General features: G+C 62.9%; 119 protein-coding genes and 1 tRNA gene (2 of these 120 only partly in view). 80 read left to right on the top strand and 40 right to left on the bottom strand.

Annotated features, from left to right (window positions below):
- The 6 genes from uvrB to J2X35_RS17635 form a co-directional block, all read left to right on the top strand.
- Positions 1-1,743, top strand: partial view of an excinuclease ABC subunit UvrB gene (uvrB, locus tag J2X35_RS17660; RefSeq protein ID WP_310188543.1) — the 3' portion only. 1,308 nt of this gene lie to the left of the window's left edge; only the last 1,743 of its 3,051 coding nucleotides appear in the window; the start codon falls outside the window, past its left edge; the stop codon is at positions 1,741-1,743.
- A 26-nt stretch (positions 1,744-1,769) separates the two neighbouring features.
- Positions 1,770-2,369 (top strand): YdeI/OmpD-associated family protein, encoded by a 600-nt coding sequence (locus J2X35_RS17655; RefSeq protein ID WP_310188541.1) that lies wholly within the window; start codon positions 1,770-1,772, stop codon positions 2,367-2,369.
- 90 nt (positions 2,370-2,459) lie between these two features.
- Positions 2,460-2,663 carry a hypothetical protein gene (locus tag J2X35_RS17650; RefSeq protein WP_056110908.1) on the top strand — a complete coding sequence of 68 codons (204 nt, stop codon included), beginning with the start codon at positions 2,460-2,462 and terminating at the stop codon, positions 2,661-2,663.
- Between the two features lie 145 nt (positions 2,664-2,808).
- Positions 2,809-3,234 carry a glyoxalase/bleomycin resistance/extradiol dioxygenase family protein gene (locus J2X35_RS17645; protein WP_310188538.1) on the top strand — a complete coding sequence of 142 codons (426 nt, stop codon included), beginning with the start codon at positions 2,809-2,811 and terminating at the stop codon, positions 3,232-3,234.
- A 10-nt stretch (positions 3,235-3,244) separates the two neighbouring features.
- Positions 3,245-3,598: a DUF1428 domain-containing protein gene (locus tag J2X35_RS17640; RefSeq protein ID WP_056110910.1), complete on the top strand. Its 354-nt coding sequence runs from the start codon at positions 3,245-3,247 to the stop codon at positions 3,596-3,598.
- Positions 3,599-3,688: 90 nt separating this feature from the next.
- Complete coding sequence (locus tag J2X35_RS17635; protein ID WP_310188534.1) at positions 3,689-4,303, top strand: NAD(P)H-dependent oxidoreductase; 615 nt, start codon at positions 3,689-3,691, stop codon at positions 4,301-4,303.
- 29 nt (positions 4,304-4,332) lie between these two features.
- Here the strand turns inward: J2X35_RS17635 and J2X35_RS17630 are convergent, their stop codons facing one another.
- Positions 4,333-4,731, bottom strand: coding sequence for a Kazal-type serine protease inhibitor (locus tag J2X35_RS17630; RefSeq protein ID WP_310188531.1), 399 nt, complete (start codon positions 4,729-4,731; stop codon positions 4,333-4,335).
- Between the two features lie 446 nt (positions 4,732-5,177).
- Between J2X35_RS17630 and J2X35_RS17625 the strand changes: the two genes are divergently transcribed.
- The 3 genes from J2X35_RS17625 (at position 5,178) to J2X35_RS17615 (ending at position 6,512) form a co-directional block, all read left to right on the top strand.
- Complete coding sequence (locus tag J2X35_RS17625) at positions 5,178-5,390, top strand: cold-shock protein (protein ID WP_056110913.1); 213 nt, start codon at positions 5,178-5,180, stop codon at positions 5,388-5,390.
- A 255-nt stretch (positions 5,391-5,645) separates the two neighbouring features.
- Positions 5,646-5,858 (top strand): cold-shock protein, encoded by a 213-nt coding sequence (locus J2X35_RS17620; RefSeq protein WP_056110915.1) that lies wholly within the window; start codon positions 5,646-5,648, stop codon positions 5,856-5,858.
- A gap of 219 nt (positions 5,859-6,077) precedes the next feature.
- On the top strand, positions 6,078-6,512 hold the full coding sequence (locus J2X35_RS17615; protein WP_310188526.1) for a BA14K family protein: 435 nt from the start codon (positions 6,078-6,080) through the stop codon (positions 6,510-6,512).
- Between the two features lie 64 nt (positions 6,513-6,576).
- Here the strand turns inward: J2X35_RS17615 and J2X35_RS17610 are convergent, their stop codons facing one another.
- From J2X35_RS17610 to J2X35_RS17600, 3 genes are all read right to left on the bottom strand, one after another.
- Complete coding sequence (locus J2X35_RS17610) at positions 6,577-7,218, bottom strand: MBL fold metallo-hydrolase (RefSeq protein ID WP_310188524.1); 642 nt, start codon at positions 7,216-7,218, stop codon at positions 6,577-6,579.
- A 104-nt stretch (positions 7,219-7,322) separates the two neighbouring features.
- Entirely contained in the window at positions 7,323-7,640 is a 318-nt protein-coding gene (locus J2X35_RS17605) for a hypothetical protein (protein ID WP_056110921.1), read from the bottom strand.
- 144 nt (positions 7,641-7,784) lie between these two features.
- Positions 7,785-8,675, bottom strand: coding sequence for a branched-chain amino acid aminotransferase (locus tag J2X35_RS17600; protein ID WP_405023234.1), 891 nt, complete (start codon positions 8,673-8,675; stop codon positions 7,785-7,787).
- 225 nt (positions 8,676-8,900) lie between these two features.
- Between J2X35_RS17600 and J2X35_RS17595 the strand changes: the two genes are divergently transcribed.
- The 4 genes from J2X35_RS17595 to J2X35_RS17580 all read left to right on the top strand — a co-directional run bounded on the left by J2X35_RS17595 (position 8,901) and on the right by J2X35_RS17580 (position 12,780).
- A complete protein-coding gene (locus J2X35_RS17595; protein WP_056110923.1) occupies positions 8,901-9,413 on the top strand; it encodes a MarR family winged helix-turn-helix transcriptional regulator in 513 nt (170 codons plus the stop codon).
- A gap of 22 nt (positions 9,414-9,435) precedes the next feature.
- On the top strand, positions 9,436-10,155 hold the full coding sequence (locus J2X35_RS17590; RefSeq protein WP_310188522.1) for a response regulator transcription factor: 720 nt from the start codon (positions 9,436-9,438) through the stop codon (positions 10,153-10,155).
- A gap of 47 nt (positions 10,156-10,202) precedes the next feature.
- Positions 10,203-11,615, top strand: a complete 1,413-nt coding sequence (locus tag J2X35_RS17585; protein WP_082542421.1) for an ATP-binding protein — start codon at positions 10,203-10,205, stop codon at positions 11,613-11,615.
- Positions 11,616-11,721: 106 nt separating this feature from the next.
- Positions 11,722-12,780 carry a glycosyltransferase family 1 protein gene (locus J2X35_RS17580; RefSeq protein ID WP_310188519.1) on the top strand — a complete coding sequence of 353 codons (1,059 nt, stop codon included), beginning with the start codon at positions 11,722-11,724 and terminating at the stop codon, positions 12,778-12,780.
- A 25-nt stretch (positions 12,781-12,805) separates the two neighbouring features.
- On the opposite strand, the gene J2X35_RS17575 is transcribed toward J2X35_RS17580, so the two are convergent.
- The 3 genes from J2X35_RS17575 to J2X35_RS17565 form a co-directional block, all read right to left on the bottom strand.
- Complete coding sequence (locus J2X35_RS17575; protein WP_310188516.1) at positions 12,806-13,165, bottom strand: tRNA-binding protein; 360 nt, start codon at positions 13,163-13,165, stop codon at positions 12,806-12,808.
- Between the two features lie 166 nt (positions 13,166-13,331).
- Complete coding sequence (locus J2X35_RS17570; RefSeq protein WP_056115816.1) at positions 13,332-13,832, bottom strand: YbjN domain-containing protein; 501 nt, start codon at positions 13,830-13,832, stop codon at positions 13,332-13,334.
- 319 nt (positions 13,833-14,151) lie between these two features.
- Complete coding sequence (locus J2X35_RS17565) at positions 14,152-14,463, bottom strand: accessory factor UbiK family protein (RefSeq protein WP_310188512.1); 312 nt, start codon at positions 14,461-14,463, stop codon at positions 14,152-14,154.
- A 123-nt stretch (positions 14,464-14,586) separates the two neighbouring features.
- On the opposite strand from J2X35_RS17565, the gene lgt reads away from it, so the two are divergent.
- The 6 genes from lgt to J2X35_RS17535 all read left to right on the top strand — a co-directional run bounded on the left by lgt (position 14,587) and on the right by J2X35_RS17535 (position 20,325).
- On the top strand, positions 14,587-15,456 hold the full coding sequence (lgt, locus tag J2X35_RS17560) for a prolipoprotein diacylglyceryl transferase (RefSeq protein WP_310188510.1): 870 nt from the start codon (positions 14,587-14,589) through the stop codon (positions 15,454-15,456).
- Positions 15,453-16,556 (top strand): class I SAM-dependent methyltransferase, encoded by a 1,104-nt coding sequence (locus J2X35_RS17555; RefSeq protein WP_310188508.1) that lies wholly within the window; start codon positions 15,453-15,455, stop codon positions 16,554-16,556. The genes lgt and J2X35_RS17555 overlap by 4 nt, the downstream gene beginning before the upstream one ends.
- A gap of 96 nt (positions 16,557-16,652) precedes the next feature.
- Positions 16,653-17,441: a peptidoglycan editing factor PgeF gene (gene pgeF / locus J2X35_RS17550; protein ID WP_310188506.1), complete on the top strand. Its 789-nt coding sequence runs from the start codon at positions 16,653-16,655 to the stop codon at positions 17,439-17,441.
- A gap of 2 nt (positions 17,442-17,443) precedes the next feature.
- Positions 17,444-18,595 carry a Xaa-Pro peptidase family protein gene (locus tag J2X35_RS17545; RefSeq protein WP_310188503.1) on the top strand — a complete coding sequence of 384 codons (1,152 nt, stop codon included), beginning with the start codon at positions 17,444-17,446 and terminating at the stop codon, positions 18,593-18,595.
- 52 nt (positions 18,596-18,647) lie between these two features.
- Positions 18,648-19,271, top strand: a complete 624-nt coding sequence (locus tag J2X35_RS17540) for a hypothetical protein (RefSeq protein WP_310188501.1) — start codon at positions 18,648-18,650, stop codon at positions 19,269-19,271.
- Positions 19,272-19,389: 118 nt separating this feature from the next.
- Entirely contained in the window at positions 19,390-20,325 is a 936-nt protein-coding gene (locus J2X35_RS17535) for a ribose-phosphate pyrophosphokinase (protein ID WP_056110945.1), read from the top strand.
- Between the two features lie 80 nt (positions 20,326-20,405).
- Here J2X35_RS17535 and J2X35_RS17530 read toward each other — a convergent pair whose 3' ends face one another.
- Complete coding sequence (locus J2X35_RS17530; protein WP_310188498.1) at positions 20,406-20,687, bottom strand: antibiotic biosynthesis monooxygenase family protein; 282 nt, start codon at positions 20,685-20,687, stop codon at positions 20,406-20,408.
- Positions 20,688-20,760: 73 nt separating this feature from the next.
- Positions 20,761-21,138, bottom strand: a complete 378-nt coding sequence (locus tag J2X35_RS17525) for a nuclear transport factor 2 family protein (protein WP_310188495.1) — start codon at positions 21,136-21,138, stop codon at positions 20,761-20,763.
- Between the two features lie 74 nt (positions 21,139-21,212).
- Between J2X35_RS17525 and J2X35_RS17520 the strand changes: the two genes are divergently transcribed.
- Positions 21,213-21,788 carry a TetR/AcrR family transcriptional regulator gene (locus J2X35_RS17520; RefSeq protein WP_310188492.1) on the top strand — a complete coding sequence of 192 codons (576 nt, stop codon included), beginning with the start codon at positions 21,213-21,215 and terminating at the stop codon, positions 21,786-21,788.
- Between the two features lie 28 nt (positions 21,789-21,816).
- Here J2X35_RS17520 and J2X35_RS17515 read toward each other — a convergent pair whose 3' ends face one another.
- Complete coding sequence (locus J2X35_RS17515; RefSeq protein ID WP_310188490.1) at positions 21,817-22,653, bottom strand: helix-turn-helix transcriptional regulator; 837 nt, start codon at positions 22,651-22,653, stop codon at positions 21,817-21,819.
- Positions 22,654-22,756: 103 nt separating this feature from the next.
- Here J2X35_RS17515 and J2X35_RS17510 point away from each other — a divergent pair, with 103 nt between their 5' ends.
- The 7 genes from J2X35_RS17510 (at position 22,757) to J2X35_RS17480 (ending at position 28,914) form a co-directional block, all read left to right on the top strand.
- Positions 22,757-23,968 (top strand): MFS transporter, encoded by a 1,212-nt coding sequence (locus J2X35_RS17510; protein WP_310188488.1) that lies wholly within the window; start codon positions 22,757-22,759, stop codon positions 23,966-23,968.
- A gap of 172 nt (positions 23,969-24,140) precedes the next feature.
- Positions 24,141-24,800 carry a 50S ribosomal protein L25/general stress protein Ctc gene (locus J2X35_RS17505; RefSeq protein ID WP_056110954.1) on the top strand — a complete coding sequence of 220 codons (660 nt, stop codon included), beginning with the start codon at positions 24,141-24,143 and terminating at the stop codon, positions 24,798-24,800.
- A 26-nt stretch (positions 24,801-24,826) separates the two neighbouring features.
- Positions 24,827-25,552, top strand: a complete 726-nt coding sequence (gene pth / locus J2X35_RS17500) for an aminoacyl-tRNA hydrolase (RefSeq protein ID WP_310188484.1) — start codon at positions 24,827-24,829, stop codon at positions 25,550-25,552.
- An 86-nt stretch (positions 25,553-25,638) separates the two neighbouring features.
- Positions 25,639-26,742 (top strand): redox-regulated ATPase YchF, encoded by a 1,104-nt coding sequence (ychF, locus tag J2X35_RS17495; RefSeq protein ID WP_056110957.1) that lies wholly within the window; start codon positions 25,639-25,641, stop codon positions 26,740-26,742.
- 202 nt (positions 26,743-26,944) lie between these two features.
- Complete coding sequence (gene corA / locus J2X35_RS17490) at positions 26,945-27,916, top strand: magnesium/cobalt transporter CorA (RefSeq protein ID WP_056110958.1); 972 nt, start codon at positions 26,945-26,947, stop codon at positions 27,914-27,916.
- 84 nt (positions 27,917-28,000) lie between these two features.
- Positions 28,001-28,456 (top strand): MaoC family dehydratase, encoded by a 456-nt coding sequence (locus J2X35_RS17485; RefSeq protein ID WP_056110959.1) that lies wholly within the window; start codon positions 28,001-28,003, stop codon positions 28,454-28,456.
- On the top strand, positions 28,453-28,914 hold the full coding sequence (locus tag J2X35_RS17480) for a MaoC family dehydratase (protein ID WP_056110960.1): 462 nt from the start codon (positions 28,453-28,455) through the stop codon (positions 28,912-28,914). Before J2X35_RS17485 ends, J2X35_RS17480 begins: the two co-directional genes overlap by 4 nt.
- A gap of 160 nt (positions 28,915-29,074) precedes the next feature.
- Here J2X35_RS17480 and J2X35_RS17475 read toward each other — a convergent pair whose 3' ends face one another.
- Positions 29,075-29,620 (bottom strand): adenine phosphoribosyltransferase, encoded by a 546-nt coding sequence (locus J2X35_RS17475; RefSeq protein ID WP_310188481.1) that lies wholly within the window; start codon positions 29,618-29,620, stop codon positions 29,075-29,077.
- A 163-nt stretch (positions 29,621-29,783) separates the two neighbouring features.
- Here J2X35_RS17475 and J2X35_RS17470 point away from each other — a divergent pair, with 163 nt between their 5' ends.
- Genes J2X35_RS17470 through J2X35_RS17460 form a run of 3 tightly spaced genes read left to right on the top strand, consistent with a single transcriptional unit; the run spans position 29,784 to position 31,365 of the window.
- The gene (locus tag J2X35_RS17470) at positions 29,784-30,533 is read left to right on the top strand and encodes a YafY family protein (RefSeq protein ID WP_310188478.1); all 750 of its coding nucleotides are present in this window, start codon (positions 29,784-29,786) and stop codon (positions 30,531-30,533) included.
- Between the two features lie 29 nt (positions 30,534-30,562).
- The gene (locus J2X35_RS17465) at positions 30,563-30,934 is read left to right on the top strand and encodes a VOC family protein (RefSeq protein ID WP_056110964.1); all 372 of its coding nucleotides are present in this window, start codon (positions 30,563-30,565) and stop codon (positions 30,932-30,934) included.
- Entirely contained in the window at positions 30,931-31,365 is a 435-nt protein-coding gene (locus J2X35_RS17460; RefSeq protein ID WP_056110965.1) for an EVE domain-containing protein, read from the top strand. The genes J2X35_RS17465 and J2X35_RS17460 overlap by 4 nt, the downstream gene beginning before the upstream one ends.
- Before the next feature lie 48 nt (positions 31,366-31,413).
- Here the strand turns inward: J2X35_RS17460 and J2X35_RS17455 are convergent, their stop codons facing one another.
- The 3 genes from J2X35_RS17455 to petA are packed head-to-tail and all read right to left on the bottom strand — an operon-like array spanning position 31,414 to position 34,183.
- Positions 31,414-32,274, bottom strand: a complete 861-nt coding sequence (locus tag J2X35_RS17455) for a cytochrome c1 (protein ID WP_056110967.1) — start codon at positions 32,272-32,274, stop codon at positions 31,414-31,416.
- 27 nt (positions 32,275-32,301) lie between these two features.
- The gene (locus J2X35_RS17450) at positions 32,302-33,603 is read right to left on the bottom strand and encodes a cytochrome b N-terminal domain-containing protein (RefSeq protein ID WP_056110969.1); all 1,302 of its coding nucleotides are present in this window, start codon (positions 33,601-33,603) and stop codon (positions 32,302-32,304) included.
- A 16-nt stretch (positions 33,604-33,619) separates the two neighbouring features.
- Entirely contained in the window at positions 33,620-34,183 is a 564-nt protein-coding gene (petA, locus tag J2X35_RS17445; RefSeq protein ID WP_056110970.1) for a ubiquinol-cytochrome c reductase iron-sulfur subunit, read from the bottom strand.
- A gap of 258 nt (positions 34,184-34,441) precedes the next feature.
- Here petA and J2X35_RS17440 point away from each other — a divergent pair, with 258 nt between their 5' ends.
- Complete coding sequence (locus J2X35_RS17440) at positions 34,442-34,798, top strand: cupin domain-containing protein (protein ID WP_056115824.1); 357 nt, start codon at positions 34,442-34,444, stop codon at positions 34,796-34,798.
- Here the strand turns inward: J2X35_RS17440 and J2X35_RS17435 are convergent, their stop codons facing one another.
- Genes J2X35_RS17435 through J2X35_RS17425 form a run of 3 tightly spaced genes read right to left on the bottom strand, consistent with a single transcriptional unit; the run spans position 34,799 to position 38,916 of the window.
- Positions 34,799-35,143 carry a DUF6665 family protein gene (locus tag J2X35_RS17435; protein WP_310188473.1) on the bottom strand — a complete coding sequence of 115 codons (345 nt, stop codon included), beginning with the start codon at positions 35,141-35,143 and terminating at the stop codon, positions 34,799-34,801.
- A gap of 6 nt (positions 35,144-35,149) precedes the next feature.
- Positions 35,150-37,033 carry an ABC transporter ATP-binding protein gene (locus J2X35_RS17430; RefSeq protein ID WP_310188472.1) on the bottom strand — a complete coding sequence of 628 codons (1,884 nt, stop codon included), beginning with the start codon at positions 37,031-37,033 and terminating at the stop codon, positions 35,150-35,152.
- A complete protein-coding gene (locus J2X35_RS17425) occupies positions 37,030-38,916 on the bottom strand; it encodes an ABC transporter ATP-binding protein (RefSeq protein WP_310188471.1) in 1,887 nt (628 codons plus the stop codon). Before J2X35_RS17425 ends, J2X35_RS17430 begins: the two co-directional genes overlap by 4 nt.
- 386 nt (positions 38,917-39,302) lie before the next feature.
- Here J2X35_RS17425 and J2X35_RS17420 point away from each other — a divergent pair, with 386 nt between their 5' ends.
- Positions 39,303-39,761 carry a tRNA (cytidine(34)-2'-O)-methyltransferase gene (locus J2X35_RS17420; RefSeq protein ID WP_310188470.1) on the top strand — a complete coding sequence of 153 codons (459 nt, stop codon included), beginning with the start codon at positions 39,303-39,305 and terminating at the stop codon, positions 39,759-39,761.
- Positions 39,762-39,917: 156 nt separating this feature from the next.
- The gene (soxR, locus tag J2X35_RS17415) at positions 39,918-40,361 is read left to right on the top strand and encodes a redox-sensitive transcriptional activator SoxR (RefSeq protein WP_056110981.1); all 444 of its coding nucleotides are present in this window, start codon (positions 39,918-39,920) and stop codon (positions 40,359-40,361) included.
- On the opposite strand, the gene J2X35_RS17410 is transcribed toward soxR, so the two are convergent.
- On the bottom strand, positions 40,358-40,615 hold the full coding sequence (locus J2X35_RS17410; RefSeq protein WP_056110982.1) for a hypothetical protein: 258 nt from the start codon (positions 40,613-40,615) through the stop codon (positions 40,358-40,360). The genes soxR and J2X35_RS17410 overlap by 4 nt on opposite strands.
- Positions 40,616-40,714: 99 nt before the next feature.
- On the opposite strand from J2X35_RS17410, the gene hemF reads away from it, so the two are divergent.
- The 3 genes from hemF to J2X35_RS17395 all read left to right on the top strand — a co-directional run bounded on the left by hemF (position 40,715) and on the right by J2X35_RS17395 (position 42,543).
- A complete protein-coding gene (hemF, locus tag J2X35_RS17405; protein WP_310188467.1) occupies positions 40,715-41,629 on the top strand; it encodes an oxygen-dependent coproporphyrinogen oxidase in 915 nt (304 codons plus the stop codon).
- Positions 41,630-41,870: 241 nt separating this feature from the next.
- On the top strand, positions 41,871-42,131 hold the full coding sequence (locus J2X35_RS17400; RefSeq protein WP_056110986.1) for a DUF1344 domain-containing protein: 261 nt from the start codon (positions 41,871-41,873) through the stop codon (positions 42,129-42,131).
- Positions 42,132-42,357: 226 nt separating this feature from the next.
- Positions 42,358-42,543, top strand: coding sequence for a DUF1059 domain-containing protein (locus tag J2X35_RS17395; protein ID WP_056110988.1), 186 nt, complete (start codon positions 42,358-42,360; stop codon positions 42,541-42,543).
- On the opposite strand, the gene J2X35_RS17390 is transcribed toward J2X35_RS17395, so the two are convergent.
- From J2X35_RS17390 to J2X35_RS17380, 3 genes are read right to left on the bottom strand one after another with little or no spacing between them, the layout of a single operon-like run.
- Positions 42,540-43,796, bottom strand: a complete 1,257-nt coding sequence (locus J2X35_RS17390; protein ID WP_310188464.1) for a CCA tRNA nucleotidyltransferase — start codon at positions 43,794-43,796, stop codon at positions 42,540-42,542. The genes J2X35_RS17395 and J2X35_RS17390 overlap by 4 nt on opposite strands.
- Complete coding sequence (locus J2X35_RS17385; protein ID WP_310188461.1) at positions 43,793-44,431, bottom strand: CoA pyrophosphatase; 639 nt, start codon at positions 44,429-44,431, stop codon at positions 43,793-43,795. The genes J2X35_RS17390 and J2X35_RS17385 overlap by 4 nt, the downstream gene beginning before the upstream one ends.
- The gene (locus tag J2X35_RS17380; RefSeq protein WP_310188736.1) at positions 44,431-45,060 is read right to left on the bottom strand and encodes a DUF1285 domain-containing protein; all 630 of its coding nucleotides are present in this window, start codon (positions 45,058-45,060) and stop codon (positions 44,431-44,433) included. Before J2X35_RS17380 ends, J2X35_RS17385 begins: the two co-directional genes overlap by 1 nt.
- A 133-nt stretch (positions 45,061-45,193) precedes the next feature.
- Between J2X35_RS17380 and J2X35_RS17375 the strand changes: the two genes are divergently transcribed.
- The 4 genes from J2X35_RS17375 to J2X35_RS17360 are packed head-to-tail and all read left to right on the top strand — an operon-like array spanning position 45,194 to position 52,017.
- A complete protein-coding gene (locus tag J2X35_RS17375) occupies positions 45,194-46,198 on the top strand; it encodes a MoxR family ATPase (RefSeq protein WP_310188457.1) in 1,005 nt (334 codons plus the stop codon).
- Positions 46,198-47,115: a DUF58 domain-containing protein gene (locus tag J2X35_RS17370; protein WP_310188454.1), complete on the top strand. Its 918-nt coding sequence runs from the start codon at positions 46,198-46,200 to the stop codon at positions 47,113-47,115. Before J2X35_RS17375 ends, J2X35_RS17370 begins: the two co-directional genes overlap by 1 nt.
- Entirely contained in the window at positions 47,112-49,931 is a 2,820-nt protein-coding gene (locus J2X35_RS17365; RefSeq protein WP_310188452.1) for a DUF4159 domain-containing protein, read from the top strand. Before J2X35_RS17370 ends, J2X35_RS17365 begins: the two co-directional genes overlap by 4 nt.
- A 1-nt stretch (position 49,932) precedes the next feature.
- Positions 49,933-52,017 carry a hypothetical protein gene (locus J2X35_RS17360; RefSeq protein ID WP_310188448.1) on the top strand — a complete coding sequence of 695 codons (2,085 nt, stop codon included), beginning with the start codon at positions 49,933-49,935 and terminating at the stop codon, positions 52,015-52,017.
- A 3-nt stretch (positions 52,018-52,020) separates the two neighbouring features.
- Here the strand turns inward: J2X35_RS17360 and clpS are convergent, their stop codons facing one another.
- The 5 genes from clpS to J2X35_RS17335 all read right to left on the bottom strand — a co-directional run bounded on the left by clpS (position 52,021) and on the right by J2X35_RS17335 (position 56,184).
- Positions 52,021-52,356: an ATP-dependent Clp protease adapter ClpS gene (gene clpS / locus J2X35_RS17355; protein WP_310188446.1), complete on the bottom strand. Its 336-nt coding sequence runs from the start codon at positions 52,354-52,356 to the stop codon at positions 52,021-52,023.
- Positions 52,357-52,415: 59 nt separating this feature from the next.
- Positions 52,416-53,084: an alpha/beta family hydrolase gene (locus tag J2X35_RS17350; RefSeq protein WP_310188445.1), complete on the bottom strand. Its 669-nt coding sequence runs from the start codon at positions 53,082-53,084 to the stop codon at positions 52,416-52,418.
- A gap of 32 nt (positions 53,085-53,116) precedes the next feature.
- A complete protein-coding gene (gene choV, locus J2X35_RS17345) occupies positions 53,117-54,301 on the bottom strand; it encodes a choline ABC transporter ATP-binding protein (protein WP_056111003.1) in 1,185 nt (394 codons plus the stop codon).
- Complete coding sequence (choW, locus tag J2X35_RS17340; RefSeq protein WP_310188442.1) at positions 54,298-55,152, bottom strand: choline ABC transporter permease subunit; 855 nt, start codon at positions 55,150-55,152, stop codon at positions 54,298-54,300. Before choW ends, choV begins: the two co-directional genes overlap by 4 nt.
- 96 nt (positions 55,153-55,248) lie before the next feature.
- Positions 55,249-56,184, bottom strand: coding sequence for a choline ABC transporter substrate-binding protein (locus J2X35_RS17335; RefSeq protein ID WP_056111006.1), 936 nt, complete (start codon positions 56,182-56,184; stop codon positions 55,249-55,251).
- 255 nt (positions 56,185-56,439) lie between these two features.
- Between J2X35_RS17335 and J2X35_RS17330 the strand changes: the two genes are divergently transcribed.
- From J2X35_RS17330 to J2X35_RS17270, 13 genes are all read left to right on the top strand, one after another.
- A complete protein-coding gene (locus J2X35_RS17330; protein WP_056111119.1) occupies positions 56,440-57,864 on the top strand; it encodes a cation:proton antiporter in 1,425 nt (474 codons plus the stop codon).
- Between the two features lie 149 nt (positions 57,865-58,013).
- Entirely contained in the window at positions 58,014-58,286 is a 273-nt protein-coding gene (gene rpsU, locus J2X35_RS17325; RefSeq protein ID WP_310188439.1) for a 30S ribosomal protein S21, read from the top strand.
- 279 nt (positions 58,287-58,565) lie between these two features.
- The gene (locus J2X35_RS17320) at positions 58,566-59,657 is read left to right on the top strand and encodes a hypothetical protein (RefSeq protein WP_056111123.1); all 1,092 of its coding nucleotides are present in this window, start codon (positions 58,566-58,568) and stop codon (positions 59,655-59,657) included.
- 41 nt (positions 59,658-59,698) lie between these two features.
- Positions 59,699-60,847 carry a hypothetical protein gene (locus J2X35_RS17315; protein WP_310188437.1) on the top strand — a complete coding sequence of 383 codons (1,149 nt, stop codon included), beginning with the start codon at positions 59,699-59,701 and terminating at the stop codon, positions 60,845-60,847.
- Between the two features lie 18 nt (positions 60,848-60,865).
- On the top strand, positions 60,866-62,773 hold the full coding sequence (locus J2X35_RS17310; protein WP_310188435.1) for an ATP-binding protein: 1,908 nt from the start codon (positions 60,866-60,868) through the stop codon (positions 62,771-62,773).
- Positions 62,774-62,832: 59 nt separating this feature from the next.
- Complete coding sequence (locus J2X35_RS17305) at positions 62,833-63,243, top strand: DUF559 domain-containing protein (protein ID WP_310188733.1); 411 nt, start codon at positions 62,833-62,835, stop codon at positions 63,241-63,243.
- A gap of 64 nt (positions 63,244-63,307) precedes the next feature.
- Entirely contained in the window at positions 63,308-64,615 is a 1,308-nt protein-coding gene (locus tag J2X35_RS17300) for a DUF6638 family protein (protein ID WP_310188731.1), read from the top strand.
- A 19-nt stretch (positions 64,616-64,634) separates the two neighbouring features.
- Positions 64,635-65,756: a DUF2333 family protein gene (locus tag J2X35_RS17295; protein ID WP_056111131.1), complete on the top strand. Its 1,122-nt coding sequence runs from the start codon at positions 64,635-64,637 to the stop codon at positions 65,754-65,756.
- 127 nt (positions 65,757-65,883) lie between these two features.
- A complete protein-coding gene (locus J2X35_RS17290; RefSeq protein ID WP_056115840.1) occupies positions 65,884-67,563 on the top strand; it encodes a formate--tetrahydrofolate ligase in 1,680 nt (559 codons plus the stop codon).
- 170 nt (positions 67,564-67,733) lie between these two features.
- On the top strand, positions 67,734-68,195 hold the full coding sequence (locus tag J2X35_RS17285) for a DUF4126 domain-containing protein (RefSeq protein ID WP_310188431.1): 462 nt from the start codon (positions 67,734-67,736) through the stop codon (positions 68,193-68,195).
- Complete coding sequence (locus tag J2X35_RS17280; RefSeq protein WP_310188428.1) at positions 68,192-69,568, top strand: FAD-containing oxidoreductase; 1,377 nt, start codon at positions 68,192-68,194, stop codon at positions 69,566-69,568. The genes J2X35_RS17285 and J2X35_RS17280 overlap by 4 nt, the downstream gene beginning before the upstream one ends.
- A 242-nt stretch (positions 69,569-69,810) precedes the next feature.
- Positions 69,811-72,000, top strand: coding sequence for an anthranilate synthase (locus J2X35_RS17275; protein WP_310188426.1), 2,190 nt, complete (start codon positions 69,811-69,813; stop codon positions 71,998-72,000).
- Between the two features lie 31 nt (positions 72,001-72,031).
- Entirely contained in the window at positions 72,032-72,943 is a 912-nt protein-coding gene (locus J2X35_RS17270) for a cation diffusion facilitator family transporter (protein WP_310188728.1), read from the top strand.
- Between the two features lie 25 nt (positions 72,944-72,968).
- Here J2X35_RS17270 and J2X35_RS17265 read toward each other — a convergent pair whose 3' ends face one another.
- Entirely contained in the window at positions 72,969-74,033 is a 1,065-nt protein-coding gene (locus tag J2X35_RS17265) for a hypothetical protein (protein WP_310188425.1), read from the bottom strand.
- 97 nt (positions 74,034-74,130) lie between these two features.
- Here J2X35_RS17265 and J2X35_RS17260 point away from each other — a divergent pair, with 97 nt between their 5' ends.
- The 6 genes from J2X35_RS17260 (at position 74,131) to J2X35_RS17235 (ending at position 79,807) form a co-directional block, all read left to right on the top strand.
- Entirely contained in the window at positions 74,131-74,565 is a 435-nt protein-coding gene (locus tag J2X35_RS17260) for a DsrE family protein (RefSeq protein WP_310188423.1), read from the top strand.
- A 79-nt stretch (positions 74,566-74,644) separates the two neighbouring features.
- Complete coding sequence (locus J2X35_RS17255) at positions 74,645-74,944, top strand: putative quinol monooxygenase (protein ID WP_310188422.1); 300 nt, start codon at positions 74,645-74,647, stop codon at positions 74,942-74,944.
- A 94-nt stretch (positions 74,945-75,038) separates the two neighbouring features.
- On the top strand, positions 75,039-76,127 hold the full coding sequence (locus tag J2X35_RS17250; RefSeq protein WP_310188420.1) for an AbrB family transcriptional regulator: 1,089 nt from the start codon (positions 75,039-75,041) through the stop codon (positions 76,125-76,127).
- A 339-nt stretch (positions 76,128-76,466) separates the two neighbouring features.
- Positions 76,467-78,185 (top strand): 2-isopropylmalate synthase, encoded by a 1,719-nt coding sequence (gene leuA / locus J2X35_RS17245; RefSeq protein ID WP_310188418.1) that lies wholly within the window; start codon positions 76,467-76,469, stop codon positions 78,183-78,185.
- 113 nt (positions 78,186-78,298) lie between these two features.
- A complete protein-coding gene (locus tag J2X35_RS17240) occupies positions 78,299-79,123 on the top strand; it encodes an alpha/beta fold hydrolase (protein WP_310188416.1) in 825 nt (274 codons plus the stop codon).
- A gap of 66 nt (positions 79,124-79,189) precedes the next feature.
- Positions 79,190-79,807 carry a hypothetical protein gene (locus J2X35_RS17235; protein WP_310188414.1) on the top strand — a complete coding sequence of 206 codons (618 nt, stop codon included), beginning with the start codon at positions 79,190-79,192 and terminating at the stop codon, positions 79,805-79,807.
- On the opposite strand, the gene J2X35_RS17230 is transcribed toward J2X35_RS17235, so the two are convergent.
- The gene (locus J2X35_RS17230; protein WP_056111148.1) at positions 79,797-80,726 is read right to left on the bottom strand and encodes a metallophosphoesterase; all 930 of its coding nucleotides are present in this window, start codon (positions 80,724-80,726) and stop codon (positions 79,797-79,799) included. The two genes, J2X35_RS17235 and J2X35_RS17230, sit on opposite strands and share 11 nt — an antisense overlap.
- A gap of 53 nt (positions 80,727-80,779) precedes the next feature.
- Here J2X35_RS17230 and J2X35_RS17225 point away from each other — a divergent pair, with 53 nt between their 5' ends.
- Complete coding sequence (locus J2X35_RS17225; protein ID WP_310188412.1) at positions 80,780-81,280, top strand: NUDIX domain-containing protein; 501 nt, start codon at positions 80,780-80,782, stop codon at positions 81,278-81,280.
- Here J2X35_RS17225 and J2X35_RS17220 read toward each other — a convergent pair whose 3' ends face one another.
- Entirely contained in the window at positions 81,281-82,270 is a 990-nt protein-coding gene (locus J2X35_RS17220; protein ID WP_310188410.1) for a glutathione S-transferase family protein, read from the bottom strand.
- Between the two features lie 262 nt (positions 82,271-82,532).
- Here J2X35_RS17220 and J2X35_RS17215 point away from each other — a divergent pair, with 262 nt between their 5' ends.
- From J2X35_RS17215 to J2X35_RS17195, 5 genes are all read left to right on the top strand, one after another.
- Positions 82,533-83,072, top strand: coding sequence for an N-acetyltransferase (locus J2X35_RS17215; RefSeq protein WP_310188407.1), 540 nt, complete (start codon positions 82,533-82,535; stop codon positions 83,070-83,072).
- A 133-nt stretch (positions 83,073-83,205) separates the two neighbouring features.
- On the top strand, positions 83,206-83,967 hold the full coding sequence (locus tag J2X35_RS17210) for a 3-hydroxyacyl-CoA dehydrogenase (protein WP_310188404.1): 762 nt from the start codon (positions 83,206-83,208) through the stop codon (positions 83,965-83,967).
- Positions 83,968-83,989: 22 nt separating this feature from the next.
- Positions 83,990-84,757: a HugZ family protein gene (locus tag J2X35_RS17205; protein ID WP_310188401.1), complete on the top strand. Its 768-nt coding sequence runs from the start codon at positions 83,990-83,992 to the stop codon at positions 84,755-84,757.
- Between the two features lie 107 nt (positions 84,758-84,864).
- Positions 84,865-85,281: a metalloregulator ArsR/SmtB family transcription factor gene (locus J2X35_RS17200; protein ID WP_310188399.1), complete on the top strand. Its 417-nt coding sequence runs from the start codon at positions 84,865-84,867 to the stop codon at positions 85,279-85,281.
- Between the two features lie 46 nt (positions 85,282-85,327).
- The gene (locus J2X35_RS17195; RefSeq protein ID WP_310188397.1) at positions 85,328-86,131 is read left to right on the top strand and encodes an RNA methyltransferase; all 804 of its coding nucleotides are present in this window, start codon (positions 85,328-85,330) and stop codon (positions 86,129-86,131) included.
- Between the two features lie 7 nt (positions 86,132-86,138).
- Here the strand turns inward: J2X35_RS17195 and J2X35_RS17190 are convergent, their stop codons facing one another.
- A complete protein-coding gene (locus tag J2X35_RS17190) occupies positions 86,139-87,299 on the bottom strand; it encodes a hypothetical protein (RefSeq protein ID WP_310188394.1) in 1,161 nt (386 codons plus the stop codon).
- 114 nt (positions 87,300-87,413) lie between these two features.
- A complete protein-coding gene (locus J2X35_RS17185; RefSeq protein WP_056111163.1) occupies positions 87,414-87,995 on the bottom strand; it encodes a DUF1134 domain-containing protein in 582 nt (193 codons plus the stop codon).
- 138 nt (positions 87,996-88,133) lie between these two features.
- On the opposite strand from J2X35_RS17185, the gene J2X35_RS17180 reads away from it, so the two are divergent.
- The 3 genes from J2X35_RS17180 to J2X35_RS17170 all read left to right on the top strand — a co-directional run bounded on the left by J2X35_RS17180 (position 88,134) and on the right by J2X35_RS17170 (position 89,538).
- Positions 88,134-88,328, top strand: a complete 195-nt coding sequence (locus J2X35_RS17180) for a hypothetical protein (protein ID WP_156459826.1) — start codon at positions 88,134-88,136, stop codon at positions 88,326-88,328.
- Positions 88,321-88,950 (top strand): histidine phosphotransferase ChpT, encoded by a 630-nt coding sequence (chpT, locus tag J2X35_RS17175; RefSeq protein ID WP_056111165.1) that lies wholly within the window; start codon positions 88,321-88,323, stop codon positions 88,948-88,950. The genes J2X35_RS17180 and chpT overlap by 8 nt, the downstream gene beginning before the upstream one ends.
- Positions 88,951-89,169: 219 nt before the next feature.
- The gene (locus tag J2X35_RS17170) at positions 89,170-89,538 is read left to right on the top strand and encodes a response regulator (RefSeq protein ID WP_056111168.1); all 369 of its coding nucleotides are present in this window, start codon (positions 89,170-89,172) and stop codon (positions 89,536-89,538) included.
- A gap of 76 nt (positions 89,539-89,614) precedes the next feature.
- Here J2X35_RS17170 and ctrA read toward each other — a convergent pair whose 3' ends face one another.
- The gene (gene ctrA, locus J2X35_RS17165; RefSeq protein WP_056111170.1) at positions 89,615-90,310 is read right to left on the bottom strand and encodes a response regulator transcription factor CtrA; all 696 of its coding nucleotides are present in this window, start codon (positions 90,308-90,310) and stop codon (positions 89,615-89,617) included.
- 449 nt (positions 90,311-90,759) lie between these two features.
- Here ctrA and J2X35_RS17160 point away from each other — a divergent pair, with 449 nt between their 5' ends.
- The gene (locus tag J2X35_RS17160) at positions 90,760-91,137 is read left to right on the top strand and encodes a flagellar export protein FliJ (RefSeq protein ID WP_310188724.1); all 378 of its coding nucleotides are present in this window, start codon (positions 90,760-90,762) and stop codon (positions 91,135-91,137) included.
- 299 nt (positions 91,138-91,436) lie between these two features.
- Here the strand turns inward: J2X35_RS17160 and J2X35_RS17155 are convergent, their stop codons facing one another.
- Positions 91,437-91,712: a DUF1153 domain-containing protein gene (locus J2X35_RS17155; protein ID WP_006203587.1), complete on the bottom strand. Its 276-nt coding sequence runs from the start codon at positions 91,710-91,712 to the stop codon at positions 91,437-91,439.
- A gap of 266 nt (positions 91,713-91,978) precedes the next feature.
- On the opposite strand from J2X35_RS17155, the gene mnmA reads away from it, so the two are divergent.
- The gene (gene mnmA / locus J2X35_RS17150) at positions 91,979-93,169 is read left to right on the top strand and encodes a tRNA 2-thiouridine(34) synthase MnmA (protein ID WP_310188035.1); all 1,191 of its coding nucleotides are present in this window, start codon (positions 91,979-91,981) and stop codon (positions 93,167-93,169) included.
- 16 nt (positions 93,170-93,185) lie between these two features.
- Here the strand turns inward: mnmA and J2X35_RS17145 are convergent, their stop codons facing one another.
- Entirely contained in the window at positions 93,186-94,157 is a 972-nt protein-coding gene (locus J2X35_RS17145) for a Gfo/Idh/MocA family protein (protein ID WP_056111178.1), read from the bottom strand.
- A 267-nt stretch (positions 94,158-94,424) separates the two neighbouring features.
- On the opposite strand from J2X35_RS17145, the gene J2X35_RS17140 reads away from it, so the two are divergent.
- The 8 genes from J2X35_RS17140 (at position 94,425) to J2X35_RS17110 (ending at position 102,666) form a co-directional block, all read left to right on the top strand.
- Positions 94,425-94,501, top strand: a tRNA-Met gene (locus tag J2X35_RS17140).
- 117 nt (positions 94,502-94,618) lie between these two features.
- Positions 94,619-94,822, top strand: a complete 204-nt coding sequence (locus J2X35_RS17135) for a hypothetical protein (protein ID WP_310188030.1) — start codon at positions 94,619-94,621, stop codon at positions 94,820-94,822.
- An 11-nt stretch (positions 94,823-94,833) separates the two neighbouring features.
- Complete coding sequence (kdpF, locus tag J2X35_RS19875; protein WP_056111180.1) at positions 94,834-94,920, top strand: K(+)-transporting ATPase subunit F; 87 nt, start codon at positions 94,834-94,836, stop codon at positions 94,918-94,920.
- A gap of 20 nt (positions 94,921-94,940) precedes the next feature.
- A complete protein-coding gene (gene kdpA / locus J2X35_RS17130; RefSeq protein WP_310188028.1) occupies positions 94,941-96,650 on the top strand; it encodes a potassium-transporting ATPase subunit KdpA in 1,710 nt (569 codons plus the stop codon).
- A 9-nt stretch (positions 96,651-96,659) separates the two neighbouring features.
- A complete protein-coding gene (kdpB, locus tag J2X35_RS17125) occupies positions 96,660-98,708 on the top strand; it encodes a potassium-transporting ATPase subunit KdpB (RefSeq protein ID WP_310188026.1) in 2,049 nt (682 codons plus the stop codon).
- Positions 98,705-99,280, top strand: a complete 576-nt coding sequence (gene kdpC, locus J2X35_RS17120) for a potassium-transporting ATPase subunit KdpC (protein WP_310188024.1) — start codon at positions 98,705-98,707, stop codon at positions 99,278-99,280. Before kdpB ends, kdpC begins: the two co-directional genes overlap by 4 nt.
- A gap of 6 nt (positions 99,281-99,286) precedes the next feature.
- A complete protein-coding gene (locus J2X35_RS17115; protein ID WP_310188023.1) occupies positions 99,287-101,983 on the top strand; it encodes a sensor histidine kinase KdpD in 2,697 nt (898 codons plus the stop codon).
- Complete coding sequence (locus tag J2X35_RS17110; protein ID WP_310188021.1) at positions 101,980-102,666, top strand: response regulator; 687 nt, start codon at positions 101,980-101,982, stop codon at positions 102,664-102,666. The genes J2X35_RS17115 and J2X35_RS17110 overlap by 4 nt, the downstream gene beginning before the upstream one ends.
- 101 nt (positions 102,667-102,767) lie before the next feature.
- On the opposite strand, the gene J2X35_RS17105 is transcribed toward J2X35_RS17110, so the two are convergent.
- The 6 genes from J2X35_RS17105 to J2X35_RS17080 form a co-directional block, all read right to left on the bottom strand.
- Complete coding sequence (locus J2X35_RS17105) at positions 102,768-104,276, bottom strand: aldehyde dehydrogenase family protein (protein WP_310188019.1); 1,509 nt, start codon at positions 104,274-104,276, stop codon at positions 102,768-102,770.
- Between the two features lie 498 nt (positions 104,277-104,774).
- Positions 104,775-105,158: a hypothetical protein gene (locus J2X35_RS17100; RefSeq protein ID WP_310188017.1), complete on the bottom strand. Its 384-nt coding sequence runs from the start codon at positions 105,156-105,158 to the stop codon at positions 104,775-104,777.
- Positions 105,159-105,329: 171 nt separating this feature from the next.
- The gene (locus J2X35_RS17095) at positions 105,330-106,601 is read right to left on the bottom strand and encodes an RNA polymerase sigma factor (protein ID WP_056111202.1); all 1,272 of its coding nucleotides are present in this window, start codon (positions 106,599-106,601) and stop codon (positions 105,330-105,332) included.
- Positions 106,602-106,613: 12 nt separating this feature from the next.
- Entirely contained in the window at positions 106,614-107,000 is a 387-nt protein-coding gene (locus tag J2X35_RS17090) for a YciI family protein (RefSeq protein ID WP_310188015.1), read from the bottom strand.
- A 108-nt stretch (positions 107,001-107,108) separates the two neighbouring features.
- Positions 107,109-108,197 (bottom strand): DNA topoisomerase IB, encoded by a 1,089-nt coding sequence (locus tag J2X35_RS17085; RefSeq protein WP_310188012.1) that lies wholly within the window; start codon positions 108,195-108,197, stop codon positions 107,109-107,111.
- A 70-nt stretch (positions 108,198-108,267) separates the two neighbouring features.
- Positions 108,268-109,464, bottom strand: coding sequence for an acyl-CoA dehydrogenase (locus tag J2X35_RS17080; protein ID WP_310188010.1), 1,197 nt, complete (start codon positions 109,462-109,464; stop codon positions 108,268-108,270).
- 460 nt (positions 109,465-109,924) lie between these two features.
- Between J2X35_RS17080 and J2X35_RS17075 the strand changes: the two genes are divergently transcribed.
- Positions 109,925-110,659: a LuxR C-terminal-related transcriptional regulator gene (locus J2X35_RS17075; protein WP_310188008.1), complete on the top strand. Its 735-nt coding sequence runs from the start codon at positions 109,925-109,927 to the stop codon at positions 110,657-110,659.
- Positions 110,656-111,074: the 5' portion of a helix-turn-helix transcriptional regulator gene (locus J2X35_RS17070; RefSeq protein ID WP_310188006.1), read on the top strand. Its footprint extends 352 nt past the window's final position; only the first 419 of its 771 coding nucleotides appear in the window; its start codon is at positions 110,656-110,658; its stop codon lies off the right edge, out of view. Before J2X35_RS17075 ends, J2X35_RS17070 begins: the two co-directional genes overlap by 4 nt.

Here is a 111,074-nt window from a genome sequence, read left to right as displayed (position 1 = left end):
CAAGCCATGAAGTCCATCAAGTCGGAACTGCAGCATCGCCTGCAAGAGCTTGAAAAGGCTGGCCGCTTGCTGGAAGCCCAGCGGCTTGAACAGCGCACGCGCTTCGATCTGGAAATGCTGGAGGCAACCGGCTCCTGCGCCGGCATCGAGAACTATTCCCGCTACCTCACCGGCCGTGCGCCCGGCGAGCCGCCACCCACGCTGTTCGAATACGTGCCCGACAATGCCTTGGTCTTCGTCGACGAAAGCCATGTCACCATCCCGCAGATCGGCGGCATGTATCGCGGCGACTTCCGCCGCAAGGCAACGCTGGCGGAATACGGCTTTCGGTTGCCTTCCTGCATGGACAACCGGCCGCTGCGTTTCGAGGAATGGGACGCGATGCGACCGCTCTCCGTTGCTGTTTCGGCAACGCCGGGCGGTTGGGAGATGGAGCAGTCCGGCGGTGTTTTCGCCGAACAGGTCATCCGCCCCACCGGCCTGATCGACCCGCCCGTCGAGGTCCGCCCGGCCAAGAACCAGGTCGACGACGTCGTCGGCGAAATCCGCGAAACGACCGCCAAGGGCTATCGCACGCTCTGCACCGTGCTGACCAAACGGATGGCCGAGGACCTCACCGAATACCTGCACGAGCAAGGCATCCGCGTCCGCTACATGCACTCCGACATCGACACCCTGGAGCGTATCGAAATCCTGCGCGACCTGCGCCTCGGCGCTTTCGACGTGCTGGTCGGCATCAACCTGCTGCGCGAAGGCCTCGACATTCCCGAATGCGGCTTCGTCGCCATCCTCGATGCCGACAAGGAAGGATTCCTCCGCTCCGAGACCTCGCTGATCCAGACCATCGGCCGCGCCGCGCGTAACGTCGATGGCAAGGTTATCCTCTACGCCGACCAGATCACCGGTTCGATGGAGCGCGCCATGGCGGAGACCAACCGCCGCCGCGAGAAGCAGCTTGAATACAACCAGGCCAACGGCATCACGCCGGAAAGCGTCAAGTCGCGCATCTCGGACATTCTGGATTCGGTCTACGAGAAAGACCACGTCCGCGCCGACATCTCGCAATTCACCGACGGCGCCGGCGCCATGATGGGCAACAATCTCAAGGCGCACCTCGACGCACTGGAAAAGCAGATGCGTGATTCCGCCGCCAATCTCGACTTCGAGAAAGCGGCCCGCGTGCGCGACGAGATCAAGCGGCTGCGCGAGATGGAGTTGGCGATTTCCGACGATCCGCTGGCGAAATATGCCGACATGGAAAGTCCGGCTTCGGGCCGCGAGAAGGGCAAGCACAACAAGGGTGTGGCGAAACACCGGACGGCCGAGGAACAGGAGCGGTTCCGCAAGCTCGACGCCGCCCGCGCCGAGGAGGATGCCGCAAAAGCCGCGCGGCCGAACCTGTTCGCCAAGCCGGCTCTCGACGATATGGGCCGCTCCGGCGATTTCGCCACACCGGCAAAGGCAGTGGATCGGTCGCTGTTCAGGAAGCAGTCTGCGCAGGAGGCGCATGGATCGGACTTCGGCCTCCCCGGCGAGAACGAGAAAACGCTGTTTCGCAAGAACTCGCTCGACGAGATGACGGTGCGCCGCACCGAGAAGCCGGTCGAAGGCGCCAAGCCGGCAAAGCCGGACGAGGTGAAGCCGATCTTGCGCGAGCGTGCCGGCATTGGCTCTTATGAAGACCCTGCCGATCAGGCCCGCCAGAAACGCCGACCGGGCAAGACTGGCCGGCCGGGAAAATAATCCGTCCGCCTTGAAAGCCTTCGCCCATGGCCCCAGTCAAAGTCGACCCCGCGAAAGTCCATGAATTCGCCGACGCCTCTGCGTTCTATGCCTGGCTCGGCCGGCATCATGACAGCGAGGACGAGGTCTGGATCAAAGTCCACAAGGTGAATTCGGGGCTCAAATCCATCACCCCGGCCGAAGCGATCGAGGTGGTGCTGTGCTGGGGCTGGATCGATGCCATCCGCAAGGGCCATGACGACAAGAGCTTTCTGCAGCGCTACACCCCGCGCGGCAGGAAAAGCACCTGGAGCCAGATCAACGTCGACAATGTCGCCCGACTGATCGAGGAAGGCCGCATGACCGAACACGGCTTGCGGCAGGTCGAGGCCGCCAAGGCGGATGGCCGCTGGGACCGCGCCTACAAGAGCGGCAAGGAAATGAAGATCCCGGACGATTTGCAGGCCGCGATCGACGCCGAGCCGGCAGCAAAGGCGATGCTGGCAAGGCTGAGCGCGCAGAACCGCTTCGCGCTGGCGTTCCGCACGCACAACATGAAAACCGAGGCGGGCCGCGGCAAGAAGATCGCGACGTTTGTCGACATGCTGAAGCGCGGTGAGACGATCTATCCGCAAGGCAGGAAATAGCGGCTCTCGATCGCAGCCCCGCGCACGCAGATAATTTTCTTTCCTCTGTCGGCTCCGCTTTGCTTCGCCCGTCCTTGGGGTGTCGGCGCAATGATGCTGCCGCCACTCAAGGGAGAATGCACCATGTCGATCCTGTCATCCATCGGTCGCATCGCGACCCGATACTCGGCCACGCGCGCCCGCTACCGCACCGAACGCATCCTGCGTTCGCTGCCAATCGAGTTGCGCAAGGATATCGGCTGGCTCGAAGCCACCGATGAGACCAGCAACCGCCGCCCCGAAATCTTCTGCTGAACCGGCACACCGCAGCAATGACCCGCGACCGGATCCAGAAGCGTCCGGTGAAAGGCGGAAAATTTTTCCGAGGGCTTGTCGGCAAGGCCATGCCTCGAACGTCCTTGGCACGTAACCTGTCAGTTTAAATTGAGGAGGACTTGCGATGACCGAACAGACCAATGCCCAGCCGGCCCCGAAAGTGCTTGGCGGACTGACGCCCTATCTGGAAGTGGAAGGCGCGGCCAAGGCAGCCGAATTCTACCGGAAGGCATTCGATGCCGAACAGGTCTTCGCCTATCCGCCTGACGAGCAGGGGCGGACCATGCACATTCATCTGTACATCAACGGCTCGACGCTGATGATCGGCGATCCGTTTCCTGAACATGGCCATCCGCACCAGCCGGCTGCCGGCTACACGCTTCAGCTTCATCTGAAAGACAGCGAGATCGAAGACTGGTTCCAGCGCGCCATGGATGCCGGTTGCGAAGTTACGACGCCGCTTCAGGTGATGTTCTGGGGCGATCGATGGGGCGCGGTGAAGGATCCCTTCGGCGTGCATTGGGCAATGAATGCGCCGGTAGCGAAATAGGGAGGTCCAGATGCCTTACGTGGATGGTTTTGTCCTCGCCGTGCCGAAGGACAGGATTGACGAGTACAAGGCGATGGCTCGCACCGGCGGCGACGTCTGGATGTCGCATGGCGCTCTCTCCTATGTCGAATGCATTGGGGACGACGTGCCTTATGGCGAGTTGACCTCGTTTCCCCGCGCGGTTCAGGCCAAGGACGACGAGGTCGTCATATTTTCCTGGATCACCTACAAATCGCGGCAGGATCGCGACGAAATCATGAAGAAGGTCATGGAGGACCCGCGGCTTTCGATGGACATGGCATCCATGCCCTTCGACGGCAAGCGCATGATTTTCGGTGGTTTCGAAAGCTTCTTGGAGCTTTGACCGATTTGGCTGCCGCGCATCGGCGCGGCGGCCTGCAACCTCCGCATCGCTGCGCCGTTGCTCCTGCACAGCCAAGACAGGAGCCAGCTCGTGCCACTCAAAGCGTTTGCCCTCAATTGCACCCTGAAATCGTCCGACGACGAGGAGAAATCCTCGACGGACCGGCTGCTTGCCGACGTGCTGGCCGCGTTGAAGCCGCACGGCGTCGAAGGCGAGATCGTGCGCGCGCTCGACCACGACATCAAACCCGGCGTGCTGTCCGACGTCGGTGACGGCGACCAATGGCCGGACCTTCGCCAGAAGATCGTGGCGGCGGACATCTTCATCCTCGGCCTGCCGATCTGGATGGGCCAGCCTTCGAGCGTTGCCAAACGGGTGCTGGAGCGCATGGACGCCTTCCTGGCCGAAACGGACGACAAGGGGCGTATGCCGGCAGCCGGCAAGGTGGCGCTGGTCGCGATCGTCGGCAATGAGGATGGCGCACATCACTGCCATGCCGAATGCTTCCAGGCCCTGAACGATGTCGGCTTCACCATCCCGGCCAATGGCGGCCTCTATTGGGTCGGGGAAGCAATGGGCGACGTCAACTATGTCGACCTGCCGGGCACCCCGAAAGCCGTGGCGTCGATGATCAAGATGGCGGCGTCGAACGCAGCGCATCTCGCGAAGTTGCTCAAACAAAACTATCCCGGCGTCAGCGAATAGGCCCCGGCGCCAACCGGGGCCTGGATCGATCAGCAGGGCTCGTTGTCGACAATACGCCAGTTCGCGGCGCGTGCCTCGCAGGCGTTCGGGAATGTGCGCGCCGAACCGCGCCGTGTCGCGCAGACCGGTGCATATTCACGCGTACAGAACGCTGGCCCGCCACCGCCGCCGCCGCCATCCCTGCATTGGCCGGGGCTGACGACACGGTAACCGGCCCTGTCCGCCAGGCATGGATTGGCGAAGGTCTGGCGATCACCGCCCCGGCGCGCGCAAACCGGTTGATATTCCCGTGTGCAGAATTGCGAATCTGGCCTCGGTGGGCGCGGACGCGGACCGTCATCCACGACGACCGTACAGGCGGCAAGCAGCATCGACAAAAACAGTGCTGCCACGCCATGCCGCGACAATAGAATGCCGAACAGTTTCATGAGTCCCTCTCCAAACTGCCCCTTCCCCCGGCGTTCCCTCCACGCCTTGGCTCGATCCTCCCCATTCCGCCTGCAAATGCAACAGCCGCACCTGCCCATTCAGGATCGCTGTACCTATGCTTGCGGCTCTGTGGCCGATGACCTTTCTGCTGTGCGGGCGTACCCGACCCGCGACGTGGGTGCGCGCGTGAATCGCGACCCGCGCCGTTCTCTTGCAACAATCACATTTTCGTGCGATATATTTTCCAGTTCGGGCATTTGTGACCCGGAGACTGGAACGTTTTGCACGACCCTTTCCCCGATAGTCTGAATCTCTGACGCCCCGTTCTTCGGCGGGGGGTTTAGTCATGCTTCGAGGCATGATCGCCGAAGGAAACCACCGGACCTTTTCGCCGGAGCCAGCCGGCGGCCAGGGCCAAAGACTGAACGGGTGAAGGAGTTCCCCAATGCCCCAGACCGGCACCGTCAAATTCTTCAATGCAACCAAAGGCTTCGGCTTCATCACGCCTGATGGCGGCGCGAAGGACGTTTTCGTCCACATTTCCGCCATCGAGGCTTCCGGCATGCGCACCCTCGTCGATGGCCAGAAGGTCAGCTTCGACGTCGAGCCGGACCGCATGGGCAAGGGCCCGAAGGCGGTCAATCTGAGCGCTGCCTGAAAAGGCTGAGGCTACCGACAAAGTTTGAAGGGCGCGGCGAATTTCGCCGCGCCCTTCCTTTTGTGCAGATGCAGGGCTGACGAAACGGCCGTGCAGCGCGGACGGCAGGCATTGGAGCCGTTTGGCGCTCGATGAAAACGCTCCGAGACCCGCGAAAAGTTTCGCTTGCCGATAGCGCTAAAATAAAGGACAAATTTCCCCTTCGGGCATTTGCCGGCCCGACAAATACGACCGATGGGATCAGAGGAGCTTCCCATGCCGCAGACCGGCACTGTCAAATTCTTCAATCATGCCAAAGGTTTCGGCTTCATCACGCCTGACGATGGGGCCAAGGATGTTTTCGTCCATATCTCCGCCGTGCAGGCCTCGGGCCTTACCGGCCTTGAGGATGGACAGAAGGTGTCTTTCGACACCGAACCAGACAAGCGCGGCAAGGGCCCCAAGGCGGTCAATCTCTCGGTCGGCTGAGCAAAGCATCGTCCCGGTTCTCGCCGGTCAGTCGATCTTTGGCGTTCAACCGGCCGAACACCCCGAAGGGGTGAAGGATAATGTCGGTCTGTTAAATGCTTTGAACGAAGCGGCAATTTTGTTCAGCCACCGTTCAGCCACGGTCGCCTAATAGTTCTCGTCATCAACCCGAAACCGCCTCCTCTTCGCAAGGGGCGCGTCGGGACGAAGGAGATTGTGATGAACCGATACTTGAAGACTGCCATTCTTTCCGTCGCCGTCGGAGCGACGGTCCTGGCACCGCTTTCCGCCGCCAACGCTCGCGACTGGCGCCGGCATAGCCATTCGCATCGCGGCGGCGGTGATGCCCTCGCCGCCGGCGTCGTCGGCCTTGCGGCCGGCGCGTTGATCGGCAGCGCCCTGAGCCGGCCGTCGCCCGACTATTACGAGCCGCGCGCCAATTATTACGAACCCCGCGCCGACTACTACGAACCGCGTTATGTGGTGCGCCGCGCTCCCGCGCGTCAATATTACCCGACGTCCTACGCCGGCACGCTCGAGCCCTGGAGCCCCGAATGGTATGACTACTGCTCGGACCGCTACCGCAGCTTCAACGCGCGCAGCGGCACCTTCACCGGTTATGACGGCGCCCAGCATTTCTGCGTCGCCAACTGACCGATCCGCTCCCGAAGCAGGATTTCAGCTCGCAAAGCGTCGCCCCCAGGCGGCGCTTTGCCGTTTAGAGCAGGAACGGGTTGGTGCGGCGCTCTTCACCGAAACGGCCGCCCGGTCCATGTCCGCAGAGGAAACCGATGTCGTCTCCAAGCGGCAGCAGCTTTTCCTTGATGGAATGAATCAGGTCGGCGTGATTGCCGCCCTCAAAGTCCGTGCGTCCGATCGAACCCCGAAACAGCACGTCTCCGACATGGGCGAACTTGGCCGCACGGTTGTAAAACACGACATGGCCGGGTGAATGGCCCGGGCAGTGCAGAACTTCGAAAACATGGTCGCCGAAAGAGACTGTGTCGCCTTCGACAAGGAAACGGTCCGGTACGCAGTTGAGTATGGGGCCCTGCACGCCATAGCGCTTGGCGTCGTCCTCGAGCGTATCCAGCAGGAACGTATCGGCCTTGTGTGGTCCGATAATATCGACTCCAAGCAACCGCTTCAGTTCCATCGCCCCCCCGGCATGGTCGATATGTCCATGCGTGATCCAGATCGCCTCCACCTTGATGCCGTTTTCTTCCAGCACCGGCAGAATCCTGTCCAGATCCCCGCCCGGATCGACCACGACCCCGGTCTTCTCGTCCTGATCGAACAGGATCGTACAGTTCTGCTGGAAGAGCGTGACCGGAACGATACCGGCATTGAGCTGACCCATAAAAACCTCTCGTTTGCGTCTTTCGTCATTTAGAGCGGTTCAGGGTTGGATGGAAACGAAATGGGCGGCCGAAGCCGCCCATTTCAATCCGGAAACCTGTAGGATTATTTCTTCATCGCGTTCATGATCGCGCCGACGATGCCGGTCAGGATCGCGCCGCCGCCAACGCCACCGACGATATTGTTCAGGTTCAGTGCACTGCCAATGCCGTCCGTTGCCGCGGCAACCGCGGCCGGATCGACACCGCCGCCGCCAAGCAGGCTGCCGAGGATTGCAGCGCCGCCCACACCGCCGATCGCACCGCTGAGAATCTTGGGAAGCTGGCCCATGGCCGCCTGTTTGATCGCGGCGCCCACGGCCTGACCACCAATGACACCCGTGATGATCTGCACGATGATCGGAAGAAGCGTATTCATGTCCATTTCAGTAGTCCCTCCATAGCCACCAGCCGGCTCGGCCGGTGCGCACATGAGACGCCGAATTCGACGAAAGTCAAATACAGAAGTGGACAAGAAAAGCAGGCGGCCGAAAGGCCGCCAAAAACCCCGAAAAATGGCGGATTTGTGCTATTCCGCAGCTACCGCATGCTTGGGTTGCACGATGGCGTAGTAATCGTTCATCAAAGTCTTGGCGATTTCACCCACGACGAATCGATGCGGACCGATCTCCGACACAGGGGTGACCTCGGCGGCGGTTCCCGACAGGAAGCACTGCTCGAAACCTTCCAGTTCTTCCGGCATGATGGCGCGCTCGTGGACTTCTATCCCCCGATCGCGGGCCAATCCCATGATGGTCCGGCGGGTGATGCCGTCAAGGAAGCAATCCGCCGTCGGCGTATGCAGTTGCCCATCCTTGACGAAGAAGATGTTCGCTCCGGTTGCTTCTGCGACCTGGCCGCGCCAATCCAGCATCAAGGCGTCCGCGTAGCCTTTCGCTTCCGCCGCATGTTTGGAGATGGTGCAGATCGTATAGAGGCCGCAGGCCTTCGACCTGGAGGGCGCGGTGAGAGGATCCGGACGGCGATACTCCGCCATGCAGAGCCTTATGCCTTTCAGCTTCTGCGCCGGGTCGAAATAGCTGGACCATTCCCAGGCGGCGACGGCGCAGTTGATGCGCGTCTCCTGCGCCGCGACGCCCAGTTGTTCGCTGCCGCGCCAGGCGATCGGCCTCACATAGGCGTTCTGCAGTCCCTGCTTGCGCACTAGTTCGCTGCAGGCGTCGTTCAGTTCAGTGACCGAATACGGAATCTCAAAGCCGAGGATGCGGGCTGACTCATGCAGGCGTTCCGAATGCTCATTCAGCTTGAAAATTTCCCCGCCATAGGCCCTTTCGCCCTCGAACACCGCGCTGGCGTAGTGAAGCCCGTGCGTGAGAACGTGGATTTTGGCGTCGGCCCATTTGACGAACTCACCGTTCATCCAGATGAAGCCTTCACGCTGGTCGAAGCCTGTTGCCATGATAACCCTCCCGCGGGCGCCGCCCGCATTTTCCCGGTTTCGATTCAGTCGCCTGCGCGGCTGGCCAAGCACAAGGACAGGCGGCGAAACGGAACCTCACGATGTTCTGAAAAAGCAACGCTGGCTTGCCTTTTCGTTCGCAATCGGCCCTAAAGCTTGACGAAAATTACCAGTGCCCGAAAAATATGTCAATAATGCTGACATATTTTGTGCCGCAGGAAACCCATGAGCGACCAAACAGACGCAGTTGCCACCCCGATCAGGACAGCGGTAGCCGACGACGACGGAATCGATTTCACCCTCATAGAGCTGTTTTTCTTCGCCTATCGCGACTTCACGTCCGACCCCGACGAAATCCTCACGGATTATGGCTTTGGCCGCGCCCATCACCGGGTGCTTCACTTCGTCAACCGCCGGCCTGGGCTGACGGTAGCCGAGCTCCTGGATGTGCTGAAGATAACCAAGCAGTCCCTGGCGCGCGTCCTGAAGGAGTTGATCGACACCGGACATGTCGTCCAGTTGCAAGGTCCCAAGGACCGCCGCCAGCGTGAACTCTACCCTACCGCCAAGGGCAGGGCGCTGGCCCTGGTGCTGGCAAAGCCACAGTCGCGCCGCATCCATGCTGCATTGAAGGAGGCGAGTGCCGGACAGAGGGACTCGATCGAGCGCTTCCTCAAAGCTATGGTCAATCCAGAACTAAGAGCCCAGATCGACATTGTGCCGAAGAATGCAGGTTGAAATGCAGGATCAGGACGAAACGATGGAAAGCAGTGACAGGATCGAGCATCCGTCAATGCCTGACGACGACGCGCCGCATCTGCTCGTGGTCGATGACGATACCCGTATCCGCAATCTTCTGAAGCAGTATCTCAGCGAGAACGGCTTCCGCGTCACCGTTGCCGGCAATGCGGAGGACGCGCGCCGCAAGCTCGTCGGGCTCGACTTCGACCTGCTGGTGCTGGACGTCATGATGCCGGGCGAAAGCGGCGTCGACCTGACCAAGTCGCTGCGGACGGAAAAGAACGTCCCCATCCTGATGCTGACGGCGCTTTCCGAGACGGACAATCGCATCACCGGACTGGAGGCCGGGGCCGACGACTATCTGCCGAAGCCTTTCGATCCGCGTGAGCTGATCCTGCGCATAAACAGCATCCTGCGCCGCGGCGGACCGGCGGCGACGCCGAAGGTCGAGCAGCTTGTTTTCGGGCCCTACACGTTCCAGATCGCCAAGCGCGAGCTCAAGCGTGGCGGAGAGGCCCTGAAGCTGACCGACCGGGAGCAGGAAATCCTGGCGATATTCGCCGCCCGGGCCGGGGAAACCATACCCCGCCATGAGCTGGTCGGCGACGATTCCGAGGTCGGCGAGCGGACCATCGACGTCCAGATCAACCGCTTGCGCCGCAAGATCGAGCGCGACCCGTCCAACCCGGTCTGGCTGCAGACCGTGCGCGGTATTGGGTATCGCCTCAGCGTGGAATAGAATAGACCCACCGCCTTCCCGGCGGATGTTCCGCCAACGGTAGGACAATGGCGACAAGCGAATTGCAGGGCCCGCAGCCGACCGACCTCGGCGCACGCATCATGCGTGCGGTGAAGGGCCTGCCGCGCAACTGGAGCCGCTTCTGGCGGCTCGTTTCGCTCTATATGCCGAAGCGGCTTTACGCGCGCTCGCTCATCATCGTCATCGCGCCGATGATCCTGCTGCAATCGGTCATCGCCTTCGTCTTCATGGAAAAGCACTGGCAGACAGTGACGCAACGCCTGTCGCAGGCCGTCACGCGCGATATCGCCGCCGTCATCGACCTGGTCGAAACCTATCCGCACGATGCCGACTACGCCAACATCATCCGCATCGCCCAGGACCGCATGCAGATGAAGGTCGATCTGTTGCCGCCGGATCCCCTGCCCGCGCCAGGTCCAAAGCCGTTTTTCTCCATCCTCGACCAGACCATGTCGGCCGAGATAACCCGGCAGATCAACCGGCCTTTCTGGATCGACACCGTCGGCAATTCCAACATCGTCGAGGTTCGTATCCAGCTGGAGAACAAGGTGCTGCGCGTCTTCGTCCGGCGCAGCCAGGCCTACGCCTCCAACACGCACATCTTCCTGATCTGGATGGTCGGTACGTCGCTTGTCCTGCTGTTCATCGCCATTCCCTTCCTGCGCAACCAGATAAGGCCGATCCTGGCGCTCACCGAGGCCGCGGAAAGCTTCGGCAAGGGCCGGCCGATGCCGCAGAACTTCCGCCCGCGCGGCGCCGAGGAGGTTCGCAGGGCCGGCTTTGCCTTCATCCAGATGCGCGAACGCATCGAGCGGCAGATCGAGCAGCGCACGGCCATGCTGACCGGCGTCAGCCACGATCTGCGCACCATCCTGACGCGCTTCAAGCTGCAACTGGCGCTGAGCGGCAGCAAAGCGGATGCCAAGGCGCTCAACCAGGATATCGACGACATGCAGTCGATGCTGCAGGGTTATCTGGATTTCGCGCGCGGCGAAGCGTCGGAAGACACTGGCGAGTTCGATCTCGGCGTTTATTTCCAGAAACTCGGCGAGGAGGCCAAGCTCCACGGCCGCAAGCTGTCGACCTCCGTCAAGGGCGATCGCAAGGTCCATGTGCGCCCGCATGCCTTTTCCCGGCTTCTCGGCAACGTCGCCGGCAACGCCTTCCGTTATGCCGAAAAGATCGACATTCACGCCGATCACAGCGGCGGCACGCTCACCGTCACCGTCGATGACAATGGCCCCGGCATTCCCGCGAACAGGCGCGACGAAGTCTTCAAACCCTTCGTGCGGCTGGACGAGGCGCGCAATCTCGACGCCAGCGGAACCGGCCTCGGTCTTTCCATTGCCCGCGACATCGCGCGCAGCCATGGCGGTGACATAACCCTTGAGGACAGCCCTCTGGGCGGCCTGCGCGCGCTGATCAAGGTCCCGGCCTGATCCGTCACGCCGGTTTCATCCGCCCGTCATGAAAGCATGATGAACAGCGCACATGCAGCGCTGAATCTCCACGATTCGCGTGCCGATCCGGCAGGAGACGGTTGTCATGCGCATACTGATGGTCACCGATGCCTGGAAGCCGCAGGTAAACGGCGTGGTTCACACGCTGGAGCGCCTGTCGGAGACGCTCCAGGGGCTCGGCATCGAAACCGAGTTCCTGACCCCGAACATCTTCCACACCTTGCCCTTGCCGACCTATCCCGACATCCGGCTGGCATTGACGACGCCCGGCAACGTCGCGCGCCTCATCGAAAGGGCCGCTGCCGATCATATCCATATCGTCACCGAAGGCCCCCTCGGCCTGATGGCGCGCCGCTATTGCCGCAAGGTAGGCCGGCCGTTCACGACCAGCTACCACACCCGCTTCCCGGAATATCTGAGCGCCCGCCTGCCGGTCCCGGAAGCCTGGGCCTATGGATGGTTGCGCAACTTCCACAATTCCGGGCAGGGCACGCTGGTCGCCACGCAATCGCTGGCCGACGATCTCGCCGAGAAAGGCTTCAACAAGCTGAGGCCATGGACGCGCGGCGTCGATATCGAGCATTTCAAACCGGAAAAGCGCCGCGATCTGGGTTTCCCCGGACCGATCTTCCTTTGTGTCGGCCGTGTCGCCGTCGAGAAGAACCTGCCGGCTTTTCTTGACCTGGATCTGCCAGGCAGCAAGGTCATCGTCGGCGACGGACCCGAATTCGCCAGGCTGAAGGCAAAATATCCCGGCGCCCATTTCCTCGGCCATCAGCCGAGCGCCCGATTGGCGGAGATTTATGCGTCCGCCGACGTCTTCGTGTTCCCGAGCCGGACCGACACCTTCGGCAATGTCATCATCGAGGCACTCGCCAGCGGCACGCCGGTCGCGGCCTATCCGGTGACCGGCCCCATCGATATCGTCGGCGACGGGGTTGGAGGGGTTGTGTCGGACGACCTTCGGGCGGCCGCGCTTGCAGCGCTGGACGTTGACCGCGGCGAAGCGCGCGAGCGCGCCCTGCGCTATTCGTGGAAAACCTGCGCCGAAATGTTCATGACGACGGTTCACGAGGCCCTGGCAACCGGAGCGGAAGCGCACCTCCGGAACACAGACCGCCCGTTGGTGCAATCGGCAGGTTAGAACCCGTCAAAGATCACGAAATCGGTTAGAACAGCCGCCCGCCGTTCGGCACCTTGAGATCGATGGCGCCGAGCACGACCGCCCCCTCGTCGTCCGGAAAGCCGAGCGTAAGCACCTCGGACATGACCGGCCCGATCTGTCGCGGCGGAAAGTTCACCACCGCGAAAACCTGACGGCCGATGAGTTCCTCCGGCTTGTAGTGTTTGGTGATCTGCGCCGAGGATTTCTTGACGCCTATGATCGGGCCGAAATCGATCTTCAGCTTGATTGCCGGCTTGCGTGCCTCGGGAAACGGCTCCGCTTCGACGATGGTGCCGGCGCGGATGTCGACCTTGTCGAAATCCGCGAAACTGATCTCGGCCTTGCGCTGGCTGTCCGAACTCATGCGGATCACCTCTTTGGAACACTGCAAGCCTGCCATGAAGCGAGTCAGGCCGGAGCGAAAATGGAATTGGCCGAGCACCGGAGCGGAGCGTACATGAAGTACGTTAACACCGGAGCGCAGGGAAATGCCATTTGCAGCCCGGCATCACCCGTCTCAGCTCAGGCTTTCAGGCGTTGCCGTGCGTCTCGAACAAGACACCGGCCAGCGCGTCCTTGGCCGACGTCCCGGACCAGACGACGAACTGGAACGCCTGAAAATAGCATTCGCAGGCCTCGAGCGCCGATGACAACAGCACCTCGACCTGTTGGCTTGAAGGCTCGACGCCTCCGGCCAGCAACAAGGACTGCCGGAACATGATCGCGCCTTCCTGTTCCCACAGGTCGAAATGACCGAACAGCATCTGTTCGTTGATAAGCGACAGAAGCCGCATCACTTCGAGAGCACGCGCTTCGGGCACCTTGATGTCGAAGGCGCAGGCCAGATGCAGGGCCTCGAAGTCCTCCATCCAGGAGAAGGAGACCTGATATTCGGTCCAGGTACCGGCCACCGAAATCGAAATCTCGTCGTCGCCGGCGCGTTCGAACGACCAGTCGTTGTTGTGCGCCACCTGCTCGATGACGTCCACCGGATGGATCTCGCGGGAAAATTCGAGTTCGAGAAGTTCCATGAAATGCTTTCTGTCGTTCGAGTGGAGCGCCGCCACGCTCCGTGGAAGGCACACGACGAACAAAATTCCTGAACTCGGACGGCATGGACTGACTGCTCGACGCATCAACCCCAGATCGATCCCACCGCCCGGTGCATGATCCGCGCTTCGAATCATGCAGCAAATTCAGTCTATTGATCGGGAGTCGCGTGACCAGCCCAATTTTTCGCATGGTGCAATTCACGTGTGGAAACCGCTGCGGCGGAGATTCACGCAACAGGTCTAAGCGATTCAGCCGAAAGCGCTTTTCAGGATCGGGCTTTGTGGAAAAGTTTAAGGATTATTTTTTGGCGCGTGGTTTCGGCGAGTCCGTGGCGCTGGTCTTTTCGGCCGTTCCAGCCTGTCCTGCGAGCCGCGCTTCCAAGGCTTCGATGCGGGCCGCCAGTTTGGCGTTTTCCTCGCGCGCCTTCGTCGCCATGTCGCGCACCGCCTCGAACTCTTCGCGCTGCACGACATCCATTGAGCCAAGGATGCGTTCTGCCTGTGCCCTGACGGCGGTTTCGACTTCCCGCCTCACACCTTGCGCGGCGCCTGCCGCGTCGGTAACCAGCTTGGCGAATTCATCGAGAATGCGGTTCGGTCCGGTCGACATGGCAAATCCTCGCTTGATGGAAATGACCTAGTAGCCAGCGGGCCGGATTGCAAGTTCCGCGTGCCTTGACCGCGCCAAAAGCCTGCCGCATGGTCCGCGCCGAACGCCCGCCCGGAGACCATCTTGAGCGAATATCTGCTTCTGCCGCTTGCCGCGCTACCCTTTCCGCAGATCGATCCGGTCATCGTCCAGATCGGGCCGCTGGCGATCCATTGGTACGGTGTCGGCTATATCGTCGGCATCCTGTTTGCGTGGTGGTATGCCAAGCGGCTCATCACCAACACGCGGCTATGGCCACAGGGAATCCTGCCGATGAAGCCGGAAGACCTCGACGATTTCATCGTCTGGGCCGCCGTCGGCGTCGTTGTCGGTGGCCGCACCGGCTATATCCTGTTCTACGACCTGCCCCGCTATCTCGCCAATCCGCTCGATATTTTCGCCGTCTGGCAGGGCGGCATGTCCTTCCATGGCGGCATGCTCGGAACCACCCTGGCGATGGTGCTGTTTGCCCGCTCGCGCGGCATCCATGCCTGGTCGCTCCTCGACGTCGTCGCCGCCGGCGTGCCGGTCGGGCTTGGCCTCGTGCGCGTCGCGAACTTCATCAACGACGAACTCTGGGGCCGCGTCACCGACGTGCCGTGGGCGGTGGAATTCCCGAATGGCGGCCCCTTCCCCCGGCACCCCAGTCAGCTCTACGAGGCGCTGCTGGAAGGGCTCGTCCTGTTCCTGGTGCTGCGGCTGCTCACCCATTCGCGTCTCAAGCTCGGCACGCCGCGCTTCGTCGGCGGGGCTTTCATCTGCGGCTACGGCCTGTCACGCATCTTCGTCGAGTTCTTCCGCGAGCCGGATGCCCAGTTGGGATACCTTTTCGGCACCGGCTGGCTGACCATGGGCATGGTGCTGTCGACGCCGATGGTTCTGGCCGGCATATGGGCGATGGCGACCGCCCGGCCTGTCACCCAGCAGCAGCGGGCCGACCCGCAATCGGCATGACACGGCTTAAACGCCGCATCGTCGAACTGATCGAGGCGCTGGGCCCCATCCCGGTCAGCGAATACATGGCGCTTTGCCTGTCTGACCCGCAGGACGGCTACTACATGACCCGCGAACCCTTCGGTAGCGGCGGGGATTTCATCACCGCGCCCGAAATCAGCCAGATGTTCGGCGAACTGATCGGCGTCTGGCTGGCGTCAGCCTGGCGCGCGCTCGGCAGTCCCGCCGATGCGCTCATCGTCGAGATCGGCCCTGGCCGCGGCACTCTGACCAAGGACATTGCCCGCACGCTGGCGAAGATCGAACCCGATCTTGCCGCCTCCGCCGGCTTCACGCTGGTCGAAACCAGCGCGAGACTATCGCAGGTTCAGGCGCGCACGTTGGAAGGCTCGGCTGGCCGTTTCGAATGGCATAGGGACATTTCGGACCTGCCGCGCCAGCCGCTGCTGATCGTCGGCAACGAGCTTTTCGACGCCCTGCAGCTCCGCCAGTATGTCCGCACCGAAAAGGGCTGGCGCGAACGCGTGGTCGGTTTGAATGACGACGATGACCTCGCCTTCTTTGCCGGCGCGGGCTCGGTCGACCCAACCTTGCTGCCGGACGACGCGGCCACCGCCCCAACGGGCGCCATCGTCGAACTCGCACCGGCCCGGTCGGCGCTGATGCAGAAGATCGCCGAGCGGATCGCCGCGGACGGCGGCGCCGGCCTCTTCATCGATTATGGCTATCTGCACCCGGCCGTTGGCGACACGCTGCAGGCCGTCCGCAGGCATGCGCCGGAGGACGTGCTCGCCAGTCCCGGCGAGGCCGACCTGACCGCTCATGTCGATTTCGCCGCCTTGGCGTCTGCCGCACGCGCTTGCGGGCTCGATCCCCATGCCATCACACAGGGCGAATTCCTGCTTGCCATGGGGCTGCTGGAGCGTGCCGGCCAGCTTGGCGCCTCGGCTGACGACGCCGTTCGGGAACGCATTTCCGGCGAAGTCGAACGCCTTGCCGGACCTGACGCAATGGGCGACCTGTTCAAGGTTCTCGCCGTGTTGCCGCGCGGCGTCGGCGTCCCGCCCTTCCCGTCCCTGATCGATCCTTCTGTCCTTTGAAATTGACTTTTCGCGCCGCCCTGCCGCACTGTCGCCCACCGCAAACGGGTCGATGCCATGCTTGACGAAACAGCTTTGGGGAACAACAAAGCGGCAATGTCGAATCAAACCAAGCCGGACCCGGTTCGCTCCGATTTGCTCGAAAAGGCCAGGGCAGATGGCATCCGCCATGGCTATTTCACGCGCGTGGGTGGCGTATCGAACGGCATCTACAGCGGCCTGAATACGGGCATCGGTTCGGCCGACGACCCGCAGTTGGTAGGGGAAAATCGCCGTCGTGTCGCCGAATGGATGGGCGTGCCCGCAAGCCATCTCCTGAGCGCCTACCAAATCCATTCGCCCGACGTCGTCATCGTCCGCGAGCCTTTCACTGAGCGGCCACAGGTCGATGCGATCGTCACCGATCGCCCAGGCATCGCCGTTGGCGCATCCAGCGCCGATTGCGGACCGGTCCTGTTCGCCGATGCCAAGGCGCGCGTCGTGGCAGCCGCCCATGCCGGCTGGAAGGGCGCGCTGACCGGCGTGCTGGAAAACACCGTGGCGGCCATGGAAAGCATCGGCGCTCGCCGCGAAAACATCGTGGCCGTGCTTGGCCCGGCCATCGGTCCCGACAATTATGAAGTCGGCGCCGAGTTCGTCGCACGCTTCGTCGAGGCGGATGCGCGCAACCAGGCCTATTTCGTGCCGTCGGCGAAGACCGGTCATGCCATGTTCGATCTCAACCGCTATACGGTGGACCGTCTCGTACAGGCAGGCGTGATGGCGCAAGCGCTGAACCGCTGCACCTATGCGGAGGAGGATTTGTTCTATTCCTACCGCCGCACCACCCACCGCCGTGAACCGGATTATGGCCGCCAGATATCGGCCATCGCATTGGAGGACTGACCATGGCGCTGCATTTCGAAAAGTCGGAGTTCGACGCCCGCCGCGACCGGCTGATGATCGAGATGGCCGACAAGAAGCTCGACGCCATCCTGCTGTTTGCGCAGGAAAGCATGTACTGGCTGACCGGCTACGACACGTTCGGCTTCTGCTTCTTCCAGTGTCTGGTGATGAAGGCGGACGGGTCGATGGTGCTGTTGACCCGTTCGGCCGATCTGCGCCAGGCGCGCCACACCTCGACCATCGAGAACATCGTCGTCTGGACCGATCGCGCCGACGCCAATCCGGCCATCGACCTGCGCAACCTTTTGAACGAACTCGACCTGCTCGGTGCGCGCATCGGCGTCGAATACGACACGCATGGGCTGACCGCCCTCAACGGTCGTCGCCTTGACGAGCAGTTGCAGACCTTCGGCCAGATCGCCGATGCCTCCGGCATGGTCAGCCGGCTGCGGCTGTTCAAGAGCCCGGCCGAAATCGTCAAGGCGGAGAAGGCAGCCGCCCTTGCCGACGACGCGCTCGATGCCGCGCTCAAGCTGATCAAGCAGGGTGCCGACGAGGCCGCCATCCTGGCCGCCATGCAAGGCGCGGTCCTTGCAGGCGGTGGTGACTATCCGGCGAACGAATTCGTCATCGGTTCAGGCGTGGACGCCCTCCTCTGCCGCTACAAAGCGGGCCGCCGCAAGCTGAACAAGAACGACCAGCTGACGCTCGAATGGGCCGGAGTGTTCCACCACTACCATGCCGCCATGATGTGCACGGCGCTGACCGGCAAGGTGTCCAAACGCCATCAGGAACTGTTCGATGCGGCGCGTGATGCGCTCGCCGCGGTGGAAAAGGCGATGGTGCCCGGCAACACCTTCGGCGACGTGTTCGATGCGCATGCCCGCACCATGGAAGCCCACGGACTGACCCGCCACAGGCTGAATGCCTGCGGCTATTCGCTGGGCGCTCGTTTTGCGCCATCCTGGATGGATTTGCCAATGTTCTACCAGGACAATCCGGAGCCGATCGCGCCTAACATGACGCTGTTCGCGCATATGATCATCCTGGATTCCGAGGCCGAAACGGCAATGACGCTTGGCCGCACTTACCTCACCACCGAATCCCAGCCCAAACCCCTCTCCCGCCATGATGTAGACTTGATCGTGCGGTGAATCCGTGTTGGTAAGGATGCGAGGGCGTCCAGAGTCAGGAGCAACCGGGCAGATGAGGCGATCGCACGCGGCAGCCATGTCCTTGCTCGCGGTGATTTCACTATCGGCGTGCAACAGCGCCAACGACGTGCTCCAGCCCTCTCCGACGACCGCCCAGTCGGCCCAGTTGCCTCCGCCACCATCCGCCTCGACGACTCCCGTCCCATCGACGCAGGCGACCCCCGTCACGCCGGCGACCTCTGCAAATCCCACTGCTTCGCCGCCGGCAACAAACCCTGCAACGGCGCTGAAAGTCGCCTCCCTGACCAGGGTAAAGCTGCAGATTGCCCCCATTGTCGGCGCATCGGTGGAAGCGGCGACGCCGCTCACCGAACGCTTGGCGGCGCGTGCCCGCGAGCGCGGCATCCAGCTTGCCGGCGGCTCCGACCGTTCGGCGACGCATGCGATGAAGGGTTATTTCTCCGTCCTCAGCGAAGGCAAGAACACGACGGTCATCTACGTCTGGGATGTTTATGACCCGGCGGGAAATCGCCTGCACCGCATAAGCGGCCAGCAAAAGACCCCTTCTGCCAACGGCGCGGAGGGTTGGACCGCGGTATCGCCCGCCGTCATGCAGACAATCGCCGACTCCACCATAGATCAGTTGAGCACCTGGCTGGCCGGCACCGTCGGCTGACCAAGGCGCGCCGATACACCTTATATTTGGATTCCCGCGTGAATCCGCATCGCGGTGCTTGCAATACCGACCAAGCCAGCTAAAAGCGCCTTGAAAATCCTTCTATCGGGATCGGTGCATGAAACTTTTCGCGGGCAATTCCAATCGGGTGCTGGCTGAAGGTGTCGCTCGTTATCTCAACATCCCACTGGGAAAAGCCACCGTCCGCCGCTTCGCCGACCAGGAAATCTTCGTCGAAATCCAGGAAAATGTGCGCGGCGAGGATGTTTTCGTCCTCCAGTCAACATCCTTTCCCACCAACGACCACCTGATGGAACTTCTCATCATGGTCGATGCCTTCATGCGCTCTTCGGCCCGCCGCATCACCGCCGTGGTGCCCTATTTCGGCTATGCGCGACAGGACCGCCGCGCCTCCGGCCGCACGCCCATCTCGGCCAAGCTGGTGGCCAACATGATCGCCCGCGCCGGTGTCAACCGCGTACTGACGCTCGACCTGCACGCCGGCCAGATCCAGGGCTTCTTCGACATTCCGACCGACAACCTCTTCTCCGTGCCGGTCATGGCCCGCGACGTAAAGGCCAAGTACAAGCAGCTTGCCAATGTCATGGTCGTCTCGCCCGATGTCGGCGGCGTTGTCCGCGCCCGTTCGCTGGCCAAGCGCATCGATGCGCAATTGTCCATCGTCGACAAGCGCCGCGAGCGCGCCGGCGAATCGGAAGTGATGAACATCATCGGCGACGTGCATGGCAAGGATTGCCTGCTCATCGACGACATCGTCGATTCCGGCGGCACGCTTTGCAACGCAGCCGACGCGCTGCTGGAAAAGGGTGCCACCAGCGTCACCGCCTACATCACCCACGGCGTTCTGTCCGGCGGCGCCACCGCGCGCATCGCCGGCTCCAAGCTGCAGGAACTGGTGATCACCGATTCCATCCAGCCGACCCAGGCGGTCCTCGACGCCCACAATATCCGCGTCGTCTCCATCGCCGACCTGATGGGCGAGGCAATCTCCCGCACCGCGACGGAAGAGTCGGTTTCCAGCCTGTTCGACTGAGCGCCGCGCGGGTCATGACCGAGGCATCTCCGATGCTCCCGTCGTGGTCCAACCTCTCATGAACGGCGACGCCCGACCGCTTAGACTGGACGTTCCGCTTTGTCGCTACGGTAGAGCTTGACGTGAGAATCCCGCAGGGTAATCCGCGGCCCCTTCGCGATTTTGCGCCAGGCCTGCCAGGATTCCTGGTCACGCCAGCATTCGAAAAGGTTGATCCGTTCCGGATCGACCGGGTCCGCACTGATCGACAGGTCGAGGCAGCCTTCCTGCTGTCTCGCTCTTCCGACCATGGCGGCGAACGCTGCCACGGCAGCGTCGCGTTTGCCGCTTTGGGTGCGCGAGTATCCAGCTATGATGATCATGATCCCTCCTCCTTCCGTGCATTGATCTGTCCGCACCCTGCGGAGAACCGCAGGGCGATGAAGCGTTGCACGGTCACGCAGGCAGGGGCGCGGCCTGACCCGGCGATTTGGAATAGCCCAGGGCTTCTACAATCCGGCCGTCACGAACGCGCATCAGATTGACGCCGCGAACCGACCCGCCGTCGCCGAAATTGAAGCGCCAACGAATGATGGCCCGGTCATCCATCGCCACCGTGTCTTCCACCTCGAAATAGGAAACGCTGTCGGCCGCGAGCGCCTGCCAGAAAGCCAGACAGACGTCGTAGCCTTCGTAGCGCGTACCGTTGGGCGCCGGCTGGATGGACTCCATCACGCAATCCGGCGCGACCAGGTCTTCGAGGATGGCGGGATTGTGTTCAAGGAACGCCTGATTGAACCGACGCATAATTTCAGATGTCTCTTTCGTCTGCATGATTTCCTCCAAACAATGGACAGACAGGTCTGTCTATCCATTGCAATATACAGACCTGTCTGTTAACGTCAAGCATGAAGCGAAAAATCTCCGGGACTGCCACCGAAACGACGCCACGACGTCGGCTGCTCGATACCGCGACCCGCCTCTTCTATGAGGGAGGCATCCACGCCATCGGCATCGATCGCATCATCGCGGAGGCCGGCGTGGCCAAGGCGACTTTCTACAACCATTTTCCGTCGAAGGATGAACTTGTCCTCGCCTACATCGAGGAGCAGGACCGGCTCGGACGGACGGCCGTCGCATCCCTCCCGAAACAGCCTCCAAGGCAGATGATCGCCGCCATTATAGGCCGCATTGGCGAGGCGGTTGTGGCGGGGCCATGGCGGGGCTGTCCGTTCCTCAACGCGGCGGCCGAGTATCCCGATCCGGCCAGCCCGGTGCGACGGGCCATCGAGGCGCGCCGCACATGGTATCACGGCACCCTCCGGCGCCTGCTTGCCGAGGACGGCGATCCCAGCCCTCCCCTGACGGCCGCTCTTCTCGTGGCGGTTTCAGACGGCCTTCTGGAGAGCGCCTATCTGGACGACGCCAAGGCAGTTCCTGCCCTTGTCCGGAAAGCGGTGGAAAGGTTGCTGCCTCGGAATTGACCGACGCCCATTACGGGCTGGTCGATGCCTACACCGCCTCGCCCTTGCCGCGCAGATACGCCCGCGGCGAGGTTCCCAGCATTCGCTTGAACATGGTGGTAAAGGCGGGCACGCTGTCATAGCCGAGGTCGAGGGCCACGCGCGTCACCGGTTCGCCGTCGGCAAGGCGTGGCAGGGCGGCGAAAAGCAACGCTTGCTGGCGCCATGTCGACAGCGACAATCCGGTCTGCCGGTGGAAGACCCGAGTGAATGTGCGGCGGCTCATGCCGACGGCTTCCGCCCATTCGTGGATCGTCGCGTGGGGCGATGGCGACGCCACGAAGCGCCGGCACAGCGCCGCGATGCGCGCATCGGCCGGAAACGGCAGCCCGAGCGGGCGTTCGGGCATGGTCGGGATCTCGTGCAGCATCAGCGTCAACAGAAGTGTGTTGCGCGCCGAAGGCTTCTCATCCGGAAGCGCCACCGCCTCGATGATCAGGCTGCGCATCAGGGCGCTGACGCCGACGACCCTCAGCCCGGACGGCAGCCCGTCGATGGCTTCGGGATCGACATAGAGCGACCGCATGGAGACCCGGCCCAGCATGTTCACCGTGTGAGCGATACCGGCCGGTATCCACATGGCGTGATCAGGAGGGACCATCCAGCTCCCATAGCGCGTCTTGACCAGAACGACCCCGGTCAACGCATGAAGCAACTGGCTGCGGCTGTGGCGGTGTTCCGGCACCTCATAACCATCCGGATATTCCGACGGCAAGCCGACGATCGGACCCTCGACCTGCTCCAGCCACGCCAGCCTGTCGGAATGCTGGCGCACCAGATTGGTCGAAGGACCCTCAAGAAAAGAAATCCACTGCGTCGAAGACATGGCCCACTCGCGTAATAAATGGACCAAACCACGAAAGCAGTAGTATCGCAACCGGATTATAAGCGCGGCGCGGCACAGTGACGCCAGAAGACCGGAGACCAAAGTGAGTACGACGACGACAGCGGGACGCAGCCAGGCCGAAGCGACCACCTTCGCCATCATCCTGGCCGTGAGCCTTTGCCATTGCATCAACGACATCATGCAGTCGCTTCTGGCCGCCATCTACCCGTTGCTGAAGACGAACTACCAGCTCGATTTCTGGCAGATCGGCCTGCTCACCTTCACATTCCAGCTCACGGCCTCGCTGCTGCAGCCGGCCATCGGCGCGATCACCGACAAGCGGCCGATGCCTTATTCGCTCCCCTATGGCATGGCTGCGTCGCTGATCGGCCTGATCGTTCTGGCCTATGCCGGACACTACTGGCTGCTGCTGATCGGCGCGTCGCTGATCGGCATCGGCTCGGCCATCTTCCATCCGGAATCCTCGCGCATCGCCCGCTTCGCGTCCGGCGGCCGCTTCGGCTTGGCGCAGTCGCTGTTCCAGGTCGGCGGCAATTTCGGCCAGTCTCTCGGCCCGTTGCTGGCGGCCTTCATCGTCGTGCCGATGGGGCAGCAGAGCCTCGCCTGGTTTTCTGTCGCCTCGCTCGCCGGTATCATCATCCTCTGGCAGGTCGGAGGCTGGTACAGCCGGCGCCGCGCCAATGCGCCCAAGGCCGCCAGACATCCCGCCGCACGGACCTTCTCGCGCAACCGCATTCTCGCGACGCTCGCCGTGCTGGCCATACTGGTGTGCAGCAAGAACGCCTACATCTCCAGCATATCGAGCTACTACACCTTCTACTCCATCGAGAAGTTCGGCGTTTCCGTGCAGATGTCGCAGGTCATGCTGTTCCTCTTCCTAGGGTCGGCCGCGCTGGGCATCCTGCTTGGCGGTCCCTTCGGCGATCGCTATGGCCAGAAAACCATGATCTGGTTTTCGATCGTCGGCGTCCTGCCCTTCACGCTGGCCCTGCCCTACGCCAACCTCGAATGGACCATGATCCTGACCGTCATTATCGGCCTGATCCTGTCTTCGGCCTTCTCGAACATCGTCGTGTTCGCACAGGAACTGGTGCCGGGCCGCGTCGGCATGATCGCCGGAATCTTCTTCGGCTTCGCCTTCGGCATCGGCGGCATCGCGGCTGCGGTGCTCGGCGTCGTCGCCGACGCCAAGGGCATCGAGTTCGTCTTCAAGCTCTGCTCCTACCTGCCGCTGATCGGTCTCTTGACAATCTTCCTGCCGAACATCCGGGAGCCCAAGGAAGTAACGGCCTGAGACCCGGCGTCCGGCTTGCAGAGCCGGCTGCCTTCGGCTATAGAGCCGCCACCCGCGTAGACACCCTTGGAGGCAACGCGGACGGGAGCCGCGGATACCGCGGCTTTCGACATTTTCGGAACCCGGCATCCGGCGCCCGGAAATGCTCCAGTAACACGCGAAAGGAAATGCCATGAGCCACGACGCTTATGAGCTGAAAGCCGAAGCGCGCGAACAGGTCGGTAAGGGGTCCGCCCGTGCAGTTCGCCGCGATGGTAAAGTGCCTGCAGTTATCTACGGCGAAAAGCAGCCTCCCCTGGCGATCGCTCTGTCGTACAAGGAAATCTACTACAAGATTCACGGCGGCGGTTTCCTGACCACCATCGCGACCATCGATGTCGGCGGCAAGAAAATCCAGGTTCTGCCGAAGGACTACCAGCTGGACCCGGTCAAAGACTTCCCGATGCATGTCGATTTCCTGCGTGTCGGCAAGAACACCGAAGTCAACGTCAACGTGCCGGTTCACTTCATCAATGAAGAGAAGTCCCCCGGCATCAAGCGTGGCGGCGTGCTGAACATCGTTCGTCACGAAGTGGAATTCCACTGCCCGGCCAACGCAATCCCGGAATTCATCACCATCGATGTGGCCGGCGCCGAGATCGGCGACTCGTTCCACATCTCGGCTGTGAAGCTGCCGGAAGGCGTGAAGCCGGTCATTTCCGACCGCGACTTCACCATCGCCACCATTGCCGGTTCTTCGGCGATGAAGCCGGAAGCCGAGGAGACCGCGGAAGCTGAAGCGGCCGAGGACGAGGCTTCGGCCGAGACCGAGGAAGAAGAAGAGAAAGAATAGTTTCGGCATAACGGGAGGCCGATCGGATGCTGCTGTTCGCAGGTCTCGGCAATCCGGGAACGAAATATGCCGGCAACAGGCACAATGTCGGTTTCATGGCGGCGGACGCGATTGCCCGCCGCCATTCCTTTTCGCCCTGGTCGCGCAAGTTCCAGGCCGAGATCGCCGAAGGCAAGATCGGCGGCGAGCGCGTTCTCCTCATCAAGCCACAGACCTTCATGAACCTCTCCGGCCAGTCGGTCGGCGAGGCGCTGCGCTTCTACAAGCTCGATGCGTCCGCGGTCACCGTATTCTACGACGAGATCGACCTCGTGGCGGGCAAGGTGCGGGTCAAGGTCGGCGGCGGCTCCGGTGGCCATAACGGCATCCGCTCGCTCGACCAGCACATCGGCAATGCCTATCGGCGCGTGCGCATCGGCGTCGGCCATCCGGGCATCAAGGAAATGGTGCATGGCCATGTGCTTGGTGACTTCTCCAAAGCTGACCGCGAATGGCTGGACGTGCTGTTGGACTCCATCGCCGATAGCGCCGACCTGCTTGCCAAAGGCGATGATGCAGGCTTCATGAACAGGGTGACCGTGGCACTGCGCGACAAGCTGCAGCCGACCGGTCCCGATGATGCGCCACCGCGTAAAAAAAAACCTGGCGCCCAGAGTCATATCCGCCAGGCGCGTCCGCAGCCGCCGGTGGCCAAGCTGCCAGAGAGCGGCCCCATGGCAGCCATGCTGAAGAAGCTGTTCGGCAAGGATTGAGGGATCGGCAGCGAAAGGCTTGACGATCCTCTCCGCTTTCGCCCATAGCCCTGAGCAAATCTGTTTCTCGATAAGGCTTTATCATCATGGGTTTCAAATGCGGCATCGTCGGCCTGCCCAATGTCGGCAAGTCGACGCTTTTCAATGCGCTGACCAGAACGGCCGCGGCGCAGGCCGCCAACTATCCTTTCTGCACCATCGAACCGAACACCGGCGAGGTGGCGGTTCCGGACCCGCGGCTCGAAAAGATCGCAGCCGTCGCCAAGTCGAAGGAAATCATCCCGACCCGCATCTCCTTCGTCGACATCGCCGGACTGGTGCGTGGCGCATCCAAGGGGGAAGGCCTGGGCAACCAGTTCCTCGCCAACATCCGCGAGGTAGACGCCATCGTCCACGTTCTGCGTTGTTTCGAGGATGACGACATCACCCATGTGGAAGGCCGCATCGACCCCGTCGCCGACGCCGAGACGGTGGAAACCGAGCTGATGCTCTCCGATCTGGAAAGCCTCGAGCGCCGCATCGTGCAGATCCGCAAACGCGCCCAGGGCAAGGACAAGGAAGCGCTTGGCGTGCTGCCGATCATGGAAAAGGCGCTCAAACTTCTGCAGGATGGCCGTCCCGTGCGCGTGCTGCTGCAGGATATTTCCGACGAGGACCTGCCGATCCTCCACGGCCTCAACCTGCTCACCTCCCACCCGGTGCTCTATGTCTGCAACGTCGCCGAGGCTGACGCCGCCACCGGCAACGAGCACACCAATGCGGTGGAATCGATGGCGACGCCGCAGGGCGCCCGCACTGTCATCATCTCGGCGGCGATCGAGGCGGAAGTGGCCCAGCTCCCCGACGAGGAAGAGCACGAATTTCTTGCCTCGATGGGCCTGGAGGAGCCCGGTCTCGATAAGCTGATCCGTGCCGGATACGAGCTTCTCGACCTCATCACCTACTTCACCGCCGGTCCGAAGGAGACCCGCGCCTGGACCATCGAGCGTGGCACCAAGGCGCCGGGCGCGGCCGGCGTCATCCACACCGACTTCGAACGCGGCTTCATCCGCGCCCAGACCATCGCCTACAACGACTTCGTCACGCTCGGCGGCGAAGTCGCGGCCAAGGAGGCTGGCAAGGCGCGCGACGAAGGCAAGGAATATGTCGTGCAGGACGGCGACGTGATGCTGTTCAAGTTCAACACCTGATCGCTTCTCTTCCTTTCCGGGCGCTGTTTGCGACACGTTCGATCAAGAGTAATTGACCGCCCTCCAGGGTGGCTTGACGCCCTTCTGTCACGGGACTAAGGGCGGCTGCATTCGGCCAGCACTTCCAGCGAACGCTCGCCGGCGCAATCCGATCAAAGCGTCTATCGGACGCCTTCTAGGCTCGAACCAAGGAGACCCGGCGATGATCAAGGCATTCGTCGTGGAGAACGACCGCCTGCGGCGCGTCGACCAGTTGGCCGACAATAAGGACAACATCGTCTGGATCGATCTTCTGTCTCCGACCAAGGAGGAAGAGACCGAGATCGAGGCCCTGATCGGCGTTGCGGTGCCGACGCGCGAGGAGATGGAGGAGATCGAGATTTCCAGCCGTCTCTATGTCGAGGACGGCGCCTATTTCATGACTGCCAACCTTCCCTCGCAAACCGACGACGACCCGGTCATGTCGCCGGTGACCTTCGTGCTGGCCGGCAAGCGGCTGGTGACGGTGCGCTACCATGAGCCGCGCGCCTTCATGACCTTCCCGATGCGGGCCGAAAAGGCGTCGACCGGATGTGCCGCCGGCGACACCATTCTCGTTGGCCTGCTGGAAGCGATCGTCGATCGCCTGGCCGACGTGCTGGAGCGTGCCGGACGCGACATCGAGACGATTTCGCGTGACATCTTCCAGGCGCCGCAGGGCAAGGCTTCCAAGCGCAACCGCGACTTCCAGGCACTGCTGAAGGCGGTCGGCCGCAAGGAGGACATTGCCTCCTCGGTACGGGAAAGCCTGACCACGCTGCAGCGCGTCTCCGGCTTCCTGAATCACGCCGCCACGCAGACCCGCATGGGCAAGGACACGAAAGCTCGGATCAAGACACTGTCGCGCGACGTGCTGTCGCTGGCCGACCACGCCGCCTTCATGTCGCAGAAGATCAACTTCCTGCTCGATGCGACGCTCGGCATGATCAGCATCGAGCAGAACGCCATTATCAAGATCTTTTCGGTGGCCGCCGTGGTCTTCCTGCCGCCGACGCTTGTCGCCTCGATCTACGGCATGAATTTCGATTTCATGCCCGAGCTGAAATGGGCGTTCGGTTATCCGCTCGCCCTCGGCCTGATGATCCTCTCGGCGATCCTGCCCTTCTGGTATTTCCGCCAGCGCGGCTGGCTCTAACAGCTAGCACCGTTGCCGGCTTGCGGGACATTTTCGCCTGGTTCATGATAGTACAATCTTGAACAGGATTTCGGACAGCCCACGATGAAATGGACCTTCGACGACCTCACCGAAGGAACCGTGATCGGCCTCGGCGAGAAGCTTGTTACCGCGCCGGAAATCGTCGAGTTCGCCTCCGAGTTCGATGCGCAGCCGATGCATCTGGATGAAGCGGCAGGCAAGGCCAGCGTGCTTGGCGGGCTGGCTGCTTCCGGGTGGCACACCTGTTCGATGTTCATGCGTATGATGTGCGACGGGTTCATGCTGGATTCGACCTCTCAGGGCGCGCCCGGCATCGACTATGTCCGGTGGAAGCGGCCGGTTCTGGCCAACGACATGCTCACAGGCCGCATCACCGTCGTCGGAAGTCGCCAGTCCCGATCCAAACCGCGCCTGGGACTGGTCACCATGCGTGGCGAACTTTTCAACCAGCGCGATGACCTCGTCTATGAAATGCAGAGCACCGCGATGTTTCTGACCCGCGAGGCAGCTGCGTCATGACCCTGGAAGAGTATTTCGGCATCGGCGTCACGGTCACGCTCGGTTCCCATAAATTCGAGCCGGACGCGATCAAGGCCTTCGCCGCCAAATATGATCCGCAGGCCTTCCATCTCGACGAAGAGGCGGCAAAGAAAAGCGCGCTGGGTGGCCTGTGCGCTTCCGGTTGGCATACGGCGGCGACATGGATGAAGTACAATCTGGCGTCACGCAGCGGGCCTGACTGGTCCGGCCCCGGCCCGAAGCCGCAATTCGGCCCTTCGCCCGGGTTCAAGAACCTGAAGTGGCTGAAACCGGTCTATGCCGGCGAGACGATAACCTTCACCCGCAAGGCCCTTGCGATCCGCCCGAACATCGCCCGTCCCGGCTGGATCGTGCTCACGGTGGAGGCCGCAGGCTTCGATTCAACCGGCGACAAGGTCATCGAGTTCGAAAGCGCCGTGCTGGTGAAGGTGGAATAACGCGCCCACACGGAATGCCGGTCCCCGACTAGATCAGGTCTGAATTAAAGTCAGGCTGAGCCGAAAATGGTGGGATCCGAGAACCGGAGCGCAGCGTACTACAGTATGTGCGCACCGGAAGCGCAGGAAACCGCTATTTGCGGGCCGGCCTCACTTGAATCTAATGCCCCTCGAACGCAATCAGCGTGTGCACCGGCACGTCGAGCGCCTCCAGCCTGGCGCGGCCGCCAAGGTCCGGCAGGTCGATGACGAAGCAGGCAGAGACGATATCGGCGCCGATCTGGCGAAGCAGCTTGACCGCCGCCTCCGCCGTGCCGCCCGTGGCGATGAGATCGTCCACCAGGATTACCTTCTCGCCCGGCGCCACGCCGTCGCGGTGCATCTCCATCTCGTCCAGCCCGTATTCCAGGCTGTAGGCGACACGCACCGTCTCGTGCGGCAGCTTGCCCTTCTTGCGGATCGGCACGAAGCCGGCTGACAGCTGGTGCGCGATTGCCCCACCCAGAATGAAACCGCGTGCCTCGATACCGGCGATCTTGTCGATCTTCTGCCCGGCATGGGGATGCACCAACTCGTCGATGGCGCGGCGGAAGGCGCGCGCATTGCCGAGCAGCGTCGTGATATCGCGAAACAGTATGCCGGGCTTGGGGTAGTCCGGGATGGTGCGGATCGCCGCGAGCAGGGTTTCTTCAAGGGAGTGTCTCATGTCGCGCTTCAACCCGGTGTTACAGAACGGTCCAAATCTGATCTACCGGAGCATATGCTGGCTGGCGACTGAAATCTGGGGCCCCGGATTCGGATGCGGCGCCTCGATAACTGCCATCAATTGGCAGCAGTGGTGCTATTGTCGTCCACAGAAGGGAGCCGATGTGTCACGATCCGAACGCCTGCTCGATTTGATCCAGGTGCTGCGGCGCCATCGCACGCCCGTGTCGGGAAAGGCCCTCGCGGACGAGCTCGGCATCAGCATCCGCACGCTCTATCGCGACATCGTCACCCTTCAGGGCCAAGGGGCCGACATTGAGGGCGAACCGGGCCTCGGCTATGTGCTGAGACCGGGCTTCATGCTGCCGCCACTGATGTTTTCCGAAGATGAGCTGGAGGCGCTGGTACTCGGCCAGCGCTGGGTGGCGCGGCGGGCCGACCGACGGCTAGGCGACGCGGCGGAGAATGCGCTGTCGAAAATCTCCGCCGTGCTGCCGGCCGATCTGCGCGAAAAGGTCGATGCCAACGGGCTGCTGGTCGGCCCGTCGGTCGACGCGCCGGCGGACAGGATCGATCTCGCCGACATCCGCCGGGCGATCCGGGCCGAACGCAAGCTGGAAATCGCCTATGCGGTGGACGGCGGCGAGCGGACGGAGCGCACCGTGTGGCCGCTGGCGCTCGGCTTTTTCGAGCGGGTGCGCATGCTCATCAGCTGGTGCGAATTGAGGCAGGATTTCCGGAATTTCCGCACCGACCGCATCCTGTCGCTCCGCCCGACCGAGACGCGTTATCCAGGCAAGCGACAGGTGTTTTTGAAGCGCTGGAAAGAGGCTGAGCAGGCCCACCGGACAAACGCGTTAGGTAGGCCGGATTGCGGTTCGATGCTGCCATTTTCTGACAGCAGCTCGTCATAGTCTCGGGCTCCCAACCAAAGGAGACCACCATGGCGACCCCCAACCAGACAGTGCTCTATGTCAACGACCCGACCGCCAGCGCAGACTTCTATTCCCGTCTATTCGGCTTGACGCCCCAATACGCGTCGCCGGAATTCGTTCTTTTCGTCCTGCCGGACGGCCACAAGTTCTGCATGTGGGCCTGGAAGGACCCCGAATCCCTGATGACCGGACCAGGCATGGAAACCGCGGTCAGCGTCGCTGATTACGATGCGGTCGACAGCGCCTTTGCTGAATGGTCGAAGGCCGAACCGAAGATCGTCGCAAAACCCGAGACGCTCGCTTTCGGACGCTCCTTCGTGGTCGCCGACCCCGACGGCAACCGGATCCGGGTGCTGGCGGTCGCGGACGATCCACAGTGAACGGTACGCGAAACTGGATCTGCGTCGCCTCGGCCGAACATGTCCGCCGGGGCGTCGCAGGCGGCTTTATGCAGGTGAACCATGGCAAGGCCGCGCCGTTGAAGCGCATCAGGCCCGGCGACCATGTGATCTACTATTCGCCGAGTGAGGTTATGAAGGTCACCGACGGGCTCCAGTCGTTCACGGCGATCGGAACCGTGAAAGATGGCGAGCCCTATCAAGGCGACATGGGCAGCGGCTTCACGCCGTTCCGTCGCGATGTCGCATGGCTGCGGGCGCGCGAAACGCCGATCCGTTCGCTGCTCAACCGGCTCCAATTCACCGCCGGCAGGCCCAATTGGGGCGCGCCGTTCCGCCACGGCCTAGTCGAGATCGGCGAGCCCGATTTCAGGCTGATCGCACAGGCGATGAGCGCCTCGCCCGCCCTATGAAAAAGGCCCGCCGAAGCGGGCCTTTTTCAATCGGCTGACGGCTGGCGCTCAGTGCGCCACGTTGGCCCAGACCTTACGTTTGGTGAAATACATCAGCACCGAGAACAGCAGCAGGAAGATGATGACGCGGAAGCCGGTCTTCTTGCGATCCTCCAGATGCGGTTCCGCTGCCCACATCAGGAAGGCCGAGACATCCTGCGAGTACTGCTCCACGGTTGCCGGCGCGCCATCGTCGTAGGTCACCTGACCGTCCGAAAGCGGCTTGGCCATCTTCAATGACACGCCCGAGACGAAATACGGATTGTAGTGCGTGCCTTCCGGAATTTTCATCCCCTCCGGCGGCTTCTCGTCGAAGCCGGTCAGCAGCGAATGGATATAATCCGGGCCGCCTTCAGCATACTGGGTGAAGATGTCGAAAATGAATTGCGGAAAGCCCCGTTCGACGCCGCGCGCCTTGGCCAGCAGCGACATGTCCGGAGGAGCCGCACCGCCGTTGGAGGCAGCAGCGGCAGCCTCGTTGGGGAATGGAGCCGGGAAGTGATCGGACGGAATACCGGGGCGCTCGAACATGTCGCCAGCGTCGTTCGGACCGTCCTGAACGGTGTATTCGGCCGCGAGCGCCTTGATCTGGGCTTCCGAATAGCCGAGGTCTTCCAGCGTGCGGAACGCCACCAGGTTCATCGAGTGGCAGGCCGAGCAGACTTCCTTGTAGACCTTCAGGCCGCGCTGCAGCTGTGCCTTGTCGTAGGTGCCGAACGGCCCTGCGAAGCTCCAGTTCGACTGCTTCGGCTCATGGATCGGGAAGTGCGTCGGGTTGGCTTCGCTGTGGCCACCCTCTTCCTGCGCGAAGGCTGCTGCACCGGCGAAAACGACGCCGGCCGCGGCGAGCAAGGTGAGAATCTTCTTCATACTGAAATCCCCTGAGATTCTCTGCCGTCAGCCCTTGGTTTCCGGTGACGCCGTCGCGCCCGCCGGATGCCCGCTGCCACCCTTGTTCTTTTCCAGCACCGCTTCGGTAATCGAATTGGGCAGCCGCCTTGGCGTCTCGATCAGGCCGAGGACCGGCAGGACGATCAGGAAGAAGGCGAAATAGAACAGCGTGCATAGCTGCGCCATGACGACGTAGGAGCCTTCGGCCGGACGCGAGCCCAGCCAGCCGAGCATGATACAGTTGGCGGCGAACAGCCAGAAGAACAGCTTGTACCATGGACGGTACACCGCGGAGCGGACCTTGGAGGTATCCAGCCACGGCACGATGAAGAGCATTGCGATGGCGCCGAACATCGCCAACACGCCGCCGAGCTTGGAATTGATCGGCCCGATGTTGAAGGTGATCGCGCGCAGGATGGCGTAGAACGGCAGGAAGTACCATTCCGGCACGATGTGCGCCGGCGTCTTGAGCGGATTGGCGATCGTATAGTTGTCCGGATGGCCGAGATAGTTCGGCATATAGAAAACGAAGTAGGCGAAGAACAGCAGGAAGACGATCATGCCGAGCGCGTCCTTGATGGTCGCGTAGGGCGTGAAGGCCACGGTATCGGTCTTCGACTTCACCTCGATGCCGGTCGGGTTCGACTGGCCCACCACATGCAGCGCCCAGATATGAAGCACGACCACGCCGGCGATCATGAACGGCAGCAGGTAATGCAGGGCGAAGAAGCGGTTCAGCGTCGGATTGTCCACCGCGAAGCCGCCGAGCAGCAGCTGCTGGATCCAGTCGCCGACCAGCGGAATGGCGGTGAAGAAGCCGGTGATGACGGTGGCGCCCCAGAAGCTCATCTGGCCCCACGGCAGCACGTAGCCCATGAAGCCGGTCGCCATCATCAAAAGGTAGATGATGCAGCCGAGTATCCAAAGCAGCTCGCGCGGCGCCTTGTAGGAACCGTAATAGAGGCCGCGGAAGATGTGCACATAGACCGCGATGAAGAAGAACGAAGCGCCGTTGGAATGCAGGTAGCGCAGCATCCAGCCGTCGTTCACGTCGCGCATGATCTTCTCGACCGAATTGAAGGCGAGATTCGTGTCGGACGTGTAATGCATGGCCAGCACGATGCCGGTGAGAATCTGCGCCACCAGCATGATGGAAAGAATGCCGCCGAAGGTCCACGCATAGTTCAGATTGCGCGGCACCGGATAGGCGATGAAGCTGTCATAGACCAGGCGCGGCAGCGGCAGCCTTGCGTCGAACCAGCGGCCGACGCCGGTCTTCGGCGTATAGGTGGAGTGTCCCTCGCTCATCGAAATTCCCCCTGCCTCAGCCGACGCGGATCTTGGTATCGGAGATGAATGAAAACACCGGCACAGCCATGTTCTCGGGCGCCGGTCCGCCGCGGATGCGGCCGGCCGTATCGTAGACCGAACCGTGGCAAGGGCAGAACCAGCCGCCATACTCGCCCTGCTGGCCCAGCGGAATGCAGCCGAGATGGGTGCAGACGCCAACCATCACCAGCCAGTTTTCCTTGCCCTCGCCGCCCGAACGGTCGGCATCGGTGGCAGTCGCGTCACTGGCCAGATTGGCGTTGCGGGCCAGCGGATCCTTGAGATCCTCCAGCTTCACGTCCTGCGCAGCCTTGATTTCCTCGGGCGTGCGGTTGCGAATGAAGACAGGCTTGCCGCGCCACTTGGCGGTCAGCGACATGCCGGGCGTCAGCGACGAGACATCGACCTCGATGGAGGCCAGCGCCAGCGTCGAGGCATCGGGCTGCATCTGGTCGATGAACGGCCAGGCGACAGCAGCTGCGCCGACGGCGCCGGCCATGCCGGTCGCAATATAAAGAAAATCGCGGCGATTGGGATCGTGGGTATCGGTTTCGCTCACGGGTGCCTGGTCCTTTCGCCTCTTCCGTGCCGAAGGCGAGCCCTAGTCCCCGCTCACTCACGCCGACCCGACAGCGCATGGCGAACAGGCTAGCGAATTCCTCCGGCATTTGGACTTCGGTTTATGCGTGACGACCGTTTTTGTCCAGTCGGGTGAAGGCACGAGGGCACATTGTCGCGCCTCTGTTGCCAGCCAACGGATTTGAGTGGCCGAAGATGATGCGGCAATATGGTCGAAGCCCTTGCCAGGGAGGCCCCGATGGCTGTTTCGACCGACCCGATTACCCGAGCCGAAGACTGGCTGAACGACACCGGAATATTCCGTGGTTCCTGGCAGGGCGGCGCCCGTGGCGCCGGCATCAGTGTGATCGCCAGCCGAATCGACGGGCCCGGCGGCGGTCCTCGCCTGCACAGGCACCCCTATCCCGAAACCTTTGTCATCCGCACCGGCGTCGCGCTGTTCACCGTTGGTGATCGCAGGATCGAAGCGAAGGCGGGCGAAATCGTCGTCGCACCCGCCGACACGCCGCACAAATTCGAGAATCTTGGACCCGGTCCGCTGGAGTCGCTCAATATCCACGAGAACGGGAAATTCGTCACCGAATGGCTGGAATAGTCAGCGCGCTCCGAGCCTGATCAGGACTTCGCGCGGAATCCCGAACTCGCGGATTACCCCTTCGTGACGACGGAAGCCGCACAGTTCTCGCTGGATGAACCAGGCGTAGACCGCATCGGCGGCCTCCTTCAGCAGCCGATTGCGGACCGCGTCTCGTTCCTCTTTGGTCGAAGAACCGGCATCCGCACCATCATGCTCTTGCAGGCGCGTCAGGAATTTCTCGGCCTTGCGCCCGGCTGAACCCAGCGCCGCCGCCTTTTCTGCCAATATCTCGTGGCCGAGTGCGTCGAATGCGACGTCTGAAGCAGAAGCCCCCGACAAATTGGATGGTGGACGAAAGGACATCGATCCCTACTCCGCCGGCCTCGTTTCCTCGAGCGGGCTTTCCTCGTTGAACAGGAAGCCGCCGGATTGGCGCTTCCAGAGCCGCGCGTAGAGACCGTCGAGCGCGACCAGTTCGTCGTGGGTACCTTCCTCGACGATTCTGCCCTGGTCCAGCACCACGAGCCGATCGAGGGCTGCGATGGTGGAGAGCCGGTGCGCGATGGCGATGACGGTCTTGCCTTCCATCAATTTGTGCAAATTGTCCTGGATGGCCGCCTCGATGTCGGAATCCAGCGCCGAGGTCGCCTCGTCCAGCACCAGGATGGGCGCGTTCTTCAGGAAGACGCGGGCGATCGCCACCCGCTGCCGCTGCCCGCCGGAAAGCTTCACGCCGCGCTCACCGACATAGGCGTCATAGCCGGCGCGACCGTTGTTGTCGCGCAGCGACAGGATGAACTCATGCGCCTCCGCCCGGCGCGCGGCCGCCATGATCTCGGTTTCCGTGGCATCCTGCATGCCGAGCCTGATGTTGTCACGCAGCGAGCGGTGGAACAACGCCGTTTCCTGGCTGACCACGCCGATATTGGCGCGCAGCGAATTCTGCGTCACCTGAGCAATATCCTGTCCGTCGATGACGATCTCGCCGCCTTCGAGGTCGTAGAGCCGCAGGATCAGATTGGCGAGCGTCGTCTTGCCGGCGCCGGAGGGGCCGACCAGCCCGACCTTCTCGCCGGGGCGGACGACCAGATCGATGCCGTCCAGCACGCCGAAGCCCTTGCCGTAGTGGAAGGTGACGTCCTTGAACTCGATGCGCCCGCCGGCGACGTCGAGTTCCTTCGCGTCGGGCTTGTCGACGAGGCCGAGCGGCTGCGAGATCAGCGCCTTGGAATTTTCCAGCACGCCAAGGTTCCGCAAGATGCTGTTCAGTTGCATCATCAAGCGTCCGAGCAGCATGTTCAGCCGCAGCACCAGCGACAGGGTGAAGGCGACGGCGCCGACGGTGATCAGCCCCTCCACCCAAAGATAGACCGAGAAACAGGCAATGGCCGTGATCATCACGCCAGACAGGATCGTCAGCGCCGTGCGCATGCCGGTCAGCCGGCGCGTGAAGGGAAGCAGCGCGCCGAGATAGATGTCGAAGCCGCTGCGGATATAGCGGTCGTCGCCGTCTGCAGCGAAGAGCTTCAACGTCTGAACATTGGAGTAGGAATCGATGATGCGTCCGGTGATCATCGAACCCGCTTCGGCGGTCGCCTCCGCGTGCTTGCGGATCGCCGGCAGATAGATTTTGGCCAGCACGGCGAACGCGACGATCCACACGACCACCAGGATAGCCAGACGGATATCCAATCCACCCACCAGCGCCAGTGTGGTGACCGTGTAGACGATCATGAACCAGATGACCTCGATGAAGCTTTCCATCAGGTCGCCGGTTGCTTGCCCCGCCTGCCAGACCTTGGTGGCGATACGACCGGCGAAATCGTTCTGGAAGAAGGTGTAGGACTGGCGCGAGACATGCCGATGCGCCTGCCAACGCACAAGATTGGAAAATCCGGGCGTGATCGTCTGCTGGTCGACAAGGGCCGACAAGGTCACCACGATGGTGCGCAGGACCAGCACCACCACGATCATGAAGACGATTTCCCAGCCGGCGGCATCCCACAAGGCGGCCCAGCTCCGCTCGGCGGGAAGCTGGTCGAGTATATCCACCAGACGCCCGACGAAGTAGAAAAGCCCGGCCTCTATCAGCGGCGCGATCCCGCCAATGACCAGCATCAGGAAGAACGCGCCCTTGGCCTGGCCGACATAGTGCCAGATGAAGCCTGCAACCGGAAAAGGCGGCCTCAGATTCGCGGGTTCCCGGAACGGATAGACCCAGTTCTCGAACCAGCGATAGATGCGGTTCATCATTCCACGGCTTCTTCCCTCACATCCGCTGCCATGCGGGCGGCAGGCTCGTGCGGCTCGTCATGCAGCAGGAAACCGCCGGACTGGCGTTGCCACAGCTGCGCATAAAGTCCACCGCGCTGGATGAGCGCGTCGTGCGTTCCTTCCTCCAGAACGCGGCCCTGATCCATGACGATCAACCTGTCCATTGCCGCGATCGTCGAGAGCCGGTGCGCGATGGCGATCACGGTCTTGCCTTGCATGAGCTTGTAGAGATTTTCCTGGATGGCCGCTTCGACTTCTGAATCTAGGGCGGAGGTTGCTTCGTCAAGGATCAGAATCGGCGCGTCCTTCAACATAACGCGAGCGATGGCGATGCGCTGCCGCTGCCCGCCGGAGAGCTTCACACCCCGTTCGCCGACATGGGCGTCGAAGCCCTTGCGGCCCTTCGCATCCGCCAGCCCGGCGATGAAATCGGTCGCTTCCGCCCGTCGCGCCGCTTCCAGCATCAACTCCTCGCTGGCATCCGGCCGGCCGTAGAGAATGTTCTCCCGCACCGAGCGATGCAGAAGCGACGTGTCCTGCGTGACCATCCCTATCGCGCCGCGCAGCGAATCCTGCGTGACGGCGGCGATGTCCTGCCCGTCGATGACGATGCGGCCGGATTCGATGTCGTAGAAGCGCAACAGCAGGTTCACCAGCGTCGACTTGCCGGCGCCGGAACGCCCGACAATGCCGACCTTCTCGCCCGGGCGCACCGACAGCGACAAATCCTCGATGACGCCCTTCTGCTTGCCATAGTGAAATCGGACATTCTCGAAGGCGATGCCGCCCTGCGCCACTTCGATATCCGGCGCGCCGGGCCTGTCCTCGACCACGCGCGGCAGTGAGATCGAACCGATGCCGTCCTGCACGGTGCCAATGTTCTCGAACAGGCCGGAAACTTCCCACATGATCCACTGCGACATGCCGTAGAGACGCAGCACCAGGCCGATCACCACGGCGACCGCGCCGACCGTCACCGTTCCGTTCAGCCACAGGCCAATGGCCAGCGCACCAACGCTCAGCAGCAGCGCCGAGTTCAGCGCGTAGACGACGATATAGAACTTGCTGATCAGCCGTCCTTGCGCGTAGGCCGTCTGCATGAATTCGGCCATGCCCTGGCGCGCATAGTCCGACTCGCGCCGGCCATGCGAGAAAAGCTTGACGGTCTGGATGTTGGTATAGCTGTCGACGATGCGCCCGGTCATGATCGAGCGGGCGTCGGCTTGCGCTTCGGACACCTTGCCAAGACGCGGGATGAAATAGCGCAAAGCGAACAGATAACCGACAAGCCACAAGGCCATCGGAGCCGCCAGCCGCCAATCGGACGAGCCGACGATGATCAGGATGCCGAGGAAATAAACCACGACATAGTTCAGCACCTCGGCGAACTTGATGACGGTCTCGCGCACGGCGAGCGCGGTCTGCATCAGCTTGGTTGCGATACGGCCAGCAAATTCATCCTGGTAAAAGATCATCGACTGCTTGAGCAGGTAGCGGTGCACCTGCCAGCGGATGCGCATCGGGTAATTTCCGAACAGCGTCTGATAGGTGTTGAGCGATGAGAAAATCACCAGCGTTGGCAGGAGGATGGCAATCACCGCCACCATGCCGGCCAGCTTCCACCATTCCGTCTGCAGGAATGTCTCGCGATTCTGCACCGACAGCCAGTCGACGATATGGCCGAGGAAGCCGAACATCCAGACCTCGATCATGGCGATCATTGCCATCAGGACCGCAGCCAGCAGCACGAATGGCCATGCCGGCTTGGTGAAATGCCAGCAAAAGCCGAGCAGCGTATTCGGCGGCTCTACCGGCTCCTCGAGCGGAAACGGATCGAGCCTTTTTTCAAACCAGCGGAACATCGTCTAGAACCTTGTGTCGGATGACGCCGCACGGGCGCCTGAAATCGGGATTGCGGCGGGCGATTGAAATCGCCCGGTTTTGCACGAGACAGCGGCCATGCACCTTCGAAAAGCAAAGGCTTGGCGACCTGCCCGAATATGCTTCGCAATATGCTTATTGTGTCAGTTGAAGCGTCGAACCGGTTGCCGCGTTCAGGCAGCAAGCCATGGCGTGGGGCGTGAAATGTCTACGGTCATCATGAAATCCATATCCGCCTCCGTGGGTTCGAGTTGACAATGCCGGCCCTATACACGCATTCGAAACCAATCGCCACCCGGATATCGAGGAACCGCTTGAGCCAGGACCGTCGTGTGACCGATCCGCCACGCACGAAAAGCACGTGGAAATGAACGACCGTCTCCGCATCGCCCTCTACCAGCCGGATATCGCCGGCAATACCGGAACAATCCTGCGCTTCGCCGCCTGCATGGGTCTGGCCGTCGATATCGTCGAACCGGCCGGCTTCGACCTGTCCGACCGCAACCTCCGGCGCGCCGGCATGGACTACCTCGAAATGGCGGCGCTCACCCGCCACCTCGACTGGAACGCCTTCGAGCAGCACCGCCACGCGGCGGGGCGCCGGCTGGTGCTTCTGTCCACCAAGGCCGTCCGGCCCTATACGGACTTCGCCTTCCGCCCTGGAGACACGCTGCTGTTCGGCCGCGAATCGGCCGGCGTGCCGCAGCCGGTCCATGATGCCGCCGATGTCGGCCTCGTCATTCCGATGCAAGGTTCCGCGCGCAGCCTCAACGTCGCGCTGTCCGTGGCCATGGTCGCGGGTGAAGCCATCCGGCAACTCGCCTAGCCGCAACGCTGCCGCGCCGGCTGTCCACGGCGCCTCCACGGCGTCCTGCCAACGGGCGAATCTTTCAAACATGCACATCGTCTTGTCCTGCCATTGCAAGGTTCGGACGCCTTCGCTACAACCTCAATATAAGTTGAGGTCAAGCGAGAAAGTCTGATGGTCGCTTCAAGGGAACTGACGGTAGGCGACGTAGCGATGCGCGCCGGCGTTGCCGTGTCGGCGCTGCATTTCTACGAAACACGCGGATTGATCCGATCGCACCGCACCTCCGGCAACCAGCGCCGTTATGACCGCGAGGTGCTGCGGCGCGTTGCCATCATCAAGGTCGCCCAGGATGTCGGCATTTCCCTTGCCGATATTGGCGCGGCTCTTGATTCTTTACCTGAAGGCCGCACCCCCACCAGGGAAGATTGGAATCGTCTTTCAACGGCTTGGCGCAAAGACCTCGACAACAGGATCACCCGGTTGAAGAAGCTGCGGGACGGCCTGGACGACTGCATCGGCTGTGGCTGCATGTCGATCGACCGCTGCCCTTTGCGGAACCGCGAAGACAGGCTGGCTTGCGATGGACCGGGGGCACGCCGGCTTGCGGCGGGCTAATCCGCCGCAGGCAACCGCCTGATCGTGAACTCGATGACGTCGCCCGGGCGCTCGAACCAGCTTTCGATTGTCGTCCAGTAGGCCTGCTTCGGCCAACGGTCGAACCATTCCTTGGCCTTCAGCCGTGCATCGGTGCGTGGCAGCACGAAGGTCTCGCGCAAAAATCCATCGCGCGGCATGCGCTCGCGTTCGGCGCGGCTGCGGTCCAGCCTTTTCTTCAAGCCATCCAGCGGCGGTCTTGCCGGCGTGCGCAAGAAAGAACTCCTTGACCCTTGCGCTATTGAGATTAGGGATCGCGCCCGTAAAAGACGAGTCATTTATCGGGCCGACCGCGCCCGCGCGGAGACCGCATCTTGGAACGACCCGAAATACCGGCCGGCCTGCCCGCCGACATCGAAGACAGGAAGGCTGCGGCCAGGGCATGGTTCGAGGATTTGCGCGACCGCATCTGCGCCGGCCTCGAAAAGCTGGAGGACGATCTTTCCGGCCCCCAGGCTTCGTGGTCGCCCGGCCGGTTCGAGCGCACGCCCTGGCTTCGCGACGAGGGCAATGGCGGCGGCGGCATCATGTCGATGATGCATGGCCGCGTGTTCGAGAAGGTCGGCGTCCACACCTCGACGGTGCATGGCGAGTTCTCGCCCGAGTTCCGTAAGCAGATGCCCGGCGGCGAGGAAGACCCGCGCTTCTGGGCCAGCGGCATTTCGCTGATCGCCCATCCGTGGAACCCCAACGTGCCCGCCGTCCACATGAATACGCGCATGGTCGTCACCTCGCGGCAGTGGTTCGGCGGCGGCGCCGATTTGACGCCGGTTCTGGACCGGCGGCGCACGCAGGACGACCCCGACACGCTGGCCTTCCACCGCGCTATGCGCTTCGCCTGCGAGAAGAATGCCGGCGTCGCAGACCATCAGAAGCTGAAGGACTGGTGCGACGAGTACTTCTTCCTGCCGCATCGCAAGGAAGCCCGCGGCGTTGGCGGAATCTTCTTCGACTGGCTGCATTCGGACGCGGAAAAGGGCGGCTGGGCGGCCGATTTCAACTTCGTGCAGGATGTCGGACGCGCCTTCCTGGTCGTCTACCAGCATCTCGTGCGGGCCAACTTCAATGACAACTGGACCGAAGGCGACCGTGAGGAGCAATTGATCCGGCGCGGGCGCTACGTCGAGTTCAACCTCCTCTACGACCGTGGCACGATCTTCGGTCTGAAGACCGGCGGCAACATCGCCTCGATCCTGTCCAGCCTGCCGCCGGAGGCGAGATGGCCGTAAAATTTCGGTGAGCGGGATTTGAACCCCAATTCGGTCCCAATTGCAGAATTTTGGCAAGCTTTATGGCCGAAGAGCCGCAGAAAATTTTCTTTTTCGTCTAATATCTCGGGGTTAAAACAGGAATATTTCTTTGGCCGGGCTGGGAAGCGCCGGCGGTTTTGGACCGCGACCCGACGCGACCGGACGGCCCATGACGAAAGAGGCGTTTCCGATGAAACGCCTCCCATCAGGAGAGCCTGCCATGCGCAAGCTTGTTTTCTCGGCTGCGGCCATTGCCACCCTCGCCACCGTTTCCATCGCCAGCGCGGCGGTGCACCACACCACCGGCAAGGTCAAAACCTACGACGCGACGGCGATGAGCCTCATGCTCGAGGACGGAACAACCTTCACGCTGCCCAAGACCTTTAAGAACCCCGGCCTGAACGCCGGTGAGAAGGTCCGCGTCTCATGGGACATGAGCGGCAAGAACAAGGTTGCCGAGACCGTGAAGCTCCTGAAGTAGCAGCGGCGCTCGGCTTGCCGGTCAAAGGCGGAGCCAGGTCGGCTCCGCCTTTTTGCATGAAACAGTTCGATAAAAATGCGAGACGGTCCTCCGTCCAAAATTGCGCCAAAACAACGGGATGGAGCGGATTTGCATTTCGGTGGAACGATGAACCCCACGAACCGGCAACCGAATCCGCATATCTGTGTTATTCTTGACCTCAATCAGACGGAGGAAGGAGGAAAGCATGAAGGAATTTCACTGTGGATCGCTGGTCCCTGGCTGCGAGTGGCACACCCGCGCCGAGGACGAAGCTGAAGTCATGCGCCGTGCTGTCGAGCATATGCGTGAAACGCACGGCGAAACCATCATTCGCGAGACGATGATCGAAGCGATCCGCTCGCGAATCGAGAAGGTCCGTGACGCGGCCTAATCCCTGAATCTGGCGGCGCGCTCGATCAGCGCGCCGCGATCGAGCGCGAACCCCGACTCGATCCATTCCTGTTCCAGCGCCTTCAGCGCCTTGCCAAGCCTCGGTCCTGCTTCCATGCCGACATCGACAGCCTTGAGCGGGAACATCGGCTTCTCCCACGCTGATGCATAGGCCAGCAGCCGCGAATAGCCGCCGGCCTCCATCATCGCCGCATCGTTTTCAGCCGCTCGTGCGCGCGCACCGGCAAGTGACAGACGCAGCCGATCCAGCACGCCCCGCCGATCTCCCAGATACAGCGTTTTCGCCAAAGCCGTTTCAGTCGATTTCGCTTCGACCGCCGGCGTCATGGCCCAGCGCTGCAGCCGTTGCGTCTCGTCCGTCGATAGCTTGAGACGCTCTCCCAGCGCCTTCATCCGCGCCGGATCGGGCGGCACCATGGCCTCGAGTCTCAGCAAGGCTTCTGCCGACCAACCGAAATCCGCCTCGGTCCTGACCAGACCATGGATGGCGTCGATTCCCCATTTCTCGCTTTCCGGCAGGATGCTGGTCAGCACGCCGGCCTGTCGCATCCAAAGCAGCGCCCGCGACGGGTCCGGCGCCGAAAGCAGTTTTTTCAACTCCGACCAGACCCGCTCGGCCGAAAGCCTTTCCAGGCCCTCCTTCAGCCGCGCGCAGGCCTTGAGGCCTTCCGCGTCCGGTCGTCCGTCGCCGAACCAGGCAAAGAAGCGGAAAAAGCGCAATATGCGCAGGTAGTCCTCGCGGATACGCGTCTCGGCATCGCCGATGAAGCGCAGCCGCCGGGTTTCGAGATCGGCGATGCCGCCAACCAGATCCACAACCGTGCCGTCAGCCTCGGTATAAAGCGCGTTGATGGTGAAATCGCGCCGCTCTGCATCGGCCTGCCAGTCGCGCCCGAAGGAAACCTTGGCCCGGCGGCCGTCGGTCTCGATGTCGGCGCGCAGCGTCGTCACCTCATACCCCTTGCCGTGTGCGACGACGGTGACGGTGCCATGCTCGATGCCGGTCGGGATCGCCCTGAAGCCTGCGGCTTCGGCGCGCCGCATCGTCTCTTGGGGCAGCGCCGTGGTGGCGATGTCGACATCGGCGACCGGTTCGCCCAACAGCGCATTGCGCACCGCGCCGCCCGCCACGCGCGCCTGCTCGCCATCCGCCGACAGGATCGTCAGCAGTTTCTGCAGGTCCGGCCCGTTCAGCCAGTCCGCCTTGCCGGCAAGGGTCACGGGAGCGCTCAAGCATAGAGCCTTTCATAAACGGTGCGGATGATGCCCGCCGTGACGCCCCAGATGCGCCGCCCTTCATAGGGCATGTCGTAGAAAAACCACTCCAGATCGTGAAAGACCCGGCTGTCGCGGCCGTGGTTGGCCGGGTCCATGAGAAACCGCAGCGGCACCTCGAACACGGATTCGACTTCGTCGCCATTCAGTTTGAGGACGAAGCCGGGCCGTATCACCGCCAGCACCGGCGCGATCCGGTAGCCCGAACCGGTCACATAGTCGGGCATCCGGCCGGCTATGTCGATGAAATCGGCCTCAAGCCCGATCTCCTCATGCGCCTCGCGCAACGCGGCCGCCTCGGGCGACGCATCGGTGGCGTCGATGTGCCCGCCCGGAAAGGCGATCTGGCCGGTGTGGCTGCGCAAGGTTTCGGCCCGCTTGGTCAGGATGACGCTGGCTTCGTCGCCGCTGTCGATCACGGGGATGAGAACGGCCGCGTCGCGCAGCGCACCCTCGCGCAGGAAGAGACGCGGATGCCCCGGATTGAACCGATGATCGCCATAAGGCTCAATGTCGTCGCCGAAGTCGGCTTGGGCGGCGGCGCGCGCCCGGAAATCGGCGGCGGAAAATGGAATGACGGTCTTCTGGTCCATCAGTTGGCAAGCTTTTCCAATCGATCCGCCGGCATGATCGGGTAGACCTCGTTGTTCGAGCGCACGGCGAACATGCGCCGCCCGTCGACATCGACCTCTTCGCCGTGCTCGACCAGTTCGTACATGACCGGCCGCGACAGCAGCGCCTCCAGCCGACCACGCACCAGCACATAGGGCTTAAGGCCGCCAGTTTCCGGCTCGTCGACGAACCGCAGCGGATGCTCCGCCCCGGCCTCGACCACATCGCCGACATTGGTGCGAAAGGTGATGATCTGGCCTTCACCCCGGCCTGAAATGTCCATCTCGACAGCGATGAACGGCGCGTCCTCGACGCGGATGCCGACCCGCTCGACCGGCGTGACGAGATAGGTCTTTCCGTCCGCATCCTTGCGCAGCACGGTCGAAAAGAGCTGCACCAGCGGCATCCGGCCGATCGGCGTGCCCATATAGAACCAGGTTCCGTCCCGGCGGATTTCCATGTCGATGTCGCCGCAGAATTTCGGATCCCAGCGCTCGACCGGCGGCAAGCCCTTGCCGGCGCGCGCCGCACGCGAAATCAGCGCCTCCAGTCCGCGTGCATCGCCGGCCGCGGTAAGGCTGTCTTTGCTATGTCCGATGTCTTCCGCCATGGTCACGAAATAGTCACTGTTGACGCGCTTGTCAGCCGCAGTCTGTGATTTAAGTTTCTACAAGGTGCCGCCAGGTGCGAATCGCGGCGCGTTCGGCGCGGCCGGTATTTTCCAACACAGAGGATCGACCTGCATGAGCGTGATCGTCAAGGAAAGCCCGATCGACGAAAAGCAGATGATCGCGCAGGCTGAAAAAGCGCTGGCCGACATCTCCCTGGTTCGCGACGGCGTTGGCCGGGTCATCTTCGGACAGGAAAGCGTCGTCGAACGTACACTGGTGGCACTGCTGGCCGGCGGCCATGCGTTGCTGGTCGGCGTGCCCGGCCTGGCGAAGACGAAGCTGGTCGAGACGCTCGGCATCGTGCTCGGCCTCGACACCAGCCGCGTCCAGTTCACGCCCGACCTGATGCCGTCCGACATCCTGGGTTCCGAGGTGATGGAGCAGGATGAAAACGGCAAGCGTTCCTTCCGCTTCATCTCCGGACCTATCTTCACGCAACTGCTGATGGCCGACGAGATCAACCGCGCTTCGCCGCGCACCCAGTCGGCGCTGCTGCAGTCGATGCAGGAATATCACGTCACCGTCGCCGGCGCGCGCCACGACCTGCCGGCGCCCTTCCATGTGCTGGCGACGCAGAACCCGCTGGAGCAGGAAGGCACCTATCCGTTGCCGGAAGCGCAGCTCGACCGCTTCCTGATGCAGATCGACATTCTCTATCCCGAGATCGAAGCCGAACGGCGCATCCTGCTGGAAACCACGGGCGTCGATGAGGCGCGGGCCGCCAACGTTCTCGACCCGGCCCGGCTAAAGGACATCCAGAATCTGATCCGCCGCATGCCGGTGCCGGAAAGCGTTGTCGAAGCCATTCTCAACCTTGTCCGCTCCGCCCGTCCGGGCCAGGGCAATGCCGACACCGACAAGCACGTGTCATGGGGTCCCGGCCCGCGCGCCAGCCAGGCGCTGATGCTTTGCTCCCGCGCCCGCGCGCTTTATGACGGACGGCTGGCGCCCTCGGTCGATGACGTGCGTGCGCTGGCCGAGCCGGTTCTGCAGCATCGCATGGCTTTGACCTTCACCGCGCGCGCCGAAGGCATGAGCGTTCGCGACGTCGTGGGCAAGCTCGTGAAGGGTATTTGATGGCGCATATCGGCGAGGCGCAGGCACCGGTCGGCACACGCGACGCGCTTGCTCGCGGCCGGCTCCGGGCTTCGCTGGTGCCAGACCTGCTGGTCGAGGCGCGCCGCATCGTCAACACCGTCATGGCTGGCTGGCACGGCCGTCGCAAGCGCGGCATCGGCGAGAATTTCTGGCAGTTCCGGCCCTACGTCGAAGGCGAGGCCATTGCCAACATCGACTGGCGGCGTTCGGCGCGCGACGACCACACCTATGTGCGCGACCGCGAATGGGAAGCCGCCCATACGGTCTGGCTGTGGGCCGACCCTTCGCCTTCGATGCTCTACAAATCCACCGGCGCGACCGTGTCGAAGCAATCGCGCGCGCTGGTCATCGTGCTTGCCATGGCCGAACTGCTGTCGCGCAGCGGCGAACGCATCGCCTGGCCCGGCGTCACCGACCCGTTCAGCGCCCGCAACGGCGCCGAGCGCATCGCCTCGCATCTTGCCCATGCCGCCGCGCTGCCGGCCAAGCCGGACCTTTCCGCGATAAGGCGGTTTTCCGATATCGTCATCGCCAGCGACTTCCTCGATCCCGTCGGGGAAACCATGCAATGGCTGGATGTTCTCGCCCGCCACGGCGTGCGCGCCCATCTGGTCGAGATCGCGGATCCAGCCGAGGAAAGCTTCCCCTATTCCGGGCGCACCGAGTTCACCGACCCTGAAACCGGCGAAAAGCTGACGGCAGGACGCGCCGAAATGCTGGGCGATGAATATCGCAATCTTTACAGCGCCCGCCGCGCCGAACTGGCCGCATGGTGCAAACGGCTTGGCTGGAGCTATACCGTCAATCACACAGATCGGCTCGCCTCCGAGGCGCTGGTGCGGCTCCATCTGGCTTTGACCGCCGAAGGCCCCAGCGGCAGAAGGACCGCCGCGTGAGCTGGCTGCCGCTCTCCTTCGGCGCGCCGATGGTCCTGTGGGGCCTGCTGGCGCTGCCCGTCATCTGGTGGCTGCTCAGGCTGACGCCGCCCAAGCCGCAGACGGAAGTATTCCCGCCGCTCAGGATCCTGGCGCGCGTGCTGAAGCGCGAGGAAACACCGCAGCAAAGCCCATGGTGGCTGACGCTGCTGCGGCTGCTGATGGCGGCGCTCATCGTCGCCGCCCTTGCCGAACCGGTCTTCAACCCACGCGAAAAACTGTCGACCGAGGGCGAGGCGCTGGCGCTGGTCATCGACAATGACTGGGCGAGCGCGGACGACTGGGAGCGCCGTGTCGCCACCGCGTCACGGCTGATCGCCGATGCGGAACGCAATTCCGTGCCGGTGCTGCTCGCCTTCACCGCGGAAAAGCCCAACCAGCAGATCGGCCCGTTCAGCGCCGCCGAGGCGCGCGACCGGCTGAACGCAGTCAAGCCGCGGCCGGTGCCGGCGGATCGCCGCGAAATCTACGCCCGCGTCGGCGAGGCTTTGCGCGACCTGCCGCCGGCGACCGTCGCGGTGCTGACCGACGGGCTTGCGGCTGATGGCGACGAGGCCGCCTTCTCTGCGATGATGACGAAGCCGCCGGCCAACTTCATCTGGGGCACGCCGCAAAGGCTGGATACGATAGGACTGACCGCCGCGGACAACGGGTTCGACCGGCTGACGATTTCCGCCGTGCGCGCATCGTCGAACGCTACCGGCCCCGCCAGCATGAGCGCCGGCGCCTTTGACGACAAGGGCCGCCGCATCGGCGACGCCGCCATTACCTTCCGTCCGGGCCAGACCATAGCCACTGGCGATTTTGTCGTTCCGTTCGAACTGCGCAACGATTTCGCTTCGATCGCGCTCGATGGCGTCGCCAGCGCCGGCGCCGTTCGCGTGCTGGACGAAAGCGCCAAGCGCCGCCGCATCGGCCTGCTTTCGGAAACGCCGGTGGACGAGGCGCGGCTTCTGCTGTCGCCGCTCTACTACATCCGCCGCGCCATGGAGCCCTTCGCCGACATTGTCGAGCCGACAAGCCCGGCCATAAGCGAGGCCATCCCGCAATTGCTGCAGCAAAAGCCGGCGGTGATCGTCATGGCCGATGTCGGGACCGTGCCGGAACCCGCCCGGACAGCGCTGGTCGAATGGATGGAAAATGGCGGCACGCTTTTGCGCTTCGCAGGCTCCCACCTGCTGAGTGCCGGCGACGACAGCGAGTTGCTGCCAGTCATCCTGCGTCGAAGCGAGCGCAGCCTTGGCGGCGCGCTTTCCTGGACCGAGCCGCAGCCTGTCGGCGAATTCCCGGCCAATGGCCCGTTTTCCAGCCTGCCTGCCCCAACCGACGTGACGGTGACGCGGCAGCTTCTGGCCGAGCCGACGCCCGATCTGATCGACCATACATGGGCGACGCTGGCCGACGGCACGCCGCTGGTGACCGGCGACAGGCGCGGCAAGGGCATGGTGGTGCTGTTCCACGTGCCGCCCGAGGCGACATGGTCGAACCTGCCCATATCGGGCTCTTTCGTGGAGATGCTGCGCCGCATCGTACAGCTTTCGCGCAACCAGGGCGCGGTTGCGGCAACGCCGCAGAGCCAGGCTGCCTCGCTGGCGCCCTACCGCATGATTGATGCCAGTGGCGCAATCGTTCCACCCGGCCCCGATGCTCGCCCGCTCATGGCGGGGCAAGCAGCGGTGACGGTGGACAATCCGCCCGGCCTCTATGGCAGCGAGGAAGGCGTCGTGGCGCACAATCTTCTGGCGGCCGAACAGGCGCTGATCCCGATTGTCCGACCGCAACTGACCATTCCTGTGGCCGACCTGCATTACTCGCTCGACGAAGCCCGCGACCTGAAGGGGCCGCTGGTCGCCGCCGCCATCCTCCTGATGGTGCTGGACACCCTTGCCGTGTTCTGGATCGGCGGACTGTTCTCGCGCTGGAGACGCCGGCCGCGCATGGCGGGAACGACAGCCGCCCTGCTCGTCATGGCCGCCATCTCGTTCGGACATGTGGATACGGCGCGCGCCAACGACGCCAAGCCGGGCGACGCCGAAGCCATCGACGCCATCAACCAGACGCGCATCGCCTATGTCATCACCGGCGAGCCGGGCGTCGATTCCATCAGCCGCGCCGGCTTGGAAGGCCTGCGGCGCTTCCTGATCGAGAAGACAGCGCTTGAACCGGGTGAACCGGCAGGCGTCGATATTTCAAGGGATGAGCTGTCCTTCTATCCGCTCATCTACTGGCCCATCGATCCCGCCGCGCCGGAGCCTGACACCGCTGCCATGGCGCGGGTCGAGGCCTATATGCAGCAGGGCGGTACGGTGCTGTTCGACACCCGCGACCAGTTCTCCACCGGTTTCGGCTCTGATTCCGCCAGCCCGGCGACGCAGCGGCTGCGCTCTCTTTTGTCGACGTTGAGCGTACCGCCACTTGAGCCGGTCCCGTCGGACCATGTGCTGACGAAGTCCTTCTTCATCCTCAATGAGTTTCCCGGACGCTTCAACGGCAGCCCCCTCTGGATCGAGGCCTCTCTCGACGCCAGCAACACCGACAATCGCCCCGTCCGCACCGGCGACGGCGTCAGCCCGATCATGATCACCGCCAACGACATGGCCGGCGCCTGGGCCATCGACGCCAATGGCGAGCCGCTTCTGCCAACCGTGCCGTCCGATCCGATGCAGCGTGTCTACGCGATGCGCGCCGGCGTCAACATTGTCATCTACATGCTGACCGGCAACTACAAGTCCGACCAGGTTCACGTGCCGGCCCTGCTGGAAAGGCTGGGGCAATAGGATGACCTGGTCGCTTTCCTTCGAACCGCTGCTGTCCCTGCCCTGGCTCGTCGCCGTGCTGGCGCCCCTGACGCTGCTGGCGCTGGCCGGCTTGTGGCTGCGCCAACGCGGTTCGGTATTCAGGTTCGCCGCCCTTGTGGCGCTGGCGGCGGCGTTGGCAAACCCGGTCTTCCTCAGCGAAGAGCGCGACCCGCTGAAAAGCGTCGTCGCGGTCGTCGTCGACCGCAGCCAGAGCCAGGAGATCGGCGAGCGCACGAAACAGACCGACGCCGCGCTGGCCGAACTGAAACAGCGGCTCGAGCGCGTCAAACAGTTTGACGTTCGCGTCGTCGAGGCGGGCAAGGCCGGCGCGGCGGAGGAGCGTACCGAAACACGGCTGTTTTCGGCGCTGGACGGCGCCTTGCATGACGTGCCGCCGTCACGCGTCGCCGGCGGCATCCTCATCACCGACGGGCAGGTCCACGACGTTCCCTTCGGAACCGGCGAGTTCAATGCGCCGCTGCATGCCCTCATCACCGGCAACGACCAGGAAAAGGACCGGCGCATTCAGTTCGTCAAGGCACCGCGCTTCGGCCTTGTCGACAAGCCGCTGGACATGACCTACCGCGTCATCTCAACCGACAATTCAGCCGACCCTGTCGACGTGCGCGTTTCGGTCAATGGCGAGCAGGTCGCGGTGGAGCGCGCCACCATCGGCCGCGAAATGCCGCTGCAGGTGACGCTTCCGACAGCCGGACGCAACATCGTCGAGTTGGCCATCGACAAGCAGGAAGGCGAACTGACCGACACCAACAACCGGGCCGTGGCGCTGATCGACGGCATCCGCGAGAATTTGCGCGTGCTGCTGGTCTCGGGTGAGCCGCATGCCGGCGAGCGGACATGGCGCAACCTGCTCAAGTCGGATGCCTCAGTGGACCTTGTCCACTTCACCATCCTGCGCCCACCGGAAAAGCAGGATGGAACGCCAATCAACGAATTGTCGCTGATCGCCTTTCCGACGCGCGAGCTGTTCGTCGAGAAGATCAAGGATTTCGACCTGATCATCTTCGACCGCTACCAGCACAGCGACGTGATGCCGATCCTCTACTACGACTACATCGCCGAATATGTCGAAAAGGGCGGCGCGGTTCTGGTCGCCGCCGGACCGGAATATGCCAGCGAAAGAACGATTGCCCGCACCCCGTTGATGTCGGCGTTGCCGGCGATGCCCGATGGGAATGTGATCGACAAGGCCTTCTATCCGCGACTCACCGAACTCGGCCAGCGCCACCCCGTGACGCGCGGATTGGAAGGGTCCGGCACGGAGCCGCCGCACTGGAGCCGCTGGTTCCGCACCATCGGCGTCGAGAATCCCGAGGGCGAAGTGGTCATGAAGGGCGCCGACGACCGGCCGCTCCTAGTCCTCGACCGCAAGGGTGAAGGCCGCGTCGGCATGCTTTTGTCCGACCAGGGCTGGCTGTGGGCGCGCGGCTACGAGGGCGGTGGTCCCCATGTGCAACTCTATCGCCGTGTCGCTCACTGGCTGATGAAGGAGCCCGAATTGGAAGAGGAGCGGCTGACGGCAGACGGTCGCGGCATGACGCTCGAAATCCGCCGCCAGACGATGAGCGACGATCCGGGATCGGCGCAGGTCATCACCCCTTCCGGCAAGGCGCTGACCGTGAAGCTCGCCAGGTCCGAGCCCGGCGTTTTCACCGGAGCTGTCGAAACAAAGGAGATCGGCCTCTACCAGGTCGGCAACGGCAATCTGACCGCACTGGCCCACGTCGGTCCGGTCAATTCGCCGGAATTCGCCGACGTGGTCTCGACGCCGAACAAATTAAGACCAGCAGCCGCCGCCACCGGCGGCAGTGTGCGGCGAGTCGCAAGCTCGACATTGGGTGGCCTCGGCGACGGCGTCTCGGTGCCGTCCATCGTTCCCATACGCGCAGGCGGCGAAGCGTCCGGCAACGACTGGATCGGCCTGCGCACCACCAACGACAGCGTGCTCAAATCCGTCTCGCGCGTGCCCTTGTTCGGCGGCTTCCTCGGCCTCGGCCTGCTGCTGCTGGCGATGGGCTCGATGTGGTACCGCGAAGGCCGTTAAAGCCTATTCCTCCGGTTCCGTCGTGAACATCAGCGGATAGCCCTTCGCCTTGGCCGCATCGATGGCGCGCGTGGCTTTGGTTTCAGCGACGTCGCGCGTGAACACGGCCACCACGCAGACACCCCTTCGATGCGCCGTAATCATCACCCGATTGGCCTGATCTTCGCTGAGGCGGAACTCGCCTTTCAACACGGTGACGACGAACTCGCGCGGCGTGAAATCGTCATTGACGAGGATGACCTTGTAGAGCTTTGGCCGCTCGGTCTTCGGTTTGACCCTGGTTCTCGGCTTGACGACATTGTCGTCGTTTCCGGCCATTCGCGGACCGCTATCGTTCATGACCAAATTCCGATTGTTCTGCAAAGCCGCCAGCATTTTCGATCACCGGCGCTTCCGTGTCAGATAGATTTTTGTGCGGCGATTGCCAGAGGGTGGTCCACCGCACCGACCTTCGACCACGCCGCCGTACAAGAGGAAGCGAGCGACAAATTCTCATCGAGCGTCACCGGGTCGCCTGCTCTCGGCTTCAAACCGTGATCCCCTTCCAGCCAGTGCAGAGTGATTGCGGTGGACAGCGGGTAGGCTCCCGCCTCAACGCGCGAACCGAATGGATCGCGCGTTCCCTGAAACACAAGCGCCGGACAGCGCAGCGTATCCAGATGCGCGGTCCGCAGCCTTTCCGGTTTTCCGGGCGGATGGAAAGGATAGCCGAAGCAGACCAGACCATGGATGGTCCCGGCATCGAAAGCCTCGTCCGCAATCATACTGGCGACGCGCCCACCCAATGATTTACCGCCAATGAGGAGACGTCCCGCCGGCTTCAGCATTTCCAGCGCCGCACGATATTCGCCCATCAGGGCTTCGGTGCGGGACGGCGGTGGCGTGCGGCCGTCCAGACGGCGCTGCGCCATGTAGGCGAATTCGAATCGGGCGACACTCAGTCCCGCTTCGGCCAGCCTCGCCGCCAAAGCACTCATCCAGTCGGAATCCATCGGCGAACCGGCGCCATGGGCAAGAAGCAGCGTGGTGTCCGCATCGGGCGGGCCGGAAAACAGGAAATCGGGCATTGCCCGCTTTTCCCATGGACGGGATGAAAAGGCTACCGCCTCAACACCGCGCTCAGCACATCCCGCACGCCGATCGAGCCGACGAAGCGCGACTGCTCGTCGAAAAGCGCCACCGGCGCGGTTTGCGAACGGTGCATGGCAAGCATCACGGTCTTCAGCGGGGTTCCCGGATTGGCCCAGAACACCTGCCCGGTTTCATCCGGCTGCGACTCGACTTCGGCGCATGAGACCCACACCGCCGGTTTGCCATCGCGCTCGGCCGCGGAAACCAGCCCGTCCTTGTCGATCTTGAAGCGGGTGGTTTCGCGGCGGTCGAGCCAGATCCAGCCCCCTGCCCCGGCGGATTCGAGATCGCGCTTGTCGCGCATGACGTTCCAGGCGGTCAGCACCGACAGCGGATTCACATTGGCGATGAAGTCGCGCACATAGGCGTTGGCCGGCTTGAGCACGATGTCTTCCGGCGCGCCGGTCTGGACGATGCGCCCGCCCTCCATGATGGTGATATGGGTGCCGATCTTGAGCGCTTCCTCGAGGTCGTGCGAAACGAAGATGATCGTCTTCTTCAGTTCCGCCTGAAGCTGCAGCAACTCGTCCTGCAGCTTGGTGCGGATGAGCGGATCGAGCGCCGAGAACGGCTCGTCCATCAAAAGGATTGGCGCTTCGGTGGCGAAGGCCCGCGCCAGGCCGACGCGCTGCTGCATGCCGCCGGAAAGCTCATGCGCGTATTTCTTGCCCCACTGGTCCAGATTGACCAGCTTGAGCTGCCGCTGCACCCGTTCCCTGCGCTCGGCCTCCGGCACGCCGGCAAGCTCCAATCCGAGGCCGACATTCTCCTCGACAGTGCGCCAGGGCAGCAGGCCGAATTGTTGGAACACCATCGCCACCTGCTTCTGGCGCAGACGCCTCAACGTCGCGGCGTTACAGGTCACCACGTCGACGGATTTGTCGCCGTCGCGCACCAGCACTTGCCCCCGGGTGACCACGTTCAGCCGGTTCACGGCGCGCAGCAGCGTCGATTTGCCGGAGCCCGACAGTCCCATGAGGACAGAGATTTCGCCCTCGTGAACCGTCAGGTTGGCGCCGGCGCAGCCAAGCACGTTGCCCGTCTTTTCCAGGATTTCGGCGCGGCTTGCGCCCTTGTCCACCATGGCCAGCGCTTCGCGCGTGTCTTCGCCGAACAGGATGTCGACGTTCTTGAAATCGACAGCGACGCTCATTTTTTGCCTCCCGCGCTGATGCGCGTCATCCGGTCGAGCACGATGGCCAGAACCACGATCGCCAGCCCGGCTTCAAGACCGAGATCGATCTTGCGCGAGCCGAGGGCGCGGTTGATTTCCGTGCCGAGGCCGCCGGCGCCGATCAGGGCCGCGAACACAACCATCGACAGCGACAGCATGATCGATTGCGTCAGCCCCGCCATGATGGTCGGAAGCGCCGAGGGAAACTCCACCTTCCACAGCAACTGCCGCTTTGTCGCGCCAAAAGCTTCACCCGCCTCGATGATCGACTTCGGCACCGAGATGATGCCGAGATGGGTGAGCCGCACCGCCGTTGGAATGACGAAGATGATGGTGACGATCAGGCCCGGGGCATTGCCGAGACCGAACAACGTCAGCACCGGGATCAGATAGACGAAGGTCGGCAGCGTCTGCATCAGGTCGAGGATCGGCTGCATGATGCGGTAGACCTTCGGCTTGTGGCCGGCCCAGATGCCGAGCGGCACGCCGATCAGCATGGAGAAGAAAGTCGCCGCCACAACCAGGACCAGCGTCTGCACCGTCTGCTTCCAGAGCCCCTGGTTGAGGATGAACAGCAGGCCGATGAAGACCCCGAACGCCAGGCCTCTGGATTTCTGCAACCACCAGGCAAACAGCGCGATCAGAGCGATGAGGGCAATGGGCGGGATCACCAGCAGCAGATCGACAACCCCGTCAAGCAACCCGTTCAGGCCGCCCGACAGGCCGCGGAAAAAGGCGTTGAAATTGTCGGTCAGGAAGGTGAAGAACTCTTTTCCCCACGCTCCGATCGGAATCTTCCAGGACGTGAAGAATTTCGAAATCGGATCCATTTCACCCCTCTGCGCCGCTTGCGGCGTCTGGTTCGCGGAATGCAAAAGGGCAGCCGCTTGCGGGGCTGCCCTCTGAAATCAAACCAAGCTCACCGCTCAGCTTCCAAGTGCGGTTTTGATGGCCGCCGCCGCGTCGCCGCCGTCGAAAGTCGTCACCCCGGCGATCCATGGCGTGACGGCGTCGGGATTCTTCTTCAGCCAATCGGTCGCCGCTTTATTGGCGTCGGTGCCCTTGAGGATCGCGTCCATCATCTCGCCTTCCATGTCGAGATTGAACTTCAGATTGGTGATGAACTTGCCGACATTCGGGCATTCGGTCGTGTAGCCCTTGCGCACATTGGTGTGCACGGTCGCGGCGCCAAAGCCGGAATCGCCCATGCCGTCGAGATAGGCGATCTTCATGGCGCCCATGACCGGATGCGGGGTCCAGCCGAGGAAGACGATCCACTGCTTGTCCTTCATCGCCTGCTCGGCCTGCGTCAGCATGCCGGCCTCCGACGACTCGACCAGTTCGAAGCCGTCGAGTTTGTTCTCCGGCTTGGTGAGCATGTCGAGGATGATGCGGTTGCCGTCATTGCCCGCCTCGATCCCGTAGATCTTGGAATCGAACTTGTCCTTGAACTTGCCGATGTCGGTCAGCGTCTTGACGCCGCCTTCGGCCACGTAATCCGGCACGACAAGACCATAGCCGGCGCCCGAAAGGTTCTCGCTTACGGTCTCGACCGACCCTTCGGCGGTATAGTCCTTGATGTCGTTGGTCATCGACGGCATCCAGTTGCCGAGGAAAACATCGAGGTCCTTGTTCTTCAGCGACGCATAAGTCACCGGTACGGAAAGCTGGATCACCTGCGGTTCGTAGCCCATCGCCGTCAGCAGGACCGACGCAACGCCGGTGGTCGCCTGGATATCGGTCCAACCGACATCGGACAGGCGAACGGTCTTGCAGCTTTCAGGATCGGCGGCAAAGGCCGCGCCGGTGGAGAGAACGCTCGCCAGCCCGATGCCGGCAGCGATGAGTTTCATACGCGACATAGACGATCTCCCATTTGAACTTTTGGCGGACGATGATGTTATTTTTGCTATTTGCCAGCCAAACACCATTTTGATGTTGTTTCAAGCGGCGGCGCTATGCGGACGGCGGCGTGCGTTGGCCGATCAGCGACACGATTTGCGTGAATTCCTGCAGGCAAATCTCCACAATTCACACCTTTTCAGCGCAAACGTCTAAATTTTTATACGGCTTAAAAAAATCTTGCTGCCATATCTCGATTGACACATAGTGACTCGATGAAGCGAGCTCTTGCCTATTTCTTCGTCGTTCTGGTTTCCATTGCCGCGATTATCGTAGTCCTGCGCGTCGGCGCTACAATGTTGCCGCCTGAGCCAAATGCGCCTGTTGGCATTGCCACGACCACATCTCTGTGGGACGCCCTGCATCAGGCGATCGGGGTTAATCTCGGCACCCCTCTGGCGCATCTTTTCGTCCAGTTGCTGGTGATCATCGTAGCGGTCCAGTTTTTTGGACGCGTATTTACGCAACTCGGCTTTCCGTCTGTCATCGGCGAGATGATGGCCGGTGTTTTCCTCGGACCATCGCTTTTCGGCCTCCTCGCGCCCGGCGCTTTCGCATTCGTGTTTCCACCGCAGTCCCTGCCTACGCTGCAAATGTTAGCCCAGATCGGCGTCTGTCTCTTCATGTTCGTGATCGGCATGGAGGTGAACATGACCCATCTGCGCAGCAAGGCAAGCTCCGCCGTGGCGGTTAGCCATGCAAGCATCGTCGTCCCGTTCCTGATGGGCGTGACACTTGCGATCTTCCTTTACGCCGAGACGGCAGGACCGAAGGCCACTTTTACCAGCTACGCGTTGTTCATGGGCATATCCATGAGCATTACCGCGTTTCCCGTGCTGGCGCGCATTCTCCAGGACCGCGGGATAACCAACACACCACTGGGCAGCCTGGCGCTGACCTGCGCTGCCGTCGACGACGTCAGCGCATGGACGATCATGGCGTTCGTGGTAGCCATTTCCAGCGCCGGCGGTCTCGGCGGGGTCGTGATGACTATCGTGCTGGTCGGCATCTTCGTCGTCATCATGATTTTCGGCGTTCGCCATTTGCTGCCACGCCTCATCGACAAGCAGGAACTCTCGGGAGGAGAGGTGTCGCACGGCACATTGGCCCTGGTTCTATGGGTTATTGTCGCCTCTGCTTTCTTTACCGAGAGCATCGGCATCCACGCGCTGTTCGGGGCCTTCCTTGCCGGCACAATAATGCCGTCCTCCGTCTCGTTTCGAAAGCATGTCAATCATCGCCTTGAGAAGTTCAGCTCGGTTCTGCTGCTGCCGCTTTTCTTCGTGTTCACCGGCCTGAGGACCAGGGTCGACCTGCTCAACGACTGGTCGAGCGTGTTATGGTGCCTGGTCATCATAACCGTGGCCACGGCCGGTAAACTCGGCGCCAGCACGATCGCTGCGAAACTGACGGGAAATGGCTGGCGTGAGTCCCTGCAGATCGGCGCGCTGATGAACACGCGGGGCCTTGTCGAGCTGATTGCGCTCAATATCGGCTACGACATGGGAATCCTGTCGCCACGCATCTTCACCATGCTTGTCATCATGGCGCTTACGACAACCATCATGACCGGCCCGCTCCTGACACTGTTCGGCGAAACATCCCACCGCAAATTGGGCCAGGCGCAACCGTCACGCTAAGCGGCGCGCCGAGAGGGCCGGACCGGTCTTCTTCCCGATGATGAGCCGTCCTGCCCTGTCAATGCCGGGCAAGAGAGCCTATATAGGGGAAACGGGCCGCTTCGGGCCGCCCTCTCGCCCCAAATATCAACAAAAACAAAGGAAGACCATTGCGGGTATTGGTACGTGACAACAACGTCGAACAGGCCATCAGGGTCCTGAAAAAGAAATTGCAGCGCGAAGGCGTCTTTCGGGAAATGAAGGCCCGGCGCGCTTACGAAAAACCCTCCGAGCGGCGCGGCCGCGAAAAGGCCGAGGCGGTGCGCAGAACGCGCAAGGCAGCGCGCAAGCTGGCAATTCGCGAAGGCCTCATCGCCGCGCCGATCAAGAAGCCGCGCCCGGCTTCGCCGCGCAGTGCCGCAGGCACCGGCCAGGCAAGTTGATTTTTTCAAGAATTTGACTGCTTGAAGCGCCGCCCGCCAACGGGTTGTTCCAATGGTGGACGGCGCGCCTGGGATATGTGCTCCCTCTCACAGGGCACATCTCGCTCATCTGATGACGGGGATGCCACGCGATTCCGCACGTCGCCAGGCCATGGCAGGAACCCGATCGTTTCCTTTTCCTTCCATCCCGTTTCTTCCGTCTTTCATTCCCCAGATGCCCCTCTTATATTCGCGGCTGCTCGCGACACGCGATCGCATGCCGAAGCAGGAGGGCTCCCTATGGCGACATTGCAGAATTTCGATGCCGAAATTGCCAGGACGAAGCAGGTCGTCGAGGAGATGCGCTCCAAGATCGAACAGTCTGGAACCGTGCTGGATACGCTGGCCCAGGCCGACAAGAAGATCGGCGACGCCAATTTCGATATCGAGAATGCCCGCATCGACGACGTGCTCAAGCAGCAGAAGGTGATGGAAGGCAATATCGCCGATCTCATCATCGGGCTGGAAGACGCCACCAACGTCTTCGGCGCCGAATTCGAAAGCATGAAGAACTATACGGGCTGGGAAAACTTCATTGGCATGTTTTCCAAACAGCGGCAGCAGCGCATGCGCACCGACCGCGTCCGCAACATGTCGCTTGCCGGCAATCTACAAGAACTGCTGACCAAGTCGGACACCATCGTCGGAATCCTGAAGGCGCAGAAGGACGTTCTCGATCAGCGCTACAAGACCTCGGAGGCAAGCCTTTCCCAGGTGATCGAGCGTCGCAAGACGACGATGGCCAATCTGGAAACGGTGCAGAAGCGCATCGTCGAGCTCAATCCGCTGCTGCTCGACATCGAGAACAAGATCGCCTCATCGACCAACCAGAAGGAGCGCACCCAGCTTGAGGGCGAGCGCACCAAGATGGCGACCGAGTACAACGAAAAGCAGGCCAAGGAGCAGGAGTTGCTGGCCGAAAGCCAGACGCTGGAGCGCTACACCTCCATGTTCCAGACCTTCGTGGATTCGCTCAACAACCAGATCGCCGCGCAGGCGACGCTGATCAACAAGCTGACCATCGATACCGAGCAGCGCATCGTGCTCTACAAGGCGCTGGAAGACTCGCTGAAGACGGCGGCGCAGCAGGATGTCGCCCACAAGATCAACACGCTTGGCAGCCAGGTCGACAACACGGCGGAGGAAACCATGGCCGGCATCGGCGCTGCGGCGCAGAAGCACATCGGCGACCTGCTTGAAATGCACGAGAAGAACATGGTTGCCACCGCCGACATCCAGCGCCGCAAGAAGCTGGCCGACGACGCTTTCGCCCGGCGCTTCGACGACGTGCTGAAGAAGCACAACTCCGCCAACTACGTGCAGCCGTCGTAAGCTGATGCAGGGCACGCTCGCGTGTTGCGAGGTGGGATCGCATGACCGCTGAGACCGATGCGGCCGACCGCTACTTCGCCGCCATCTCGTCCGCCTTGAGCGGACTTGAAGTGTTCATGCGCGACGACCGTTCGCCGCTCTACCGGCATGGCATCGTCGCCCGGATCGTCGCCGAATACATCGCCCGCTTGGAGACGTCCTTTTCCTGCTGGCGCAACCGTCTCGGCTTCACGGATGCGTTCCGGATTTCGCGGGCGGAATCCGGCTTTCCGGTCTTCCAGAACCTGCTCGAACTCGAAAACGACCGCCGTCAGGCGGATGCCCGACTGACCAACATCCCGCTGCCGGGCGAACTGCGGGAGGAAATGGCCGACTTCATCCTGCGCCACAAGGAGTTTCCGCGCGCGCTGCAGAAGTCGATGGCCGAACGGCTCTATCTGGAGGACGTCAAGGGCGAGCAGACTTTCGGCCCTTTCACCCTGGCGCAGACCGCCAAGGTGTCCGTCAACCCGAAGACCGGCCGGCCCTATTATCTCGTTCACTGGGCGAGCTTCGATGGCACGGCAAACCTGCCGCTGGTCTATATGGTGACGGTGGAGGATTCCAGCGAAGCCATGATCGCCCAGCTCGTCGATGGCGATACAGGTAAACTCAGGGAACACATCGACATTCCCCTGCCCGTCGATGGGCTGCTGAACCCGGAACTGGCCCACCGCTTCGACGATTTCACCGAGAAGAACTCCGCCTATTCGCTGGCGCCGATGACCATTGCCGTCAATCTCGACCGCGATTTCGAGACGCTGCACCCTAAGCAACTGCGCCGCGTGGTGCTGGGCCCGTTCTACACCGCCGGCATCACCGACAACAATTCGACGGTCACGGAAATCCTGGCCAAGGTGCGCAAGCCGGAGAATGCCTGGCTGCTGACCTGGACCATCCAGGAAGTCTATTCCAAGGGCGAAAAGCCCGGCCGGCGCGGCCTGTTCTCCAGCGAGAAAACCACGCAGGAATTCTACATCAACACCGACGACCTCGAAGCCACCCGCCAGGGCGTGTCGAGCTATGAAAACCACGCTCTGGTGCCGCACGAGGCCTACCAGGCGCTCTACGCCGCCGGCGAAGTGCAGAAGATTTTCGCGGGCTACAAGGTGCATATCCTGTCGAACGGACAGGTAATCAGCGATGTGTGAGATCAGCGAGGGCAATAGATGGACACCGGCCTGACCACCATTTCCGAAGCGGAGATCGAAAAGCATCGCGCCACCGCGCAGAGCTTCATCACCCGCGTCGTCGTGATGGAAGACCCGACGCGGGAATCCGGCACGGCGCTCGCCGGCACCAACCGCCGCTTCGTCTCCACCGTTTCCGTTGGCTCGGTCCGCCGCACCCGCGAGGTCGAACTGGCCAAGACGGTGCAGGCCGTCCATCCGGACGACCAGTTGCTGACCATTCCGCAGCACACGCTGCTCTATCGCGCCCGTCGCGGCGCGCAGATCGCGCTGGCCATCGCCGATACCTTCGCCGAAGGCACCGATCTCGAAAGCCTGCAGGCGAAGAATGCCCGCGCACCGCTTGAAGGCGACGAAGCGGCCGCGTTCAAGAAACTCCTGTCCGCTTCGGCCTATGTCGCGGCGTTTTCCTTCGCCTCCTACCTGTTCCAACTCATCGATTCCGACGGTGAGGCACCCAATGATGTCGCCGAACCGGCCTTCCTGTTCGATACGCCGCAGGACGCTGTGAAATCGCTGGTCGCCGGCCTCGACACTGCGCTCGCCGGCGCCAGGGACGACGCCGACCTGATGTTGCGGGCCCGCGCCTTCGCCCGCGTTGCCGTCGATGGCCTGCTGCAGCGCAAGGGCCGCTTCGACGGACTGGGCAGTTTCGAGAACACCCACATCCGCATCGACGCGGACGATTTCACCCTCGACGGTTTCGACGTTGCGCCGGGCAAGAAATCGAAGCCGCTGGTGATGACCTTCAAGAAGCCCGAAGAGGTCGTCGGCAACCACATCGCCAAGTACCAGTCGGTCAAGCTCGCCAAGATGCTGATGGCCTACGATTTCGACAAGCAGTTGAACCCGTTCGTGGAACTGGGCGGCTTCCTGTTCACCTTCATCGGCGACGGCGCGCCGGGTACCGGCAAGACGACGCTGATCCAGATGATCGCCGGACTGCTCGACAATTACTGCAAGGTCGCCGGCTACCAGTTCGTCTACGAGAATTTCGGCGTCGACCAGATTTCATCCTATCAGGGCAAGTCCGGTCAGAACTGCCGGCAATTCATCACCGATGTGCTCAACCCGCGCGCCATCGGTTTCGGCACCATCGACGACATCGACCAGGTGGCCGCCAAGCGTTCCGATGACCGCGCATCCGCTGGCCAGCAGGAAATCACCGGCGTGCTGATGGACGCCTTCGCCGGCGCTTCCACCGTGGTGCGCGGCAATTGCTCCTTCGGCATGTTTTCGAACTATCCCGAAAACGTCGACGATGCGCTGCGCCAGCGCGCCGGAGCGCGATGGCTGGTTGACGGGCCGCAGACGCGCGACGACTACATCGACATCTTCGTCCTGCTTGCCGGCAAGAACCACAAGATCCCGCTTGGCGAACATCAGCTCTATGCGGCGCAGGAAATCCAGCGCGCCATCGCCGAGGCTTACGAGGAGCACGAGAAGCCGCGGGAAGACGGGCTGATGAACGTCTACGACCGGTTCTTGAAGGAAAGCGGCGAGCCGAAGACGCTGGCCGATGTCGGCACCTACCTGCACATGATCAAGGAGGCGGAGCCGCGCTTCACCGGCCGCGCCATCAAGAACGTCACCGACGCCATCAAGATGCGCGCCATGGACATCGAGCTTCCCGACGAATGGTTCGAAAAGCCGGAAGCCTTCATGCACAAGAGCTACGACGAGAAGAAAGCGATGGTCGAGGAACTGCGCAGGCCGTTCTCGATGGACATGGTCATGCAGGAAATCAACCGCTACGCCGACAGCGAATTCCGCTACTCCGACAAGTCCGACGACTCCGCCGTCGAGAAGCTGCTGCGCGACGCCCGCCTGCGCGAACGCGCGGCAAGGGAAATGGCGGAATTGCAGAAGAAGGGGCTGTGGAGTTGATCTTCCTTCTCCCCGTTTACGGGGAGAAGGTGCCCGAAGGGCGGATGAGGGGCGGCGGTATGCGTGGCGGCAACGAACAGAAGGTGACGAGAGCCCGCGAACTGCGCCATGTCGAGAACGAGGCAGAAGAAAAACTTTGGCATGAGCTACGGGGTAGACGACTCAACGGGTACAAATTCGTGCGACAGCTCCGCATCGGGCCATATTTTGCTGACTTTGCCTGCAGAGAAAAGAATCTGGTCGTTGAGGTTGATGGAAGCCAGCACGCCGAGAGAAGGTCTGATGTGTATCGTGACGAAACGATGAACCGTAATGGCTGGTCTGTGCTAAGGATCTGGCACGCAGATGTGCTGAAACATCGACGGGAGGTGCTCGATACGATTCTTGCGGCACTTGACGGAAAACTGGCAGAAAAGATGATTGCGCCAGATGTCAAATTCTTACCTTCAACGATTTTGGAGGAAAGATGATGAATGTAAGTACCGCCCCTCATCCGACCTTCGGGCACCTTCTCCCCGTAAACGGGGAGAAGGAATAGTGAGCCCCGCCCACAAACCCGACCTCCTGCGCGACAACGAGCTCATCTACGGCCGCCTGCTGCCGGTGGACGAGCCGCATCTGGTCGAGCGCTACAACAAGGCGCTGGCCGCATTCGGTCTCAAGCCGACGAAGCTCAAGAGCTTCGACATCGACCGCACCGGCTTCTCGCCGCAGGTGGCGGAGGAATGCGGCGACTACGACTACCTCGACCCCAATGGCGTCAACCGCCGCTTCATCATCCTGACCCCGTCGCAGATCGACCTGCCGGTGGTCCACACCGCCTTTTCGAACACCTCCCAGTTGATGTTCGAGTTCATGACGAAGAACCAGCGCGCCATCAACGCGCTGACGATCAAGGACGTGATCTACGGCGAGATCGAGGATTCGGTCTCTGAGGTGAACGACATCGAGGATCTGCTTTCGATCAACCAGGTCGAGTTCAAGGTCCTGTCGGCCGAGGACGTGCTCGGCAAGGCCGCCGAACTCGGCAAGCTGGTAGACCGGCTGAAGCAGGAGCCGGACGCCTGGCGCAACGACGCCATGCTCAATCGCATGGTCGAGCTTGCCAAGGTCTGCGGCGATATCCGCGAAAACGCTCTCGTGCCGGATCAGGTCATCTTCCGCCACAACGCCTTCTGGACCAGCCACTTCGGCGGGCTCTACGTTTTCATCGATCCCGACGTCACCACCGTCATCAGCGACCCCTCAGCGCCGGGTTTTCGCCGCTCACGGCCATGGCAGGTGAGCTATCTGTCAATTCGCGACGCCGAAAGCGTCTTCAAATTTCTCGCCAGTACCGGCAGGATCGAACTGCCGCGCGCCTCCTGGGTCGAAACGTCCGGATATCTCGAGCATCGCGCCGAGATGGTCATACGCGACCTGATCCGGAAATCGGAACCGGACCGCAACCTGACCGAGGTCGACAAGGTCTGGCTGCAGACCTGGATCCACGGTCATGCCGAGTTGATCAACAAGGACGGCGCCTTCCCCTTCCTCAATGCCGCCAAGCGCGAGATCAAGCAGTTCGGTCAGATCAGGATCGACGAGGTGTTCCCGCAGCAGCGTTTTCTGCTGGTGCGCGCCCGTCCCGACCACCCGGATGCCTGGCTCACCAACCGGCTGATTTCCGATTTCGTTCCCTCGGACTTCATCTCCCGCTATGTCTTCAACAAGCAGGGTTTTTATCGGGACTACGAAGGCTACAGCGAAGCCTGGCGATCGCATGTTGTGGACATGCTGAAAACCACATATCTCAAGGACAAGATTGCGCTGCGGTCCCGCCTGTATGGCCTGACCGACTGAACGAGGGGATGACACGGCCATGCTCGATCCGATCGTGAATTTCTTCACCCGGATTTTCCAATGGATCGGCCGCGGCATCGGCCTCGTCATTGGCGTCATCCTGTGGCCATTCCTATGGGCTGGTCGCTGGTACACGCAACGCGGCTGGATCTTGAAGGCGGTGGTCGGCGTGGCGCTGCTGCTGCTGGTCGGCTTCTATATCCGCTTCTTCTACATGACGCAGGTCTGGAACGGCTTCGATCCCAACTATGTCGAGAGCTACCAGTTCGAAAACCGCAACGTCTCCGCCGGCGAGCAGGTGGCCGCCGGCGCGGGAACGGATACGGCAAGGACCTGCGGCCGCTCGGCCATCGCCCAGGTGACCGCCGACCTGACCGATCTCAACGTCAACCAGAACGCCTGGATATCCTCTACCCTGCTCTACAAGCTCGGCCTGTTCGGCATCGACTGGGACCACACGCCGTTCATGGACAACAAGGCCTCGTTCCAGCGCGGCATCAATCAGGCGGTGCGCCGCACCTCGACCGAACTGGCCGACAATATGGGCCGCGTGCGCACCACCTCGCAGATCGACGGCGACCTGCAGGACGCACGCGGCAATCTGCAGTTCGACGAGGAAACCTGGTATTTCGGCCTGCGCCCGTTCGGACCGAAGACCCCAACGCCGAGCTACTACCGCTCGGCGGTGACGAAGCTGCGCGCCTTCAACAGCCGGCTGGAAACCTGCCAGGCGGTGTTCGACGCCCGCGCCGACAACCTCAAGCAATATGTCGATCGCATCGCTTCCGACATCGGCTCGACTTCGGCCATCCTGAAGGATCGCGCCGAGAACTACGACTACGGCTTCTTCGACCCGCGCGCCGACGACCGCTTCTGGTTCGCCTATGGCCAGCTCTATGCCTATTACGGGCTGATGAAGGCCGCGCAGGCCGATTTCGAGGAGGTCATCAAGCAGAAGAATTTGAAGAGCCTGTGGGACACGATGGACGACCAGTTCGTCTCGGCGCTGCGCATCCAGCCGTGGCTGATCGCCAACAGCTCGGAGACCGGCATCTTCGCCACGCACCTGACGACGATGGGCTTCTATGTGCTCCGGGTCCGCTCCAATATGGTCGAAATCTCGAACGTGCTGGCGCAGTAGACAGACGTAGCCACTCCGGCGCCCCTGTCGCTTTTCGCGTATTGCGCGGCTGTTTTGGGACGGCGGAAGCGGCGTCTGTCGCGCTTCTATGCGCCTCGCTCAGGCATCGAAGCAATGGGAGTGCGGCATGGCTGAATTCAAGTCCGATATCGAGATTGCGCGCGCGGCGAAGAAGAAGCCGATCCAGGAGATCGGCGCCAGGATCGGCATTCCGTCCGAGCATCTGCTGCCTTATGGCCACGACAAGGCGAAGGTCTCGGCCGATTTCATCAAGTCGGTGAAGAGCAAGAAGGACGGCAAGCTCATCCTCGTCACCGCCATCAACCCGACCCCCGCCGGTGAAGGCAAGACCACCACCACTGTGGGTCTCGGCGACGGACTGAACCGGATCGGCAAGAAGGCAATCGTTTGTATCCGCGAGGCCTCGCTCGGGCCGAACTTCGGCGTCAAGGGCGGCGCTGCCGGCGGCGGCTACGCCCAGGTCGTGCCGATGGAGGACATGAACCTCCATTTCACCGGCGATTTCCACGCCATCACCACCGCGCACAATCTGCTCTCGGCATTGATCGACAACCACATCTACTGGGGCAACGACCTCGGCATCGACACCCGCCGCGTCGTCTGGCGTCGCGTCATGGACATGAACGACCGCGCGCTGCGCGAGATTATCTGTTCGCTCGGCGGCGTCGCCAACGGCTACCCGCGCGAGGCCGGCTTCGACATCACAGTCGCCTCGGAAGTGATGGCGATCCTGTGTCTTTCCACCGACCTGAAGGACCTGGAAAAGCGCCTCGGCGACATCATCGTCGCCTACCGCCGCGACAAGAGCCCGGTCTACGCCCGCGACCTCAAGGCCGATGGCGCGATGGCTGTCCTGTTGAAGGACGCCATGCAGCCGAACCTGGTGCAGACGCTGGAGAACAACCCCGCCTTCGTGCATGGCGGCCCGTTCGCCAACATCGCGCATGGCTGCAATTCAGTGGTCGCCACCACGACGGCGCTCAAGCTTGCCGACTACGTCGTCACCGAAGCCGGTTTCGGCGCCGACCTCGGGGCCGAAAAATTCTTCGACATCAAATGCCGCAAGGCCGGCTTGAAACCGGCCGCCGCCGTTGTCGTCGCCACTGTCCGCGCCATGAAGATGAATGGCGGCGTCAAGAAGGAAGACCTCGGCGGCGAGAATATCGAGGCGGTGAAGAAGGGTTGCCTCAACCTTGGCCGCCACATCGAGAACGTCAAGCAGTTCGGCGTGCCCGCCGTCGTCGCCATCAACCATTTCACCACCGATACGGATGCCGAGATAGCGGCCATGAAGGCCTTCGTCGAAGCGCAGGGCGCCGAGGCGGTCCTGTGCAAGCACTGGGCGCAAGGGTCGGCCGGCATCGAGGAACTGGCGAGGAAAGTGGTCGAAATGGCCGAGAGCGGAACCTCGCAATTCTCGCCGCTCTATCCCGACGACATGAAGCTGTTCGACAAGGTCAACACCATCGTCAAGCGCATCTATCGCGGCGACGAGGCGATTGCCGACAAGTCGGTGCGCGACCAGCTCCACGCATGGGAGCAGGCCGGTTACGGCCATCTGCCGGTGTGCATGGCCAAGACGCAGTATTCGTTCTCGACCGATCCCAACCTGCGCGGCGCGCCGACCGGTCACACCGTGCCGGTGCGCGAGGTGCGTCTCGCCGCCGGCGCTGGCTTCGTCGTCATCATCTGCGGCGAGGTGATGACCATGCCCGGATTGCCGAAGACGCCCTCCTCGGAAAAGATATTCCTCAACGAGCAGGGCCAGATCGAGGGATTGTTCTAAGGCTCCACCCCTTCAGGCTTTTCCACTTTGGTCATGGCAACGCCCCGCTCGCATGCTCATGCCCGTTGCATCCGCGTGCCGCCCTTTCGCGGCTGGCACCTGTTCAAAGCACTGTGCTGTGATAGCCTGCCCCCGGCAGCCTTTGCTGTCCGATCTTGAGGGGGATCAACATGCTTTATCTGCTTGCACTTCTGATCGGCGTCATCGCCGGCCTGCGGGCGATGACCGCGCCCGCTGCTGTCGCCTGGGGCGCCTGGCTTGGCTGGCTGCCGATTGCCGGCACCTGGGCGAGCTTCATGGGTCATTGGGCGACGGTTGGCATTTTCACAGTCCTTGCCCTCGCCGAACTCGTGACTGACCAGCTCCCTTCGACGCCGAGCCGCAAGGTGCCGCAGCAGTTCGTTGCGCGCATCCTTCTTGGCGCCCTCTGCGGCGCAGTCATTGGCGCGGCTGGCGGCTTGACGCTGGGCGGACTGGCGAGCGGCGTCGTTGGCGCCATCATCGGCACGCTGGGCGGCGCTGAAATTCGCGGCCGGCTTGCAGCAGCGTTCGGACGGGATTTGCCCGCCGCGCTTGTCGAGGATGCCGTCGCCGTCTTCGGCGCGCTGCTGATTGTCGCGGCCGTCGCATGACGGCGCGAAAGTTCGACGCCATCGTCATCGGTTGCGGCCAGGCCGGCCCGCCGCTGGCGGGACGGCTCAGCGCCGCCGGCATGAAGGTGGCGCTGATCGAGCGCAAGCTGGTCGGCGGCACCTGCGTCAACACCGGCTGCATGCCGACCAAGACGATGGTCGCCAGCGCCTATGCCGCCCACCTCGCCCGCCGCGCCGCTGAATACGGAGTGACGCTTTCCGGCCCGGTCGGCGTCGACATGAGGGCGGTGAAGGCGCGCAAGGACAAGGTATCCAACGACGCCCGCGCCGGCCTGGAAGGCTGGATCGCCGGCATGACGGGCTGCACGCTGTTTCGCGGCCATGCCCGCTTCGAGAACGCGAACACGGTCCGGGTCGGCGACGATCTTCTGACCGCTGAAAAGATTTTCATCAATGTCGGTGGCCGCGCATCCGTGCCGGACCTGCCGGGCGTCCAGGACATCGACTATCTGACCAATTCCTCGATGATGGACCTCGACGTGCTGCCGCGCCATCTCGTCGTCGTCGGCGGCAGCTACATTTCGCTCGAATTCGCGCAGATGTTCCGCCGCTTCGGCTCGGAGGTGACCGTCATCGAAAAATCCCCTCGCCTGATCGGCCGCGAGGACGAGGATGTATCCGCCGCAATCCTCTCCATCCTCGAAAACGAAGGGATAAAAATTCATCTCGGCGCGGATGACATACGCTTCGCCAAAGAGGGCGACGGCATCGCCGTGACGTTTTCCGCCGGTGAGTCGCCGGCTGTCGGTTCGCATGTGCTGCTGGCGCTTGGGCGCGTGCCCAACACCGAGGATCTCGGACTGGAAAAAGCCGGTGTCGAAACCGACAAGCGGGGTTTCATAGCCGTCGATGACGAACTGCGCACCAGTTTGCCCGGCATCTGGGCGCTGGGCGATTGCAACGGCAAGGGCGCCTTCACCCACACCTCCTACAACGACTACGAGATCGTCGCCGCCAACCTGCTGGATGGCGGCACGCGCAGGGTGAGCGACCGCATCGAAGCCTACGCGCTCTATATCGACCCGCCGCTTGGACGCTGCGGCATGACCGAGACGGCGGCGCGCAAATCCGGCCGCAACGTGCTGGTCGGCCAGCGGCCTATGACCCGCGTCGGCCGGGCTGTCGAAAAGGGCGAGACGCAGGGGTTCATGAAGATACTGGCCGATGCCGACACAAGCGAGATTCTCGGCTGCTCCGTTCTTGGTCCCGGAGGCGACGAGGCCGTGCACTGCGTGCTCGACCTGATGTACGCCAGGGCGCCGGTGACGACGCTGCGGCGCGCCGTGCACATCCATCCTAACGTGGCTGAACTTCTGCCGACGATCGCACAGGAAATGAAGCCGCTGGCCTGACGGGTGGTTGCCCGGGCTGCCTGTCAGCCTTCGTGCAAATCCGGTTGCGCGGCATCGCAATCGTCGCTAAAGGTTTCGCCATGAACATGCTTTCGATCAAGACCGTTTGGTGGTGGGCCAGCGAGTAGCGGCCCCTCGAAACGCGTGTGCGTAGAAATCAGAGAGTGGCCGCAGGAGAAGTCCGGCGGCCTTTTGTTTTCCAGAAGTGCCCCAGCCTCCGAGCGGCGAACAAGGAGATGGCAATGACGGTGGAAATTCTGGAGAACGGAGCCGAACGCTTCGTCACGGCGGGTGGCATTTCCATCACGCGCGAGCGCCACGACAAACCCTATGACGGCGCCATCGAAGCTTATATCGACGGCCTTAACGCGCGCCGCGGCGCGGTGTTCTCCTCCAATTACGAATACCCAGGCCGCTACACGCGTTGGGATACCGCCATCATCGATCCGCCTCTTGTCATCTCGGCGCGCGGCCGCGCCATGCGCATCGAGGCTCTGAACCAGCGCGGCGAAGCCATGCTGCCGGCCATCGCCCGCATGCTGCTGGCCGTCGATGAGGTGACGCTCACCCAGACGACCAGGCGCCGTCTGGCGCTGACGGTCGCCGAACCGGGGCGCGTCTTCACCGAGGAAGAGCGCTCGCGCGTTCCCTCGGTTTTCACCGTGCTTCGCGCCATCACCGCGCTGTTCAAGACGAGCGACGACGCCAACATCGGCCTTTACGGCGCTTTCGGCTACGACCTTGCCTTTCAGTTCGATCCGGTCGACCACAAACTCGAGCGCAGCCAGAGCCAGCGCGACCTGGTCCTGTACCTGCCCGACGAGATCCTTGTCGTCGATCACTATTCGGCCAAGGCCTGGACCGATCGTTACGACTTTTCCGGCGACGGCTTTTCCACCGAGGGCCTGCCGCGTGAAACCGAGGCTGAGCCATTCAAGCCTGCCGACCGCATCCCGCCGCGGGGCGACCACGAACCCGGCGAATACGCCAAGATCGTCGAAAAGGCCAAGGAGAGCTTCAAGCGCGGCGACCTCTTCGAGGTCGTGCCCGGCCAGATGTTCTATGAACGCTGCGAGACGGCGCCGTCCGAGATTTCGCGCAAGCTGAAGTCCATAAACCCCTCGCCCTACTCCTTCTTCATCAACCTTGGCGAAGGCGAATTCCTCGTCGGCGCATCGCCGGAGATGTTCGTGCGGGTCAACGGCCGCCGCGTCGAGACGTGCCCGATTTCCGGCACCATCAAGCGCGGTGACGACGCCATTTCCGACTCCGAGCAGATCCTCAAGCTGCTCAATTCCAAGAAGGACGAGTCCGAACTCACCATGTGCTCGGACGTCGACCGCAATGACAAGTCGCGCGTTTGCGAGCCGGGCTCCGTTCGCGTCATCGGCCGCCGCCAGATCGAGATGTATTCGCGGCTGATCCATACCGTCGATCACATCGAAGGCCGGCTGCGCGAAGGCATGGATGCGTTCGACGCGTTCCTGTCCCATGCCTGGGCCGTCACCGTCACCGGCGCGCCGAAGCTGTGGGCCATGCGCTTCATCGAGCAGAACGAGAAATCGCCGCGCGCCTGGTATGGCGGCGCCATCGGCATGGTCAATTTCAACGGCGACCTGAACACCGGGCTGACGCTTCGGACCATCCGCATCAAGGACGGTATCGCCGAAGTGCGCGCCGGCGCGACGCTGCTGTTCGATTCCGTGCCCGAGGAAGAGGAAGCCGAAACCGAACTGAAGGCATCCGCCATGCTCTCCGCCATCCGCGACGCCAAGACCGGAAACTCCGCCGCCGTCGAACGCGCTACCGCCCGCGTCGGCGAGGGCGTGAACATCCTGCTGGTCGACCACGAGGACAGTTTCGTCCACACGCTGGCGAATTATTTCCGCCAGACCGGCGCCAATGTCTCGACCGTGCGCTCGCCGGTCCCGGAAGAGACATTCGACCGCCTGAAGCCGGACCTCGTCGTGCTTTCGCCGGGACCGGGTACGCCCAAGGATTTCGACTGCGCCGCCACCATCAAGAATGCGCGGCAGCGCGACCTGCCGATCTTTGGCGTCTGTCTCGGTCTGCAGGCGCTGGCGGAAGCTTATGGCGGCGAGTTGCGCCAGTTGCACGTGCCGATGCATGGCAAGCCTTCGCGCATCCGCGTCTCCAAGCCCGGCGTGATCTTCTCCGGCCTGCCGAAGGAAGTAACGGTTGGCCGCTATCATTCGATCTTCGCCGACCCGGTGCGGCTGCCCGACGACTTCATCGTCACGGCCGAAACGGAAGATGGCGTCATCATGGCCTTCGAACATCGCAAGGAGCCCATTGCCGCCGTGCAATTCCATCCGGAATCGATCATGACGCTTGGCCACAACGCCGGCATGCGGATCATCGAAAACATCGTTGCGCATCTGCCGCGCAAGGCGAAGGACAAGGCGGCTTAGCGAGGCTGTGGCAACTACGATCCAACCGAAAATTTCGACCTCGAAGCGCCGTGTTACAACGCTCGCGCTGTGGACCATCTTTATCGCGTTCGCGGTGCTCGGCCTGAAGGCGGTTGCCTGGATGATGACCGGGTCGGTCGCTCTCTATTCCGACGCGCTGGAATCGACCGTCAACGTCATCGCCGCCTTTGCCGCCTTCTGGGCGATCCGCGTCAGCCACAAGCCGGCCGACGACGACCACCCCTTCGGTCACCACAAGGCGGAATACTTCTCCGCTGTGCTGGAAGGCGTGCTGATCGTGCTGGCCGCGCTGCTGATCATCGCGGAAGTCTGGCGCTCCTGGCAGGCTCCTGTTCCGATCGAACAGCCTTGGCAGGGACTCGCCGTCAACGGCGTCGCCTCGCTCATCAATGCCGCATGGGCGTTCACCCTGATCCGCGCCGGCCGCGCGGAAAAATCGCCAGCCCTCGTCGCCGACGGCAAGCACATCATGACCGACGTCGTGACCTCGGTCGGCGTCATTATCGGCCTGGTCGGGGCCGTGTTGACAGGATGGCAGATACTCGATCCGCTGCTGGCGGTTCTGGTGGCGCTGAACATCCTCTGGCAGGGCTGGCATGTCATCGGGTCGTCCATGAACGGCCTGATGGACCGCGCCGTGGACATCCACGAGCACGTCCGCATCCGAGACATCATCTCCGCCAATTGCAAGGGTGCGATGGAGGTCCACGACCTCAAGACGCGCATTGCCGGGCGCGCCACCTTCATCGAGTTTCACATGGTGGTGGATGCCGACATGACGGTGGGCGAAAGCCACGTCATCTGCGACCGGATCGAAGACGCGCTGAGGGCGGAAATCCCCTCCGTGCGCGTCACCATCCATGTCGAGCCCGACGACGAGGCGAAGCTGCCAAAAGGCACCACCGCTGTCCCGTTTGCCTGAGGACTAGTTCAGGCTCAACTCTGGATCACGGTGCGCAGGCGGATTGCGGCATCGGTTCGAGCCGGTAGACCGCATCGTCGGATGCGGTCTTGCCTTCCGCCGCTGCCGAGCAAAGATCGACGATCGGCAGGCTGCTGTTCGGATTGGCCAGCATCATCGTGCCGTTCGCGCCGCGGCGCAGGAATATCTCCTTCTGAGAAATATCGCAGGAGGAGCCACCCTTGCCGCCCGTGGCCGAGCAGCGCCACTGGTCGCCCTCACCCTGACAGGAATAGGTCTGCGTGGCCTTGGCCGCATTCTGCTTGGTCGTGACCGTGACGGACACGTCGGCATCGTTCGGCCAATATTGCGGATCGCCGGACGACGCAAAGGAAGCAAGTTCCGTCTGCCCGCGGAAAACGCGGATGGTCTGCGTCATCTGGTCGGCATGCGACTTCATGTGGGCGTCGTCATAATCGCGGCCGTAGCAGAAAGGCTGGTCAGGCTTCAGCCTTTCGCGCAGCGGCTCCCCCAACGACGGATCGACGGGGTCTATCCTGGCGAATTCCGCCACACAGCTCTGCGCCGGCATCCGCTCCAGCCTGAAACCGTTGTCATCGCTTCCAAGCGCCCGTTTCTCATACTCGGCGGCGCCAAGCTCATCTTCAGCGCCGATATCCAGGTAGAGATCGCGTGAAAGATCGTTGACGATGATGTGGTCCTTGCCGTCGAGCTTGAGCGAGGCCATGGTCCGATCGCATTCCATGCCGCAGCGGACCTCGCCGTCGCTGTTTTCGGCAAAGCTGCCGCACCAGCCACTAACCCACTCCGGCTTTGCCGAACCGCGAACCGTCGTCGTCATGAAGCCGTTGTAACCTGCATCGGCATCGCTGTTCACAGGCTCTTCGTTCGGCCGGCTGACCGGGTCCTTGCCGGAATAAAAGAAAATGCGCGCCACCTTCTGGTCCGGGTGGGATTGCAGGTGCGACTGGCTGTAGACGCGGCCGTAGCAAGCCTCGGCATCGGCTGGCTTACCGCTCTCCTGCGCCGACGCCATGCCGGCGACAGCCGCCAAGCCGAGTCCCAAAGTAATGACTTTGAAAAGTGCCATACGCCCTCTCCCGCACGGGACCTGCCTGTATGGAATTTATGCTAAGAATGCCGAATGCGCCACGTCAATTGGCGATGACCCGAAACAGGAGGGAGCGGTGCTGCGTCGAGACATGTTTCGTGGACTTTTTGCCGGAGGAAGCGCGCTGTTGGGTCTGGGCGCTGCGCGGGCGGCGACCGCGCCAGCGAGGCAGAAAGTAGCCTACCATCTCAACGAGGTCGCCAAGGTCGGTTTCGTACTGGGCAATATCAAGAACCACTATGAGGGCACTGGCGGCAATGTCGACATTGTGCTCGTCGTGCACGGACCGGCGCTGTCGGCGTTCAGGCGCAACGGCGCTTCAGCCGCCATTTCCAGCCGTTTCGCCGGGCTGAGGAAGCAGGGGCTTGCCGTTCAGGCCTGCGCCAAAACCATGAATGGCATGTCGCTCGGCCTGCCGGATCTTTTCGAGGGTTTCGCCAGCGCCGAGGCCGGCGGCGTGGTGCGGCTGGCCGAATTGCAGGCGCAGGGCTACGCCTATCTCCGGCCCTAGGCGCATTCGCGACTTGAACAGCGCGCCTGGAACGGCCAAGTTTGTCGTCAGGCGGCGGGACCGGCAGAGGAGGTTTTGAATGTACGGCCTGATCGGAAAGATGCGGGCGCTGCCCGGCAAACGCGACGAGCTGATCGACCTTCTGCTGGATACCACCGGCGCGCTGCCGGGTTGCCTGAGCTATCTCATCGCGCGCGACCCCGCCGATACGACGGCCATCTGGGTCACCGAGGTCTGGACCGATCGGGAAAGCCACAAGGCGTCGCTGTCCATGCCGCAAGTACAGGAGGCGATCACCCGGGCGCGGCCGATGATCGCCGGTTTCGAGTTCCAGATCGAAACCGAACCGGTCGGAGGCTTCGGCCTGCCCGCTGCCTAGTAGGCACGCCGTCTGGCACACAAAAAACGACGACATATCGGTTTTTTCGTCCGGCAGGGTTCGCTTTTTACCGCTTCGGGTCTAACAGGCGGCGATGGATAGTATGCCGGAACCGTCCCGCGTCGAGCCATTGGCCCGTCTTGCGCCCGCAATTCAATGGCTTTTGATCCTTGTCGTCTCGCTGCTTTTCTCCGGCGCGCTGGAATTCGCTGAACTTCCCGCCGCCTTGCTGCTCGGTCCCATGTTCGCGGCTATCGTCGCCGGCACCAATGGCGCCACCGTCCGCGTTCCACGTTTTGCCTTCGCCGCGGCTCAGTCCGTGGTCGGCTGCCTGATCGCGAGTTCCATATCTCCCGGCATTTTTTCCGTTTTCTATGCCGACTGGCCGCTTTTCGCGGCTACCGTCTTCGCCACCATCGCCGCATCGAGCCTTCTCGGCTGGCTGATCAGTCGCTGGCGCATTCTGCCCGGCACGACCGCCGTATGGGGGTCGGCGCCCGGCGCCGCCACCGCCATGGTGCTGATGGCCGGCGCCTTCGGGGCCGACCAGCGCCTTGTCGCCTTCATGCAATATCTGCGTGTCATCTTCGTCTCCATGGCGGCGGCCCTCATCGCCCGCATGTGGGTCGACACCACCGGCGTCGAACCGCCCGCCATTGTCTGGTTTCCGCCCCTCGATCTGCCCGTATTTGCCGGCACCCTTGCCATCATCGCGGGCGGCGGCGTCGCCGGCCACCTGCTCCGGCTCCCCTCGCCCTATCTGCTCGGCACGATGATCCTGGGCACTGCGCTCCATCTCGGCGCCGGCGTGCCTTTTCAGTTGCCGCAATGGCTGCTCGCCCTCAGCTATGCGCTGGTCGGCTGGTCGATCGGCCTGAACTTCACCCGAGCGATCCTGCTGCACGCCGCCCGCGCCCTCCCACAGGTCGTCGGCTCGATCCTCGCCCTCATCGCCTTCTGCGGCGGCATGGCTTGGCTGATCAGCCATCTGCTCGGCATCGATCCGCTGACTGCCTATCTGGCGACCAGTCCGGGCGGCATGGATTCCATCGCCATCATCGCCGCCGCATCGCAGAACGTCGACATCTCCTTCATCATGGCGCTGCAGACAGTGCGCTTCATGATCGTGCTGCTGCTCGGCCCCAGCCTGGCCAAGCTGGTTGCGCGGGCTGTCAAGGAATGAAGCTGCGGCGAAGAGCTTGAAGCGCGAGGCCCGGCAAGACGGACTTGCCACGTCTCGGCACCTCCTGTAAGAAAGCCGCCATGAAAATGCGCCCGTCCTCGACCGCACATACTGCGTCCGGCATTGCCGGCGAGACGTTGCGCGCGCTTGCCTCGACCCTTCTTCTTCTCGGCCTTATCGGCGATCGCCGGGCCCGCTGAAGGAGCGCCCGGCGATCGATATCGCCGGCTGGCATCCTGCTCCTTGGCAAATCACATTCTGGAAACGACAATCGGATAGAGGCGCCGCCTGGCGCGTGATCGCTCGACGCGGTCCGCCGGGGCGCCCGGAGATGAGACGATGAACGCAAGAACAGACGTACGATCCGCCACGGCCAAGGGCATGCCGGACGCGCCGCGCAAATATGCGCCCTACCCCACGGTCGGACTGTCCGACCGCACATGGCCCTCACGGAGGATCGAGAAAGCGCCGGTCTGGTGCTCGGTCGACCTGCGCGACGGTAACCAGGCGCTGGTCGACCCGATGGGCCACGACCGCAAGGCCCGCATGTTCCAGCTCCTGCTCGACATGGGTTTTCGGGAAATCGAGGTCGGTTTCCCGTCCGCCTCGCAGACCGACTTCGATTTCACCCGCTGGTGCATCGAGGAAGGCAACATTTCTGACAACGTCGATCTGCAGGTGCTGGTGCAGTGCCGCCCTGAATTGATCGCGCGCACCTTCGAATCGCTCGATGGAGCGAAGACGCCGATCGTGCATTTCTACAATTCCACCAGCGAATTGCAGCGCCGCGTCGTGTTCGACAAGGACGTCGCCGGCATCAAGCGCATCGCCACCGACGCCGCCAAGATGATCACCGACATGGCGGCCAAGGCCGGCGGCGGATACCGCTTCCAGTATTCGCCGGAAAGCTTCACTGGCACCGAGCTCGAAGTGGCGCTGGAGATCTGCAACGCGGTGGCCGAGATCGTCCGGCCGACGCCTGACAACAAGCTCATCGTCAACCTGCCGTCCACGGTGGAGATGGCAACGCCCAACACGTATGCCGACCGCATCGAATGGATGTGCCGCAACCTCGACAACCGCGAGAACCTGATCGTCTCGTTGCATCCGCACAACGATCGCGGCACCGCCGTGGCGACGACCGAACTCGGCCTGATGGCCGGCGCCGACCGGGTCGAAGGCACGCTGTTCGGCAATGGCGAGCGCACCGGCAATGTCGATATCGTCACGCTGGCGCTCAACATGTACACGCAGGGCGTCGACCCGTTGCTCGACTGTTCGGACATCTCGCGCATGAAGGATGTCTACGAATATTCGAACCAGCTGCGCATTCCCGAGCGCCATCCCTATGTCGGCGAACTCGTTTATACGGCGTTTTCCGGTTCCCATCAGGATGCCATCAACAAGGGCATGAAGGCGCTGAAGAAGGCCAACACCGAACTCTGGGAAGTGCCGTACCTGCCCATCGACCCGCAGGATGTCGGACGCAGCTACGAGGCGATCATCCGCATCAACTCGCAATCCGGCAAGGGCGGCATCGCCTATGTACTGCAGGCGGACTACGGGCTGAACCTGCCGCGCAACCTGCAAGTCGAGTTCAGCCAGGAAATCCAGTCGATCACCGACGCCGAAGGCAAGGAAGTGCCGGTCAAGCGCATCCATGACCGTTTCGTCGAGGTCTATGTCGACCAGCCGGGCGGGCGCTTCAAGTTCCTCGACCATCACACCTATCCCGACACCGGGGTGAAGGGCCGCCGCATTGTCGAGGCGATCATCCTCGACAACGGCAAGGAGATCACCATCAGCGGCAGCGGGACCGGCCCGATCGACGGCTTCGTCGATGCGCTCTCCCGTCATCTCGGTATCGACATGTCGGTGCTCGACTATTCCGAGCATTCCCTCCAGCGCGGCTCCAATGCCTCGGCGATCTCCTATGTCGAGATGGAGTACCCCGGCGGCAAACTGTTCGGCGCGGGCATCAACACCAACATTGTCGCCGCTTCGCTCGAGGCGGTCGTGTCCGCCGCCAACCGCATAGCCGCAAAGGCTGGCAGCTGAACGCAATGCTTGCCCGGCTTGATCAATCCGATCAGCCGGGCACCCAAGCTTTGCATTCGCAGTGACCCGATGATTGCCTTCCAAGAAAGACCGAAGCACAGTGGCGGTCGCAAATGACTGACACTCCTTCGACAACCAATTCCGGGCTTTTTGCCGCCGAGCAGGACGGCAGTGGCCGAACTGGCGACAGGCAGACCGACAAACCACCAGTCGTTCTGCTGCACGGATTCGGCGGCTGCCATGCCATATGGCGCGATATCATCCGCAGTTTGGCCAGCTCTGCGCGAATGCTGGCTTACGATCTGCCCGGTCACGGCCAATCATTGACGGGGTCCGGCGCAGGCTCCGCCCGACGCACCGCCGCCGCCATTCTAGCCGACCTCGCGTCCCGCGATATTCAGCGCGCTCATCTGGTCGGTCATTCCATGGGCGGCGCCATCGCCACCCTCATGGCCGTGGCCGAACCTGAACGCGTTGCGTCGCTGACCCTGCTGGCCCCCGGCGGCGTGGGCGAGGAAATCAACGGCGCCCTGTTGCGCCGTTACGCCGCTGCGGTCGATGACGACGAAATCCGGCAGTGCCTCGCTGCGATGTCGGGACCGCAGGCGCAAATCGCGGATGCCGCGCTCCACCCCTACCGAGAGATGCGGCGGCAACCCGGCCAGACCGCCATCCTGCTGGACATCGTCGGCATGATCGCCCGCGACGGGCGGCAGGGCGTCATCCCCGGCGAAATGCTGGCGGCGCTTCTCATGCCGGTCACGGTCGCCTGGGGCGACGCAGACCCTGTGCTGCCTTTCAAGCAAACCGAAAACCTGCCGCGGCACTTTAAGATCAGGCGACTTCCCGGTATCGGACACATGCTTGTCTCGGAAGCCCCCGAGACCGTGACGGAGCTTATCCTCGCCGGCATTCGACCCGCACGCCCCTTGCGATGACAAGGCCGGATGCATTCTGCTTCCGTTTATGTTAACCGGGTATTTACCATAATTGGGGCGCCTCCGATGAAGGAAGCCAACGATACGACAGCTCTGCCTGACACGTCGCGGAAGCTGACCGACGCCATAAGGGACGTGAAGAACGCGCTGGCCGACCGCGACGATGTCGTCGTCGACATGCGCGAGGCGCATCGCATGCGGCTGGACCTGCTGGCGGCTGAGCTGGCGCCGGTCTTCGCCGACGTGCCCGCGGACATCGACAGTTTCGATTTCGCCGTATCGTCCGGGTTGCAGCCCCGCCTGTGGATCGATGCCGTCAGCCACGTCGCCATGGGCCGCGACCGGCGTACCTATCGCTTCCTGAAGGACACTCGCATCGGCCGCGTCGTGCTGGCGGAATCGACGGACATGAAGCCGGTGATCGATCAGGTCACCAAATACGTCGCCGAGCGCATCGTCGAACGCCAGCGGATGATGGAAGGCGGTGTCGAGCCCGCCATTGTCGATTTGAAACGCCCGGCCGTCCAGGAAGCCGAGCCGCCGTTAAAGGCTGTCTCGCGGCCGGACCGCTGGTCTGCCTTCTTCTCGGTGCTCGGACTGATTACCGCCGGCGCGCTCGCAGGGCTAGCGGTCTCGGCGGTCCTCTTCTGGGACCGCATTTCGGCGATCAGGATCAGTTTCTAACCAGCGCCGACGCTGTATCCGACCGCAATTCGACCGTTTCGATGTCCGACGGCGGCATGGCCGCGCCTGTCAGGCCGCGGCGCGTCAGCCGCACCTGCCAACGCTCAGGCTCGCCTTCGATCTCGATGAGATTGTACTGCGACGGAGGATGCTTTCCGCCCGGCGCCTGGCCCGCTGCCGCGACGCCCACGACCGGTATCTTCGCCTTGCCGCTGCCGATCGAATAGAGCGACGGCAGGTGCGAATGGCCGTGCAACACCAGTTCAGCGCCGTGCGTACCAACTGTCTTGTGGAACCGCCCGATGCCGAACAGGCGCTTGTGCTGCGGCACCGCGCCCCGCACCGGCGGATGGTGGATCATGACGACGCGGAACAGGCCGCGCCTGCCGGTTTCCTCCAGAATCCTGGCCATGCGCGTCGCCTGCCCGTCCTCGAAGAAGCCGTTGGCCATGAATGGCGCGGTCGCGCGCGCGGTGGAAACGCCGATCAGCGCCACATTGCCGCGCACCCGCAGATAGGGAAAGGAATGGCGGCCGACCGTCGCGTTGGCGCCGTCGCCCGCCATCCAGGCTGCCCACGACCGGCAGATCTTGTCGAAGGCGCCCGGCACATAGGCGTCGTGATTGCCCGGCACCACCGATACGTCGTGCGGCGGCCCCAGCGTTTCCAGCCAAAGGCGCGCCATCTCGATTTCACCGTCGAGCGCCAGATTGACCAGATCGCCGGTCACCGCCAGATGGTCAGGCGCGTTGGCCTGAATGTCCGCGACAAGCGTATCGATCACCACATCATGCATGTGCCGGCGGCGGTTGCGCTGCCAGTTCACGTAGCCGACGACGCGCTTGGAGGCGAGATCGCGATAGGATACATCGGGCAGAGGCCCCAGATGGATGTCGGAGATATGCGCAAGCCTGAACATGTTTTCTTCTTACGGGAGGATTGCGCGGCTTTCCACTCACGCTTTGGCGCGCCATGAGCATTGCCGACCCGGACAGGCAGTTTCGCCAGACCGGCTGGGCCGGTTTGCGGGCGAAGCTCTTCCATCTTTTCTTTGTGGTCAAACGGCCGATGACGCTGGGCGTGCGCGGTCTCGTCCATGATCGCGAGGCCAATGCCGTCTTCCTCATCCGCCATACCTATGTGCCCGGCTGGCAGCTTCCCGGCGGCGGCGTCGAGACCGGCGAAACCCTCGGCGAGGCGCTGGAGCGTGAGCTTGCCGAGGAAGGCAACATCGTCTTCACCGCGCCGCCCTTGTTGAAATCCGTACATTTCAACCGCGGCACCAGCCGGCGCGACCATGTCGGCTTCTATCTGATCGAGGCCTTCCGCCAGAGCGGCCCGAAGCTGGCGGACCATGAGATCGCCGAGGCGGGATTTTTCCCGCTCGATGCCTTGCCTGATGGACTCACCCCCGGGACACGCCGGCGCCTTGCCGAAGTCTTCGACGGCGCGGTTCCCTCGCCTTACTGGTAACTACGCAGCCTTCGCCAGACGCGCGCGATCGTGGGGGGCGGCGTACTCGATCTCCGGCCCAACGGGGATGATCCCGGTCGGGTTGATGGTCGCGTGGCTCCCGTAATAATGCGCCTTGATATGGTGCAGATTGACCGTGCCGGCCACGCCCGGCACCTGGTAGAGTTCGCGCAGATAATTCGACAGGTTCGGATAGTCGGCGATACGGCGCAGATTGCACTTGAAGTGGCCGACATAGACCGGGTCGAAACGCACCAGCGTGGTGAACAAGCGCCAGTCCGCCTCCGTTATGACGTCGCCGGCAAGGTAGCGTTGCCGCGACAGGCGTGCCTCCAGAGTGTCCAGCGCCGCGAACAACTCGCCGAACGCTTCCTCGTAGGCCGCTTGTGTCGTCGCGAAGCCGGCGCGGTAGACGCCGTTGTTGACCGCCGGATAGACCAGCGCGTTCACCGCATCGATTTCCTCGCGCAGCGCGGCCGGATAGAAATCGACGCGGGCGTCGCCCCATGCGTCGAAGGCCGAATTCAGCATTCGGATGATTTCGGCAGACTCGTTCGAGACGATGGTCTGTTCCTGCTTGTCCCACAGCACCGGCACCGTCACCCGGCCCGAAAAGTTGGAGTCGGCCTTGGTATAGATCTGGTGCAGGAACCGCAGGCCATAGATCGTGTCGCCGGTGGCGCCATCCTCAGCGAGGAACGTCCAGCCATCCTTGCCCATGAAATGATGGACGACGGAAACGGAAATGACATCTTCCAGCCGCTTCAGCGCCCGGAAGATCAGCGTGCGATGCGCCCACGGGCAGGCAAGCGAGACGTAGAGATGGTAGCGGCCGGGTTCGGCCTTGAAGCCGCGCTGGCGGCCCTCAGCTGGTTGGCCATCGACGGTTACCCAGTCGCGCCACTGTGATTCCGCCCGCACGAACTTGCCGCCGCTTTCCTTGGTGTCGTACCAGCAGTCCTGCCATTTTCCGTCGACAAGCAAACCCATCGTACAGTCCCCGTTTCTACTGGCTCTATGTAGGCGGAAATCTTCGCGTGCAAAGCTTTTGCGATGAACGCATCGTCAACAGATCGAAATGCGCGGAAGAACGATTGCCGGGGTCCGAATTTGATGCTAGCGGAACGCGCATGATGGATTTCCTGGCAAATGTCCGGTTCGACCGACGACGAAAGGCCGCCCGCGCTTGAAGCGCTGACTGGCGAACGCTGCCGTTTGCAGCACCTTTCTTCTTATCCGGAACGCTAAGACCATGAGCCTTGCCGACGTTGAATACCTGCCGGAAAGCCCGGCCCACGATCCCGAAATCGACATCATCAACGAAGAAGCCTTCGGGCCGGGACGCTTCGCGCGTGCCGCCTACAAGATCAGGGAAGGCGGTCCGCATGAGCGGAACCTTTCCTTCGTCGCGGTCGATGGCGGCGCCGTCATCGCTTCCGTACGCATGACGCGCATCACCGCCGGCAAGGGCCGCGCCTTGCTGCTCGGACCGTTGGCGGTGCGCCCTGCCTTCAAGAACCTCGGCATCGGACGTCATCTTGTCGCCATGTGCCTGGAAGCCGCCGCCAAGGCCGGCTGGCCCGCCGTGGTTCTGGTAGGCGACGAGCCCTACTATGGCCCGCTCGGGTTCCAGCGGATACCGGCCGGCCAGGTTTCCATGCCGCGCCCGGTGGATTTCAACCGTCTGCTGGCGCATGAGATCATGCCGGGCGGGGTCGCAAAACTAGCGGGCGAGATCGCTCATGCGGGCGGGGCGGAAGCTATCGCATCCGGCGGCATAAAGGCGGCTTGACGCTCGCGGAAGTTGCGGCCTATTGCGGGCCGGAGCGCAAATACGCTCTCTATATTTGTCGGGCGACATTTGTGCTGTGGGGCATCTTTATCCTGCGACAGGTCGCTTCAATTGCAGCAGGAGGAGGGAACGCATGAATCCGAACGGTCAGATTGCAATCGTCACCGGCGGTGGCTCGGGTCTCGGCGAGGCGACGGCACGCGCGCTTGCCGCCAGGGGCGTCAAGGTCGCCATCCTCGATCTCGGCATCGATCGCGCTGCCAAGGTGGCCGAGGAGATCGGCGGCGCGGCGGTCAAATGCGATGTGAGCAGCGCCGAAAGCGGCGCCGCGGCCGTCGCAGAAGCTGCTTCGAAGCTCGGCCCGGCCCGCATATTGGTGAATTGCGCCGGTATCGCCATCGGATCGAAGACCGTGGGCAAGGAAGGCCCCCACCCGCTGGACCAGTTCCGCAAGGTTGTCGAGATCAACTTGATCGGCACCTTCAACATGATCCGGCTTTTCGCCGACGCCGCTTCGAAACTCGAAGCCCTCGATGGCGGTGAGCGTGGCGTCATCGTCAACACCGCCTCCGTAGCCGCGTTCGACGGCCAGATCGGCCAGGCGGCCTATTCCGCATCCAAGGGCGGCGTCGTCGGCATGACGCTTCCCGTCGCGCGCGACCTCTCCCGCTCCGGCATCCGCGTCTGCACCATCGCGCCCGGCATCTTCAAGACACCGATGATGGCCGGCATGCCGCAGGAGGTGCAGGATTCGCTCGGCGCGGCGGTGCCCTTCCCGCCCCGGCTGGGCGAACCTTCGGAATATGCGGCGCTGGCGCTCCATATCATCGAAAACCAGATGCTCAACGGCGAAACCATCCGCCTCGATGGAGCCATCCGCATGGCGCCAAAGTGATTGCCGGCTGGGCCTTGCAACGATGACCGAACCGGCAGACGGCAAGAAAGACGTCATCCGCCAAACGGACGCCGTGGCGATCCGGCTGGCCAGGACGCTCGTTCGCAGCGCCCGTTTCGGCGCGCTGGCGGTGCTGGAGCCGGAAACCGGCGCGCCATTCGTCAGCCGCGTCGGCGTCGCCACCGATATGGATGGCGCGCCGCTTATCCTGGTGTCCGGGCTGTCGGCTCACACCAGGGCGCTCATGGCGGATGCCCGCTGCTCGCTTCTGCTTGGCGAGCCAGGCAAAGGCGACCCGCTGGCCCACCCGCGCCTCAGCCTGATCTGCGCCGCCAACCGGCTGGACCAAGACACGCCGGACCATCAGCGGGCCGAACGACGCTATCTGAACCGCAATCCCAAGGCGAAGCTCTACGTCGGGCTCGGCGACTTCAGCTTTTTCCGGTTGGAGCCGCGGCGCGCCAGCCTGAACGGCGGTTTCGGCAAGGCCTACCTGCTCGATCGCGCCGACCTTCTGATAGAAGGTGATATCAACGCGCAGCTCGCGGCCGCGGAACAGCCCGCGCTCGAGCATATGAACGCCGATCATCTCGAAGCGATCGCCATCTATGCCAGCCACTACGCCAAGGCGGAAGGCAATGGCTGGGTGCTCACCGGCTTCGACGCCGAAGGCATGGACCTCGCCAGCGGCGACCGAATCGGTCGGGTGTTTTTCCCGCAACCGCTCTCGGCAGCGCAGGACCTCAGGACGGTTCTGGTCGCCATGGCGAAGGCCGGACGCGCGGCATAAGTGCCAATAAACCAACCGTCTGCAACTGGAAGTAAGTCTGTCCTTGATATTTGGAAAAGATGTTCTAAGATTTTTTACGCACCCGTAGGTACGATGCAGATATAAAAATGCACCCAATGACCCCTATAGCGTCCGAACCGGGAGGGGTAGCCCTTGCTTCGACAAGGCTTATTGCGGGTGTTGGCTTGGCAGCTGAATTTCTGGCGGTGATGGGCAATGAAAAGCGGCTCGTCATCATGACCTATCTGGTCGATCACGAGCTGTCCGTCGGTACGATTGCAAAGATGGTATCGCTCAGCCAGTCGGCGTTATCGCAGCATCTGGCCAAGCTGCGGGCCGTTGGCCTTGTCCAGACTAGGCGCGAACGCCAGACGATTTACTATTCCTGTAGTTGCGCGGCCGTTTCCGACCTTTTGAATGTGCTGAGGTCTATCTATGGCGAGCGCCCTCGGGGGAAGGCCGATGGAAACGCAGCGTCGCCGACCGAGCATCGTGTCCGGCTGGAATGCGAAAAAAACAAATAAATAGAGCCCCTTGACGCCCCTGTGGCGGGTGCCTTTAAGCAAGTGCATGAACCTCATCCGCATCGAAGATCCCGCAGATCCGCGGGTGGCGTCTTTCCTCGACATCCGCGAACGAGATCTGGTCGGGCGCCGCGACAGGTTCGTTGCCGAGGGCAAGGTTGTGCTCGGCGCCCTGCTGAAATCGGCGCGCTTCAGGGCAGAATCAGTGCTCGTGCTGGAGAACCGGCTTGCCGGTCTCGAAGAAACCTTGCGCGACGCAGCGTCCGACCTCCCGGTCCATGTCGTGACCAGCGCGGTCATGGACCGGATCGCCGGCTTCCATATGCACCGCGGCATTCTCGCCATCGGCCACAAGGGCGAAATGCCGGATACGGCAGCCCTGCTCGACACTCTGCCGGAATCGGCTCTTGTGGTCGTACCGATCGGCATCGCCAATCACGACAATATGGGAGCGATCTTCCGCAATGCAGCCGCGTTCGCGGCCGACGCCGTGTTTCTGGATGGAACCTGCTGCGATCCGCTTTATCGCAAGGCAATCCGGGTTTCGGTCGGCGCGGCGCTACGCCTGCCATTCAGTGTGTTCGACGACGCCGCCGATTTCATCGCCCGCCTGGACGCCAGAGGCTTCTCCCAGTTCGCGCTGTCGCCCACCGGCGCCCTCAACATCCGTGACGTCCGGCGCGATGGCAACACGGCGCTCTATCTGGGGACTGAGGGAGAAGGCTTGCCGGCAGAGCTGATGAGCCGGATGCAGACCCTGCGCATCGACATGTCTGCCGGCTTCGACAGCCTCAATGTCGCCGCCGCCTCGGCCATAGCGCTTCATCGCTTCGCCGATTTTAAGCGCTAGTACGGCGTCATCCGGCGGCGCCGTCGCGCAGCGCCCTGATCCGATCGGCTAGGCTCGGGGACCCATCGACGCCACTCTTGGTCGGACCGCCAACCATCTTGGCTGCCGGCGATTCCGGGCCTTCGAGTCGGATGGTCAGGTTCACGATCTCGGCAGCGAGTTCGCTCATCTGCTCGCGCAATTCCGCGTCACCCGCCAGCGTCTCGCGCTGCCCCTCTCCCGCCAATTCGCTTCTGAGCCGCTTGTTCTCGCGCGCCAGCACCGTCAGGCGTTGCTCCAGCCGCCGACGGTCCGCCTCAACTTTGGCCTGCGCCGGATCGGCGTCGTTCGCTGGCGTAACAACGGCTGCGAAATCGTCAGCAGTCGATACAGGCTCTCCGCCGTCGTTCGTCATGATATTTGCACCCGGGGTCCGTTCACGCAGCCGCTGCAAATCTTTCTCGCGGCGCTCGAGCTTGTCGTCCCGATCGGCCAGAGTCGCCAGCAGCCGCTCCAGTTTCTTGTCCAGTTCGCCGCTTTTCGTCTTCTCGGCCTTCAGCTCATCCTGTGCCCTGCGGGTTTCCTCCAGCGCCAGCTGGTAGCGTCGGTCAGCATCCTTGCGCTGGCTGCGCAATTGGGAAACGTCGCCGGAAATCTTGTCGATCTGGGATTCGCGCGCCACCAGTTCGATCTGCCGGTTGCTCGATGAGAAACTAGCCTCGTCGTAGAGCTTTTCCAGTTCCCCTAACGCGGTTTCACGCTGCTTGAGCGCCTGCTCGGCCTTGGCCAGCTTCTCGGAGCCGAGTTGTATCTGCTCCTCGCGGTGGCCCAGTTCCGCTTCCAGTGCCGCGATCCGGGCCTCGAGCTGGGAAGCGGCCTCTTCCCTGGCTGTCAGCGACGCCTTCGATGCCTTGAGGTCTTCATGGCCGCGGGCGATCTCGACCGTCTGGGTGGCGGCCTTCTCCTGCAGCGCCTTGTTGGTGACCTCCAGCCGGCGGACAGCCATGGCGTGGTCGGCTCTTGCACGATCCTTGTCGGCCTGGATTTCGGCAAGCGTCATGGGCAGCGAGGCCTCGACCCGTCGCTGAGTCAGCCGCACCGCCCGCCGCCAGATGGCGGGCCCCAAGAGCACGGCCAGAAAGCCCGCGCACAGGAAACCGAGGATGAAGAACAGAGCCGACTGAACCAAGAATACCTACCCAAGCAGGCCGACATGCGCCTGATCGGCATCAGCCTATACGGCGCATGACGGAAATCCAACGCGTCGGCAAGGGGGACGCACGGCGTCGGGTTGTGAACCGGATCAGAACGGATTCCAGGTCGCCTGCTGCGTCAGTTTCAGATAGCCGAGATTGACGCCAAGCCGCGCACCGACACCCGTGCGTATCGGAACAAGCAGCATATTGCCGTTCTTGAGCACGTTGAACCCGGCCCCGGCCACGACATAGGCCGAACCGGCGACACCGCCGAACCGGGTGTAGAGACCGCTGACGTCATCGAGATTGTAGACGAGCATCATCACGCGCGAGCCCTGGCCACCAAAATCCCAGCCAAGCGACGGCCCCTGCCAGAACACCTTATGATCGCCCGCATTCTTGGTGTAAAGCGTGCCCTCGCCATAGGTCAGGCCGCCGACCAAGGCTCCGGAGCCCTCTTCGCCCAGCAGATAGCCATTCGGCAGACCGTAGGATGCGAAGACTTTCTCCACCACTGTCGCAAGACCTCCGGAGGTCGAGCCGAAAAACCGGTGTCCGGAATCGACGATCTCCTGCGCCGTATATTCCTCAGCCTGCGAAGCAGAGGCTGAAAATGCGATTGTGCCGGCGAGAGCCGCCATCATGGCGATGACACGGAACAAAGTCCGGTCGAAAAATCGGGAAAACATGCTTCCAATCTCCGTCACGGAGCACTTTCGCCGACGCCTCGCACCTCACGGCTCTTGGCGGCCGCATCCGATGCTTCGGGCAAACTATGCCCTAATCCTTTTCCTACTCTTAAGCTCGCGCGCCAAGATGGCGGATCGATGACCGATCCAGCCATCAAAAGCATATTATTTGAGCTCCCAACCCTGCTGATTTGCAATGAAAACAATCGCGGGTTTGTTGCCGCAGCTTTATGCGCTGTGTATCCAGAATCCGGCAATAAACTGTCTGATTCGCACGGTTGCGATATGTCGTTGATTTTATCGAGGCTTTTACAGGAATCCGTCGATGGCTGATCTCTTCACCCTTTCCGCCACGGATCTTGCGGCGCTTTTGTGCAGCCGCGTTTGCCACGACATCATTTCGCCGGTCGGCGCCATCAACAACGGCCTCGAGCTGCTCGATGAGGGCGGCGCCGACGAGGACGCCATGAACCTCATCCGCCAGAGCGCACGCAACGCGTCCGCCCGGCTGCAATTTGCGCGCATCGCCTTTGGCGCTGCCGGCTCGGCCGGAATGCTGATCGACACCGGCGATGCCGAACAGGTGGCGATCGCCTTTTTCAAGAACGAAAAGCCCGAGCTGACCTGGAACGGCACGCGCGCCCTGCTGCCCAAGAACAAGGTGAAGCTGCTGCTGAACCTCATACTGGTCGCGGGCGCCGCAATTCCGCGCGGCGGAAAGCTGCTGATCACGCTCATCGACCTGGAAACGCAGCCGCGCTTCACATTTTCAGCGAGCGGCCCGATGCTGCGGGTGCCACCCAAATTCCTCGAACTTCATTCCGGCAACAAGCCGGAGGAGCCAATCGACGCCCATTCGGTTCAGCCCTACTACACGCTGTTGCTGGCCCGGGAAGCCGGGATGACCATTTCCATCCACGCCACCGCCGAAGAGATCGTGCTGACAGCTGCCTGAAACGTCGAAACGGGCTGTCTATTGGGAAATACTTTCCCTCATTCTCTTTTCTCTGATGCCCGCTATGGTTGCATAGTTCATTTTAGAGATGAACTCGCCGAAAAACTGTATTTCCGAAAATTTTACCTAACGGCTTTTCGGCTTTTTTACCGGTTCGGCATAAGGTCTGCTCAATTATGACATCGTGAGTTGGGCCGGTGGCGGTCAGGGGAAGCGGTAATGAAGCGCTGCATGTTCGTTGACCATTCGAACGTCATCTGTACGGTGGCCAAGCGCATTCTCGGCGGCTCCGATATGCTGGTCATAGATGCCGCAAGCGGCGCCGACGCGCTTGCCATGTGCGCCGCCGAAATGCCGGACATCATCGTGGTCGACATCGCGCTTCCCGACATGCAGCCGGTGGACTTCATCCGCGAAGTGCTGGCCATTCCCAGCGTCGTGAAGCCATGTGTCCTGATTTCCGTCATCGAAGTCGATATCGGCGCCATCATGCGGGCCAAGCGAGCCGGCGCGCAGGGTTATCTCCTCAAGCCGTTCAATCGTCCGCAACTGCTGGAGCGGTTTCGCAGCCTCGACGTCGCCGCCTGACGCTCGCCCGAATTGCTCGTCCGAATAGAAAAAACCCGGCGCAAGGCCGGGTTTTTGTTTCCTGGATGAAGCAGGATCAGGCGCTTTCGCGGATCTCTTCCGGCTCGCGCAGCACATAGCCGCGGCCCCAGACGGTTTCGATATAATTCTGCCCGCCGGAAGCCGCATCGAGCTTCTTGCGCAACTTGCAGATGAAAACGTCGATGATTTTCAATTCCGGCTCGTCCATGCCGCCATAAAGGTGGTTCAGGAACATTTCCTTGGTCAGCGTGGTGCCCTTGCGCAGCGAAAGCAGCTCCAGCATCTGATATTCCTTGCCGGTCAGGTGCACGCGCTGGCCGCCGACCTCCACTGTCTTGGCGTCGAGATTGACGATCAGGTCGCCGGTGGCGATGACCGACTGCGCATGGCCCTTCGAGCGGCGGACGATGGCATGAATACGGGCGACGAGCTCGTCCTTGTGGAACGGCTTGGTCATATAATCGTCGGCGCCGAAGCCCAGGCCGCGCACCTTGTCCTCGATGCCGGCCATGCCGGACAGGATCAGGATCGGCGTCTTCACCTTGGACAGGCGCAATGTCCTCAGCACCTCGTAGCCGGACATGTCCGGCAGGTTCAGGTCGAGGAGAATGATGTCGTAATCGTAAAGCTTGCCCAGATCGACACCCTCTTCACCGAGGTCGGTCGTATAGACGTTGAAGCTTTCCGATTTCAGCATCAATTCGATGCTTTGTGCGGTTGCACTGTCGTCTTCTATCAGCAGAACGCGCATCTCATTCCCCTTTTCTGCTGCCGGTCCGCCTCAAAAGCCATCCGGGACCGGAGCAGTGAATTGCCTGAACCAAAGCTGCCACTTAATGGTTAACAAAACCTAATTCCGCCAACGAAGCGATACCAGATTTTTTAACCCCTTTCTACACAGACTTGAATCCAATGATGAATCATCAGCCTCCATTCCTAATGCATCACATTAGGAATTTGAACTAACCGACTCATGGGACTCGCCGACCGCCGCTTCGACCGAAGCCGAAATTTTTACCGGGCCTTAAGTCCTCGCCTGTATGATTAACAATGCCCGTAAACGAATGGTTACCGGGCGCGAAAAACTTTAGGATTTTGTTTCCCATAAACGGGACAAAGCCCGGGGAATACGGGCAGGAATGCGCCGCAAGGACCGTTGGGACGATATGTGCGAGTGTGTGTTTGCAGGAGTACCGAATCATGAAGTCACGTGAAAACCTGGTTCGGCTGAAGCAGTTTCAGGTGAACGAGAAGCGTCGGCAACTGCTGCAGCTCGACATGATGATCGCCGAATTCGAACGGATGGCGGGCGAACTGGAACATCAGATCGTCGCCGAAGAGAAGAAGGCCGGCATCACTGATTTGAATCATTTCGCCTATCCGACCTTTGCCAAAGCAGCCCGCCTGCGCCGCGACAACATCAGGAATTCCCAAACCGATCTCGCCCAGCAGCGAAGCGCAGCCGAATCATTACTCGCCGAAGCTGAAGCGGAGCTTTCCAAGGCGGAAATGCTGGAATCGCGCGATACCAAGGTGCGCGAGCCTGAAACCGTCAACCGCAGCGCCATGATCGGCTGATCGGGAACCCTCCCGCCACTCCGTCGCCATGTTGCGATCGGTAGGCTTCATCATCCTGGCTTGACCAGAAGATCTGCCCGGCCCCCGAAGAATGAACGACAGACGTTCCGGCATCTGGCGGCATCGCGCAGCAACATCACACGCAACATCTTTTGATCGGTAGGGCGATAGGCGGCGAATGGCTTCCAACCGCCGACAGGCGAACCTTATCCCCCGCCCCATCAAGAAAAGGGCGCCAAAGGCGCCCTTCAAATGCTTTGCGATAGGAATGCCGGCTTGAATTGAATGCCGGAAACCGATCAGTGCCGGTATTGCTGGATGCGCGTGGTGCGCAGGCCGGCCAGGCCATATTCGTCGATCGAGGCCTGCCAGGACAGAAACTCCTCGGTGGTGAGTTTGTAGCGCTGGCACGCCTCCTCAAGACTGAGAAGTCCGCCACGCACGGCAGCAACCACTTCCGCCTTGCGCCGGATGACCCAGCGTCGGGTGTTCGTTGGCGGCAGGTCGGCAATCGTAAGCGGGCTGCCGTCAGGCCCGATAACATACTTGACTCGCGGTCTAACCAGATCGGTCATTGTACTCTCTACTAAAAACTCACAGACCTAATCCCCGCCACAGTACCGCCACAGCTTTAAAAATTGCCTAAGCAGTCCCTAATGGGTAGGTAAGGTTCGTGAATGTCGCGTTAGGTTTTTCGTCGGCATTTGAAACAGGCGCGCCGACGGGCCGGACGACGGCAGGAATGGCCGCTCATGCTGGTGCGGCCGCAAACCTTGACCTATATTGTCCAAAATTGGCATCAAGTCCTGACTTGATGCCGTCACGATTTCGGAATGAGCAAATGAACAGCCTGGACCTTCCCGGACGTCCGGAAGACACCCGCATCGTCGTCGCCATGTCGGGCGGCGTCGATTCCTCCGTCGTCGCCGGCATTCTGAAGCGCGAAGGCTACGACGTCGTCGGCGTGACCTTGCAGCTTTACGATCATGGCGCGGCCACCCATCGCGCCGGTTCCTGCTGTGCCGGCCAGGATATTGACGATGCCCGCCGGGTTTCCGAAACGCTCGGCATTCCCCACTATGTGCTCGATTACGAGGAGCGCTTCCGCAAGGCGGTGATCGATCCGTTCGCCGAAAGCTATGTCGCTGGCGAAACACCTATTCCCTGCGTCTCCTGCAACCAGACGGTCAAGTTCGCCGACCTGCTCGCCACGGCGCAGGAACTGGGCGCCGATGCGCTCGCCACCGGGCACTACATCCGCTCGCGGGCCAACGGCGCCCACCGCGCGCTCTACCGGCCGGTCGATGCCGACCGCGACCAGAGCTATTTCCTCTTCGCCACGACGCAGGCGCAGATCGACTATCTGCGCTTTCCGCTCGGCGGCCTCTCCAAGCCGGAGGTCCGGGCGATTGCCGAGGAGATGGGGCTTGTCGTCGCCGCCAAGCAGGACAGTCAGGACATCTGCTTCGTTCCGCAGGGCAAATATTCCGACATCATCGCCAAGCTGAAGCCGGCCGCCGCCAATCCGGGCGACATCGTCCATATCGACGGCCGCGTGCTCGGACGTCACGAGGGCATCCTGCATTACACGATCGGCCAGCGCCGCGGCATCGGCATCGCATCGGGCGAGCCGCTCTACGTCGTGCATCTGGACGCCGAGCGCTCGCGCGTCGTCGTCGGCCCGCGCGAAGCGCTGGAAACCCACAAAATCTATCTGCGCGACATGAACTGGCTGGGCGACGGCGCTCTGAGCGATCTCGTGCCGGCCGGCATGGAGCTTTTCGCCAAGGTGCGCTCGACGCGTCCGCCGCGCCCCGCCGTCCTGCATCATCGTAACGGTTCGACCTGGGTCGAACTGGCCGACGGCGAATCCGGCATCGCGCCCGGCCAGGCCTGCGTACTCTATTCCGGCAGCGACAATGAAGCTCGCGTCTTCGGCGGCGGCTTCATCGAGCGGTCGGAGCGCGGCGCCGAAGCCGAAGCCATGCTTTCGCGGCTTGCCGGTCGTGCGCCGCAGGTTCCTGCGGAATAATTCTATAGGATGAGCGCTATTCGCCTTGCCGGAAACGGTCGTGGGTGACGGTGCCGGCGGTCAGGATGCGCAGCACCCGGATCGCCTCCTCGCCATCGGTCCGCGGTTCGGCGCGGGTTTCGATGCACTGGATGAAATGCTCCAGTTCGCGCGTCAGCGGCATGCCGTTGCTGACCGGCACATAGGCCGGCTCGTTGGCGGTGAACGCCCAGTGGCCGCTGTCCTGCCACACCGCGTGACGGTAGACGGCGAGCTTGCGTTCCCATGGCTCGACATCGTCGAACACGGCCATGGCCTTTTCGCCGACCACCGTCAAACGCCGCTCCCGATAGGGATTGAGCCGTGACGCGAACAGATGGCCGCGCAGACCGTTGGGAAAGCGCATATGCAGATGCGCGAAATCGCTGAGATGGTCGAGCAGCGCCGCGCCTTCGCCGCGCACCTCGACCGGCTCGGTGCCGGTAATGGCCAGGATCATCGAGAGATCGTGCGGCGCCAGGTCCCACAGCGCGTCGTTTTCGGTGTGGAACTTGCCGAGGCCCAGCCGGTGCGAATGGATGTAGCGGACGGTGCCGAGTTCGCCCTCGTCGACCAGCGACTTCAGCTTTTCGAACGCCGGATGGAAGCGCAGCACGTGCCCGACCATGAAGACGCGGCCATTGTCCTTCGCCGCCTGTACTGCCCGCTCAGCGTCCGGAACCGTCAGGGCGATAGGCTTTTCGACCAGCACGTCCTTGCCGTTGGTCACTGCCCGCACCGCCATGTCGGCGTGGAATTGCGGCGGCAGCGCCATGACGATGGCATCGATATCGTCGCGCGCGAAAAGCTGTTCCGGCTCGATGGCCAGGCAGTCCTGCTCGCTGGCAAAGCCTTCGGCGCGGGCGAAATTGACATCGGAAACCGCATGAAGGGCGCCGAGCCCCTTGAGGGTGCGGATGTGGTTGGAGCCCCAGTAACCGCACCCCAGAACTGCAATACGCGGTTTCATCTATTGTAAACTCGAGAATTTTTGTGGCTGAGACATAGCGGCGCGCCTGCTCGAACTCAACCCCGATGACGGAATGGATGTTCAAGGCGAAGATTGTCGAAGAACCTGCGTCGATCGGGTTTGCCGACCGTAAGGCGGCAGCGGAACGAAAGAGACATGGCCTCTCCCGACGCGCTTGACAGGCCCGGCCCGTCAACCTTATATCCGCGCGACCTTGGCGAAGCCGTCGATCCACCACCTATGTGGGCGGCAGGTTTTCGTCTCCCTGGCGGGATAGCTCAGTTGGTTAGAGCACGGGAATCATAATCCTGGGGTCGGTGGTTCGAGTCCACTTCCCGCTACCATCTCTCTCCGCTGATCCCCGCGTGATCAGGCCGCGAAGATTGCGACGGCGACCGCCAGCCGCCGCCGAACCTGTTCAGCAAGAGTGTCGTGGAAGCGAGGAAGCGGCGCCCTCCAGCTTGGCCGCTTTGCACCACATTCTTTACGGTTTCTTGATCTCCCCGCACGGCTTTCGCAATCGAGATTTGACGCCGTCCGAACCTATCTTCCGAAGCTCAATCCGCTTCGGAGACCAATCCATGTCTGACCTCATCTATCTCGCCATCGGCATCGGCACGCTCGGCCTGCTTGCGCTCTACGCGCGGGCGCTGAGCCGCATCTGAGGGGCTCGGCCATGATCGAACCCCTCATCGGCCTCGCCGTGGCGCTCGCGCTTGGCGTCTATCTCGTCATCACGCTGATCAGGCCCGAGCGGTTCTGATCCACGCTGGAGCAATTCCCATGACACTTGTCGGCTGGCTGCAGATCGGCCTCCTGTTTTTGATCGTTGCGGCTCTGGTCAAACCGCTCGGCCTGTATATGGCGTCGGTTTTTTCCGAACGCCGCACCCTCCTGTCTCCCGTGCTCGAACCCGTCGAGCGCGGCTTTTACCGTGCCGCCGGCGTCGACGCCAAAAGCGAACAGAGCTGGCTGGCCTACGCCCTGTCCATGCTGGCCTTTTCGATAGCGGGTTTCATCGCGCTCTACGCGATCCTGCGCCTGCAATCCTATCTCCCGCTGAACCCGCAGGGCTTCGCCGGCATGACGCCGGACCTCGCCTTCAACACGGCGGTCAGCTTCGTCACCAACACCAACTGGCAGTCCTACGGCGGCGAAACCACGCTCAGCCATTTCAGCCAGATGGCCGGGCTGACGGTGCAGAATTTCGTGTCGGCGGCAGCCGGCATCGCCATGGCGCTCGCCGTGACCCGCGCCTTTGCCCGTTCCGGCGCGAGGACTGTCGGCAATTTCTGGGTCGATCTGACCCGCGCCACGCTCTATGTGCTGCTACCCCTGGCGATCGTCGTCGCTGTCGCCTTCGTGGCGATGGGCCTGCCGCAGACGCTGGACGCATCGGTTACCGCGACAACCATGGAAGGTGCGCAGCAGACCATCGCGCTGGGTCCCGTCGCCAGCCAGGAAGCCATCAAGCAGCTCGGCACCAATGGCGGCGGCTTCTTCAACGTCAATGCCGCGCACCCGTTCGAGAATGCCACCGCGCTGTCGAATTATCTCAACATCGTAGCCATGCTGGGCGTGTCCGCCGCGCTCGTCTACGCTTTCGGCCAGATGGTCGGCGACCGCCGCCAGGGCTGGGCGTTTCTCGCCGTAACCGCAATTTTGCTGCTCGCCGGCACAGCCACCATCTACTGGGCCGAGAGTTACGGAAACCCCATCATCCATGCGCTTGGCGTCGATCCGGCGCTCGGCAATATGGAAGGCAAGGAGGTCCGTTTCGGCCAGGCCATGACTGCGGCCTACGCCGCTGTGACCACCGGCCTGTCCGACGGCGGCGTCAACGGCATGCATGGCTCGTTCACCGGGCTTGGCGGACTGGTTCCGATGTTCCTCATCCAGCTGGGAGAGGTCCTGCCCGGCGGCGTCGGCTCGGGCCTCTACGGCATGGTCGTCTTCGCCATCCTGACCGTCTTCGTTGCCGGCCTGATGGTTGGCCGGACGCCGGAACTGCTCGGCAAGAAGATCGAAAGCCGCGAGATGAAATTCGCCATGCTGGCTGTGCTCATCCTGCCGCTTGCCATCTTGGGCTTCACCGCGATCGCGGCCATGCTGCCTGTGGCCGTCGCAAGCATCGGAACCGGCGGACCGCACGGGCTTTCGGAAATTCTCTATGCCTACACGTCCGCGGCCGGCAACAACGGCTCGGCCTTTGGCGGCCTCTCGGCCAACACCGCCTGGTACAATTCCACGCTGGGTATCGCCATGTTGCTGGGACGCTTCGCGTACGTCGTGCCGGTGCTGGCGATTGCAGGCTCACTGGCGGCCAAGACACGCGTCCCCGCTTCCGCCGGCACCTTCCCCACCCACACGCCGCTGTTTGTCGGCCTGCTCATCGGCATCATCCTGATCCTGGGCGGCCTGCAGTTCTTCCCGGCCCTGGCCCTTGGTCCAATCGTCGAGCATTTCGCGATGCTGGCCGGCCAGACGTTCTGAGGTCTCATCATGTCCAAGTCACCCGCAATGGCCCACAGCCTTTTCGACCCGGCGATCCTGTTGCCGGCGGTCCGTCAGGCCTTCCTCAAGCTCGACCCGCGTCAGCTCATGCGCAACCCGGTGATCTTCGTCACCGAAGCCGTGGCGGCGTTGGTGACGCTGTTCTTCCTGCGCGACCTGCTGATCCGCGACAGCGAAGCCTTCTTCTCCGGCCAGATCGCGGTCTGGCTCTGGTTCACAGTCCTGTTCGCCACTTTCGCGGAAGCCGTGGCGGAGGGACGCGGCAAGGCCCAGGCCGAAAGCCTGCGCCGCGCCAAGTCGCAACTGATGGCGCGCAAGCTTCTCAAGCCGGACGGCATCGAAGCCGTCGAGGTCGATGCGACCGCCTTGAAGATCGGCGATATGGTCATCGTCGAGGCCGGAGAACTGATCCCCGGCGACGGTGAAGTCGTCGAGGGCGTGGCCTCGGTCAACGAAAGCGCCATCACCGGCGAGTCCGCGCCGGTGATCCGCGAATCCGGCGGCGACCGCTCGGCCGTCACCGGCGGCACGCAGGTGCTGTCCGACTGGCTGAAGATCCGCATCACCGTGGCGCCGGGCTCGAGCTTCGTCGACCGCATGATCGCCCTCATTGAGGGCGCCGAGCGGCAGAAGACGCCGAACGAGATCGCGCTGTCCATTCTCCTGTCGGGACTGACGCTTATCTTCCTGATCGCCGTTGTCACGCTGTGGGGACTGGCCGGCTATTCCGGCACGGTGCTGACCGTCGTGGTGCTGGCGGCCCTTCTGGTCACGCTGATCCCCACCACCATCGGCGGTCTTCTCTCGGCCATCGGCATCGCCGGCATGGACCGGCTGGTGCGCTTCAACGTCATCGCAACATCCGGCCGCGCCGTGGAAGCGGCGGGCGACGTCGACACGCTGCTGCTCGACAAGACCGGCACCATCACCTTCGGCAACCGCATGGCCAGCGACTTCCTGCCGGTGGACGGCGTCTCGCCGTCCGATCTTGCCGAGACGGCTCTGCTCGCCAGCATGGGTGACGATACGCCGGAGGGGCGCTCCATCGTGGCGCTGGCGACCGGGGATTTCGGCTGCAAGGCACCAGAGCAGAGCAGCATCCAGACGGTCGTGCCTTTCGCTGCGGAGACAAGGCTGTCGGGCGTTGACCTGAATGGCCGGCGCATCCGCAAGGGCGCGGTGGACGCGGCGCTGAAATTCGCTGGCATCGCCGGCGGCGACGCACCGGACGAATTCCGGCGCGCGGTCGATCAGGTGGCCCGCACCGGCGGCACGCCGCTGGCTGTCGTGGACGGCAGCCGCCTGCTCGGCGTCATCCACCTGAAGGATATCGTCAAGCCGGACATCAAGGAACGCTTCGCCGCGCTGCGCGCCATGGGCATCCGCACCGTCATGGTCACCGGCGACAACCCGGTGACCGCCGCGGCGATCGCCTCGGAAGCCGGCGTGGACGATTTCCTCGCCGAGGCCAAGCCGGAGCAGAAGCTCGCTTATATCCGCAAGGAGCAGGAAGGCGGCCGCCTTATCGCCATGTGCGGCGACGGCACCAACGATGCGCCGGCGCTTGCCCAGGCCGATGTTGGCGTCGCCATGCAATCCGGCACGCAGGCCGCGCGCGAGGCCGCCAACATGGTCGACCTCGACTCCAGCCCGACCAAGCTGATCGAGATCGTCGAGATCGGCAAGCAGCTCCTGATGACGCGCGGCTCGCTGACGACCTTCTCCATCGCCAACGACGTGGCGAAATATTTCGCCATCATCCCGGCGCTGTTCGTCACCACCTATCCGGCGCTCGCTGCGCTCAACATCATGGGCCTCGCCTCGCCGCAATCGGCGATCCTGTCGGCGGTCATCTTCAACGCGCTGATCATCATCGCGCTGATTCCACTCGCCCTGAAGGGCGTGACCTACCGCCCGGTCGGCGCCGCCGCCCTCTTGCGTCGCAACCTCCTGGTCTACGGCCTTGGCGGGCTCGTCCTGCCCTTCGCCGGCATCAAGCTCATCGACATCGCCGTCTCGGCGCTTCATCTGGTATGATCATGCTCACTTACATTCGTCCCGCACTCGTCCTGACGGTCCTGTTCATCCTGTTGACCGGGCTCGCCTATCCGCTGGCCGTTACCGGCATCGGGCAACTCGCCTTTCCGGCGCAGGCCAATGGCAGCCTCATCCGCAACGGCGACACCGTCATCGGCTCCGCGCTCATCGGCCAGAACTTCGCGTCCGACCGCTACTTCTGGCCGCGTCCTTCCGTCACCGCCGACGCGCCCTACAACGCCGCCGCTTCAACCGGCTCCAATCTCGGTCCGACTTCGGCGGCGCTTGCAAAACGGGTTCAGGCCGATGTCGAGCGCCTGAAGGCCAGCGGCGTCGCATCGCCGGTCGCCGCGGATGCCGCGACGGCCTCCGGCTCCGGTCTCGATCCGCACATCTCGCCACAATTCGCCAGGGCGCAGGCGGCGCGCGTCGCCAAGGCCCGCGGTTTGTCCGATGCGGAAGTATCCGCGTTGGTGGACAGCTTCACCGAAGGCAGGTTGGCGGCTATTGTCGGCGAACCGCGTGTCAACGTGTTGCGGCTCAATCTGGCGCTTGACCAACTGAAATCCTGATCGCGCATGGCGGAAAGAAACGCAGACGCCCGTCCCGACCCCGATGCCCTGCTGGCGCTCGCCGGCGGCAGCGGGCGGGGCAAGCTGACGCTTTTCCTGGGGGCGGCGCCCGGCGTCGGCAAGACCTACGCCATGCTGTCCCGCGCCCGCCGGCTGCGCGACGAGGGGATCGACATCGTCATCGGCCTTGTGGAGACGCACGGCCGCGGCGAAACGTCGTCCCTCCTCGACGGCCTTGAAATCCTCCCCCGCCGGAGGATCGACCATGAGGGCCACGCGATCGAGGAATTCGATCTCGACGCGGCCCTGGCGCGGCGGCCGCGCATCATGGTCGTCGATGAGCTTGCGCACACGAACGCGCCGGACAGCCGCCATCCGAAGCGCTATCAGGATGTCGAGGAACTGCTTGCCGCCGGTATCGACGTCTGGTCGGCGATCAACGTCCAGCACCTCGAAAGCCTGTCGGACGTCGTCGCCCAGATCACCGGCGTGCAGGTGCGCGAGCGGGTGCCGGACACCGTGCTCCAGCGCGCCGACGATGTGCTTCTCGTCGATCTCGCACCGGCCGAGCTGATCCAGCGGCTGAAGGACGGCAAGGTCTACCTGCCGGAAAACGCCCGGCGCGCCGCCGACAGCTTCTTTCGCCTCGGCAATCTGACGGCGCTGCGCGAAATGGCGCTGCGGCGCACAGCCGACCGCGTCGATGACCAGATGGTGGACTATCTGCGCCAGAACGCCATCGAAGGCCCGTGGCGAACCGCCGAGCGGCTGCTGGTCTGCGTAGGGCCGGATGCCCTGTCGGAAAAAGTCGTTCGCACCGCGGCGCGTCTGGCGTCCGGGCTGAACGCACCGTGGCTCGTCGTCACAACCGAGCGCGCCGACCGTTCGCCGCCCTCGCCCGCTTCGGTGCAGCGGCTGGAGGCGACCTTCAAGCTGGCCGAGAGCCTGGGGGCCGAGACACGCAGGATCACCGGGCGGGACTTCGTCGAGGAGATCCTGAAGACGGCGAGGCGCGAACATGTCACGCAGATCGTTATCGGCGGTCGCCGCCAGTCCTTCCTCGCCAGCCTGCTGCACAAATCCCTGACCGACGCGCTGATCGAAAAGGTTTCCGGCGTCGGCATCCATATTGTCACCGGCGACGAGCCGAACCCAAGCCGTTCCTGGCTTCCACACCGTACGGATTGGATCAGGTTCAACAACGCCAGGCTGGAAATCGGCCTGCCCGCCATTCTGGTTGCCGCGGCCACCTGGCTCGGCCTCACCATCGAGCGCTTCATCAACCTGCCCAACGTGTCGCTGCTCTATCTTCTGGGCGTTCTCCTGTCCGCGGTCTATGGCGGCTACACCGCGGCCCTTGTGGCGGCGATCCTTTCGGCTCTGGCCTACAATTTCTTCTTCATCCAGCCGCTCGGCACGTTCACCATCGCCTCGCCGCACGAGGTCTTCGGCCTGCTGATCTTCATCATCGCAGCGCTGATCGCTGGCGGCCTGGCTTCACGCGTCAGCGAGCAGGCGACGACCGCAAGCAAGCGCGCCACATCGACCCAGGCGCTTTATGACTTCTCGCGAAAACTCTCCGGCACGGTCAATGCCGACGACGTCACCTGGGCGGCGGTCACCCAGATGCAGGCGTCGCTGAAACGCGACGTGGTCCTGCTGTCGACTGCTGCTGGAGATTTGACGCTGGCCGCCGCGTGGCCTCCCGACGCCGACCTCGACGTGACCGATTTCACCGCCGCCCGCTGGGCAATGGACAAGGGTGAGCCCGCCGGCAACGGCACCGGCACGCTGCCCAACAGCCCCTTCCAGTTCCGCCCGCTGGGCGCGCCCGCAGGCGTCGCCGCCGTGATCGGTTTCCGTCTTTCCGGCCAGTCCCTCGAGGCGGGCGAGGAGAAAGTGGTGGGCGCCATCCTCGATCAGACCGCCATCGCCATCGACCGCGCGCGCCTTTCCAGGGAAAGCCTCGACCACGCCGCGCGGCTCGAAGGCGAACGGTTCCGCTCGGCGCTGCTGTCCTCGATCTCCCACGACCTCAAGACGCCGCTGGCGACGATCACCGGCGCCGTCTCCACGCTGCGGGAACTGGGCAGCAAGATGAAGCCTGCCAACCGCGCCGCCCTCCTGACCTCCATCGAGGAGGAAAGCGACCGGCTGACCCGCTTCGTCGCCAATCTTCTCGACATGACCAAGATCGAAGCGGGCTCGGTCGATCCGCAGCGCGACTGGGTCGATGTCGCCGATGTCATCAACGCAACGCTGCAGCGCGCCGCCCGCTATTTTCCCAACCGCGCCATCGAGCGCAGCATTGCCGCCGACCTGCCGCTGATCCGCGGCGACAGCGTGCTGCTCGGACAGGTGCTGTTCAATCTGGTCGACAACTCGGTCAAATATGCTGGCGCCGAACCGATCAGCATCTTCGCCCGCAGCGAGGCGCAGGAGGTCGTCATCTCCGTCACCGATCTCGGCAAGGGCATTGCGGCAAAGGACCTCGATCACATCTTCGAAAAATTCTTCCGCCGCGGCAAGCCGGACGGACGTGTGCCCGGCACCGGCCTGGGCCTTGCAATCGCCAGGGGTTTCGTCGAAGCCATGGGCGGAACGATCAAGGCCGAGAGCCCGGCGGTACGCAAACGCGGCACCCGGGTCACCCTGCGCTTTCCCGCTGCGGAAACGGACGAGACCGCCATGGAGACCATTTGAGCATGGATCGCATCCTGGTGGTCGATGACGAGCCACGCATTCGGCGCTTCCTGCGGCTGGCGCTCGAAGCCGCAGGATACGACGTGGTCGAGGCGACGACCGGAGCCGAGGCGCTGAAGGCAGCTGTCACCGCGGCGCCGGCGCTGGTCATCCTCGATCTCGGCCTGCCCGACATGGACGGCAAGGATGTCATCTCGCGCCTGCGGGCCTGGTCGCAGGTTCCGATCATCATCCTGTCGGCCCGCGACAACGAGACCGAGAAGATCGCCGCCCTCGATCTCGGCGCCGACGACTATGTCGAAAAACCCTTCGGCATCGGCGAACTGACCGCAAGGATGCGCAGCGCGCTACGCCATCGCGTCAAGGCAGAAGGCGGGCTGACGACGATCAGCGTCGACGACCTGACCATCGACACCGTCAGGCGCATCGTCGAGCGCGACGGCGCGGCGCTCAAGCTGACGCCGAAGGAATACGACCTGCTGATCCTGCTGGCGCGCCATGCCGGGCGCGTCGTCACCCACAAGACGCTGCTGACATCGGTCTGGGGGCCGGCGCATGCCGACGACATGCACTATTTGCGCGTCTTCATCGGCCATCTCCGCGCCAAGATCGAGCGTGACCCCGCCGATCCGAAGATCATCGTCACGGAGCCCGGCGTCGGCTACCGCTTCCTGCTGGACTAATGCATGTCGCCCAAAAGTGCGCAGCGGTTTTGGGAAAACGACATGCATAAAAACAAAGACTTAAAGCACGTCACCTGAATCCATTTTTGACGCGACGTGCTTCAGTCGATATCGAACGACACGCCCTGCGCCAGCGGCAGCGCCTTGGAATAGTTCACCGTGTTGGTGGCGCGACGCATATAGGCCTTCCAGGCGTCGGAGCCGCTCTCGCGGCCGCCGCCGGTTTCCTTCTCGCCGCCGAACGCGCCGCCGATTTCCGCGCCCGACGTGCCTATATTGACGTTGGCGATGCCGCAGTCCGAACCGTCAACGCCGAGGAAACGCTCGGACTCCTGCAAATCGCGGGTGAAGATCGAGGATGACAGGCCGGCGCCCACCGCATTGTGCAGTTCCAGCGCCTCGTCGAAATCGCTGTATTTCATCACATAGAGGATCGGCGCGAAGGTTTCTTCCGTCACCGGCGACACCTGCTCCGGCATCTCGACCAGCGCCGGATGCACATAATAGGCTTCCTTGTGACCGTTCTCCGCACGCGCGCCGCCAGTCACCTTGCCGCCATGGGCAACGGCTTCCTTCAGCGCCTTCTGCATATTCTCGAACGCAGCCTTGTCGATCAGCGGCCCCACCAGCGACGATGTTTCCAGCGGATTGCCGACCGAAACGCTCTCATAAGCCTTCTTCAGGCGCGGCACGATCTGGTCGTAGACGCTGTCATGCACGAACAGCCGCCGCAGCGTCGTGCAGCGCTGGCCGGCGGTGCCCATGGCGCCGAAGGCGATGGCGCGCGACGCCATGTCGAGATCGGCCGACGGGCAGACGATGCCGGCATTGTTGCCGCCCAGTTCCAGCACCGCGCGGGCGAAACGTTTTGCAAGCCCGACCTCACGGCCCATGCGGGTGGAGCCCGTGGCGGACACCAGCGGCACCCTTGGATGGTCGACAAGCACTTCGCCGACTGTGCGGTCGCCGATCAGCACCGGGGCGAGATTGTCCGGCGCGTCGGCGCCGAACCGCTTGACCGCGCGCTTGAAGATGGCTTCGCAGGCCAGCGCCGTCAACGGCGTCTTCTCCGACGGCTTCCACACCACCGCGTCGCCGCAGACCAGCGCCAGCGCAGCGTTCCACGACCAGACGGCGACCGGGAAGTTGAAGGCCGAGATGACGCCGATGACGCCCAGCGGATGCCAGGTCTCCATCATGCGGTGGCCGGGGCGCTCGGTGGCGATGGTCAGGCCGTAGAGCTGGCGGGAAAGGCCGACGGCGAAGTCGCAGATGTCGATCATCTCCTGCACTTCGCCCAACCCTTCGGACGGGATTTTTCCAACCTCGATCGAAACCAGCCGTCCGAGCTCGGCCTTGTGCGCGCGCAGTTCCTCGCCGAGCAGCCGCACCAGTTCGCCACGACGCGGCCCCGGCACCAGCCGCCACGCCTTGAAGGCCTCGTGCGCGGCGTCGATCGCCTTGCCGGCCTCGGCGGCCGAGATCGACTTCAGCGCCGCGATCTTTTCGCCCGTTACCGGGCTGTGGACGTCCATGTCGCCGCCCGAAAGCGTCGCCTTGTCCACGCCGAGTTTCGCAAGCAGGTCGGCCGTTTCAGTGGCAATGGTCATGTCAAATTCCTCTGGATGGCCGGCGGTGCTCCGGCTGTCGCGCATCACGTCGCCTTTCAGGATGGGATACCTCTTCCAGATCGATTTCGCCACCCGGACATGGTCCAAGCCGGCAGGCCGTGGATTGAGCCAGCGGTCGTCACATCCCGGCAGGGCACGGCTTCCGCGTCAGCAACGCACGTTCGTCTTCCGGGGAGAGCAGGTCGAAGGGCGCGGCGCTCCACCCTCCCCTTTGTGAGGAGGGTCGGCGAGCAGCCGCAGCGAAGCGAAGATTGTGAGACGGGGTGGGGATGCTCCCAATCATCGCTGATCCACCGCGCCTGCGGCGCGACCTCCCCACAAGGGGGAGGTCGACCGCCGCGCGCGCCTCCGCCTCGCCACGCCCGGATTGTCCGCCGTCTGGCCATTGTCATTTTCGAGGCTCGCTTTGCTCGCACAACAGGATGAGAAGCCGCGACGCCGGCAAGCGGGCGCGGGCCTCGCACCGCCGACCCTTCCTCAAGACGTGTCAGGCACGGACAACGTCGCCCGGCCGCCCGCCGGCCCGACAGGCCTGCCCCGGTCGTCGCGCGGACCGGCGATGCCGGGAATCACGAACCGTCTTGAAAGGAGAAGGACAAGCAGCAGCGCCAGCACGCGCAAACGCGCCGCGAGACGCAAAGCATCGCGGGCCGTATCCTGCCCCGCGGCCGAGATCGGCGTACCGGCGCCGATGAGAAAGGCATGCGCCTCCGCCTCGCCGACGCTGAGAATGCCGAGAACATGCCGGCGGCGAAGAACGGGAAGACCGGCGGCAAGCTCGGCCAGCCCGGCGAGGGAGAACAGCAGCATCGCGATGCTTTCCAGCACCCCGCGGCTCCCATCCATCTCCCATTCTTCCATTCCGGCCTCCTGTTGGCGGGGCCAAGTATTGATGAGCTTCCGAGGGTGGGGACAAAAATTTTTGCGCGGAATGTCGTTTCGTCGTCCCGAAGCGCGCCATCACCTTCGTCATCCCCGGCGAAACGAGGCCGGTGCGATCTAACCCTCCCCACAAGGGGGAGGGTTATCGCCTCATCCAGCCTTGCCGATGGTGCGCTGCGCGCCTTCCTTCATCAGCCGGTCGATATGCGTGCGGATGTGTGCCGCCTCGGCAGCCGTATTGGCTAGCGCGATGGCGCGGTCGAAGGCTTCCCGCGCTTCGTCGGCCCTGCCGAGCTGCATGAGCAGGCCGCCGCGCAGGCCATGGAAATGAAAATAACCCGCCAGCTTGTCCTCCAGCGGCTCGACCATCGCCAGCGCCGCTTCCGCGCCGCGCACCTTGGAGACCGCGACCGCCCGGTTGAGCGTGATGACCGGCGATGGCTGCATCTGTTCGAGCAACCCATAGAGCAGGTCGATTTCCTGCCAGTCGGTGTCCTCGGCCTTGGCAGCGCGGGCATGCAGCGCCGCGATCGCCGCCTGCACCTGATAGGGACCGGGCTTGCGGTGCCGCAGCCCCTTGTCGACCAGCGCCAGCCCTTCTTCGATCATCTTGGAGCGCCACAACGAGCGGTCCTGGTCTTCCAGCAGCACGATCTCGCCATTGGCGTCGAAGCGGGCCGGAGCGCGCGCATGCTGCAGCAGCATAAGCGCCGCCAGCCCCATGATTTCAGGCTCCGCCTGGAAGAGCCGCAGCAAAAGCCGCGCCAGCCGGATCGCTTCCTCGCACAGCGGCGCGCGCGCCTGCGCTTCGCCGCTGTTGCTGGAATAGCCCTCATTGAAGACGAGGTAGATCATCGCCGCGACCGCCGCCAGTCGCTCCGAGCGTTCGACAGGCCCCGGCGTTTCGAACGGAACGCTGCCATCGGCGACGCGCGCCTTGGCGCGGGTGATGCGCTGTTCCATGGCGCTCTCGCCGACGAGGAACGCACGGGCGATCTGCTTCACCGAAAGGCCGGACACGATGCGCAGCGCCAGCGCGATCTGCTGCGTCTGCGGCAGGTCCGGGTGGCAGCAGATGAACAGCAGCCGCAAGATGTCGTCGCGATAATGCGCACCATCGAGCCGTTCGGCCATGTCGCTCTCGGCGTCTTCCAGATCGGAGACCTGGTCTTCCTCCGGCATCGGCGCCTGCTTGCTGCGCTTGCGCACCGCGTCGATGCCGCTGTTGCGGCCGACGAAGATCAGCCACGCCGCCGGATCGCGCGGCGGGCCGTTCTGCGGCCAGTTCTTGATGGCGCGCAGGCATGCATCCTGGAAAGCCTCCTCGGCCGTGTCGAGATCACGGAAGTAGCGCAGCAGCGCGCCCATCGCCTGCGGGCGGGCGGCGCTGATGGTCGAGGCGATCCAGTTCGGGTCGGTCATGGAGGGAGCTTTCTAGCCTGCCTGAAAATTATGCGAGCCCGTTGGATTGATGATGCCCACCGGCCGGATTTCATAGGAACCGCCGCTCGGATTCACCTCGGAAAGCTCCTTGGCGAAATCCACGGCCTCGTCGAGATTCGCGCAATCGATGGTGTAGAAGCCGAGGAACTGTTCCTTGGTCTCGGCGAACGGCCCGTCGAAGATGACTGACTCGCCCTTGACCTTGCGCAGCGTCGTCGCCGCCGTGGTCGGCAAGAGCCGCGCCACCGGGCCGAGCTTGCCGGCCCTGGCGTATTTATCCTGCACCTCGGAAAGCTTTGCCATCACGGCGTCGTCCTGCTCCTTGCTCCAGGCGCAGACGACATCTTCGGAGGCGTAGCAGAGAACGGCGTAGAGCATGGTTTCCCTTTCTGTGGTCATAGGACGAAAGAGAGACATATATCCCGACAATGCGCCGATAAAAATGTCGGTCCGGCTAAAAGCGGCTGCTGCCCAAGAACGGGGACGTCAGCCCTGCCGCGCCTTCAGCCAGTTGAGCACCAGCGTCTCCTCCTCGTCCAGCCCGGCGATGGCGCGCTTGCGCTTGTTGGCGGCGGTCATTTCGTCCAGCAGCCTGCCTTCCAGCCAGGACTCGATCACGGCGGGATGGATGTAGCATTGGCGGCAGACGGTCCTCGTATTGCCGAGGCGCTCCGCCACCTTGTCGATGACGGCATTCACGACCCGCTTCCTTTGCGCCTCGCTTTCGGGAAGCTCCGTCTGCGCGAAAAGCTTGGCGGCGTTGATGGTGCCGCCCCAGGTGCGAAAATGCTTGGAGCTGAACGCTTCGCCGGCGGCTTCGCGGATATAGCGGTTGACGTCATCCGACCGCACGGGGCGGCGCTGACCGTCCTCATCCAGGTATTGGAACAGCTTCTGCCCGGGCAGGTCCTGCGCGCCGCGGACGACGCCGGCGATGCGGCGGTCGGTGAGCTTCAGTTTCCACTCCTGGCCGGATTTGCCCTTGAAGGAAAACCGCAGGCTGGAGCCCGTTATATCGACATGGCGGTCGCGCAGCGTCGTCAGGCCGAAGCTCTTGTTGTCGCGGGCATAGGCGGCGTTGCCGACCCGGATCATCGAATTTTCCAAAAGCCAGACGACCGAGGCGACGACCCGCTCCAGCGGCAGGCCGTGGCGGCGCAGATCGGCGTCGATGCGCTCGCGCAAAGCCGGCAACGCTTCGGCGAAGGCGACGAGGCTGGAGAATTTGGCGCCGTCGCGTTCGGCCGCCCAATCGGCATGGTAGCGATATTGCTTGCGCCCGCGCAGGTCGCGGCCGGTGGCCTGGATGTGGCCATTGGCCGAGGGCGATATCCACACATCCGACCAGGCGGGCGGGATCGCCAGCGCGCGGATCCGCTTGAGGTCGCGGCCCTCGCCGAGGTGCTTTCCCCTGGCGTCGACATAGTAGAACCGCTTGGGCGAGCCCTTGCGGCGAATGCCGGGTTCGGTGTCGCTGACATAGGTGAGCGATGCCCGCTCGGCCGCCGCCTCGCCGCCGTTTGTTCGGCCGGCATTGGCTGCCGGAGCGGCCTTGGCACGGGTCTTGTCGAGCATGGTGTCTCCGGGGTGCAAATCTCCCCGATAATCCTCGAAAGCGCCGCCGGTTCCGTGCGGTCAGGAGAACTTAGAAAAACGCCTGCAAACCGGTCTGCGCCCGCCCGAGGATGAGCGCATGCACATCGTGCGTGCCTTCATAGGTGTTGACGGTCTCGAGGTTCTGCGCATGGCGCATGACGTGATAGCCGATCTGGATGCCGTTGCCGCCATGCATGTCGCGGGCCTGGCGGGCGATATCGAGCGCCTTGCCGCAATTGTTGCGCTTGACGAGCGAGATCATCTCCGGCGCCATTTTGCCTTCGTCCATCAGCCGCCCGACCCGCAGCGACCCCTGCAGCCCGAGGGCGATCTCCGTCTGCATGTCGGCAAGCTTCTTCTGGTAAAGCTGCGTGCCGGCAAGCGGCTTGTTGAACTGCTTGCGGTCGAGGCCATACTGCCGCGCCCGATGCCAGCAATCCTCCGCCGCGCCCATCGCACCCCAGGAGATGCCGTAGCGCGCGCGGTTGAGGCAGCCGAACGGACCGGACAAGCCTCTGACATTCGGCAGCAGCGCGTCGGCCCCGACCTCGACGCCCTGCATGACGATCTCGCCGGTGATCGAGGCCCTGAGCGACAGCTTGCCGTCGATCTTCGGCGCCGTTAGCCCCTTCATGCCCTTTTCGAGCACGAAGCCACGGATGTCGTCCTTGCCGTCCGCGCTCTTGAGCTTGGCCCAGACGACGAACACATCGGCGATCGGCGCGTTGGAAATCCACATCTTCGAACCGGAAATACGGTAGCCGCCCGCCGTTTTCTCGGCGCGCGTCTTCATGCCGCCGGGATCGGAACCGGCATCCGGTTCGGTCAGGCCGAAGCAGCCGATCCATTCGCCCGAGGCCAGCTTCGGCAGATACTTCCTGCGTTGCTCCTCCGTGCCGTAGGCGTGGATCGGATACATCACCAGCGACGACTGCACGCTCATCATCGAGCGGTAGCCTGAATCCACCCGCTCCACTTCGCGTGCGATCAGCCCATAGGTGACGTAACTGCTGCCAAGACCGCCATATTCCTCCGGCACCGTCACGCCGAGCAGTCCTGCCTCGCCCATCTCGCGGAAGATCGCCGGATCGGTCTTTTCCTCGGCGTAGGCGGCTTCGATGCGCGGCGCCAGTTTGTCGGCGGCGAACGACGCCGCGGCGTCGCGCATCATGCGTTCGTCTTCCGACAACTGGTCTTCCAACAGGAAAGGATCGTTCCAGACGAATGCGTTTTTGTCGCCGGCCATGACCCGCCTCCTCGCGATTGGGGATTGGCGGCTTATCCGTCGGAAGGCGGCAAAAATCAAACGAAATTGCCTGTTGGCCTATCGTTTGAGCGAAGGACGCCAGGCGGCGGCGGCCATTTCCTCGCGGCTGAAGCGGCTGGAAAAACGCGGAAAATGGTGGCTCGTGAGTCGCTGCGAGTCCGCAGATTCGTTTTTTGTCAATTCCCGTTTGATGTCGGATTCTTCTGGGGATAGATTAGACCCGAATCAGCCGGTCCTTGGGGGGCTCGGCGAACCAGCAAAAGTCCGATGACCCGGATTTTCCCGGGTGCAAGGCGCGGCCGGCTTCGCGTTTCCCTTACGGATTCGTCCGTTCAAAGGCGCAGTTCAGCGCCGTGTGTTCCTAAGTGAAGTGACGCGTTTCGCGTTCGGCGCCGTTTTAGCGCCGGGCATGAGCATCGATTCCAGCCTTCAAGATGAAATGATCGATTCCGCTCCGCTTCCCTCACCCAATATCCCTTCACCCGGTCCATCGGAAACGGTGGCGTCGCGCCTGGCGTCCCGGGGCGACCTCACCACCTTCCTGATGCAGCTTGCCGCCGAAATCGGCGCCGACAACTACATGCTGCTGGCCACAGTCCATGACGGCGTGCGCAGCGAAGCCCGCATCCTCGCGTCGAACTGGATTTTCGACGCTGTCGAGCTGGCCGGCAAGAAGCTCATCGCGGCGTTCGCCCAGGGACCGCTGGCGACGCCCCCTGGCGTGCGTCCTCGCCCTTTCGTGGCGTCGCAATCCCCGGACGCCGGCACGCTGATCAACCGTGAAGAAGCGAAACTGCTCGAAGTCCTCGGCCATGCCGAGATTTACTCGTTGCGGCTCGATATCGGCCGGCAACGTCTTTTCGGCCTGTTCTCAAGCGCCGAAACCGGCAGCATCGACCAGCCCGGATTGATGAAGGCGCAGATGAAGTGCTGTTATGCACTTTCCCAGATCCCGCAGCTTCTCGCCGCGGCCACCATGCAGGACCCGCTGTCGGACCGTGAGCGCGAATGCCTGTTCTGGGTGTCGGAGGGCAAGACCACCGACGAGGTTGCTGTGATCCTCGGCGTGTCGTCCAACACGGTCAACAGCTACATCACCCACGCCATCCAGAAATTCTCGGCCTCGAACCGGGCGATGGCCATCGCGACGGCGATCAGGAGCGGCATCATTTGAAACACGCACAAGTCAGGCAGGCCGCGGAAGCGCTTTTCGACCAGCACCGCAACCCTTTCGGCGCATTTACGATCGGTTCCGAAACGCATCATCCCGTATCGATTCCCGACGCCGTCCGTCGCTGCCGATGGATTGCCGTCGATCTGAACGCGACCGGTTTCGGCCTCTATTTCGCCAGCCCCTCGCCCGAGCGCCCGCGGCTGGTTCCCTGTTTCGACTCCGACTATCCGGGTGTGTCCGTCGCTTCGAAATTCCTGTCGGGCGCGACCGGCGAAGACATGGTCCGACACTGCCGCGCCTCCACCCAGCCCAGATGGTGGGCCGACGACGGCATGCCCGGCTCCGACGCGGTGTTTCGGCATCTCCACTGGGCGGAACCGACCGATGCATTGGTGCCCGGCACAAGTGGAATTGC

The organism is Mesorhizobium sp. BE184 (assembly GCF_031457045.1).
Classification (GTDB): domain Bacteria; phylum Pseudomonadota; class Alphaproteobacteria; order Rhizobiales; family Rhizobiaceae; genus Mesorhizobium.
The sequence above is the reverse complement of the archived record's forward strand: the minus strand, read 5'-3'. Positions and strand labels throughout refer to the sequence as shown.

Bases quoted from the DNA above. Each gene is read 5' to 3' on its own strand.
- J2X35_RS17655 (WP_310188541.1), top strand. From the start codon at position 1,770: ATGGCCCCAGTCAAAGTCGACCCCGCGAAAGTCCATGAATTCGCCGAC.
- J2X35_RS17650 (WP_056110908.1), top strand. From the start codon at position 2,460: ATGATGCTGCCGCCACTCAAGGGAGAATGCACCATGTCGATCCTGTCA.
- J2X35_RS17645 (WP_310188538.1), top strand. From the start codon at position 2,809: ATGACCGAACAGACCAATGCCCAGCCGGCCCCGAAAGTGCTTGGCGGA.
- J2X35_RS17640 (WP_056110910.1), top strand. From the start codon at position 3,245: ATGCCTTACGTGGATGGTTTTGTCCTCGCCGTGCCGAAGGACAGGATT.
- J2X35_RS17630 (WP_310188531.1), bottom strand. From the start codon at position 4,731: ATGAAACTGTTCGGCATTCTATTGTCGCGGCATGGCGTGGCAGCACTG.
- J2X35_RS17625 (WP_056110913.1), top strand. From the start codon at position 5,178: ATGCCCCAGACCGGCACCGTCAAATTCTTCAATGCAACCAAAGGCTTC.
- J2X35_RS17620 (WP_056110915.1), top strand. From the start codon at position 5,646: ATGCCGCAGACCGGCACTGTCAAATTCTTCAATCATGCCAAAGGTTTC.
- J2X35_RS17615 (WP_310188526.1), top strand. From the start codon at position 6,078: ATGAACCGATACTTGAAGACTGCCATTCTTTCCGTCGCCGTCGGAGCG.
- J2X35_RS17610 (WP_310188524.1), bottom strand. From the start codon at position 7,218: ATGGGTCAGCTCAATGCCGGTATCGTTCCGGTCACGCTCTTCCAGCAG.
- J2X35_RS17605 (WP_056110921.1), bottom strand. From the start codon at position 7,640: ATGGACATGAATACGCTTCTTCCGATCATCGTGCAGATCATCACGGGT.
- J2X35_RS17600 (WP_405023234.1), bottom strand. From the start codon at position 8,675: ATGGCAACAGGCTTCGACCAGCGTGAAGGCTTCATCTGGATGAACGGT.
- J2X35_RS17595 (WP_056110923.1), top strand. From the start codon at position 8,901: ATGAGCGACCAAACAGACGCAGTTGCCACCCCGATCAGGACAGCGGTA.
- J2X35_RS17590 (WP_310188522.1), top strand. From the start codon at position 9,436: ATGGAAAGCAGTGACAGGATCGAGCATCCGTCAATGCCTGACGACGAC.
- J2X35_RS17585 (WP_082542421.1), top strand. From the start codon at position 10,203: ATGGCGACAAGCGAATTGCAGGGCCCGCAGCCGACCGACCTCGGCGCA.
- J2X35_RS17580 (WP_310188519.1), top strand. From the start codon at position 11,722: ATGCGCATACTGATGGTCACCGATGCCTGGAAGCCGCAGGTAAACGGC.
- J2X35_RS17575 (WP_310188516.1), bottom strand. From the start codon at position 13,165: ATGAGTTCGGACAGCCAGCGCAAGGCCGAGATCAGTTTCGCGGATTTC.
- J2X35_RS17570 (WP_056115816.1), bottom strand. From the start codon at position 13,832: ATGGAACTTCTCGAACTCGAATTTTCCCGCGAGATCCATCCGGTGGAC.
- J2X35_RS17565 (WP_310188512.1), bottom strand. From the start codon at position 14,463: ATGTCGACCGGACCGAACCGCATTCTCGATGAATTCGCCAAGCTGGTT.
- J2X35_RS17555 (WP_310188508.1), top strand. From the start codon at position 15,453: ATGACACGGCTTAAACGCCGCATCGTCGAACTGATCGAGGCGCTGGGC.
- pgeF (WP_310188506.1), top strand. From the start codon at position 16,653: ATGTCGAATCAAACCAAGCCGGACCCGGTTCGCTCCGATTTGCTCGAA.
- J2X35_RS17545 (WP_310188503.1), top strand. From the start codon at position 17,444: ATGGCGCTGCATTTCGAAAAGTCGGAGTTCGACGCCCGCCGCGACCGG.
- J2X35_RS17540 (WP_310188501.1), top strand. From the start codon at position 18,648: ATGAGGCGATCGCACGCGGCAGCCATGTCCTTGCTCGCGGTGATTTCA.
- J2X35_RS17535 (WP_056110945.1), top strand. From the start codon at position 19,390: ATGAAACTTTTCGCGGGCAATTCCAATCGGGTGCTGGCTGAAGGTGTC.
- J2X35_RS17530 (WP_310188498.1), bottom strand. From the start codon at position 20,687: ATGATCATCATAGCTGGATACTCGCGCACCCAAAGCGGCAAACGCGAC.
- J2X35_RS17525 (WP_310188495.1), bottom strand. From the start codon at position 21,138: ATGCAGACGAAAGAGACATCTGAAATTATGCGTCGGTTCAATCAGGCG.
- J2X35_RS17520 (WP_310188492.1), top strand. From the start codon at position 21,213: ATGAAGCGAAAAATCTCCGGGACTGCCACCGAAACGACGCCACGACGT.
- J2X35_RS17515 (WP_310188490.1), bottom strand. From the start codon at position 22,653: ATGTCTTCGACGCAGTGGATTTCTTTTCTTGAGGGTCCTTCGACCAAT.
- J2X35_RS17505 (WP_056110954.1), top strand. From the start codon at position 24,141: ATGAGCCACGACGCTTATGAGCTGAAAGCCGAAGCGCGCGAACAGGTC.
- pth (WP_310188484.1), top strand. From the start codon at position 24,827: ATGCTGCTGTTCGCAGGTCTCGGCAATCCGGGAACGAAATATGCCGGC.
- ychF (WP_056110957.1), top strand. From the start codon at position 25,639: ATGGGTTTCAAATGCGGCATCGTCGGCCTGCCCAATGTCGGCAAGTCG.
- corA (WP_056110958.1), top strand. From the start codon at position 26,945: ATGATCAAGGCATTCGTCGTGGAGAACGACCGCCTGCGGCGCGTCGAC.
- J2X35_RS17485 (WP_056110959.1), top strand. From the start codon at position 28,001: ATGAAATGGACCTTCGACGACCTCACCGAAGGAACCGTGATCGGCCTC.
- J2X35_RS17480 (WP_056110960.1), top strand. From the start codon at position 28,453: ATGACCCTGGAAGAGTATTTCGGCATCGGCGTCACGGTCACGCTCGGT.
- J2X35_RS17475 (WP_310188481.1), bottom strand. From the start codon at position 29,620: ATGAGACACTCCCTTGAAGAAACCCTGCTCGCGGCGATCCGCACCATC.
- J2X35_RS17465 (WP_056110964.1), top strand. From the start codon at position 30,563: ATGGCGACCCCCAACCAGACAGTGCTCTATGTCAACGACCCGACCGCC.
- J2X35_RS17455 (WP_056110967.1), bottom strand. From the start codon at position 32,274: ATGAAGAAGATTCTCACCTTGCTCGCCGCGGCCGGCGTCGTTTTCGCC.
- J2X35_RS17450 (WP_056110969.1), bottom strand. From the start codon at position 33,603: ATGAGCGAGGGACACTCCACCTATACGCCGAAGACCGGCGTCGGCCGC.
- J2X35_RS17440 (WP_056115824.1), top strand. From the start codon at position 34,442: ATGGCTGTTTCGACCGACCCGATTACCCGAGCCGAAGACTGGCTGAAC.
- J2X35_RS17435 (WP_310188473.1), bottom strand. From the start codon at position 35,143: ATGTCCTTTCGTCCACCATCCAATTTGTCGGGGGCTTCTGCTTCAGAC.
- J2X35_RS17430 (WP_310188472.1), bottom strand. From the start codon at position 37,033: ATGATGAACCGCATCTATCGCTGGTTCGAGAACTGGGTCTATCCGTTC.
- J2X35_RS17425 (WP_310188471.1), bottom strand. From the start codon at position 38,916: ATGTTCCGCTGGTTTGAAAAAAGGCTCGATCCGTTTCCGCTCGAGGAG.
- J2X35_RS17420 (WP_310188470.1), top strand. From the start codon at position 39,303: ATGAACGACCGTCTCCGCATCGCCCTCTACCAGCCGGATATCGCCGGC.
- soxR (WP_056110981.1), top strand. From the start codon at position 39,918: ATGGTCGCTTCAAGGGAACTGACGGTAGGCGACGTAGCGATGCGCGCC.
- J2X35_RS17400 (WP_056110986.1), top strand. From the start codon at position 41,871: ATGCGCAAGCTTGTTTTCTCGGCTGCGGCCATTGCCACCCTCGCCACC.
- J2X35_RS17395 (WP_056110988.1), top strand. From the start codon at position 42,358: ATGAAGGAATTTCACTGTGGATCGCTGGTCCCTGGCTGCGAGTGGCAC.
- J2X35_RS17385 (WP_310188461.1), bottom strand. From the start codon at position 44,431: ATGGACCAGAAGACCGTCATTCCATTTTCCGCCGCCGATTTCCGGGCG.
- J2X35_RS17380 (WP_310188736.1), bottom strand. From the start codon at position 45,060: ATGGCGGAAGACATCGGACATAGCAAAGACAGCCTTACCGCGGCCGGC.
- J2X35_RS17375 (WP_310188457.1), top strand. From the start codon at position 45,194: ATGAGCGTGATCGTCAAGGAAAGCCCGATCGACGAAAAGCAGATGATC.
- J2X35_RS17370 (WP_310188454.1), top strand. From the start codon at position 46,198: ATGGCGCATATCGGCGAGGCGCAGGCACCGGTCGGCACACGCGACGCG.
- J2X35_RS17360 (WP_310188448.1), top strand. From the start codon at position 49,933: ATGACCTGGTCGCTTTCCTTCGAACCGCTGCTGTCCCTGCCCTGGCTC.
- clpS (WP_310188446.1), bottom strand. From the start codon at position 52,356: ATGAACGATAGCGGTCCGCGAATGGCCGGAAACGACGACAATGTCGTC.
- J2X35_RS17350 (WP_310188445.1), bottom strand. From the start codon at position 53,084: ATGCCCGATTTCCTGTTTTCCGGCCCGCCCGATGCGGACACCACGCTG.
- choV (WP_056111003.1), bottom strand. From the start codon at position 54,301: ATGAGCGTCGCTGTCGATTTCAAGAACGTCGACATCCTGTTCGGCGAA.
- choW (WP_310188442.1), bottom strand. From the start codon at position 55,152: ATGGATCCGATTTCGAAATTCTTCACGTCCTGGAAGATTCCGATCGGA.
- J2X35_RS17335 (WP_056111006.1), bottom strand. From the start codon at position 56,184: ATGTCGCGTATGAAACTCATCGCTGCCGGCATCGGGCTGGCGAGCGTT.
- J2X35_RS17330 (WP_056111119.1), top strand. From the start codon at position 56,440: ATGAAGCGAGCTCTTGCCTATTTCTTCGTCGTTCTGGTTTCCATTGCC.
- J2X35_RS17320 (WP_056111123.1), top strand. From the start codon at position 58,566: ATGGCGACATTGCAGAATTTCGATGCCGAAATTGCCAGGACGAAGCAG.
- J2X35_RS17315 (WP_310188437.1), top strand. From the start codon at position 59,699: ATGACCGCTGAGACCGATGCGGCCGACCGCTACTTCGCCGCCATCTCG.
- J2X35_RS17310 (WP_310188435.1), top strand. From the start codon at position 60,866: ATGGACACCGGCCTGACCACCATTTCCGAAGCGGAGATCGAAAAGCAT.
- J2X35_RS17305 (WP_310188733.1), top strand. From the start codon at position 62,833: ATGCGTGGCGGCAACGAACAGAAGGTGACGAGAGCCCGCGAACTGCGC.
- J2X35_RS17295 (WP_056111131.1), top strand. From the start codon at position 64,635: ATGCTCGATCCGATCGTGAATTTCTTCACCCGGATTTTCCAATGGATC.
- J2X35_RS17290 (WP_056115840.1), top strand. From the start codon at position 65,884: ATGGCTGAATTCAAGTCCGATATCGAGATTGCGCGCGCGGCGAAGAAG.
- J2X35_RS17285 (WP_310188431.1), top strand. From the start codon at position 67,734: ATGCTTTATCTGCTTGCACTTCTGATCGGCGTCATCGCCGGCCTGCGG.
- J2X35_RS17280 (WP_310188428.1), top strand. From the start codon at position 68,192: ATGACGGCGCGAAAGTTCGACGCCATCGTCATCGGTTGCGGCCAGGCC.
- J2X35_RS17275 (WP_310188426.1), top strand. From the start codon at position 69,811: ATGACGGTGGAAATTCTGGAGAACGGAGCCGAACGCTTCGTCACGGCG.
- J2X35_RS17265 (WP_310188425.1), bottom strand. From the start codon at position 74,033: ATGGCACTTTTCAAAGTCATTACTTTGGGACTCGGCTTGGCGGCTGTC.
- J2X35_RS17255 (WP_310188422.1), top strand. From the start codon at position 74,645: ATGTACGGCCTGATCGGAAAGATGCGGGCGCTGCCCGGCAAACGCGAC.
- J2X35_RS17250 (WP_310188420.1), top strand. From the start codon at position 75,039: ATGGATAGTATGCCGGAACCGTCCCGCGTCGAGCCATTGGCCCGTCTT.
- leuA (WP_310188418.1), top strand. From the start codon at position 76,467: ATGAACGCAAGAACAGACGTACGATCCGCCACGGCCAAGGGCATGCCG.
- J2X35_RS17240 (WP_310188416.1), top strand. From the start codon at position 78,299: ATGACTGACACTCCTTCGACAACCAATTCCGGGCTTTTTGCCGCCGAG.
- J2X35_RS17235 (WP_310188414.1), top strand. From the start codon at position 79,190: ATGAAGGAAGCCAACGATACGACAGCTCTGCCTGACACGTCGCGGAAG.
- J2X35_RS17230 (WP_056111148.1), bottom strand. From the start codon at position 80,726: ATGTTCAGGCTTGCGCATATCTCCGACATCCATCTGGGGCCTCTGCCC.
- J2X35_RS17225 (WP_310188412.1), top strand. From the start codon at position 80,780: ATGAGCATTGCCGACCCGGACAGGCAGTTTCGCCAGACCGGCTGGGCC.
- J2X35_RS17220 (WP_310188410.1), bottom strand. From the start codon at position 82,270: ATGGGTTTGCTTGTCGACGGAAAATGGCAGGACTGCTGGTACGACACC.
- J2X35_RS17215 (WP_310188407.1), top strand. From the start codon at position 82,533: ATGAGCCTTGCCGACGTTGAATACCTGCCGGAAAGCCCGGCCCACGAT.
- J2X35_RS17210 (WP_310188404.1), top strand. From the start codon at position 83,206: ATGAATCCGAACGGTCAGATTGCAATCGTCACCGGCGGTGGCTCGGGT.
- J2X35_RS17205 (WP_310188401.1), top strand. From the start codon at position 83,990: ATGACCGAACCGGCAGACGGCAAGAAAGACGTCATCCGCCAAACGGAC.
- J2X35_RS17200 (WP_310188399.1), top strand. From the start codon at position 84,865: ATGCACCCAATGACCCCTATAGCGTCCGAACCGGGAGGGGTAGCCCTT.
- J2X35_RS17195 (WP_310188397.1), top strand. From the start codon at position 85,328: ATGAACCTCATCCGCATCGAAGATCCCGCAGATCCGCGGGTGGCGTCT.
- J2X35_RS17185 (WP_056111163.1), bottom strand. From the start codon at position 87,995: ATGTTTTCCCGATTTTTCGACCGGACTTTGTTCCGTGTCATCGCCATG.
- J2X35_RS17180 (WP_156459826.1), top strand. From the start codon at position 88,134: ATGACCGATCCAGCCATCAAAAGCATATTATTTGAGCTCCCAACCCTG.
- chpT (WP_056111165.1), top strand. From the start codon at position 88,321: ATGGCTGATCTCTTCACCCTTTCCGCCACGGATCTTGCGGCGCTTTTG.
- J2X35_RS17170 (WP_056111168.1), top strand. From the start codon at position 89,170: ATGAAGCGCTGCATGTTCGTTGACCATTCGAACGTCATCTGTACGGTG.
- ctrA (WP_056111170.1), bottom strand. From the start codon at position 90,310: ATGCGCGTTCTGCTGATAGAAGACGACAGTGCAACCGCACAAAGCATC.
- J2X35_RS17160 (WP_310188724.1), top strand. From the start codon at position 90,760: ATGAAGTCACGTGAAAACCTGGTTCGGCTGAAGCAGTTTCAGGTGAAC.
- J2X35_RS17155 (WP_006203587.1), bottom strand. From the start codon at position 91,712: ATGACCGATCTGGTTAGACCGCGAGTCAAGTATGTTATCGGGCCTGAC.
- mnmA (WP_310188035.1), top strand. From the start codon at position 91,979: ATGAACAGCCTGGACCTTCCCGGACGTCCGGAAGACACCCGCATCGTC.
- J2X35_RS17145 (WP_056111178.1), bottom strand. From the start codon at position 94,157: ATGAAACCGCGTATTGCAGTTCTGGGGTGCGGTTACTGGGGCTCCAAC.
- kdpF (WP_056111180.1), top strand. From the start codon at position 94,834: ATGATCGAACCCCTCATCGGCCTCGCCGTGGCGCTCGCGCTTGGCGTC.
- kdpA (WP_310188028.1), top strand. From the start codon at position 94,941: ATGACACTTGTCGGCTGGCTGCAGATCGGCCTCCTGTTTTTGATCGTT.
- kdpB (WP_310188026.1), top strand. From the start codon at position 96,660: ATGTCCAAGTCACCCGCAATGGCCCACAGCCTTTTCGACCCGGCGATC.
- kdpC (WP_310188024.1), top strand. From the start codon at position 98,705: ATGATCATGCTCACTTACATTCGTCCCGCACTCGTCCTGACGGTCCTG.
- J2X35_RS17115 (WP_310188023.1), top strand. From the start codon at position 99,287: ATGGCGGAAAGAAACGCAGACGCCCGTCCCGACCCCGATGCCCTGCTG.
- J2X35_RS17105 (WP_310188019.1), bottom strand. From the start codon at position 104,276: ATGACCATTGCCACTGAAACGGCCGACCTGCTTGCGAAACTCGGCGTG.
- J2X35_RS17100 (WP_310188017.1), bottom strand. From the start codon at position 105,158: ATGGAAGAATGGGAGATGGATGGGAGCCGCGGGGTGCTGGAAAGCATC.
- J2X35_RS17095 (WP_056111202.1), bottom strand. From the start codon at position 106,601: ATGACCGACCCGAACTGGATCGCCTCGACCATCAGCGCCGCCCGCCCG.
- J2X35_RS17090 (WP_310188015.1), bottom strand. From the start codon at position 107,000: ATGCTCTACGCCGTTCTCTGCTACGCCTCCGAAGATGTCGTCTGCGCC.
- J2X35_RS17085 (WP_310188012.1), bottom strand. From the start codon at position 108,197: ATGCTCGACAAGACCCGTGCCAAGGCCGCTCCGGCAGCCAATGCCGGC.
- J2X35_RS17080 (WP_310188010.1), bottom strand. From the start codon at position 109,464: ATGGCCGGCGACAAAAACGCATTCGTCTGGAACGATCCTTTCCTGTTG.
- J2X35_RS17075 (WP_310188008.1), top strand. From the start codon at position 109,925: ATGATCGATTCCGCTCCGCTTCCCTCACCCAATATCCCTTCACCCGGT.